The following is an 85,369-nucleotide window of genomic DNA, read 5'->3' as shown; positions in this document are numbered from 1 at the left end:
CGTAGCCCGTAGCCCGTAGCCCGTAGCCCGTAGCCCGTAGCCCGTAGCCCGTAGCCCGTAGCCCGTAGCCCGTAGCCAAGGATTCCCCATGACCATGACCGCCGCCGACCTGCAGGCCCTGCAGCCGGCCATGAACGACAGCGCCCCCAGGACCTTTCTCAACGTCGGCTGCGGCAGCGCCGGCCCCGAACGCCTGCCGGAATGCCTGCGCCAGCCCGGGTGGCGGCAGATTCGCCTGGACATCAACCCCGAGGTCGAGCCCGACATCCTCGCCGACACCACGGACCTTTCCGCGGTGGAAAGCGAGAGCGTCGACGCCGTCTTCTCCTCGCACAACCTGGAACACCTGGACGACCACGCCGTGCCCACCGCCCTTGCGGAGATGCACCGGGTCATCCGCCCCAGCGGCTTTCTGCTGATCACCCTGCCGGACCTTCAGCAGGTTGCCCAGTGGGTCGCCCAGGGCAAGCTCACCGAGACGCTCTACGACTCCCCGGCCGGGCCCATCACGCCGCTGGATATCCTCTACGGGCATCGCGCGTCCGTTGCCAGGGGCAACCACTACATGGCGCACCGCACCGGCTTCGACACGCAGCGGCTCGGCCAGGTCCTGCGCGAGGCCGGCTTCGCCGAAGTGCGCGTGACCGCCGATGCGCACTACAACCTGTGGGGTTATGCGCGAAAATAACGGCAGCCAGCTTGAGGCTCAAAATGAAAAACAAGGTCTGATTACCAGCAGTACCAGCTTTATTGGCTCCGCCGTAGCACGCGAGCTGATTCACCATTTCCAGAAAACAGTCGCACACCGGTAGAATCCTCAAATGCATGAAACGGCTACTAGGCAAAGGCTCCGGCTAGATCACGTCATAAAAACGATATGGCTCACGCGACCTGACCTACAGACTCTGGCCGCTGATAACCCTGACACCTTCAAATGCTGGTTGGTAACCAGCGGTGTTCACGAATACCAGGGCCTGGCGGAGCTGCATCCAGAGGTTCCGCAAGAGATCCTAAATGGACCTGCTCCGGAAGCGATAAACGAGGTTAGACCGACTCTGACGCGCTTCATGAAAGGTCTCTGGTCACTGCGTACAGACTTGCAACATGCGTTTGACATCCAGTCGCCATCAGGCCAACGGGCTTTCATTCGCTGGTATTTCATCCAGGGTGTCGTGGAGCTCGGCCTGACATCGCTTCTAACCACGGCCCAACTTAACTGGTTGCTAAGTGCTGCGACAGGAATGCCGAGAACGCCTAACATCCTGGCACTGATCTGGAATAGCGACAGGCAACTGCAGCAGCGATACCCTGACCCCGGAGCCGAGTCACTTCGTCAGTGGACGCGCAATCAAGGAGAGGAACAGTACCCCATACTTCGTGAGCTTCGCCAGTTAGTGTCGGGTAATATTCAGTCCACACACGCCAACACAATGAACCGGAATGCGCCAGGAAGCTTGCCTTTTGGTCTCAATCTTATCGGCTATGCGCGTGGTCAGTTCGGCATTGGCGAAGACGTGCGGATGGCGGCCAAGGCCTGTTTAGAGGCCAACATTCCTTTCTCTATCTATAATGTCGAGCCTGGCAGGGAAGTCTCGCAGAACGACAGCAGCGTCGAGGCACATGTGTCCGACCATCTGCCATATACCATCAACCTATTCTGTACCACCGGCATAGAAACTGCTCGCCTGGCCGCCGTGGAAGGCCACAAACTATTTGAGCATCGCTACAACATCGGCTACTGGCCATGGGAATTACCAGAGTGGCCCCGTCAATGGCGGCATGCCTATGACCTCGTCGATGAAGTGTGGGCCTCGAGCCGTTTTGCCTACCAGGCTTTTCAAGGCTCGAGCCCCAAGCCCTTACGACACATGCCGATGGCGGTAACGACCAGTGAGACCGCGGACAAGTCTCGCGCCGATTTCGGCCTACCCAGCAAAGATTTCCTGTTCGTATTTTCATTTGACTTTCTATCAAGCCTTGCCCGCAAGAACCCCCAGGCCTGCGTAGCGGCCTTTCAGCAGGCTTTCCCGCAGGGCGACGAACCGGTGGGGTTGGTGGTCAAGGCCATGCGCGCTACCGACGACAATCCTCTCTGGCAACAGTTGCATCAGAAAGCTGCTCGAGACCGACGCATACACATAATCAATGAAACTCTGAGTCGCGGCGAAGTCCTGGACCTCTACCGCGCCTGTGACTGCTTCATTTCGCTTCATCGCAGCGAAGGGTTCGGTCGTGGTATCGCAGAATCCATGCAACTGGGGAAACCAGTCATCACCACCGGGCACTCCGGCAACATGGACTTCACCACCCCCGGCACAGCCGCTCTCGTGGACCATCACCTGACCCCACTCGGCGAAAAAGACTATCCCTTTGGCAATGGTCAATACTGGGCGGAACCACATGTTGAGAGTGCCGCCTGGTGGATGCAGCAATTACAGAGGAATTCCGAAATGAGCCACCAGTTAGCCGCACAGGGCCGGCAGTTGGTTGATGCCACTTATAGCCCAGTTGCTGTGGGGCGGTATTACCGGGAAATACTGGCCAGCTTGCCGCTTTCTTTGTTCACGACAACCGTCCAGTAACGTTCAATGACTCTCAAGGAACGGCTTTCATGAGTGCGAATTCTGCCCCTATTACCCCCGTCATTCTTTCCGGAGGCTCCGGCAGCCGGCTTTGGCCCATGTCGCGGGCCGGCTACCCGAAACAGTTTCTGGCTTTACATGGCGATGGCGGCGAAACCATGCTGCAGGCAACGGCTCGGCGCGCTCAAGGGGAGGAATTTACCGCACCGCTTCTGGTCTGCAATGAAGAACATCGCTTCATCGTCGCCGAACAGCTGCGCCAAGCGGCCATTCAGCCCAGCGACATCATTCTCGAGCCCGCCGCCCGCAATACTGCTCCGGCCGTGGCTGTGGCCGCAGCACGAATCAGCCAGTACAACCCGGAAGCCCTGATGCTGGTGATGCCCTCCGACCACGTCATCCTGGATGAACCAAGCTTTCATGATGCCGTGCAAGTGGCGGCCCGGGCCGCCGACGAGGGCGCGCTGGTCACCTTTGGGGTCACACCGGACGCTCCGGAGACCGGGTACGGCTACATCCAGCGCGGCGAGGCCTGGGCTGGTAATGCACCCGGGGTCTATCGAGTCACGCGGTTTGTCGAAAAGCCGGATCGCGACACCGCGCAGGCCTATCTCGAGGCCGGGGACTATGCCTGGAACAGCGGTATTTTCCTGTTCAGCGCCGCCACCTATCTAGAGGCGATGGCGCGCTACCAGCCCGAGATGCTGGCGTCGGTCAATGCTGCACTCGACAACAGCCAGCAGGACATGACCTTCTGCCGCCTGGACGCCGACGCCTTTGCCGCCTCACCCGCGGACTCCATCGACTACGCCATCATGGAGCGTACCGACAAGGCGGCCGTGGTGCCGGTGGACATGGGCTGGAGTGACCTGGGCGCCTGGTCGGCCCTCTGGGAGATTGAAGCCAAGGACGAGAACGGCAATGTCACCCGAGGCGATGTACTGCTGCACGAGACCCGTAACAGTTACGTGCATGCCGATCACGCCATGGTCGCCACCACGGGCGTGGAAGACCTCATCATCGTGGCGACCGACGACGCCGTGGTCGTGGCCAATCGCCACCAGGCACAGGACGTGAAGAAACTGGTCGAGCAGCTCAAGCGTGAAGGGCGCGACGAGCACAACCTGCACACCGTGGTGCATCGGCCCTGGGGCTGCTACCGCGGTATCGACCTGGGCGATCGGCACCAAGTCAAGCGAATTACCGTCAAGCCCGGCGAAAAGCTCTCATTGCAGATGCACTATCACCGAGCCGAGCACTGGATCGTGGCCAGTGGCACGGCACGTGTGACCATCGGTGAAAACAGCTTCCTCCTACGCGAAAACGAATCGACTTTTATTCCCATGGGCGAAGTCCACCGTCTGGAAAACCCCGGCAAGGTGCCGCTCGATATCATCGAGGTGCAATCCGGAAGCTACCTCGGTGAAGACGATATCGTCCGTTTCGAGGACGGTTATGGCCGAGCACCACAGCGCTGAACGTCACTTTACTGCAACACGGACAACCAAGGGCTTGCCCAATGAAGACCCTTTGCATCACGGGCAGCGCGTCGAGCCAGGAACTCGCCCACGTTGCCAAGCCGCTTTACCAGGCTGGCCTTGAACCGGCCAAAGCCCTTCAGAAAGGCGTTGCAATAGACCTGCGTGACTGGCATCGCCGCGTTTCGCCCATGCTACGCCATGAACAGCCAATAGGGCGGTTATGGGAAAAGGCAGCAGAAGAGCTACTGTTTGCCAACTTCCTGGATAAAGCTTGGGGCTGGAGCGATCCCGAAAGCCTTTGGGCGCTCGACTTCTGGGCCGATCTTGACCCGGGCATTCACTTTCTTCTGGTGTGTGAATCTCCCGAGGCCTTTCTGGCCCGCTCCATGCTGAGGGATAGCGAGCAACATCGCGAAGATGCCTATCTCGAGCAGTGGCGTACCATCCATGTCCGCATGCTGAAATTTTACCTGTCTCACCCAGATCGTTGCGTGCTGGTGGATACCGACCAAGCTGCCCGGGCCCCCCTCGCGCTTATCGAGTTGGTAAAGATGCAATGGCAATTGCCTGTTGAGCGACCCGACATCACTATAGACGTCGATATGCCAGCCGACTCCTTGAGTAGCCAACTGGCCCGCGATTGGGCTCGTGCGTGGATCGTGCAACATTCCACACGGCTGGAATCACTCCGCCTAGAGCTGGAAGCGGCCCAGCAGCCATTGAGCTCGGGGGAACCTCCATCTAGCGCGAAGACATGGCCTGATGAGCGAACCGGCGCCCCGCCATGGCCACTGCTTCTCAAGCTTTATCAGGAAGAACAAGATCAACGGACTCAGAAAAAAAGCTTGGCGCAAGCCAGAGCAGACGTTGAACAGCTCGAGACCCGACTGACGGAAGAAGACCGGGAGCGGGCCACACTTCTCACGGAAAATCGGGGGCTAAACAAGCGTCTGGCATTGGCCGAGAGCGAGCTTTCCCAGGTGCAGCAAGAGAAAAAGGGTCTGTTGATCGCGCTCCAACAGTCGCAGGAGCAGCTGGAGCAAAGTCTGAGCCAGCGCCAGGCCCAGCAGCAAGCCTTTGACAATGAGCGCGCCGACCTCATCGGTAAGCTGGAGGAATACCACCGGGATAACACGCGCATTGCAGCGCTCGAAAATGAGCTCGGCACATTGCGGCAGGAAAGCGAGAGTCTGCTGATCACGCTCCAACAGTCGCAGGAGCAGCTGGAGCAAAGCCTGAGCCAGCGGCAGGCCCAGCAGCAAGCCTTTGACAATGAGCGCACCGACCTCATCGGTAAGCTGGAGGAATGCCGCCGGGATAACACGCGTATTGCAGCGCTCGAAGATGAGCTCGGCACATTGCGCCGGGAAAGCGAGAGCCTCCTGATCACACTTCACCAGACGCAGGAGCAGCTGGAGCAAAGCCTGAGCCAGCGCCAGGCCCAGCAGCAATCTTTTGACAATGAGCGCTCAGAACTTTCCCGCAAGCTAGAGGATACTCGCCAGGAGAACGAGCAGCTGGCTCGGGCCGACCAGCACCGCCAAGCACTGGAGAAGGAACGCGACACGTTATCGGCCGATCTCAACATGGCTCGGCAACAGCTCGAAGCCGCTGGAGAGCAGTCATCTCAACTTCAGGCGGCCGAACGGGAAGCCGAACGTCTCAAACAGGAGTGCGAAGCACTGCTATTTTCGCTGCACCGAACCCAGGAAGATCTGGAGGCACAGACACGACAAGGCCATCAGCAACAGGCAACTCGGGATGAGCTTCAAAAGCGGGTAATTGCCCTGAAGCAGCGGGGTGGGGTGTTGCTGGCAGCCGATAACGTCAAGGTCAATCGCCCTACCCCCGAGCAGGTCGAATGGCGCTTCGAGAACGTGCTGATCGGCGGTGACGAACAAGTGTCGTTGGCTGTCACCGGAGCGCTCAAGCGCGGGGGGCTCGTTATCGAGGTGGCACCGGAAAGCGGCACCCCCTGGCAGCTGGAGTCCGCAGATCAGCCCAGCCTGGATTTTCTGCTGCCAGAGCAGAGGCTGGTCGCCAATGTATTGCCCGAGCTACTGCAGGGCCACCTGGCCCAGGCCGTCACGGCACCCGACAGCAAGGAGCAGTGGCAACAAGCACTGACGAAGCTGCAACAACAGCTGGCCGAGCAACCACCGCGCCTGGCCTTCGCAAAGCCCGACCTGCATCACGTGCAGATCAATCCAGATTATGAGCACTTGTGGATCACCTTGCGTCAGGCGCGATTTTCGAAGTCCGAGCCCATGGATTGGCAGTTCCGATTGTCCTGCGCCAACGTGACGCCACAGGCCTTCGGCCAGCACCCCAAGCTCGAAGTTCCCTGGCAACGACAGCAACTGCTCTCGGGCTGGTTCGATGAAAGCCAGGATGATTTCGGCAAGAAACTGGAGCTACGTTTCGCACAGCCTGAAGCCATGGACGGCGAAGTGTGGAACAAACTGCCGGAACGGGATCGGCAGCTGCTGCGCGAACTGATCCTGCAACTGCCGAGCATTCTCCAGCAACTGGAAAAAAACGGGCACTCACCGGAACGTGACTGGCCACAATGGTACCGACTGGCTGACGACATGCGGCGCATTCTGCGCGCCAATATCGCCCGGTCAGCATGACCCCCGGCCCCACCGCCCAGAAGGAATGTTCCCTCATGGATAATCACGATGGCTCACCGCGTCATTCCGTGCTGATTTATTTAGGAGCCGGTGCCAGCCCATCCCTCGAGGCCTGCATCCACATGGCTGATACCCTCTGGCTGGTGGAGGGGTCTCGCAGTCAGTTGGCCCGGCTGGAAGACGCAACGGCAGGCCTGGCGAATGTTCACACCGAACTGGCCGTGGTCGATACGGCGACCCGGTCCACCATTTTTCATGACTACAACCTGACTTCGCTCAATGGCGTGCATGAACCTGACGAGGCCGTGCAACGGCTTTACCCCGGGCTACGCTGCCTGGCGCGTGAAGAGCGCGAGGGCATCGCCGTCAGCGAACTGATGGACAATATCCTGGCGGCCCTGACGCTCGCCGACACCTGCGATGCCCTGCTAGTCATCGACCTGGGAGCGCAGACGTGGGATCTGCTGCAGACGCTGGCGCAGGGCCGCCAGTTACTGCATTTTTCCGGCATCGCCGTGGTACCGCCTCGGCGCCAGGCGTTTATGCCGGAACCGCTCGCGGCACTGCACGGTCCGGTCACGCCGCCCTTCACACTGGACTGGCTGGCTGATAACGCGCACTACTACACGCCGCATCCGCTATTACCAGAAAACTCCCGGTACGCCGCCGAGAACCAGCGACTCACACAGCGACTGGCTGTGCTGGAGTCGCACCAGGAAGAACAGGCAACCCAACTGCACCATTTGCAGCAACAGCGGGAGTCGCATACCCAAGAGCGCGACGAACTCCAGCAACAACTAAAAACCCGAACTCAGGAACGTGACGCCAACATCCAGACGAGGGAAGAAGCCGAGCATACCCTGGAACAGGCAAGGCAGAGCGAACAACAGGCCCTCCAGCAGCTTACCGAGCTGACTCGCGATCGTGACGAACAGGCGTCGCGGCTGGAAAGCCTCTTGCAGGAACGAGATGCCCTGAAGCATCAGAGAGAAGCACTCACTCAAGAGCGCGATGAGCTGTGGCACAAAGGGGAGACGCTGACTCGAGAGCGCGACGAAGCACGGCATCAGGTGAATGAACTCACCCGGCAGCGGGAAGACGCTCTGCACCAGAACCACATCAATCATGAAGCCCTGAACGAAGCGCGCCAAGCAAGCGTGCAATTGACTGAAGAACGCGACCACCTACACCAGGAACTGCAGGCTGCCCGCCAACAGGCCGAACGTCATCATCAGCAGCTGCAGCAGGAACAATGGCAGCGTCAAAAACTGGTGGAACAGGAAATGCTCAAGGCCGAAGCGCAGTTGGACCTGGTTCGCGAGATTCTGACCCACGGCAAGGACTTCTGACATGGCTCGTAAGCGTAAACGTCAGCCGCAGCCTCGCCATAGGAGGCCTAGGCAACGTTCATCAGAGCGCGATGTCGCGACTTCCAAGCGTTCTTCCGAGGCATCAACGCTGCTCGGGCGCGCCCGTACGCAATGGCTATTCGGGGAATGGCAGCATCTGGCCGAACTGACGGCCGAGCAGATTGCGCATGACGTCGAGCGAGCCCCCCTGGCGCTGCTGGTGGCCAGCGCCCACCAACAATTGGCCGATCATGATGCCACCCGTAGCTGGGCGCGGCGTGCCATCCAGTGGGGCATGGCGCCGCAAGCCGTGGCACGCCTGCTGGCCGCCGGGGTTTACAACACCCTGGGGCGCATGGCAGTTCTTCGTGATGATGAAAGCGGCATCGCGCGGCACTTCTCGGCCAGCATGCAACTTGCCGCATTGAACGACACTGATACCGCCACCCTGGTGCGGGCCCGCGCCGGGCAGGAGGCCAAGTCGCTCGGCAAGGACTTGCCCCATCTCGCCCCGCCCGGTGGAGCCGACGGAACCGACAGAGAGAGAGCCGAAGACCTCCCGCCATTACAGGATGGCTTTTACCGCGCTTTCGAGGACCGCTTTCGTGGCTCACGTGAGGAGATCAAGCGCCGCGTTCGCGTCTACCTGCCCTTCGTGGCCGCCGTGGCCGAGCGACACCCCGGGGTACCGGCACTCGACCTGGGCTGCGGGCGGGGCGAATGGCTGGAAGTTCTCAAAGATGCCGGTATCGAGGCCGAGGGAATCGACCAGGATACCGGCATGCTGCAAGGCAACCGGGAGCTCGACCTGGACGTGAAAGAAGGCGAGGCGCTGGCTTACCTACGCCAGTTACCAGATGCCAGCCGTATCAGCATCAGCCTGATGCAGGTAGTCGAACATATCCCCTTCGACGCGCTGCGCCATGTCGTCCAGCAGGCTCGGCGCGTGCTGGTGCCGGATGGCGTTCTGATCATGGAAACCCCCAACCCCGAAAACATCTCGGTGGGTAGCTGCAACTTCTACATGGACCCGACCCACCACACCCCCCTGCCGCCGCCACTGTTGGCCTTCGTGCCGGAATACTACGGCTTCGAACGGGTCAAGGTACTGCGCCTGCAGGAAGCACCCTCCCTGCATGACAAGACACATTACAACATCAACGATATTCTCACCGGGGTCAGCCCCGATTACGCCGTGCTCGCACAACGCCAACAAAAAACGACGGCCACCCCAGCCGGACAAGAGGAAACCACGGCCTGGCAAGCGAACTATGGGATATCTCTACCTGACATGTTGCAGAAACAGACTCAGGGAACCGGGAAAAGCGAGTAACCAACAATGGATGCAGAGATGGATATTGACCAGCTTCGCCGCCGACACAAGGCGGAGCTGGTGGAAAGGGCGCTGAATATTTTTCGCCCGGAAGACACTGATCAAGCAGCGAAGTCCTACTGGCTAGAAAGGCTCCTGGAAGGCCATGATGTACGCCATATGCTGGAACAGATAAAGCATGGACACACTCATGATCACGAAAAAATCCGATTCGACAATATTGAAAAATGTATTTCGAGTGGCAGTGTCGAAATCATTGACCAAGACCTGGAGTTTCATGCCGACGGTCGCCGCAAGCTGTTGATCAATGTTGAGAACCGCTCGACATCAATCTGGAAAACTTCTCCCGAAAAGCCACTTTTTGCAGCCTATCACTGGTATGATGATGAAGGAAATGTCCACGACCTTGATGGCAAGCGTACACTATTACCCAGACCAATTCTTCCGGGTGAAACATTGGCCATGGAGATGGATGTCGTCGTACCGACTTCCCCAGGCGACTACCAGTTGATGGCGACGATGGTGATGGAAGATCAGTTCTGGATGGAAGAAAAAGAACTGAGTGTTCACCAGATGCCGCTAACAGTTCTGGAGTATGACGGCGATGGGCTGACCCGACATGCGCGTGCTCTCTATCAACAGCTCAAGCGCAGCACGATGGAGGTGGCCCACTGATGCGCATCGTCATTGATATGCAAGGTTCCCAGACAGAAAGCCGGTTTCGGGGGATTGGTCGTTATACGTTGTCTCTTACCCAGGCAATCGTGAAGAACCGGGGGGCGCATGAGATAATTCTTGCACTCAACGGCTTGTTTCCGGAGACGATTGAGCCAATCCGAGGCGCTTTTCAGGGTTTGCTACCGCAGGACAATATTCGCGTTTGGAACGCCCCTGGGCCGGTTTTCGAGGCTAATCCGGAAAATGACTCCCGCCGGCTAGTCGCGGAGTTGGAACGTGAGGCCTTTCTGGCGAGCCTGAACCCGGATATAGTGCATGTTCACAGTCTCTTCGAGGGATTCGGAGACGACGCCGTATTGAGTGTCGGCCGATTTGATCGTCAGACCCCGGTCAGCATAACGCTGTATGATCTGATACCGCTGCTTTATCCTCAACAGTACCTCGAACCCAACCTTGCTTTTTCCCGCTACTACGCCAACAAGATTGATCATTTCAAGCGCGCCTCACTGTTTCTTTCCATTTCGGAGTCGTCCAGCCAGGAAGCAATAGATCATCTTGGTATTGCTGCCGAGAAGGTGGTTAATACCTCCGTGGCGGCAGAAGATAGCTTCCGCCAAGTGGAAATTTCAGAGGTTGAGGCCAAGGCCTTGACCGAAAGGTTTGGTGTGACTCGGCCTTTTGCCCTGTACAGTGGCGGGGCGGACCAACGCAAGAATTTGCCTCGTCTGATTAAAGCTTACGCTAGCCTACCCAGCGAGACTAGAGCGACGCACCAGCTGCTATTTGCCGGCAAGATGCCTCGGGGCAATATTGCCGAGTTACAACAAGTGGCTGAGCAAGCCGGGCTTGGTAACGACGAACTTCTTTTTACAGGCTTCGTGTCTGATGAAGAGCTGGTGAAGCTCTATAACCTCTGCAAGTTGTACGTCTTCCCGACCTGGCATGAGGGTTTCGGCCTACCGGCACTGGAAGCGATGCAGTGCGGCGCTCCCGTCATTGGTGCCAACACCTCGAGCCTGCCCGAGGTGATTGGCCTGGATGAAGCGCTCTTTGATCCCATGAGTGTGGAATCCATCTCGGCCAGGATGGCCCAGGCCCTGAACGATGAGCCCTTCAGACAGCGACTGATCACCCATGGCGAGCGGCAGGCCGGGCTGTTTTCCTGGGACGCTTCCGCCAAGCGAGCGATCGCCGCCTGGGAGGCTCTTTATGCGAGCCGCGACGAAAGGGCTAGAAGCGGCACGAAATCTGGGCACCTGCACAGGGAGCCGCTTGAAAGGGCCATCATTGGTCACTTGGACCGCCCCAGTAAGCTGGTATTGAGCGAGATCGCCAGTAGCCTTGCCCTCAACCAGCAGGCCGGCTTGACCCGCCAGCTGTTGCTCGATGTCTCCGAGATCCGCAACAACGATGCCGCCACCGGCGTGCAGCGTGTGGTGCGCAGCTACCTTCAGGCGCTGTTGCAGTACCCTCCCGCCGGCTTCCAGGTTGTGCCCGTCTACGCCACGCGTGAAGAGGGCTATCGCTACGCCTGGCAGTTGGCTCGCCACTACGGAGTAGAACTGCCCGAAGGCCTGAGCCAGCAGACGCTGGATGATGAGGCGCCCATCCACTGGCAGCGGGGCGATATCTTCTTCGCGCTGGATATGCAGCATCATGTGCAACTGGCCCATCAGGCATTCTTCCGCCAGTTGCAGGCCGACGGCGTCACGGTCAAGTTCCTGGTGCACGATCTGCTGCCCATCCAGCTGGCCGACCTGTTCAAGGATGACGACGCCCGGCAGCTTCATGAACAGTGGCTTGCCATGGTGGCAGCCACCGATGGTGCTATTTGTGTCTCGAAGGCGACTGCCGATGCCTTCGATGCGTGGATCTCGGAAAACAACGTCTTCCGCACACCCGGCTTTCGCATGGCCTGGGTACACAACGGCGGTGATCTGGCCGGCTCCAGGCCCTCCACCGGCATCCCGGCGGAGGCCGAGGCGGTGCTGGCCAGCATTCATCAGCGCCCGACGTTCCTGATCGTTTCCACGCTGGAGCCGCGCAAGGGGCAGGAGCAGCTGTTCGACGCCGTCCAGGCGCTCTGGGCGCAAGGGCAGGACGTCAACCTGGTGCTGGTCGGCAAGCAAGGCTGGAAGATCGACGCGCTGGCCAGCCAGCTCCGCGAGCATCCCGAGAATGGCAAACGGCTGTTCTGGCTGGAGGGCATCAGCGATGAATACCTTGAGAAGGTCTACCAGGACAGCAGCGCCCTGGTGGCAGCCAGCATCAATGAGGGCTTCGGCCTCTCGCTGATCGAGGCGGCCCGCTACGGCATCTCCATCATCGCTCGGGATATCCCCGTGTTCCGTGAGGTCGCCCAGTCCAGCGCCTTCTACTTCCAGGGAGCAACGGGCGAGGCATTGGCCGAAGAGCTGAGCCAATGGCTGGACTTGTACCGCCAGAGCGCACAGCCGAAATCAAGCACGCTGCGCTGGCAAACCTGGGCACAAAGTGCCGAACAGCTCAAGCAGGAGCTGGTGGCCGAACGCTACCCCCGGCGGCAGTTGCTCGTCGATATCTCCGAGCTGGTGAAGCATGACGCCCGCAGTGGTATTCAACGTGTGGTGCGCAGCATCCTCACGGAATGGCTGCGCCACCCGCCCGAGGGCTACCGGGTGGAGCCGGTCTACGGCAGCGTGGATGACGGCTACCGCTATGCCCGGCGCTTCACCCTGGACTTCATGGGCTGGCCCTCCGCCACGCTGGAAGACGAACTGATCGACTACGCGCCAGGCGATGTGTTCTTCGGCCTGGACATGCAGCTCCAGGTGCAGATAGCCCAGCAGCCCTTCTATCAGCGCCTGCGCCGCCAGGGTACCATAGTCAAGTTTCTACTCTATGATCTGCTGCCAATCCAAATGCCGGAATGCTTTCCGGAAGGTAATGAGGAAGGCTTTACCCAATGGCTTCGCTCCATCACCGCCACCGATGGCGTGATCTGTATTTCGCGCACTGTGGCCAACGAGCTGCGTGAGTGGGTGAACGAACACGGCCCCACCCGTGAGCGCCCGCTGCAGATCGACTGGTCACACCTCGGAGCCGATATTGATGACTCCGCCCCCAGCAAGGGCATGCCGGACGATGCCGCGCAACGGCTGGCAACGCTGGCATCCCGCCCCAGTTTCCTGATGGTCGGCACCCTGGAGCCGCGCAAGGGCTACACCGATACCCTCGACGTGTTCGATGCGCTATGGCGCCAGGGCGAAGACATCAACCTGGTGATCGTCGGCAAGATGGGCTGGAAGGTTCAGGAACTCGCCGAGCGGATCAAGAACCACCCGGAATACGATCGCCGGCTGTTCTGGCTGGCCGGCATCAGCGACGAGTATCTGGAAAAGGTCTACGAAGCCAGTGCTTGCCTGATCGCTGCGTCCTACGGAGAGGGCTTCGGCCTGCCGTTGATCGAAGCCGCGCAGAAAGGCTTGCCGATCATCGCGCGGGATATTCCGGTATTTCGTGAGGTGGCAAGAGAACATGCAACTTACTTCCCCCAGAACATGAAACCCGAAACGGCGGGAGAAATCATCTCGCAGTGGGTAAAAGCGTATCGACTAGGAGAAGCGTGCAGCTCCAACTCTATACCATGGCTGAGATGGACTGAAAGCTCAAACTTCCTGTTTTCAAAAGCCATCTCGGATGAGCCGTGACACTATTTTCTCCAACACCTTACAGGTTATCAAAAAAAGCGTCTTTAAATTTGATTTTATGAAAAAATTTTCTGTTACTTACCTGCATGTAGGCACCGATAAGACCGGAACCTCGTCGATACAAGAGATGATGGAAAAGTCACGCATAGAACTGGAAAAAAGAGGAGTTGCTGCTTACCCTCCTCCGCACACATCACTTCCTCTTGGCGGCTATTTCTATGATGACCCTACGCGTTATGTCCATTTTGTTGAACTCGGCATCACAGAAAAGGAGGCTGCAAAATCAAGGGCAAAAAAAGCACTTCAAGACTTTATGAAATGGATTGAGAAAGCGGCCCCTTGCGAGCGCCTTGTTCTTTCTTACGAAGGGTATGCAACCATGGAAAAAGCCGCGCTAGAAAAGATGCGGATTTTTTTAGAAAAACATTCCCGCAGCATAAACATTATATATTACTTCAGACCCCCAGCTTCATATCTAAGGAGCGCAATAAGCCAAAGCGTAAAGTTTGGAAGGGACCCCTACAAACAACTGCCAATTGTTAACCACAAAGCCAATATAGAAAAGCTTGAGTCAGTTTTTGGCAGAAAGAACATAATCCTAAGAAAGTATGACTCTTTTTCTCTAGCAGGAGGAGATGTAGTAAACGATTTCTTGAAAGTTTGCGATATTAATAGCGATTACATTAAACGCACAAAAAATGAAAATGAATCGCTGAGCGATGCCGGCGTAAGCGTGGGGCTTGAAATAATTCGACAGCTTAAAAAAGAATGTGTATATGACACCTTCTTCCCCGCCCATTTTTATAGTCTATTTGGTCGCTTCTTGAACTCTATTCCTGGAGGAGAAATACCGATTGACTTGATCGACCTGGAAAAAGTCGCCGAAGCTTCAATGGAAAGCGCAGATTTTTTGAAAAAAAATTATGGAATGTGTTTGAATGACGATAGCGGTTCATACATAGAAATTAAAAAAAGCGAAGCAACCACAAGCAGTAAGCAAGAAGCCCTCATTAAGTGGTTGGTAACACAGTCACTGAGCTTTTCTGATGGAAGGGGAGAAATAACACTGGACAACCCCCCGCTAAAAACACAAGCTGGCGAAAAGTTATACGCAGACTGCACCATTATTAACAATAGCTGTAATACATGGTACTCTACAACAAAAAACCCTATCAATATTGGATACTTTTGGACCGACTCTTTGGGAGAAAAGTGGAGCGCACTGAAAAACAGAGCCTCCCTTCAACTTTCCTCTCTGCACCCCAGACAGGCTTATAGAAGCGAGATATCACTTTTCTCGCCTACCCAGCCAGGAAGTTATAGACTTGAAATATCTCTCGTAAGGGAAAACCAGTTCTGGTTTGAAGAAGTAGGATTTACCCCGCTATCACTATCAGTTGATGTAACTTAAACACTTTCCCAAAATCTGACGCACTCAAGGAGAATCAGTAACATCTCGCTTTCCTCATAGCACCGAAAACATCTCGGGTAAAGACAATTTGTGAAACTTCCCAACGATGACTAATTATGTAAAAGCCATCAACTTCCAAGAAGATAGCGCGAGACAATGACATAATTTCAGAGAGCCCCTGCATTCGGCACCAGCGGCGCTCACAGTCTAGAGGACAGATTACTGATGGGTCTGCGTGGCCTTCACTACAATGTTTTTACCATGATGCGTGAGCAGAAGGAGGTGTCTCAGTTGCCGCTCATCCTAGACTGCCGTCCCAGCATGGCAGCAGCGCCTTGGGAGTGGTAATAATGCTGATCGCCGCCGCTCGTCGCAGACAAGCCCTGCTGATCGGGTGGCGCGAGGATTTGCCCATCATTCAGCAGCTTTGAGTTTGAAGCACGCCATTGTCGAGATGGATATCACAGATGGCCTCCGTTTCGCCCTGGCCAGCGTAGATATCGTGCATCTGCGTCCTTCCGGCAATGCGCCGGAGATGCGTTGTTATGCCGAGTCGTCCAGTGCCGCCGGGGCTGAAGTGCTGGTGGCACACTGCCTGGGAGGGCTGTGCGAGGATTGAGACACTCCATCACGGGCAACAACCATTCCTCGACAGGTTTCCCCGTTTATCCGGAAAGGCGCTGATGTCTCGGTTATGGGGGCTGTTCAAAAGTTGAAGATCAGCGGCGTCAAGATCAGCACCGCAATCGAATAGGTCAGACTGACCGGCAAGCCAATGCGCAGGAAGTCGCCCAGCGCATAGCGCCCGGGTGAATAGACCATCAGGTGGGTCTGGTAGCCGTAGGGAATCAGAAAGCAGGCACTGGCCCCATAGGCCACGGCCATGATGAAGGGCATGGGGTCGGCACCGAAGGCCTGCGCGGTCGACCAGGCGACCGGGAAGGCCAGCGCGGCAGCGGCGTTGTTGGTGACGGTTTCCGTCAGCACCAGCGCCAGCAGGTAGCAGCCGATGAAGGCAGCATACACGCCATGCCCGGCGAACAGCCCCTGCATGGCGTGGGCCATCAGGGTGGCGGCGCCGGAGTGTTCCAGTGCCTGGGCGATCGCCAGGGCCGAGCCGATGATCAGCCACAGCTCGAACGGAAAGCGCCGGCGCAGCTCCGCCGGGCTGAGCACGCCGCCGACGAGCAGCGCCCCCAGCAACAGCAGCAGCCCCTGAAAGAGCGGCAGCACGCTCATTGCCGCCAGGCCGATCACCGCCGCGAAGCCGGCCAGCGTCAGGCCGCTCTCCCGGCGGTTGAGCCGGGGCCGCGTCAGGCTGCCGCTGAGCAGGTGGAAGTTGCGGTCGAGGTTGCGATGCTGGTGGAAGTCGCTGCCCACCGCCAGCAGCAGGCAGTCGCCGGCGCGCAGCGGAATCTTGCCCAGCTGCCCTTCCAGGCGCCTTCCGCCCCGGCGAATGCCCACCACCCCGGCGTCGAACATGCTGCGAAAGTCCACCGCCTGCAGCGTGCGCCCGGCCAGCTCCGACTCATGGGAGATCACCACCTCCACCAGGTTGGTCGCCAGCAGGTCGCCGGCCGGGCGGCCGAACAGGCGCAACCCCGGGAAGCGCTGCAGCGCCTGAACCCGGTTGACCTCGCCGGTGAACACCAGCGTATCGCCGGCTTCCAGCACCTCGGCCGGCCCGACGGGGCTGATCAGCCGCCCCTGGCGCTCGATCTCCAGCAGGTAGAGCCCGTCCAGGCTGCGCAGGCCGTTGGCCTCGATGCTGCGGCCGATCATCGGCGACCCGGCTTGCAGATCGGCCGCCAGAAAGTAGGCCAGCGCATCGGCCGCCGCCTCGGGCTGGTGATGTGGCAGCCGCCGCGACTGCCACAGCAGCACGAGGAAGGTCACCGCCGCCACCGGCAACCCGACCCAGCTGAACTGGAACAGGCTCAGCTCGAAGCCGGCCGTGCTCATCGTGAAGGAGTTCACCACCAGGTTGGTGGAGGTGCCGACCAGGGTCGTCATCCCGCCCAGGATCGACGCATAGGACAGCGGGATCAGCAACCGCGAGGGCGCGATCCGGCGCTGACGCGAGATCGCCCCCAGGAAGGTGGCCACCACCGCGGTGTTGTTGAGAAAGGCCGAGAGCACCGCACTGGTGCCCATGACCTTGAGCGTCGCCCGCTCCGGGCGGCCGTTGACCAGATGATTCGAGACGCGCTCCAGCAGCGGCGAACGCTCCAGCGCCAGCGACACCAGCAACAGCAGCAGCAAGGTGGCCAGGGCCGGGTTGGTGTACTGGCGCAGCAACGTGGCCGTGTCCACCAGCCCCATCAGCAGGTAGACCCCGGCCAGGCCGACGAAGCCCATGGCGGGCCGGACCCGGCCGGCAACCAGCAAAACCAGCAAGGCGGCCAGGGAGAGTAGTACGGCCCAGGGTGTCATCGGTGGTGTCCTTGGTGGCTGAACGCGTGCTTGTGCGATTCTACGGCGGGTTTTATGCTTAGTCTAATTAAGGCAGACTCAATGAGCCTTTATTTTAAATTATCCGTTTATTTTCAATAATTTGAAAACACATTGAGCACTAAACATTTTTCGCCTGAAACGCTCAACGCGCGCCGGTTGCAGGCCGTTCGCCTGCGGCTCGACGGCATGACCGTCGCCGAAACGGCGCAACGCACCGGACTTTCGCCGCCGACCGTCTCCGCCGCCTGGAAGGCCTTTCGCGAAGGCGGCTGGGAGGCGGTGCCGGTGCGTCCCCGCGGGCGGCCCGCCGGGCAGGGAGCCACGCTCGGCGACGCACAACGCCGCCAGCTGGCACAACGGCTCGCCGAGTGGCCGCCCGGCGATCAGCCGGGCTGGAGCGCGCGCACCCTGGCCCAGTCGCTGGGTGATAACGACGATGCAGAAGTCGACGCCTCGCCGGGCGACGTATCGCCGGGCGTCGCTTCGCCGGGCGTCGCCTCGCCGGGCGTCGCCTCGCCGCGTGCCGTCGAGCACTGGCTGACCCGGCAGGATCTCAAGCCGGCCCCGCTGGACCTCGCCGGCCTGGAGCGACGACGCTCGATGGCGGGGCGCTGGTACCGCCGGCAGGTACTGCCGGCCATCGCCAGCCACAGCCCCGGAGGCGGCCACGTGTGGCAGGCGGGCGCCCGGGTATGCGCCGCGACACCGGGTCACCCCCGCCGTTACCAGCTCTTCGCCCACGGCAAGCGGGACATGCTGTACACCCGCTGCTTCACGGCGCCGCCCCGCGCCGACGATTACCTGCAGCTCTTCACTCGCCTGCGGGCCAACGGCGGCAACGTCGTGATCTTTCGGGGTGCCGACCTTACGGCAAGCCCGGAGATAGATCGCTGGCTTGAACAAAACCCGCAAATGCATCTTGTGACGTTACCCGTCGGGCTACTCCCGAGCGGTAAGAGATAAGCGGTAAGCCGTAAGCGTTAAGCGGTAAGTAACCCCCGTTCCAAAGGGTTTGGTTTTCGCCGCGAAGCGGCAGACTTTTAGCTTACGGCTTACGGCTTACCGCTCGATAACCAAGGACTGAGAACCCATGACATCATTAACCCACCTGCAACGGCTCGAGGCCGAGAGCATTCAGATCATGCGCGAGGTGGTCGCCGAGGCCGAAAACCCCGTGATGCTCTACTCCGTCGGCAAGGACAGCGCCGTGATGCTGCACCTGGCGCGCAAGGCCTTCGCCCCCGGGCCACCGCCCTTCCCGCTGCTGCATGTGGACACCCGCTGGAAGTTCCGCGCCATGTACGCGTTCCGCGACCAGATGGCCAGGGAAACCGGCATGGAACTGCTGGTGCACATCAACCCCGAAGGCATCGAGAAGGACATCAACCCCTTCACCCACGGCTCGGCGCTCCACACCGACGTGATGAAGACCGAAGGGCTCAAGCAGGCGCTCGACCAGTACGGCTTCGATGCCGCCTTCGGCGGGGCCCGACGCGACGAGGAGAAATCCCGGGCCAAGGAGCGCATCTTTTCCTTCCGTACCGCTCAGCACCGCTGGGACCCGAAGAATCAGCGCCCGGAACTGTGGAAGCTCTACAACACGCGCCGGCACAAGGGCGAGTCGATCCGCGTCTTCCCGCTCTCCAATTGGACCGAGCTGGACATCTGGCAGTACATCTACCTGCAGGACATCCCCATCGTGCCGCTCTACTACGCCGCCGAACGCCCGGTGGTGGAACGCGATGGCACGCTGATCATGGTCGACGACGAGCGCATGCCGCTGGAACCCGGCGAGGTGCCGATGATGCGCAAGGTGCGCTTTCGCACCCTGGGCTGCTACCCGCTGACCGGCGCCATCGAGTCCGAGGCCGACACCCTGCCGGCGATCATTCAGGAAATGCTGCTGACCCGCACCTCGGAGCGCCAGGGCCGGGTGATCGACCACGACAGCGCCGCATCGATGGAGAAGAAGAAGGCGGAAGGGTACTTCTAGGCGCGGAGCGCCTAGAAGAGCTGTAAGGCCCGAAGCCGTAAGCTGTAAGCAACCCCAACAGCTTGCAGAGGTGGCGATCATGAATTTCGAGAAGCTTCAGGTATGGCAGCGCTCCGCAAGGCTGTCGGCGGAACTCTACAAGGCTCTGCGACACCTCCGGGACTTCGGCTTCAAGGATCAGGTCACGCGAGCCGGCTTGTCCATACCCAGCAATATCGCCGAAGGAATGACGCGCTATACCCCCCGGGACAAGCGGCACTTCTTGGTTATCGCAAGAGGTTCATGCTCCGAGCTGCGCACGCAGATCTATATCGGCATGGATATCGACTACATAAAAGCCCAGCAGGGACGGCGGTGGCTGCAAGAGACTCGAGAAATCTCTTCCATGCTGCACGGCCTCATCTCCTCGCTGGACAATGAGTAACTCGCTGATGGCTAACAAGCTGTTTTTCCTTACAGCTTATCGCTTACAGCTCACAGCTACAGGTTTGACATGTCTCATCAATCCGGCCTTATCGAGAGCGACATCGAAGAATACCTGAAGGCCCACGAACACAAGGGCCTGCTACGCTTCATCACCTGCGGCAGCGTGGATGACGGCAAGAGCACGCTGATCGGCCGTCTGTTGTTCGAGTCCAAGCTGTTGTTCGAGGACCAGCTGGCCGCCATCGAGGCGGACTCGAAGAAGTACGGCACCCAGGGCAGCGAGATGGATTTCGCCCTGCTGGTCGACGGCCTGGCCGCCGAGCGCGAACAGGGCATCACCATCGACGTGGCGTACCGCTTCTTCTCCACCGACAAGCGCAAGTTCATCGTCGCCGACACCCCGGGGCACGAGCAGTACACGCGCAACATGGTCACCGGCGCGTCCACCGCCGACGCCGCCATCCTGATGGTCGATGCCCGCCACGGCATCCTGACCCAGACCCGGCGGCACAGTTTCCTGATGTCGCTGATCGGCATTCGCCATATCGTGGTGGCCATCAACAAGATGGATCTGGTGGACTACGCCCGGGAGCGCTTCGAGGCCATCGTCGAGGCGTACCGCGAGTTCGCCCGGCAGCTGGGCCTGACCGACATCACCTTCATCCCCATGTCGGCGCTCAAGGGCGACAACGTCATCGAACACGGCCATCACATGCCGTGGTACCACGGCCCGACCTTGATGGCCTACCTGGAAACCGTCGCCGTCGACGACCAGCGTCACCAGCAGGCCCCGTTCCGCCTGCCGGTCCAGTGGGTCAACCGCCCCAACCTGGACTTCCGCGGCTTTGCCGGCCACATCGCCAGCGGCCGCGTGCGCCCCGACGATGCCATCCGCGTACAGCCGTCCGGCAAGACCAGCACGGTCTCGCGCATCTACACCTTCGACGGCGATCTGGACGAGGCCGTGGCCGGCCAGTCCGTCACCCTGCTGCTCGACGACGAGATCGACATCTCGCGCGGCGACGTGATTTCCGGCGCGGACTCGCCGGCCCAGACCGCCGACCAGTTCGAGACCACGCTGGTCTGGATGCACGAGCAGCCGCTGCTGCCCGGGCGCCCCTATCAGATGAAGCTCGGCACCCAGACCGTCACGGCGACCGTGAGCGACATCAAGTACCAGATCAACGTCAACACCCTGGAACACGCGGCCGCCAAGCAGCTGGAGCTCAACGGCATCGCCGTCTGCACGCTGAGCCTGTCGCGCCCGGTGGCCTTCGACCCCTACCGGGAGGTACCGGATACCGGCGGCTTCATCCTCATCGACCGCATGACCCACAACACCGTCGGTGCCGGCATGCTGCACTTCGCCCTGCGACGCAGCCAGAACATTCACCGCCAGCCGGTGGATGTCGACAAGCCGGCCCGGGCGCTGGCCAAGGGCCAGAAGCCGGCCGTGCTGTGGTTCACCGGGCTCTCGGGGGCCGGCAAGTCGACCATCGCCAACCTCGTCGAAAAGAAGCTGCACGCCGGCGGCCGGCATACCTACCTGCTGGACGGCGACAACGTGCGTCACGGCCTCAACCGCGACCTCGGTTTCACCAATGCCGACCGCGTGGAGAACATCCGCCGCGTCGGCGAAGTGGCCCGGCTGATGGTGGATGCCGGGCTGATCGTGCTGACCGCCTTCATCTCGCCCTTCCGCAGCGAGCGCCAGATGGCGAGCGACCTGGTCGAGGCCGACGAGTTCCTCGAGATCTTCATCGACACGCCGCTGGACGTCGCCGAGGACCGCGATCCCAAGGGGCTGTACAGGAAGGCCCGGCGCGGCGAGCTGAAGAACTTCACCGGCATCGACTCCGCCTACGAGGCCCCGGAGGCACCCGACCTGCACATCCGCACCACCGAGATGAGCAGCGACGAGGCCGCCGAGGCCATCATAAACCTGCTGCGCGAGCGCCGGCTGATCGACTGAGCCCGGCGACGCCCGGAGCTGTAAGTCCGGGCGAAGCCCGGAGCTATAAGCTGTAAGCCTTAAGTTCGCCGCTGCGCGGCGTACCCCCAGGAACCCGGCAAAGGGAACTCTTACAGCTTAAAGCTTACGGCTTACGGCTTATGGCTTACGGCTTATGGCTTACGGCTTACGGCTTACGGCTTACGGCTTACGACTCGTCCACCACGCTCAGACATGCCACTCAGCAATGGAAACCCCATGACTTACGAACAACTGCTCGGCGCTGTCGAACACATCGCCCTCGAAGCCGGCCGCGCCATCATGGCCGTCTACGCCCGCGAGTTCACCGTCGAGGAGAAGGACGACCGGAGCCCGCTGACCGACGCCGACCAGGCCGCCCACGACCTCATCGTCGCCGGCCTCGAGGCCCTGCCCGATGACATTCCCGTGCTGTCCGAGGAGGACGTCGAGGGCTTTCCCGGCAGCGACGCCCGGGGCCGTTACTGGCTGGTGGACCCGCTGGATGGCACCAAGGAGTTCATCAAGCGCAACGGCGAGTTCACCGTCAACATCGCGCTGATCGAGCAGGGCCGCCCGGTGCTCGGTGTGGTCGTCGCCCCCACCCTCGGCGTCAGCTACCTGGCGGCCGAGGGCGTCGGCGCCTTCAAGGTGAGTCAGGACGGCGAGCGCCGGGCCATTCGCGTTTCGGGGGCCCCGGCAGCGGGCGCCCCGTGGCGCGTGGTGGGCAGCCGCTCGCACCCGAGCGCCGAGACGACCGCCTGGCTGGACAGGCTCGGCCCGCACGAGATGGTGGCGATGGGCAGTTCGCTGAAGCTCTGCCTGGTCGCCGAGGGCGCCGCCGACGTCTACCCGCGGCTGGGCCCCACCTGCCTGTGGGATACCGGCGCCGCCCAGGCCGTGGTCGAGCAGGCCGGCGGCCGCGTGGAAACCCTGCAGGGCGAACCGCTGCGCTACGCGAATCCCGAAGAAACGCGCAACCCCCACTTCGTCGTGTGGGGTGGCGCGAGACGGCCAGATGCACCATAAGAAAACCATGCCGCTTAACGGGAGGTCTCGATGAACATCCTTGTCACCGGCGGTGCCGGTTTCATCGGCTCCGCCGTGGTGCGCGAGCTGATCCACCATACGTCGCATCACGTCACCAACGTCGACAAGCTCACCTACGCCGGCAACCTGGAATCGCTGGCCGCGATCGAGGACAGCCCGCGCTATCGTTTCGTGCAGGCGGATATCGTCGATGCCGAGGCCATGCACCGCGTGTTTCGGGAATGCCAGCCGGACGTGGTGATGCACCTGGCCGCGGAAAGCCATGTGGACCGCTCCATCGATGGCCCGGCCACCTTCATCCAGACCAATGTGGTGGGCACCTCGGTATTGCTGGAAACCGCCCGGGCGTACTGGCAGGCGCTCAAGCAGGATGACCCGACGAAGGCGGCCGGCTTCCGCTTCCATCATGTGTCCACCGACGAGGTGTATGGGGACCTGGGGGAGAGTGAGGCGTCAGGCGTGAGGGGTGAGGGGAGAAGCGGTGAGGCGTTAGGCGTGAGGGGTGGGGGGAGAAACGGTGAGGCGTTAGGCGTGAGGGGTGAGGAGCCTCCCCTCACCAGCGAAGCGCTCACTCCTCACCCCTCACCGGCGAAGCCGCTTTTCACTGAAACCACCCCCTATTCGCCCAGTTCGCCGTATTCCGCCAGCAAGGCGGGCTCGGACCACCTGGTCCGCGCCTGGCAGCGCACCTTCGGCCTGCCGACGCTGGTCACCAACTGCTCCAACAACTACGGGCCGTATCACTTTCCCGAGAAGCTGATCCCGCTGATGATCCTCAACGCCCTGGCCGGCAAGCCGCTGCCGGTGTATGGCGATGGCGGCCAGATCCGCGACTGGCTCTATGTGGAAGATCACGCCCGCGCGCTGGTCCAGGTCGCGACCCGGGGCACGATCGGCGAGACCTACAACATCGGCGGCCACAACGAGAAGACCAACCTGGAAGTGGTCGAGGCGATCTGCGAGATCCTGGACGAGCTGGTCCCGGCTGAGGAGAGAGGGGTGAGGGGTGAGGCACATATCCCCTCACAAGCGAAGCGCTCCCCCCTCACCCCTCACAAGGAACTCATCACCTTTGTCACCGATCGCCCCGGCCACGACCGGCGCTACGCCATCGACGCCTCGAAGATCAAGCGCGAGCTGGGCTGGCACCCGCAGGAAACCTTCGAGACCGGCCTGCGCAAGACGGTGGCGTGGTACCTGGAAAACCGGGAATGGTGGCAGCGGGTGCAGGACGGCAGCTACCAGGGGGAACGGCTGGGTGTGGTGTGAGGAGGAGTGAGGAGTGAGGAGTGAGGAGTGAGGAGTGAGGAGTGAGGAGTGAGGAGGAGAGCCTATGCGCAAGCACCAGCAGCTGCGAGCGTGGCAGGAATCGATGGAACTGGTTTCGACGATTTATGCTCTGACAGCCACCTTTCCTGCTGAAGAGCGATTCGGCCTGTCCAGTCAGATGCAGCGCGCCGCTGTGTCCGTACCCAGCAATATCGCGGAAGGAGCGGCGCGTGGAAGCAAGGCCGACTTTCTCCGGTTTCTCTACATCGCCAGAGGATCGCTCAGTGAAGTCGAAACCCAGCTGCTGATCGCCCAGCGCCTGGGCTATCTCAATGACCTATCGACCACCGGCCCCCAGCTTGACTCCGTGTTCAATTTACTGGGCGGTCTTATCAAACACCTCAAGTTGACCTCATGACCTACAACGCCTCATCACTTTCTAGCGAAGCACCTGCCCCTCACCCCTCACCAGCGAAGCGCTTACCCCTCACGATCCTCGTGACCGGAAGTACCGGCCAGGTCGGTTTCGAACTGCAGCGCCAGCTTTGCCTGCTGGGCACGGTGCTGGCGCCGACGCGTCGGGAGCTCGACCTGGCGGATGCCGACGCCGTGGCGCAGTGGCTGGAAACCCACCAGCCGGACGTGATCGTCAACGCGGCAGCCTACACCGCCGTGGACAAGGCCGAGGACGATCCCGAGCTGGCCCGGCGGCTCAACGCCGAGCTGCCGGCGCAGTTGGCCGAGTACAGTGCCGAACGTGGCCAGTGGCTGGTGCATTACTCCAGCGATTACGTCTACCCCGGCAGTGGCGATGCCCCCTGGCAGGAACAGGATGCCACCGGTCCGCTCAGCGTGTACGGCCGCACCAAGCTGGCCGGCGACGAGGCGGTGCAGGCCAGCGGCTGCCGGCACCTGATCTTTCGGACCAGCTGGGTGTACAGTGCGCGCGGGCACAACTTCCTGAAGACCATGCTGCGCCTGGGCCACGAGCGCGAGGCTCTGAACGTGGTGGACGACCAGATCGGCGCGCCCACCCCGGCCCGCTTGATCGCCCAGGTCACGGCCTTGGCCCTTCACGCCTCACTCGTCACGCCGCACGCCTCACCCCTCACCAGCGAAGCACTCACCCCTCACCCGGCGTTAGCCGGTACCTACCATCTGGCCCCGCGCGGCGAGACCAGCTGGTGCGGCTTCGCCCGCGAGATCTTTCGCCAGGCCGCGGCCGCCGGGGTCCCCCTGGCGACCACGCCCGAGCGCGTCGCGGCCATTCCCACGGCGGACTACCCGACGCCCGCGACTCGGCCGCTCAACTCCCGGCTGGCGGTCGACAAGCTGGAAGAGACGCTGGGCGTGCGCTTCCCGGACTGGCGCACAGGGCTGGCGTTGACGCTGCAGGAAGTCATGGACCGCGGGTGAACCGCCGATACTGAAGCAAGGACTGGGATAAAAAGGAGTGGAATACCGATCATGGGCCTTTCCATCGAGACGCTGGCCATACCCGAGGTCAAGATCATCACGCCGGCTCGCCATGGCGATGAACGCGGCTTCTTCTCGGAGAGCTGGAGCCGCCCCAGATGGCACGAGGCGGGCATAACCCTCGACTTCGTTCAGGACAACCATGCCTATTCGGCGCAAGCAGGCACGCTGCGCGGGCTGCATTTTCAGGTTCCGCCCTTTGCCCAGGCCAAGCTGGTGCGCGTGGTCCGCGGCGCCATCCTGGACGTGGCCGTGGACCTGCGCCAGGGCTCGCCGACGTTTGGCCAGCATGTCAGTGCCGAAATCTCCGCGCGCCAGGGCAACCAGATCTTGATTCCCGAAGGGTTCGCCCATGGCCTGCTGACCCTGGAACCGGATACCGAAGTGCTCTACAAGGTCACCCAGGTCTATTCCCCGGCGCACGACAAGGGCCTGCGCTGGAACGACCCCGACCTGGCGATCGACTGGCCGATCACCCGCCCGGTGTTATCCGAAAAGGATCGGCAGCAACCCTGGCTGCGGGACCTTCCACGCTATTTCGAATTACCCACCAGCGAGGCGCCATGATCTCCAAGGGCATCATCCTGGCCGGCGGTTCGGGAACCCGGCTCTATCCCATCACCCGTGCCATTTCCAAGCAGCTGCTGCCGGTCTACGACAAGCCGATGATCTATTACCCGCTGAGCACGCTGATGCTGGCGGGGATTCGCGACATCCTGATCATCACCACACCCCATGATGCGGAAGGCTTCACTCGCCTGCTGGGCGATGGCAGTCAATGGGGGCTGTCGTTGCGCTATGCCGTTCAGGCCTCCCCTGGTGGTCTGGCCGAGGCGTTCATCATCGGGCACAACTTCATCGGTTCGGACGGCTGCGCCCTGGTACTGGGCGACAACATCTTCTTCGGCCACGGCCTCACGAGCACCTTGCAGCAGGCGGCGAGGCGCGACTCCGGCGCGACGGTGTTCGGCTATCAGGTCCGCGATGCCCAGCGCTATGGCGTGGTCGAATTCGATGCGCAGGGCACGGCGCTGTCCATCGAGGAAAAGCCGTCGCGTCCGCGCTCCAACTGGGCCGTCACCGGGCTCTATTTCTACGACAACGCGGTGGTCGATATCGCCCGAGGCCTCCAGCCCAGCCCCCGCGGCGAGCTCGAGATCACCGACGTCAATAACCACTATCTGCAGCATGGCGCCTTGCAGGTGGAACGACTCGGTCGCGGCTTCGCCTGGTTCGATACCGGCACCCATGACAGCCTGCTCGAGGCCAGCAGCTTCGTGCAGACGGTCGAGAATCGCCAGGGCCAGCATATTGCCGTTCCCGAGGAGATTGCCTTCCACCAGGGGTGGATCGACCGCGAACACCTGGCGCGCCTGGCGGCGGGATTGAGCAAGAACGCCTATGGCACCTACCTGGCCGAGCTGGCCGGGGACACCTGATGCGCCGGCCTCGCGTGCCGCACCCACGGTGGCTCTTTTACCGGGCCACCGTCATGATCAGCGCCTATGTGATCGCCGAGATCGCGCCGGGCCTGGCCGCTCCGTGGCAGTGGCCGGCTTACGCCTTGGCGAGCCTGCTGCTGGCTTGGGCGCTGTCCGGCATGATTGCCCATGCCCGGCGGCATTGGCGGCGTCGCTGAGCCGGATACTGTTTTTCTTTTCTGTCGGGAGCCGTCGCGGTGAAGCCCAATAGCCGAATCCTCTTTCTACATGTCAACTTCCCCGGGCAGTTTCGCCACCTGGCTCCGGCCCTTCACCAGGCCGGCCATGACGTACGCGCCGTTACCCTGAACGCGCCCCCCGAGAGCGCGTTTCCCGTCACCCGGGCGACGCTGCCACGCGGCAACCCGCCGGACATCGACCCGCTCCTGCGCCAGCTGGACAGCAAGATCATTCGCGGGCGTGCCACCCAGGCCGTGCTGCAAGCCTGGCGCGACGAGGGCTGGGTACCGGACCTGGTCATCGGCCACGCCGGCTGGGGCGACATGATGACGGTGCGCGAGCTCTTTCCGGACAGTCGCTGCCTGGGGTGGTTCGAGTTCTATTACCAGGCCACGGGGCTGGATGCGGACTTCGATGCGGAATTCCCCGTAAGCGAGGAGGCGCGTCTGCGGATTCGCCTGAAGAACCTGTGGCCGCTCTGGATGCTGGAGCACGTCGATGCGGGGATCTGCTCGACCCACTTTCAGAAGGCCACCCATCCACAGGCCTATCACGACAGGCTGCATGTCATCCATGAAGGGATCGATACCCAACGCTTTCGGCCCAACGACAAGGTCAGGGTCTCGCTGGGGGACCGGCTGACCCTGACGCGCGACACGCCGGTGGTCACGTTCGTCAATCGCGACCTGGAACCCTATCGCGGCTATCACGTCTTCATGCGGGCACTGCCCGAGATCCTGACACGCAACCCTGACGCCCACGTGTTGATCGTGGGGGGCGATGGGGTGAGCTACGGCTCGGCACCCGGGGATGGCCGCCGCTGGAAGACGGTCTTTCTCGAGGAGGTCGCCGCCGGGCTCGACGAGCGCCGGGTGCATTTCCTGGGCAGGGTGCCGCACGACACCCTGACGGCACTGATGCAGCTGTCCCGGGCGCATGTCTACCTGACCTACCCGTTCGTGCTTTCCTGGTCGCTGCTGGAGGCGATGAGTTGTGCGGCGCCGATCATCGGCTCCGACACGGCCCCGGTTCGCGAAGTCATCACCTCGGGCGAGAACGGGTATCTGGTGGATTTCTTCGATCGCCAGGCGCTGGTCGATGCCGTCAGCGAGGCCCTGGCGCATCCCGAGGCGATGGCCCCGTTACGCGACCGGGCGCGTCGCACCATCCTCGATCACTACGACCTGCACACCCAGTGCCTGCCCCAACAGCTGGCCTTGATCGACAGCCTGCTGTGAGGGGGCCTCCCGCGCACGGGCCCGCCGAATCCCGGCGGGCCCGCTGACGAGCGACACGGCGCGGGCGTGCCCCGCGCCTGCTGTCAGGCCGTCACTTGGCCGCCAGCCATGTCTCGACCAGCTCGCGGTTGGCCGCCAGCCAGGCCTCGACGCCCTTGTCGGGATCGCCGGCGTCCTCGATGCTCAGCATCAGCTCGGCCAGCTGGGCGTGGCTCATGTGCCAGGCGTCGAGCATGGCGGTGACATCCGGGTGGGCATCGCCGAAGTCCTTGCGCGACATCCACTTGATGTCATCGCCGCCGCCGTAGGCCTGCTTCGGGTCCTTCAGGGGCTTGAGGTCGTACTGGGCGTAGGCCCAGTGGGGCTGCCAGAGCGTGACGGCGATCGGCGCCTCCTTGCGGTAGGCCTCGTCGAGCGCGGCGATCATCGCCGGGCCGGAGCTGTTCAGCTGGCGGAACGGCAGGTCGTAGGCCTCGATCGCGTCGTCGGTCTCGCCGGCGATCGCCGCGCCGGACTCGATGCCGATGACCGTCGGCTGGCCCTGATAGTCGAAGCGCTCGGCCGCGGCCTTGAGGTCCGCGATGGTGTTGATGTCGTCCAGATAGGCCGGCACCACCAGCTCGTCCTGCGCGCCCTCGTACCAGCTGTCGTGGACGTCGATGCGGTCCTTGTAGGGCCTGAGGTACTGGGCGTCGCCGTTGGGCAGCCAGACCTCCAGCGAGACGTCGATGTCGTCCTGCGCCAGGCCGCTGAAGATCACGCTCTTGCCGGTGGAGGTCAGCTCGACGTCGTAGCCCTGCTGCTCGAGCAGCTGCTGCCACAGGTGCGAGACGGCGATGTTCTCCGACCAGTTGTTGGTGCCGATGGTGATCGTGTCGGCCGCGGCAGCCGTGCCGGCGGCACCGGCCAGGGCCAGGGCGAGACAGGTGGTCTTGAGTGCGTTCATGGGCTTCCTTCAGTGGGAGTGAACGGGAGGGACGGGATCAGTCCAGCAGGTCGTCAGCGTAGCCGTAGGTCGAGAGCCGGTCGATGCCGCTTTCGGTGATCAGCACCTGCTCCTCGAGCTTGACGCCCTCGCTGCCGTCGCGGTGGCCGATGTAGGCCTCGACGCACAGCGTCATGCCCGGCTCGATGGCACCGTCGTAGCCGACGTCGTCCCAGTCCATGTCGTGGGCGATCAGCGGCCATTCGCCGGTCATGCCGCAGCCGTGGACGATATCCAGATAACGGTTCTCGCGGTAGCCCTCGGGGATCGGCCAGGCGCGCCGCGAGTACTCGCGAAAGCTCATGCCCGGCCCGAGCAGGGCGATGTTGCTCTCCAGCTGGTCGGCGGCCATGCGATACAGCGCCTTCTGGGCCGCGCTCGGCGCGCCGGCGCCGGGAACATGGAAGGTCCGCGAGAAGTCGGTGTAGTAGCCGAAGCAGCCGACGATGTCGGTATCGAAGGCGACCAGCTCGCCGGGCGCGATGACCTTGTCGGAGCACTCCTGAAACCACGGGTTGGTGCGCGCGCCGGACGTCAGCAGGCGCGTCTCGGCGTATTCGCCGCCGGTCGCCAGCACGTGCTGGTTGAAGATCGCCCACAGCTCGTTTTCGGTCATGCCGGGACGCAGGGCCGCCTCCATGCGCGTCATCGCGGCTTCGGTCAGCGTCACCGAGCGGTGGATCAGCGCCAGTTCGTCGAGGCTCTTGACCGATTTGGCGCCCTCCATGATGACGGCCGCGTCGGACACCGCGAAGCCGGCCTCACTCAACGCGGCGAACGCCCCGGTGGGGGCCGACTCGACGCCGAGCCGTCGCCCCTGAGTGGCGGACTGCGCGAACAGCGCGCGGATGTCGTCGACGAACGCCGCGGTATGGCGGGCACAGTGCGGGCCACTGTACTGCGGCATCACCGCCCGCGCCGGGCGCACGTCGTCGAGCAGCGCGAGATCGCGGGCCAGGTGCAGGCAGGCGCTGAACTCGAACAGCACCACCGGCCCCTCGGCGGCCACGTAGAGATAGCGCGCCGGGTTGCGCTGGGAATAGACCTGCATGTTGCGGGAACCGCAGGCGTAACGGATGTTGATCGGGTCGAACAGGATCACGGCATCGAGGCCGTGGTGGCGCATCTGCTGGCGCAGCCGTTCGAGCCGATAGCGCTCGACACGTTCGATCAGGGCCGCGTCGATCGCGCGTTCGCGAAAGGCGCCGCTGGCGTAGCCATCGGCATCCAGGGTGTGGCCGGCGGGTTCGCCGGCCAGGGCAACGATCTGGGACATGGAGTTCGCTCGGTCGCTTGCAAAAAGTCGGGAATCGCTTTACCCCCACAAATCGCCACTTGGGCGCTCTCACCGTGGGAGCGAATTCATTCGTGATGAACCAGCCCTGCGGCCCCGCCATCGGGGATAAATCCCCTCCCACAAGTAGCCCATCGAGCCACTTTCCTGTGGGAGCGAATTCATTCGCGAGGCATCGCCGCCAACCGGGGCGTCAGCCCATCAGCCGGTCATGACGGCGCTGGTTGTCGGCGTCGATGTGCTGCTGGGTCACCCGGCCATAGATCTTCCGGGTGTGCTCCAGGCTGCCCATCATGTCCGGGGCTTTCGCATAGCCGAGCAGCGTGCACAGCCGCTGCCCCTTGGCGGCGGCGACGCGGTGCATCGAGTAGCGGCCCTTGAACAGCTGCAGGTCGCCGGTGTTCAGCGTCAGCGAGCGGACCTCGTCGTGATCGCCCTCGAGCACACGCTGCACGCCGGCGAAGTTCTCGTCGCCGGGGCGGCGAATGTCCGGGCAGTACTGGAACTCGCCGCCGCTTTCCGGCCGCCGGGTCATCAGGCTGACGATGAATTCGTTGGTGTCGAAGTGCCAGGGCAGCTCGGTGTCCTCGGGCATGACATTGATCACCAGCCCGGCGATGGGGTCGGCGAACTCGTGGATCACCGGCTCCTCGAGGCAGTCGGCGATGAAGCGCTGGAAGGTCGCGTTGCGGTAGAGCCGCTTGACGATCGCCTGGTCCGGGATCAGGTCCTTGGCGACGAAGCCGTTGGTGTAGTGCTGGAAGCAGCGCACCGGGTGATCCTCGGGCAGGTCGGGATCGTCCGGGGTGACATAGGGATTGACGCTGTTGTCGGAAAAGAATGCCTGGGGCGAAAGCGCCTCGCTCTCCTCGCGCAGCGCCGCGAGCCGGTCCTCGCGAATGAAGCGCGCGAGCAGCGCACAGCCGTCATCATGGAGCTGGGAACGGACACGGGCGACGGCCTCGCGGTAGGCGTCGCTGCCCGGCTGATCGAGCGGGTAGCGCTCGAGATCGATCAGGTCGGCCAGGGCGTCGTCGACGGGGGTGGCGGCGGTACCGGATTCGGGGCGGACGGAAGATGGGGACAGGGACATGAAGACCTCTCGTGCTCCTCGGTTGGATGGCCACGTGACTGGCGCCATAACCTACGCGGCGCACCGCCCCGGGCTCCAATCGGAAATTCGCCGCCGATGTCACGAGATTTTTATCAATTGCCTTCCTCCGCACCGTCAGTCACCTCAATCCGCGTCCGAATACAGCGCGCGCAGTGTGGCGGCCAGCGGCTCGGCGACTTCGCGCACCCGCGGCTCGTCGGCAAACGCCAGGTACCAGGGAACCTGCGGCATCGCCACGTCCAGTGGCCGCATCACCACGCGGCCGGCGCGGGCGGCATCGCGAACCGCCCAGCGCGAGAGAATGCTGATCCCCTTGCCCGCCGCGACCAGCTCGAGAATCAGCGCCACCGACTCGATCTGCACCATGTGCGAGGGGTAGACGCCGGCCGGCTGGAAGAAATACTCAAACTCGTGGCCCGCCTCGGGAATCACGCTGTAGGTGAAGTGCCGCCCCTCGTCGAACACCTCGGCCGGCACTGCCGCCCCCTCGGCCGCCGGATGCCCGGGCGGCAGCACCGCCACGAGCGGCTCCTCGAACAGCGCCTCGCAGGCCAGGCCGCGCTGTACCGGCACCTCGATCATCACGGTCAGGTCGACGCGGCGTGCCAGCAGCGCCCCGGTCATCTCGTCCAGGGGCAGGCGCACCAGATCGATGTCGCGGTCATGGTGCTCGTAGAGAAACGGCAGCGCCTTCGAGAAGGTGTCATAGGGGCCGATACCCAGACGCAGCGCCGGCTCGCCGTGACGCGCCAGCTGCCAGGCCTCGAGCTCGGCACTGCGTACCCTGGGCAGGATCTCGCGTGCCGTTTCCAGCAGGCGCTCTCCCGAGGCGGTCAGCACCAGCCGCCGCCCCTCGCGGGCGAACAGCGATACCCCGAGGCGGCGCTCCATCTCGCGAATGCGGTGGGTCGCGGCAGGCTGGGTCAGGCCGATCGCCGCGGCGGCGTCGTGAACGGTACCGTGCGTGGCGATGGCATCGATCAGCACGTAGAACTTGATATCGAGCATGGCATGTCGGGGCGGAGAAAGATGGGCGGGGATGATAGCAGGCTCCCGAGTCGCTGCACCGAGGGAATCGGGATCGCCGACTTAACACAGGTTCAGGCGCCCCGGATTTCACAGGGCTATGCTGCGGGCGTTGCCGGTGAGTGACCCTTCACGACCGGCGCCTTCCGAGTTGCGATAAGGAGATCACGATGACTCAGGAACACGGCTACTTCGACCCGCAGTCCCGCCAGGTGGAGCCCGGCGAGCTGCGCGCCTTCGGCGTGACGATCCACAGCCGGCGCGGCCGGGCCGGCGAGCTCTGCGAGATGCTGCGCTTCGTGCAGGACGCCGCCACGCTGGGCGCGGCGGAGCATCTCCGGCGGGTCCACTTCGATTCCGACAGCGGCGTCTGCCATATCGATGTCGATGACCGGGCGCCCCTGCACGGCAGCGTCGAGCACCGGCTCGACCAGGCAGCCCGCAAGCACCTGTCGCGTTTCACGCTGTGCGGTGCCAACGAACTGGGCGAGACGCTCGGCAGCCAGCTGGTATCGCAACCCGCACCGGAGGAGTGGAGCACCCCGGAAGACGCGGTGACGGAGGCCGCCGCCACAGACGACAGCGACGCGATATCGCCGACGGCTACCAGCGAGGCCCCGGAGCTGCGCTGAGTGCCATGGTCTCGACACCCTGATGCACGCAGGGTGTCAGAGATCGACCAGGCACCATCCAGCCGATGAGCAGACCATATTCGGCCCACCGCTCTCGTGTTTACCCGATGGAGCTGATGTCCGCCCCCTTGAAGGGAGGAGATTTCCAATTTACCGAGGACCGGACAGGGAGACTTGCCCAGGCCGTGGCTCCCTGCGTGAATTCACTTCCCTGAGCATGCCAGCCAGATGGTCAATCGCCCGTTTCGGATATTGCGAATTTTGTTTATTTCGAATAGCTTGGCAAGTAACGCTAGAACACGAAACGGCAGCCAGCAGTAGCGGGCTGCGTGGAGGTCATGCCATGAACACCGCCACCCAAGATACAGCGCCCGACAACCTCGAGCTCACCCGCCTGGCCAGGGCCAGCGCCACCGAGCTGAGCCAGCTGCTCCGCGAGCGCCCCGAGAGCGACCGGGCGCATATCAAGCTGGATGGAGCAGACCTGGTGCTGCCCCGTCAGGCGCTGGTGCTGCTGCGTGACCTGCTAACCGAGATGGCCCAGGGCAATGCCGTGACCATCCTCCCGACCCATGCCGAGGTGACCACCCAGGAAGCCGCCAACATGCTCAATGTCTCGCGGCCGCATCTGGTCAAGCTGCTCGAGGAGGGCGTGATACCCTTTACCCGGGTGGGCACGCATCGCCGGATTCGCCTGCAGGATCTGCTGGCCTACAAGCGCCAGCAGGAGGAGGCCTCAGAGGCCGCCCTGCAGGAACTGGCCGACCAGGCCCAGGATCTGGGCATGGGCTACTGATGCGCTTCGTGGTCGTCTACGACGCCTGCGTGCTCTATCCCGCGCCCTTGCGGGACCTGCTGATTCGCCTGGCCACCACGGGGCTGTTCGCCGCACGCTGGACCGAGCAGATCCACGATGAGTGGACACGCAACCTGCTCAAGAAGCGCCCCGAACTGGCGGAGGCGCTGCCGCGCACCGTCGAACTCATGGAGCGTGCGGTGCCGGACGCCCTGGTCACCGGGCACGAGCCACTGATCCCGGCGCTCGAGCTGCCCGATCCCGATGACCGCCACGTGCTGGCTGCGGCCATTCGCGCCGGAGCGCAACTGATCGTCACCTTCAACCTGAAGGACTTTCCCACCAACACCCTGGCCGATTTCGGGATTGAGGCCGTCCATCCCGATACCTTCCTGGAGCAGCAGTTCGAGCTGAGCGAGGGGCTGGTGCTCAGGACCGTCCATCGTCACCGCGCCAGCCTGCGCAAGCCGCCGAGAAGCGTCGATGAGTATCTCGATACCCTGGCCGCCTGTGGCCTGATCGTCACCGCAGACAGGCTGCGGGAATTCACCGATGTCCTGTAACGGATAGGGAAGCGCTGATCAATTGGCTAAAGTGCTCAGAGTGGCGCAATCATCGCGTCAGCGATCACATTCTGACCACCCCAGGTTGAAGTGGTCCAATTGAAGCCACGGCCCCGGCTGGCGCGGTTTCTGGCGGGGCTGGGGGCATCAGGGTATCGACTTCGACGTTGCGCCCCCAGATACGCCCCCTTGCATGGGGGCATGTCAAGAAGTGCCATGAAACGTCCAGACACAAGAAAGGGGCCCGGAGGCCCCTGTTCATGCGGTTTCTGAAGTGTTGTGGAACCTTCTGAAACCCTTGTTTGGTGGAGGCGGCGGGAATTGAACCCGCGTCCGCCGGCACTCGCCCATTGGCTCTACATGCTTAGTTCCGTCTTTTGTTTTAGCGTTACTGGCTCCGACGGGCAGGATCCAGCAACGCGAGCCTTCTTAAGTTTGACGATTGACGTGAAGGCGCCGCCAATCGCGATCCCATTACTTTGCGCTCATCTCCCGTCCACGATGAATGGGCACATCGCTTCGGGGCCAGGCTAACACCAGCAGGTTTTAAGCTGCCAGCGCGCCCTGAGCGTAGTTTTCGTCGTTTGCGACTATTTAATCGTGATGTTGGATTTACGAGATACATCACGCTCTCGGCATGCACCTCAGGGATTGCAACCGGCGTCGAAGCCATGTCGCCCCCGTTGAACTTTCGTATTTTAGCAGATGGGGACCCGGTCGCGCCAGTTCAAGGGGCGCGATCAGTTGTTTTCGCGCATGATCCGCGCCTTCTGGCGGTTCCAGTCGCGCTGCTTCTCGGTGGCGCGCTTGTCGTGGAGCTTCTTGCCCTCCACCAGCGCCAGCTCGCACTTGACGAGGTTCTTCTTCCAGTACAGCTTGAGCGGCACGCAGGTGTGGCCCTTGTCCTGGGTGCGCGAGAAGATCTTGGCGATCTCCTTGCGGTGCAGCAGCAGCTTGCGGGTCCGCGTCGGGTCGGCCAGCACGTGGGTGCTGGCGGTGTTGAGCGGCGTGATATGGCTGCCCAGCAGCCAGGCCTCGCCATCCTTGATCAGGATGTAGGTATCGGTCAGCTGGGCCTTGCCGGCACGCAGACTCTTGACCTCCCAGCCAGCCAAGGCCAGGCCGGCCTCGAAGGTCTCTTCGATGTGATACTCGAAGCGTGCCTTCTTGTTCAGGGCGATGGTGTTGCCGCCCGGCTTGTTGGCTTTTTTCTTGGCCATGGGTCCTCTGTGTTCGCTACGCGCTGCCTGAAAAATGCCTGCGCTCGCCCATACGGCGTTAAAAATTGACTCGGGCGCGAGTCCGATCAAAATGCTCGCTTAAGCCTTGTAAACTCCGCTTTTTCGTCAATTTTTGCCTTGCCTGGCCATCGCTCGTCGATTCTTCAGGCAGCGCTTGGATCCTGTCGACAGCCCTCCAACATGGGGCAAGGCGTGTTACCATTCAAGGGCTTGGCGTGATGATTCCCATGATACGCGCAAGCCCGAGTCAAGTCAGCGGAGAGGTGCATGCCCACGGTCAATCGGTCCGCACTGGTGCGGCATTCCGCCCAGGCCATGTTCGATCTGGTCAACGATTTCGAGCGTTACCCGGAGTTTCTGCCCGGCTGCCGCCGCGCGCGGCTGATCGAGTACGACCAGGAACACCTGGTCGGCGAGCTGACCCTGGCCAAGGCCGGTGTCGAGCAGAGCTTCACCACCCGTAACGACCTGTATGCGCCGGAACGCATCGAGCTGTCGCTGGTCAGCGGCCCCTTCCGGCGCCTGCAGGGCCAGTGGCTGTTCATGCCCATGGGCGAGCAGGCCTGCAAGGTGGCGCTGGAGATGAACTTCGAGTTTTCCAACCGCCTGCTCGGCATGGCCTTCGGCAAGCTGTTCAGCCAGATGGCCGGCCAGCTGGTGGAGGCGTTCACGCGCCGGGCCGACGAGGTCTACGGGCGTGGCTGATGCGGTGCAGGTCGAGGTGGCCTTCGCCCTGCCCCGGCGCCAGGTAATCGTGCCGCTGACGCTGCCGGCGGGCACCTCGGCGCGCGAGGCGGTGCGTCGGGCGCACCTGGAACGCCACTTCCCCGACCTGCCCGCCGAGACCTTCTCCGAGGCCGAGCTGGGGATCTTCGGGCGGCGCCTCGACGACCCCGAGCAGTACACGCTGGCGGACGGCGATCGCGTCGAGCTCTACCGCCCGCTGCGCATCGATCCCAAGCAGGCCCGGCGCCTGCGCGCCGCCCGCAAGCGCTGACTCACTCGGCGGCGGGCGTGGCACCCTCGACCGCCCCGGTCGCCGGCTCGCCGCCCTGCGGCGCGCGGCTGGGCGTGGTGTCGAGCAGGTTGCCGGGCAGGGCGTCCTCCTCGATGGCCGGCCCGGCGCCCGGTTCGGCCTTGAGATCCACGTCCTTGTCGATGTCGCCGCTGGTACGCATGTTAACCAGCCGATCATCGGCGAAGGTCAGGGTCAGGCGCTTGTAGACCTTGCCGCCGTAGGCCTTGTCGAGCAGGAAGACGTAGTCCCACTGACTGGCGTCGAACGGCGTCTCGAGCAGCGGGCTGCCCATCACGTACTGGACCTGCTTGCGGGTCATGCCCGGCTTGAGCTGGGCCAGCATTTCCTGAGTGATGAGATTGCCCTGCGGCAGGTCGCGCTTGTAGACGCCGAAGTAGCTGCAGCCGGCCAGCAGCCCCAGGGCGAGCGAAAAGATGACTATTTTGATCAGGTTTTGCATTTGGCCCCGTTCTTCACTATCGTTGCTCTGGCCGATCATACCCGACCCACCACGATACTGCGAAGAGTTACCATGGCCGATCAGAACCATGAACTGCGCCGTGCAGGCCTGAAGGTCACCCTGCCGCGCGTGAAGATCCTGCAGATTCTCGAGCGATCGAAGGACATGGAAACCCACCTCAGTGCCGAGGACGTCTACAAGGCGCTGCTCGATGCCGGCGAGGATGTGGGCCTGGCCACGGTATACCGCGTACTGACCCAGTTCGAGGCCGCCGGCCTGGTGGTGCGCCATCACTTCGACGGCGGTCACGCCCTGTTCGAGGTTTCCCAGGAAGAGCACCACGACCACATGGTGTGCCTGGAAAGCGGCAAGATCGTCGAGTTCTTCGACGAGGCCATCGAGCGCCGTCAGCAGGAGATCGCCGAGGAACACGGCTACGAACTGGTTGACCACGCGCTGGTTCTGTATGTACGCCCCAAGGGCTCCGACGCTCCCCGTTAGCAGGCCGCCCCACGCCTCGGCGGGAAACGGGCCGGCGCCTGAGCGCCTGCTTCAGGGCCTGCCGGGGTAGTTCTCGGAATGCCGCCCCACCCGATTGACCGATTCCCCACCGTCGACGAACAGCACCTGCCCGGTGACGAAGCGGTTGTCGAGCAGATAGTCCAGCGCCTGCCCCAGCTCTTCCACTTCGCCCTGCCGCGCCAGCGGAATGCCCGCATAACGCCAGGCCAGGTAGTCGCTGGTACGCTGCGCGGCCGGCAGGATGACGCCGGGGGCGATGGCATTGACCCGGATGGCCGGTGCCAGCTCGATCGCCGCCATGCGCGTCAGCTCGGCCAGCGATTTCTTCGCCAGCAGGTAGGCGGCATAGGCATGCTGTTCGAAGGCGATCTTGTTGTCGACGATATTGATGATGTCACCGGCGTCCACGCACCGGCCGAACGCCCGGGTGAGCAGGAAGGGCGCGAAGAGGTTGACCCCGAACTGGGTCTCGAGCTGTTCGCGGGCCGTCTCGCGAATGTCGCCGGGTGCATAGGTCGAGGCGCTGTTGACCAGCAGCGCCAGCGCGGGAAAGCGTGCAACCACTCGCTCGACCAGCCCCTCCACGTCGCCCGTGCGGAAGTCGCAGGCGAACGTCTCGCACGCCCGCCCCTGGTGTCGAATCGCCGCCGCGGTTTCCTCGGCCGCCGCCGCGGAGTGGTGGTAGTGCAGCGCGATGTCGTAGCCGCGTCGGGCCAGATGCAGGGCGAAGAAGCGGCCGACGCGCGTGGCGCCGCCGGTAACGAGAGCGGCCTGGCGATCGGTCACGATCAGGACCTCCTGGATGACGGCGAGAGACGGGAAGCGCCGCGCGTCGGCGGCAGTCCGTCACCAACATACGCAGCCGCCGTCAGCGCGACAAGTCCACGCCCAGCAGATGACCCAGCGCCTGGGTGGCGTAGGTCGCGTGCGGTACCGTCACGCTCTCGAGATCCCCGGCCCGGCAGCGCGGGCAGGGCTGCACGCCCCGCGCGCCGCGACGCTCCACATAGACCAGCGCCTGGCAGTGACGACATAGAAACAACGCACGGCGTGACTCGGCCATGACACCCCTCCCCTGACACCATCCCTTGCTCGTGCCGGTCTCGGTCGGCTTGGTGTCTTCAGTGTGTCAGGGCCCACGCGGGCGTCTAGATGAAAACTATGACGCCGGCAGCATGAACCGAGCCGGCCTCTTGCCTGTCGCAGGACTGAGAAAGTGGCGCCAACAAAACGATGGCGAGCCGCCCGGCATTCAACCACCCTCGAGGGATATGCCACACTGATGCTGAACCGTCACGGAAGGAGCTTGCTCATGATCAAGCAGACCATTACCTGGCGCGAGGTGCCAGGCGAAGGCGACAGCGGGCCGCGCTACGAGGTCTACGACAGTGATACGGGGACCGTCATCGGCACCTATGACAGCCGCGAGGCCGCTCAGGAGGAAGTGGATGCCATGAACCGGTCCGACGTGGAAGGCCGCGGGAGCAGCCACCGCAAGCAGGAGGCCGACCCCGCCGGCGGTTGACGGCGGGCAGCCTGTCCCTGCGTGTCTCACGACACGTCCCGGCGCGATCAGGAGGCGGCACGCTCCGCCCGGTCGCGCCAGGCGCCTTTGGCCGCCGCCATGACCCTTTCCAGATCATCGCCATGGCATCTGAAGGCCCGGCAGTCGGCGCAGTGAATCGCCTGCTCGCTGTCCGCGGGCATCGGCAGCAGGAAGCGCTCCCCGCCGCACACGTGGCATTGCAGTTCCAGCGTTACCGTCAGCATGGTCGTCCCTTTCCGTTGTTGATACTCGGCACTCCCGAGCCCCACCGGCCCGGCCGTTCGCCCCTCGCGGGGATCCCATGGCGTGCCGGGTTGATCTTGGCGCGCTTGCGTACAAGAATTGTACAACGTGCAGCCACCCGGAGCCCTGCGCCATCGCCGGCATTATTCCGCCACCCCGTGACAGGGTCGTGAAAGCCACCGCGACGCGCGGCTCGGGCCGCGAAGGCGGCGATGTTATCATCAGGGCCTGCTAATTCCACAAGACAAGAATGGCGAGACGCGCCACTTCACATGGAGGTTCGACGTGCTGAAACCATCCCTGCGCTCCTGGCTGGGGTACGGCCTGTGGCTGGCCCTGGTCCTGTTCACGCTACCGGCGCTGGCTCAGCCGGCGGCATCGGCGTCCCCCGATGCCGACGCCGGCCCGGCCTATGGCACCCTGGCCGATCTGCTCGAGAACGACGCCTCGCGCCAGCAGCTGATCGAGGAGCTGCGCCGCCTGGCCGACACCACCGGCGCCGCCGGCCAGGCCGCGGCCACGCCGGCCCCCGCCACCGCCCCGGCCCCCGAGAACGTCAGCCTGGCCCGGCACATCGCCGAGATGACCAGCGACATCGCCGGTGACGTCGGCACCCAGTTCCACAACCTGGGCCGGGCGCTGATGGGCATCATCTCGCCGCAGGACCACGCCGGCCCGGGGATCGACCTGGCGGCCCTCAGCAACGCGGCGATCAACCTGACCCTGGTGATCGTCGCCACCTTCGTGGTGTTCTTCCTGCTGCGCCGGCTGATGCACCCGCTGTTCGTGCGCATCAGTGGCTGGTCCCGCCAGGGCGAGAAACGCAGCGCCCTGCTGCGCCTGCTGGTGGCCGTCGCCATCGCCGCGCTGATCGACGTGGTGGTGATCGCCCTGGCCTATGTCGGCGGCAACCTGATCGCCACCTTCGCCATCGGCGAGAGCGGCAGCCTGTCCACCCAGGCCTCGCTGTTCCTCAATGCCTTCCTGGTCATCGAGCTGATCAAGGCGGCGCTGCGCATGCTGCTGTCGTCGCATTACGACGGCCTGCGACTGATTCCCACCGATGCCGCTAGCGCCGCGCACTGGAACCGCTGGCTGGCCACGCTGACCGGCTTCGTCGGCTACGGCATGCTGGTGCTGGTGCCGATCGTCAACTTCAACCTGTCGCCGGCGCTGGGCAAGGGTATCGGCCTGCTGGTCATGATCCTGGCCTTCATCTATGCCACCACCATGGTGCTGCGCAACCGCCAGCCGGTGCGCGAGGCGCTCGACGCCAAGGCCGAACAGGCCACCATGAGCCCCAGCCGGGTCGGCCTGCGACTGCTCGGCCGCGTCTGGCACTGGCTGGCCATCGCCTACTGCCTGATGGTGCTGCTGGTGAGCATCGTGCGTCCCGAATCCGCCCTGCCCGATGTCGCCGTCGCCACCCTGCAGTCGCTGATCATCGTCGGCGTGGGCCTGCTGATCTCGGGCAGCCTGACCCAGATCATCGGCCGGCGCATCACCCTCTCCGACGAGCTGCGCCGCCGGCTGCCGCTGCTCGAGGTCCGCCTCAACGCCTACATTCCCACCTTCCTCAAGGTGATCCGCACCATCATCCTGGTCGTGGTGGCCATGCTGGTACTCAACGCCTGGGGCGCCTTCGACCTGGCCGCCTGGTACGCCACCGAGGCGGGCCGCGGCATCGTCAGCAAGGTCATCGACGTGATCGTCATCCTCGCCGTCGCCGCGGCGGTGTGGATCGCCCTGGCCAGCCTGATCGAGCACCGCCTCAATCCGGAAACCGGCAGCGGCGAGCCCTCGGCCCGCGCCAAGACCCTGCTCAGCCTGTTCCGCAACGCCCTGGCCATCGCTCTGGTGACCATGACCGCGATGATCGTGCTCTCCGAGATCGGCATCAACATCGGTCCGCTGATCGCCGGCGCCGGGGTGATCGGCCTGGCCATCGGTTTCGGTGCCCAGAAGCTGGTGCAGGACATCATCACCGGGGTGTTCATCCAGGTGGAGAACGCCATGAATACCGGCGACGTGGTCACCGTGGGCGGGGTGACCGGCACCGCCGAGCGCCTGAGCATCCGCTCGGTGGGCATCCGCGACCTGGCCGGCACCTATCACATCGTGCCCTTCTCCAGCGTCGACACCGTCTCCAACTACATGCGCGAGTTCGGCAACCACGTCGGCGAGTACGGCATCGCCTACCGCGAGAGCATCGACGACGCCATCGCCCAGCTGGAGCTGGCCTTCGAGGACCTCAAGGCCGGCGAGCACGGCCACAAGCTGCTGGCGCCGCTCACCGTGGCCGGCGTGACCGCCCTGGCCGACAGCTCGGTGAACATCCGCGTGGTGATCAAGACCACCCCGGGCGACCAGTGGGGCGTGGGCCGGGCCTACAACCGCCTGGTCAAGCTGCGCTTCGATGCCGCCGGCATCGAGATCCCCTTCCCGCATACCACGCTGTACTTCGGCGAGGACAAGGACGGCAGCGCCCCGGCGGCCAACATCCGCCTGGTCGAGAATCGTCGCCAGGCCGCGGACACCACCCGCAGCGAGCCCATGGCCGACGGCGAGGCCCCGGTCTACCGGGTCAGCGATCCCTCGCACAGGAAGCCCGACGAGGACGACGTCGACGCACCGCAGGAGCGCTGACACACGTCCCGGTCATTTCCCGACCGACGCAAAAGGGGCTGCCTGCGGGCAGCCCCTTTTGCGTCGTACCCCAGTCGCGGCTCGCGGGGTTATTGCGTGGTCACCAGCATCACCGCGCTGAGAAGCGCGGTGACCCACATCGCCGGCCGGATCGCCTCCAGCCGCCCGGTGCACAGCTTGATGATCACGAAGCTCAGGAAGCCGAAGGCGATCCCCAGGGTGATCGAGTAGGTCAGCGGCATCAGGATGATCGCCAGGAAGGCGGGGAAGGCCTGGTCGAACTTCTCCCACTCGATCTGGCGTACCGGCGCCATCATGAACAGCCCCACCATCACCAGCGCCGGCGCCGTGGCGACCGCCGGCACCAGCGACAGCAGCGGCGAGAGGAACAGGAACGGCAGGAACAGCAGGCCGATGACCACCGCCACCAGCCCGGTGCGCCCGCCCTGGGCAACGCCGGCTCCGGACTCGATGAAGGTCTGGGCGGCGCTGGTACCCAGCGGCGCGGCGATCATCGAGGCGAAGGCATCGACGGTCATCGAGCGCTTGAGGTTACGCGGGTTGCCGTCCGCGTCCTTGAGATCGGCGGACTCCGCCAGGGCCAGGAAGCACGACAGCGAGTCGAAGAAGTTGGTGAACAGCATGACGAAGATGAACGGCAGATAGGCCACCTTCAGTGCGCCCCAGACATCGACCTGCATCACCGCACTGAAGTCCGGCAACGAGGCCAGCCCGTTCCACTGCACGACGATCTCGTCGCCCCACAGCCGCCCCATCGGCAGCGCCACCAGGGTGGTGAAGGCGATGCCCAGGATCAGCGCGCCGTTGAGGCGCAGGATGGTGAAGATCGCCGTGGCCATCATGCCCAGGAAGAAGGTGATCAGCGCCGGGTCGAGATCACCCAGCGACACCAGCGTCGCCGGATTGGCGACCACGAAGCCGGCATTCTTGAAGCCGATGAAGGTGATGAACAGCCCGATGCCGCAGGTGATGGCGAAACGCAGCGAGTCGGGGATCGCCTCGATGATCGCCTTGCGCACATTGAACATCGCCAGCACCGCAAACATCACTCCCGACCAGAACACGCAGCCCAGCGCGGTCTGCCAGGGCAGCCCCGCGCCCTGCACCAGGGTGTAGGTGAACAGCGCGTTCATGCCCATTCCCGGCGCGACGAGGATCGGGTTGCGGGCATAGAGCCCCATCGCCAGGCTGCTCATGAAGCTGATCATCACGGTGGCGGACAGCGCCGCCGAGAAGGGAATCCCGGCATCGCTGAGGATCGCCGGGTTGACGACGATGATGTACATCCCCGCCAGGAAGGTCGCCAGGCCGGCCAGCAGCTCGGTCCTGAGCGTCGAGCCGCGACGCTCGATGTTGAAGTAGCGCACCAGCCAGGGCGTGCGCGGCGAGTCGGAGGGACGAGACGCCTCGAGGGACGCCGAAGTGCCTTGTTGCATGGGTCGGGTTCCATTGTTGTTGTCGATCGGATGCAAGAGCGCCTTACAGCGTATGCGATATTTGACCATTTGGACAAACAAAGACGACAAACTTTCGTATACAAACCCTGGAGCCCACGCCGTGGCGACGAGGCGGCATGTCGCCCGGAGATCCCGGCCATCATAAAAAAGGGCGCCCATGTGGGCGCCCAGGAGAGCAAATCGCGTGTCGCGTCAGGGGTTCTGGTCGCTGGGCTGCGGCAGTGCCGGCAGCGACTTGTCGAGCAGCTCGACGCTCTGGCGATAGTAGAGCTGGCTCTTGTCGTGGTCGCCGAGGTTGGCGTAGAGCCGCGCCAGTTCGGCGCACACCACGCCGCTGGGGCGCTGGCGCTGGCTGGCCTCGAAGTACTCCTGCGCCTTGCCCCAGTAGGCGTTGCGCAGCGACAGGCGACCCAGGGTCAGCAGCAGGTCGGGGTCGTTGGGCCGCTCCTGCAGCCATTTCTCGGCATAGGCCAGCTGGCGGCCGGCATCGACGTTGAGCAGGCCGTAGCGCAACACCAGGCGGCTGTCCCAGTGCTCCTTGAGGGTCTGGCGCAGCAGGCGCTCGGCGATGCCCTCTTCCTTGCCGCGGACCAGGGCTTCGGTATACAGGCCGACCAGCTCCACGTCGCCGCGCAGGTAGTCGGGCATCTCCGCCCACAGGTTGCGCACCCGCTCGACATCGCCGGGCCGACGCGCCGTCTGCAGGATCAGCTCGCGATAGGCGCGCTGCTCCATGTGGCGGCGCTCGTCGTCGCCGACCAGCTGCTGACGCGCCAGCCGCGGCATCAGGCGACGAATGCCGTCCCAGTCGTTGACGCTCAGGTAGGCCTGCTTGAGCAGCTTGAGCACCTGCGGATGATCGGGCAGCTGCTTTTCCAGGCGCGTCAGGGTGGCCAGCGCCTCCTCGAACTGCTGGCGGTCGAGCATCAGCTGCGCCTGGACCAGCCCCACGGCGGCATCCGAGCCCTCGGTGCTGAAATGAGCCCGCTTGAGCAGCGCGTCGGCCTGGTCGTGGCGCCCCTGGTAGTGAGCCGCCAGGGCCGCCGAGAGGTAGTTGACCAGCGGCGTGCTGGAGTCGTCCGCCGCCTTGGTCAGGGACTTCTCGGCCCGCTTCCAGCGGCCCTCGGCGAGCGCCACCAGACCGCGCACGGTGCGGCGCATGGCGTTGCGCTGACGGGTGCGGGTGTTCCACACCTTGAGCCGGCTGACCGGACGCCGCAGGCGCATCAGCAGGCGCAGCACGAAATGCAGCACCACGAACACGGCGAACAGCAGCACCAGGCCGAACCAGAACGAGGTCTGGAAGGACGTATCGCCCACGCGCACCAGCCAGTAGCCGGGCACCGACTGCATCAGCTGGCCGAACAGCGCACCGATCGCCAGGCCGAAGACGACGACGAGAATCAGTTTCCTCATGCCGCGCCGCTCCCGGCGTCATGACGACGCTCCATGAAATCGCGCAGCTTCTGCAGCGAGGCGCTGATGTCCGGCAGGTCCGGGCGAATGGTCTTGTCGCCGAGCGAGCCGAGCTGGTCCAGTGCGCTGCTCACGCCCTGGTTGCCGGTATCGTAGTAGCCCTGGATCAGCGAGCGGGCCTTGTCCAGGCTGGCGCGGTAGAGCTGGGGGTCGCTCTGCAGCAGGGCCAGCTGGGCCTGCTCGAGCTGCAGGCGCACGTTCTGGCGCAGGTAGGATTCCTGCTGCGGCGTGATTAACGCCTCGAGGGCCTGGTCATGCTTGCGCACCACCACCAGATCCTTGAGCTCCTGGCCGAAACGCGCCAGCTGCTGCTGCCAGCCGCCCTTCATCGGCGAGGTGTCGCCGGCCTGGGCCGCCTGCTGCTGGATGTCCTGCTCCAGCGGCAGCTTGGCCAGCTGCTCCTGCAGCGCCATCAGCGTCAGGTAGACACCGGTCCGGTCGATCTGCGGCACCGAGTTGAGTTCGCCGAGCTCCGACTGGATGGCGCGGCGCACCGGCGTCAGTGCCGGATTGTCGAGCTTGGCCAGGCGCTGGTCGGCAGTCTGCAGCAGCGAGACGGCGCCCTTCACGTCGCGCTCGAGCTGTAGGCGCTGGTTGGCCAGGCCCAGCAGGTATTCCACCTCGGCGACGCGCCATTCGCTGGCGTCGGTCTGCTGCTTGCTGGCCAGCTGGGCCAGCACCTTGTCGAGGGTGGCGTTCATTTCCTGGCGATACTGCTGGAAGTCGTCGCGGATCGCCTGCACGGCCTGGCCGCGCTGGCTGTCGCGCTGCTCGAGCTGGCTGCTCAGGTCGTCGAGCCGCTGACGGTTCTGCGATACCTGATCGAGCGCGCTCAGCCGCTGCTGCTGGCGCTGGAGCTGCTGCCAGCCCCACCAGCCGCCGATGCCCACGCCGATCGCCAGCAGCACCACCAGCACCAGGGCGATGCCGCCGGCCTTGCCGCCGCCTCCGCCGCCCGAAGACCGCGCAGTACCGCCATTGCCGGTAGGCGGCGGCGTAGCCTTGCCGTTGCCGGCGGTCTTGCCGCTCTCGCCCTTTGCTGGGGTCTGTTTAGCGCCCTGCGATGAGCCGCTGGACTTGCCGCCCGATGCCTTGTCCGCGGCGGCTTTCCCGTTCGAGGCGCTCTTGGCGTTGTTCGTCTTGCCCGCGGCAGACGCGTTCGTCGAGGCCGGTTTCGTCGACGACGCGGCGGCCTGGTCGCGACCACGGTCGGACGAGGCCCGCTCCGTCTTGCCCTTGCCCGGTGTGGCGGACGTGTCGCCGGACGGCGGGGAACCACCGGCCGCCGGGTCCTTGCCCCCGCCGGACGGCGAACGCGGTTCGTCCTGATCGTGTTCTTGCTTGCTCATCTGTCGCTAGCCCTTTTCAAGATCATCATGATCGGCGCCATTGAGGTTGCAGACGTCGGCCACGGCGGCTGCCAGCGCGGCCGGCGAGGCGCCTTTCGCCATCACGGGGCGCAGGAAACCCAGATTGTCGGCCAGTGTAGCCAAACGTCGACTGGAAACGATTAGCGGTTGGTTCAACGCCGCCTGGTGACACCATCCTGCCAGATGTTCGAGCAGTTCGCCGCTGGTCACAACCAGCGCCGCGAAATCGCCCTTGCGCAGGCGCGCCTGCATCGCCGGCGCGGGCGGCTGCAGCACGCGGCGATACAGCGCAAGCCGGGTGACCCGCGCCCCGCGCTGCGACAAGGTGTCGCCCAGGGTAGGCCGGCCACCCTCCCCGGCCGCCAGCAGCACCCGCTGCCCCGCGAGATTCGCCAGCGAGGGCAGCGCCAGCAGCGCCTCGCTGGTGGTGCCCGCCGCCGTCGGCGGCAGATGGACGCGCACCCCGAGCTCGCGGTGCAGGACCTCGGCACTGCCGGCGCCGAGGGCATAGAAACGCGGCCCCAGCGGCAGCTGCGGCCAGTAGCGATCGAGCCCCTCGGCCAGGCAGCGGGCGGCGAAGGGGCTGACCACGATCACCCGGTCCAGGTTGTCGAAATCGAGCCAGGCCTGGCGGATCGCCGGCGTCTCGGGCAGGGGCTCCAGATGCATCGCCTCGAGCTCGAGCGGCTCGGCCCCCCGCGCCTCGAGCGCTCGCGCCAGCGGCACCGCGCGCTCCCCCGGGCGGGTGATCAGCACACGCGGGCGCGCCGCCATCAGGAATCGGCGTCGCCGTAGACCTGGGCCAGGATCTCGCCGGCGCCCAGGTCGAGCAGTTCCTCGGCGATGCGAATGCCCAGGGTCTCGGGCTCGGCGGCCGCGCCACGCCCCTCGGCACGCAGCACCCGGGTGCCGTCCGGCGTGCCCACCAGGGCGCGCAGCCACAGGGTACGGCCGTCATCCTCGAGCACCGCGTGACCGGCGATGGGCACCTGGCAGCCGCCCTCGAGGCGAGTGTTCATGGCCCGCTCGGCGCGCACCCGGGTGGCCGTCTCGGCATGGTCGAGCGGCGTCAGCAGCGCCAGCAGGTCCGGGTCGTTGGTGCGGCATTCGATGCCCAGCGCCCCCTGGCCGCAGGCCGGCAGGCTCACCTCGGGGGGCAGCTCACGGGTGATCCGCTCGCCGAGCCCCAGCCGACGCAGCCCGGAAGTGGCGAGGATGATGGCGTCGAACTCGCCGGCATCCAGCTTGCCCAGGCGCGTCTGCACATTGCCGCGCAGGTTGTGGATCTCGAGATCGGGACGCGCCTCGCGGACCTGCAGGCCGCGCCGCAGGCTGGAGGTCCCCACGCGGGCGCCCTCGGGCAGGGCGTCGAGGTCGGCATGGTCGTTGGAGACGAAGGCGTCGGTGGGCTCGGCGCCCTCGAGGATCACCGACAGCCCCAGCCCCTCGGGGAAGTGCATCGGCACATCCTTCATCGAGTGCACGGCGATGTCGGCGCGGCCGTCGAGCATGGCGTCTTCCAGTTCCTTGACGAACAGCCCCTTGCCGCCGACCTTGGCCAGCGGCGCGTCGAGGATCTTGTCGCCCCGGGTGGTCATCGCCACCAGCTCGACGTCGAGCCCCGGGTGCAGCGCCTGGAGCCGATCGCGCACATGCTCGGCCTGCCACAGGGCCAACCGGCTCTGGCGTGTGGCGATGCGAAGGGTCTGGATGGCGGGCACGGTGATCTCCCTGAAAGTCGGCATGATTCGGTGGGCAATCCGGCGGTCACGGCGGCACGATCGGGGCCATGCCGCCACCTCGGCCCTGGGTGTCATCATAAAGCAGTCGCGAGACAAGGAAAAATGCGCCGTGGCGAGCGGCCCGTCAACGCCCGCCTATCGCGGCCGGGCAGGCGGGGCGATCGCGGCTGTCGCCAGGCCAGCCCCGAGTCCTGCCTGCCATCCTCGACAGCCCGCGGGGCGCGCTCGCCAGGCGCGCTGACTCTGGTACACTCGGTGCCAGACTTTCACGCAATCAAGCAGGATCGCATCCCCGATGAGTCAGCAGACCAATCAATCCTGGGGGGGGCGCTTCAGCGAACCCACCGACGCCTTCGTCGAGCAGTTCACCGCCTCGGTGAACTTCGATCGCCGCCTCTTCCATCACGACATTCGCGGCTCGATCGCCCACGCGACCATGCTCGCGCGGGTCGGCGTGCTGACCCTCGACGAACGCGACGCGATCATCCAGGGCCTCGGCGAGATCGAGCGCGAGATCGAGGAGGGCGCCTTCCCCTGGTCGGTGGCGCTCGAGGACGTGCACATGAACATCGAGGCACGCCTGACCGAGAAGATCGGCATCACCGGCAAGAAGCTGCACACCGGGCGCTCGCGCAACGACCAGATCGCCACCGACATCCGCCTCTACCTGCGCGACGAGATCGACGCCATCGATGCCGAGCTGGCGCGCCTGCGTGACGGGCTGATCGAGCTGGCCACCCGCGAGGCGGACACCATCATGCCCGGCTTCACCCACCTGCAGACCGCCCAGCCGGTGACCTTCGGCCACCACCTGCTCGCCTGGCAGGAGATGGTGGCCCGCGACCACGAGCGCCTGCGCGACTGCCGCAAGCGGGTCAACGTCATGCCGCTGGGTGCCGCGGCACTGGCCGGCACCACCTACCCCATCGATCGCCACGTCACCGCCGAACTGCTGGGCTTCGAGCGTCCGGCCGAGAATTCGCTGGATGCGGTCTCGGATCGCGACTTCGCCATCGAGTTCGCCGCGCTTTCCAGCCTGCTGCTGATGCACCTGTCGCGGATGAGCGAGGAGCTGGTGCTGTGGACCAGTGCCCAGTTCGACTTCATCGACCTGCCGGATCGCTTCTGCACCGGCAGCTCGATCATGCCGCAGAAGAAGAACCCCGACGTGCCCGAACTGGTACGCGGCAAGAGCGGCCGGGTCTACGGCCACCTGATGAGCCTGCTGACGCTGATGAAGTCGCAGCCGCTGGCCTACAACAAGGACAATCAGGAGGACAAGGAGCCGCTGTTCGACACCCTCGACACCGTCAAGGGCTGCCTGCGCGCCTTCGCCGACATGATTCCGGCGATCGAGGCCCGGGCCGACAGCATGTACGAGGCGGCTCGCCGCGGCTTCTCCACCGCCACCGACCTGGCGGACTACCTGGTGCGCGCCGGCGTGGCCTTCCGCGACGCCCACGAGATCGTCGGCCAGTCGGTGGCCTACGGCATCGAGCAGGGCAAGGACCTCTCCGAGATGACCCTCGACGAGCTGCGCCAGTTCTCGGCGGCGATCGACGAGGATGTCTTCGAGGTGCTGACGCTGGAAGGCTCGGTGGCCGCGCGCAACCACATCGGCGGCACCGCGCCGGATCAGGTGCGTGCCGCCGCCCAGCGCGCCCGCGACGCCCTGAGCGCGCTCATGGAGGCGCGGGCGTGACGGCCCGTCGCCGGCCCGGGGCGCTGCCGGCGCTGCTGCTGGCCGCCGGGGTGCTGGCAGGCTGCGGCCAGAAGGGGCCGCTGTACCACCCCGGCGACGAGCAGGCCGCCCGGCAGTACGACCCGGCGGATGCCTACACCCCGGACGACGCGACCCAGACGCCGGACGCCGCGCCGGACTCCGATGCACCGAGCGAACACAGCGGGACATAAGCAGCATGGATCATTTCGACTACCGTGACGGCCAGCTTCATGGCGAGGACGTGCCGCTGGCGACGATCGCCCAGCGCTTCGGCACGCCCTGCTACGTCTATTCCCGGGCCACGCTGGAGCGCCACTTCCGCGCCTACAGCGAGGCGCTGGCCGGGCACCCGCACCTGATCTGCTACGCGGTGAAGGCCAACTCCAACCTGGCGGTACTCGACGTGCTGGCACGGCTCGGCGCCGGTTTCGACATCGTCTCGGTGGGCGAGCTGGAGCGGGTGCTGGCCGCCGGCGGCGACCCGGCCCGGGTGGTGTTCTCCGGCGTCGCCAAGGAACGCCACGAGATGGCCCGCGCGCTGGAAGTGGGCATCAAGTGCTTCAACGTCGAGTCGCTGCCCGAGCTGGAGCGTCTCGACGAGGTCGCCGGCGAGTGCGGCGCGATCGCGCCGGTGTCGCTGCGCGTCAATCCCGATGTCGACGCCCGCACCCATCCGTACATCTCCACCGGGCTCAAGGCCAACAAGTTCGGCATCCCCGTCGACGACGCGCCGGCGGTCTACGCCCGCGCCGCCGAGCTGCCCAACCTGCGGGTGGTGGGGCTGGACTGCCACATCGGCTCGCAGCTCACCGAGCTCGCCCCCTTCCTCGACGCCCTCGACCGGCTGCTGGTGCTGCTCGAGCGGCTCGAGGCCCAGGGCATCACCATCGAGCATCTCGACCTGGGCGGCGGCCTGGGCGTCCCCTACCAGGGTGAGCAGCCCCCGGCCCCGTTCGACTATGCCCGTGCCCTGCTCGAGCGCCTGGCCACCTGGAAGGAAGGCCGGGACCTGACCCTGCTGTTCGAGCCGGGGCGCTCCATCGCCGCCAACGCCGGCGTGCTGCTGACCCGCATCGAGTACCTCAAGCCCGGCGAGACCAAGCATTTCGCGATCGTCGACGCCGGCATGAACGACCTGATCCGCCCGGCGCTGTACCAGGCCTGGCAGGCGATCCTGCCGGTGGATACCCGGCAGCCGCGCGAGACGGCCATCTACGACGTGGTCGGCCCGGTCTGCGAGACCGGCGACTTCCTGGGCAAGGACCGCGAGCTCGCCGTGGCCCCGGGCGACCTGCTGGCGGTACGCTCCGCCGGGGCCTATGGCTTCGTCATGGCCTCCAACTACAACAGCCGCCCGCGCCCGCCCGAGGTCATGGTCGACGGCGACCGGAGCTATCTGGTGCGGCGCCGCGAGACCCTCGAGGAGCTGTGGGCGGGCGAGGCACGACTGCCGGAGAATCGCTGATGCGGGTGTACTTCACCAAGATGCACGGCCTGGGCAATGACTTCATGGTGGTCGACCTGGTCACCCAGCGGGCACGCTTCGACGCCGAGCAGATCCGCCGGCTCGCCGACCGCCACTTCGGCATCGGCTTCGACCAGCTGCTGCTGGTCGAGCCGCCGCGCAATCCGGAGATGGACTTCCGCTACCGGATCTACAACGCCGACGGCAGCGAGGTGGAGAACTGCGGCAACGGCGCGCGCTGCTTCGCCCGCTTCGTGCGCGACCAGCAGCTGACCCACAAGCGCGAGATCCGCGTCGAGACCCTCGGCGGTCCGCTGACGCTGCTGGTCACCGAGGACGAGCGCGTGCAGGTCGACATGGGCGCCCCACGCTTCGCCCCCGAGGCGCTGCCCTTCACGGCCGACGCCGACCGGGTGCTGCATGCCCTCGAGGTGGACGGCGAGCGTCTCGAGATCGGCGCGGTCTCCATGGGCAACCCCCACGCCGTGCTGCGGGTCGATGACGTCGACAGCGCACCGGTGGCCCGCCTGGGGCCCCGGATCGAGCATCACCCGCACTTCCCGCGCCAGGTCAACGTCGGCTTCATGCAGGTGGCCTCGCGCCACGAGATCCGCCTGCGCGTGCATGAGCGCGGCGCCGGCGAGACCCTGGCCTGTGGCACCGGCGCCTGTGCCGCCGTGGCCAGCGGCATCCGCCAGGGCCTGCTGGAGAGCCCCGTGACGGTACACCTGCCGGGCGGATCGCTGACCATCGAATGGACCGGCGACGAAGCGGCGCCGCTGCTGATGACCGGGCCCGCCGAACGGGTGTTCGACGGCCGCGTGAACCTGCGCTGATCCTGCGCGGCGCACGCCACGCCCTGATTTCCGCGTAACTGACGAGGACGCCACCCATGCCTCCCGCGAAAGCGCCCGAACCCCGGCAGACCCTCGACCCCGAGATGGTGGCGCAGTGGCTGGCCCGCCATCCCGACTTCTTCATCGGCCGCGAGGGCCTGCTGCAGCAGCTCAAGGTGCCGCACCCGGACGCCCGTCACGGCGCCGTCTCGCTGCTCCAGCGGCTGGTGCACGACCTGCGCGAGCGGGCCGAGGGTGCCGAGCGCCATCTCGAGCAGCTGCTCGACTCGGCCCGCCACAACGAGTCGCAGTACCGGCGGACCCGCGAGCTGATCCTGGCGCTGCTCGAGGCCGAGGACAGCGATGCCCTGGGCGAGACCCTGGCCACCCAGCTGGCCGAGCGCTTCCGCACCCAGGCCGTGGCGCTGTGGTGCGCCCCCTCGCTCACCGACTGTGACCCCGCACCGCCGCAGCCGCCGCGCTTCGTGCTCGACGAGGCCAGCGGCGCCCGCCTGGCGGCGCTGCTCGACGGACGGGCCAGCCGCTGCCGGCGCCTCTCGCGCACCGACTGGAAGCGCCTGCTGCCGCACGTCGACCCGCCCTCGCAGGCCGGCTCCTGTGCCGTCACCCGGCTGACGCTGGGCGAGCCGCAGGGTTACCTGATCCTCGCCAGCCATGACGCCGAGCACTTCCGCGCCAGCCTGGACACCCTGTTCACCGAGTATCTCGGCGAGGTCGTCGCGCGCCTGATGGTGGCCCATGCCCGCCCCGACTGACGACCTGGACGCCGCCGTCGAGGGCTTCCTGCAGGCCCTGGCGCGGGAGGCCAGCCCGGCCACGGTGGACGCCTACCGGCGCGACCTGGCGGCGCTGACCGCCTTCGTCCGCGAGGCCGGGCTCACCGGCTGGGACGAGCTGGACCGTGACCAGATCCGCCGCTTTCTGGGCCGGGAACGCGTCCGCGGCCTGGCGCCGCGCAGCCTGGCCCGGCGCCGGGCGGCCCTGTCGCGCTTTACCCGCAGCCTGCACGATCAGGGTGTACTGCCCCACGACCCGGTCCGCCTGACGCGCACGCCCCGCGCCCCCGCATCCCTGCCCAAGCCGCTGGACGTCGATCAGCTGTCGCGTTTCCTCGACACCCCGCATGATGGCTCGCCGCTGGCCTGCCGCGACCAGGCGATGTGCGAGCTGTTCTACTCCAGCGGCCTGCGCCTGGCCGAGCTGGCCGGTCTCGATCTCGACCACCTTGCCGCGCATCGCGTGCGCGTGCTCGGCAAGGGCGCCAAGCCCCGTCAGGTGCCGGTGGGCCAGCGCGCCGCCCAGGCCCTGGACGCGTGGCTGGCAGCCCGCCCGGCCCTGGCGGCGGCCGGCGAACCGGCGCTGTTCGTCGGCCGCCGCGGCGCCCGCCTGGGGCACCGCGCCATCCAGCAGCGCCTGTCGCGGCTCGCCGTCGAACGCGGTCTGCCGGAACACCTGCACCCGCACCGCTTGCGCCACTCGTTCGCCAGCCATCTGCTCGAGTCCAGCCAGGACCTGCGGGCCGTTCAGGAACTGCTCGGTCACGCCAACCTGTCGACCACCCAGATCTATACCCGGCTGGACTGGCAGCACCTGGCCGGCGTCTACGATGCCGCCCACCCCCGAGCGCGCCGGCGCACGCCGGATGCCGACGACCAACAGCCGGACTGATTCCGCAAGGAGCCCCGCCGATGCGCCCCATCACCGCCCTGACCTTCGACCTGGACGATACCTTCTGGGACAACGCGCCGGTCATGGCGCGCACTGAAACCGGCCACTACGACTGGCTGCACGAGCGCGTCGGCCATGCCGGGCATTTCCCGCTGGAGGAGTACCAGCGCCGCCGGCTGGCCTTCGCCGCGCGCCACCCCGTGCGCCGTGGCGACTTCACCTGGGTGCGTCGCGAGACGCTGCGCGAGATGCTTGTCGAGTTCGGGCTGGAGGCGGCCGACGCGGCGCACTGGGCCGAGGCCGCCATCGAGCGGATGCTGGCCCTGCGCCACGAGATCGAGGTGTTCGAGGAGGTGCCGGCGATGCTCGACGCGCTGGGGCAACGCTATCGGCTCGGCGCGATCACCAACGGCAACGTGGATCTCACGCGCCTGGCGATCGGCCGTCATTTTCCGGTAATCATCAATGCCGGCGAGAGCCTGGCGCCCAAGCCCGACGCCCGCCCCTTTCTCGCCGCGCTGGCGCGACTCGGCCCGGTGCCGCCCTCGCAGGGCCTGCATGTCGGCGATTCCTGGCGCGAGGACGTGCTGCCGGCGCGGCGGCTGGGCATGCGGGTGGCCTGGATCGACAAGGATGACGAGCGTCCGGCGGCGCTGCCCGAGGGCGTGTATCGCCTGGGGCATATCCGCGAGCTGCCGGCGTTGCTGGAAAGACTGGAAGGCTGACGACGCGGCTTTTCCGGCGCCCGTCTGCCCGGGCGCCGGCGTATCCCGCTCTCAGGTTTCGACGGCGTCGAGCAGCCAGGCGTCGAGCCGGGCCTCCAGGGTATCCAGTCCCTGGCGCTTGAGCGACGAGAACAGCTGGATGCTGACCAGGTCCTCCCACTCGCGCAGCTGCGAGCGCACCTTGGCCAGTGCGTTCTTCGCCGCGCCGGGCTTGAGCTTGTCGGCCTTGGTCAGCAGGATGTGCACCGGCATGTCCTGCTCGTCGGCCCAGCCCAGCATCATCTCGTCGAACTCGCTAAGCGGGTGGCGCACGTCCATCAGCAGCACCACGCCCTGCAATGAACCGCGCCGCTGCAGGTAGTCGGCCAGGTGGCGCTGCCACTCGCGCTTGACCGCTTCCGGCACCTTGGCATAGCCGTACCCCGGCAGGTCGACCAGCCGGCAGGCCTCGTCGCCGGCAAGGCTGAAGAAGTTGATCAGCTGGGTGCGCCCCGGCGTCCGGGAGGTCCGGGCCAGCGCCTTCTGTCGGGATAGCGTATTGATGGCACTCGACTTGCCGGCGTTGGAGCGGCCGGCGAAGGCCACCTCGCGGCCCTGGTCGGCCGGGCACTGGCCCAGCGTCGGCGCGCTGGTCATGAAACGGGCGGTCTGGTAGTTGAGACGGGTCACGGCTTGCCTCGTCGGGCTGGGCGGAAATCGACTGGACCGGCGATTGTAGCACTCCCTCCGGCGGCTGTGAGCCTCGCACCCGGCCCGCCAAGGCCATCGCCGGAACCTCCGCGCCCGCGACGACTCCAACACGCCGACGAATCTGATACCTTTAGAGCCATTGCCATCATCGAAAGGAGAGTGGGCGCATGTTGAAACAGTGGATCGCGGCCGTCGCCGGCCTGGGCTTTTCCGCGCTGGTCATGGCCGCGCCCCCGGTGGCCGGCGAGGACTACAAGGTGCTCGACACGCCGGTGGAAACCTCGGTGCCCGACGGCCAGATCGAGGTGACCGAGGTCTTCTGGTACGGCTGCCCGCACTGCTACGCCTTCGAGAAGCCGCTCAACGCCTGGGTCGCCGAGCTGCCCGACGATGTCACCTTCATGCGCGTGCCGGCCACCATGGGCGACACCTGGACGGCCCATGCCCGCGCCTTCTATGCCGCCAAGTCGCTGGGCATCCTCGACAAGGTCCACGACGACTTCTTCGACGCCATCCACAAGGACGGCCGGCACCTGACCGACCCGGAGAAGGTGGCCGAGTTCTTCAGCCACTACGGCGTCACCAAGGACGAGGCGCTCAAGGCGCTCGACTCCTTCGGCGTGAAGAGCGAGCTCAACCAGGCCCATGCGCGGATGCGCGGCTACCAGATCATGGGCGTGCCGGCGCTGATCGTCGACGGCCACTACGTCGTCACGCCGCAGTCCGCCGGGAGCCTGGAAAACATGCCCAGGGTCGCCGACGCGCTGATCGACAAGGTTCGCGAGCAACGCCGCCAGTAAGGGCTTCTTGCGCGACCGGCAAACGAGGTGGGCGTTTCCGGCGCCCGCCCAATCGGGAGTCTGGAAATGACCGCCAAGCCATGACACAGGTGCACGCCTTCCACGCCAGCCCCACCGCGACGCTGCGCCTGCTGACCTTCAACCTGCAGGTGGGCATCTCGACGTCGGCCTATCATCACTACCTGACGCGCAGCTGGCAGCACCTGCTGCCTCACCCCCGGCGTCAGCGCCGGCTCGACCTGATGAGCGAGGTGCTCAAGGGCTATGACATCGTCGGCCTGCAGGAGGCCGATGGCGGCAGCTTTCGCTCGGGCAACGTCAATCAGGTGGACTACCTGGCGCAGCACGCCGGCTTCCCCCATCACTACCAGCAGCTCAACCGCAACCTGGGCCGCTTCGCCCAGCACAGCAACGGCCTGCTGTCGCGCCTGGCGCCCGCCCGCATCGAGGAGCACCGCCTGCCGGGCACCCTGCCCGGACGCGGCGCCCTGCACGCCCGCTACGGCGACGGCCCGGATGCCCTGCACATCTTCATCGCCCACCTGGCACTCAGCCATCGCGGCCGGGTGCGCCAGCTCGACTACCTTAGCGAGCTGGTCGCGCCGCTCCACCACGTGGTGGTGATGGGCGACTTGAACTGCACCCCCGAGCAGCTCCACAGCCACTCGCGCTTCTGCAGCGCCCTGCCACTGCGCCCGGTGCGCACGTTATTGAGTTATCCTTCCTGGCAGCCACGCCGGGCACTGGACCATATCCTGCTGTCGTCGTCGCTGGAGGCGGACAACCTGCAGGTCCTCGACCAGCTGTTCTCCGATCACCTCCCCCTGGCCGTCGACATCCACCTGCCGCCGCGTTGTCAGCAGGCGGTGGGCATCCCGTCAGACCAATGACCCATTGCCGCCGCCCCTGCCCCCGGTCACTCTGAGCGGCGTTCCGGCGTTCCGGCGCTCCGGCGTGGCCGTCACGCCGCCGCTAAAGTTGGCGGCCGGCGTGTCGATACGACAGCAACCGACAAACAACGCCACGCAAGCGAGGGTTTCATGAATCGAGGTCCATCCCTGCCAGCCCCCCTGGCCTGGATCGACGCCATCACCGAACGGCTGGGCAAGGCGCTCGCCTGGCTGGTCATGGCCATGATGCTGATCCAGTTCCTGATAGTCGTGCTGCGCTATCTCTTCAATTTCAACAGCATTCCCATGCAGGAGTCGGTGATGTACATGCACGCCACCCTCTTCCTGCTCGCCGCCGGCTACACGCTCAAACATGACGGGCACGTACGGGTGGATATCTTCTATCGCACCTTCTCGCCGCGAAAGCAGGCCTGGGTCGACCTGCTCGGCACCCTGCTGCTGCTGCTGCCGTTCATGGTGTTCGTGATCGCCACCAGCCTGGGCTACGTGGGCAAGTCCTGGGCGATTCTCGAGGGCTCGCCGGACACCGGCGGCATCCCCGGGGTCTTCCTGCTCAAGACGCTCATTCCGCTGTTCGCCGGCCTGATGATCCTGCAGGGCATCGGCGAGGTCATCCGCAAGAGCCTGATCATCGGCGGCCGGCTGCCGCCGCAGGAAGGACACGATCACACCGAGGAGCGCGTCTGATGCTGGAGTTCATGCCGCTGGTGCTCTTCGCGCTGATCTGTATCGTGCTGATGGCCGGCTTTCCGGTCGCCCTGACGCTGGCCGGGACGTCGCTGGCCTTCGCCGGGCTCGGCATGGGTTTGCAGTCGCTGGGCATCGATGCCAACTTCGATGCCAGCTTCCTGTCGGCCTTCCCCAATCGCCTCTACGGCACCATGACCAACCAGACGCTGCTCGCCGTGCCGCTGTTCGTGCTGATGGGGGTGCTGCTGGAAAAGTCCAAGGTCGCCGAGACCCTGCTCGACGCCATGGCGCTGCTGTTCGGCTCGCTGCGTGGCGGCCTGGGCATTTCGGTGACCATCGTCGGCATGCTGCTGGCCGCCTCCACCGGCATCGTCGGTGCCACCGTGGTAACCATGGGCCTGCTGTCACTGCCGACCATGCTCAAGCGCGGCTACAGCCAGTCGCTGGCCACCGGGACGATCTGCGCCACCGGTACCCTGGGTCAGATCATCCCGCCGTCAATCGCCCTGGTGCTGCTCGGCGACGTGCTCTCCTCCGCCTACCAGCAGGCCCAGCTGTCGATGGGCATCTGGAGCCCCAAGACCGTCTCGGTCGGCGACCTGTTCATCGGCGCGCTGATCCCCGGGATGATCCTGGTCGTGCTGTACATCGCCTACGTGGCGTTCATCGCCTGGCTCAAGCCCGAGTCCGCCCCGCCGGCCGATCGCCGCGAGCTGATGGCGGAACTGGGCCACAACGGCAGCCTGTGGACCCTGCTGCTCAAGGGGCTGGTGCCGCCGATGGCGCTGATCGTCGCCGTGCTCGGCTCGATCCTTGGTGGCTTCGCCACGCCCACCGAGGCCTCGGCGGTGGGCGCCTTCGGTGCGCTGGTACTGGCGCTGGCCTACCGCAAGCTGGACCGCGCCACGCTCACCGATGTGGTGCGTTCGACCACCCACGTCACCACCATGGTGTTCTTGATCCTGGTGGGCGCGGCGCTGTTCTCGCTGGTCTTCCGCGCCTACGGCGGCGAGGCGCTGGTCAAGGACATCTTCAACAACATGCCCGGCGGCGTGGTGGGCGCGACGCTCATCGTCATGCTGGTGATCTTCTTCCTGGGGTTTATCCTCGACTTCATCGAGATCACCTTCGTGGTGGTACCGATCGTCGGCCCGGTGCTGCTGGCCATGGGGCTCGATCCCGTGTGGCTGGGCATCATGATCGCCATCAACCTGCAGACTTCCTTCCTGACGCCGCCCTTCGGCTTCGCGCTGTTCTACCTGCGTGGCGTGGCCCCGGAATCGGTGCCCACCACGGCGATCTATCGCGGCGTGATCCCGTTCATCGTGCTGCAGATCGCCATGCTCGTCGCACTGACCTTCATTCCCGAGCTGGCCACCTGGCTGCCGGCGCAGTTCAAGTAGGTGCCGGACCGAGTGCCCCGCGCCGGCCGGCGCGGGGCCCTCGTCACCCGGTCAGCCCAGCATCATGGCGCTGACCACCCGTACGCCATCGATCATCGGCGCCGGATAGATCCCCAGCACGATCACCAGTACCGCCACGACCAGCACCATCAGCCCGCCGGCCTGGACCGCCCAGTCCTCGGGGGCGTCGCGACGCTGCATGCCGGCCTCGGCCAGGTACAGGGTGACCATCACCCGCAGGTAGTAGAACAGGCCGATGGCGCTGCCCGCGATCACCGCACCGACCAGCCACCAGCGACCGGCCTCGACGCCCAGCGCGACGATGTAGAACTTGCCGATGAAGCCGGCGGTGAAGGGGATGCCCGCCATCGACAGCATGGTGATCGTCAGCACCGCCGTCAGGTAGGGTCGCCGCCAGAACAGCCCGCGATAGTGGTGCAGCGCCGCCGCGTCCGAGCCGCCGTAGGGGCTCGAGATCAGCGTCACCACGCCGAAGGCGCCCAGGGTGGTGAGCATGTAGGTGACCAGATAGACCCCGGTGGCCTCGACGGACAGGCCGTCGCCGATCACCAGCGCGGTCAGCAGGTAGCCGAAGTGGGCGATCGACGAATAGCCCAGCAGGCGCTTGAGGTTGGACTGGGTCACCGCCAGCAGGTTGCCCACCAGCATGGTGAGCACGGCCAGTACCGCCAGCACCTCGTGCAGGGCACTGGCCTGGAAGGCCGGCGAGGCCATCACCAGGCGCAGCAGCACGGTGAACACCGCCACCTTGCTGGCCGTGGCCAAGAAGGTGGCGGCCGGCCCCGGGCCGCCCTCGTAGACGTCCGGCGTCCACATGTGGAAGGGCACCACCGAGAGCTTGAAGCCCAGGCCGATGAGCATCATCGCGGCTCCCGCCAGCCCCCAGACGCCGACGTCGTCGCCGAGCCCGGAGACCAGACCGGCAAAGTCCAGGTGGCCGGTCTCGGCGAACAGCAGCGCCATGCCGAACAGCAGGAAGGCGGTCGCCGCCGCCGACAGCACCAGATACTTCACGCCGGCCTCGAGCGAGCGACGCTCCCGGTAGGTGTAGGCGAGCATGCCGTAGAGCGGCATCGACACCAGCTCCAGGCCGAAGAACAGCGTCGCCAGGTGGGTGCTGGCCGACAGCACCAGCCCACCCGCCGTGGCGCACAGCAGCAGCAGGTAGAACTCCTCGCGCGGGCCGCCGTAGTGGGCCAGGTAGGCGTGTGCCAGGGTCGTGCAGGCCAGGGCCGCGACCAGGATCAGCGCCGCCGAGAACAGCGCCAGCCCGTCGATGGCCAGCAGCGGCGTGGTCAGCGGCGCCATGAACCACACACCGATCAGCGCCAGCAGGGCCAGGTTGAGCCCTGCCGCGGTGAAGGTGGCGATGCCGGTGTGATGGCGCCGCCAGGCGATCGCCAGCATCACCCCGATGGCCGTGGCGCAGACCAGGATCAGCGGCATCAGCGCCAGCAATTGCGTCGCGGTCAACGTCATGGGGCCCCCGTCAGCAGAAGAGTGGTCGACTGTGAAACGACACCGAACAGGCGCTGCACCTCACCCATGGCCGCGCCCGTGGTATCCAGCAGGGGCTGGGGATAGAGCCCGAACAGCAGCACCAGGCCCACCAGCGACAGCATCATCAGGTATTCGCGCCGATCCAGGTCGGCGAACACGCCTTCACCCTGGGCCGGGCCGAAGTACACGCGCTGCATCAGCAGCAGCGAATAGACGGCCGCCAGCACGAAGCCGAAACTGGCCACCACCACGAAACCGGGCGCCACCGGGAAGCTGCCGAACAGGATCAGGAACTCGCCGAGGAAGTTGGCGGTGCCCGGCATGCCCAGCGAGGCGGCGACAAAGCACAGCGAGAAGCCCGGCAGGCTGCCCAGGCGCCCCCAGAGCCCGCCCATCTGGCGCATGTCGCGCGTGTTCAGGCGCTCGTAGAGCTGGCCGCTCAGGATGAACAGCCCGGCTGCCGAGAAGGCGTGGGCCACCATCATCACCACCACGCCCTGCAGCGCCAGCTCGGTACCGGCGTAGATGCCGATCAGCACGAAGCCCATGTGGGCGATGCTGGTGTAGGCGATCAGCCGCTTCATGTCCTGCTGGCCGCAGGCCAGGATCGCGCCGTAGAAGATGCCGATCACCCCCAGGGTCATCGCCACCGGGGCGAACGCCTGGGACGCCTCGGGGAACAGCGGCAGGGCGAAGCGCAGCATGCCGTAGGCCGCGGTCTTGAGCAGAATCCCCGCCAGGTCGACGCTGCCCGCGGTGGGCGCCTGGGCGTGGGCGTCGGGCAGCCAGCCGTGGACCGGCACCACCGGCAGCTTGACGGCGAAGGCGACGAAGAAGCCCAGCATCAGCCACATCGCCGTGCTCTCCGACAGCGAAGTCTGCATCAGGGTGGCGTAGTCGAAGGAATACTCGCCGGTATTGGCATGGTGGACGAACACCAGGCCCAGGATCGACACCAGCATCAGCAGCCCGCTGGCCTGGGTGTAGATGAAGAACTTGGTCGCCGCGCGGATGCGGGTCCGCCCTTCCGAGCCGCTGTGCCCCCACAGCGCGATCAGGAAGTACATCGGCACCAGCATCATTTCCCAGAAGAAGAAGAACAGGAACAGGTCGATGGCCAGGAAGACGCCGACCACGCCGCCGAGAATCCACAACAGGTTGAGGTGGAAGAAGCCGACCCGCTTGACGATCTCGTTCCACGAACACAGCACGGCGAGCATGCCCAGGAAACCGGTCAGGGCGATCAGCACCAGCGACAGGCCGTCGAGGGCCAGGTGCACGTCGATACCGAAGCGCGGGATCCACGGCACGCGCCACTCCATCGACCAGCGCAACGCCTCGCTGGCCGTGCCGGCGTTGGCCAGGTGGTATTCCCCCTGGAACCACAGCCCCAGCGTGATCAGCAATTCGATCAGCATCGTCCCCAGGGCGATCCAGCGCGGGGGCATGGAGCCGAAGCGTTCGGCCTGCCAGCACAGCAGGCCCCCGATGAAGGGGATCAGGATCAGCCAGAGCAGCGTCATAAGCGGTGGATTCCCTGTCGTTGAAACATCAGCGGCGTTGTCCCGCGCGCGCGGACCGATGGCATCGTCATCCCCCCAGCACCAGTACCAGCAGAATCAGTGTCGCCCCGGCCGCCATGGTGGTGGCGTAGAGCCGCAGCTTGCCGGACTGGGTCAGGCTCAGGCCGCGATGCAGCGCCCACGAGAGCCAGGCCGGCAGCAGCAGGGCACGGTCGATGAAGTCGCTGCGCAGCAGCCGGACCAGCACGCGATAGGGCCGCACGAACAGCCAGTCGTAGGCGATGTCGAAGCCCCAGGCCTGATTCCAGAACCACCACAGGCGCGCCTCCCAGCCGCCGGCCACGCGCTCGGCCAGCCAGCGCTGGCGCCGCAGGAACAGCCAGGCGGCGACGACCAGCCCGCCCAGCGACACCAGCGCCGCGACGACGCCCAGCACGGTATGGCCGGCGCCGTGGGCATCGGCCCCGGGGCCGGCCGGCAGCACGCCCTCGAGCGGCGGGTGGATCCATGCCCCGATGAAGGTGGAGAGCACCGCCAGCACCACCAGCGGCAGGCCGTGGACCGGCCCGCGCCCCGGCTCGGCATGGCGGGCGTTGTCGCTGCCCGGCTCGCCGTGGAAGGTACCGATGATCAGGCGCAGCGTGTACAGCGAAGTGAGGAAGGCGCCGACCAGCCCGGCCAGCATCAGCCCGCCATGGCCTGAGGCCAGCTCCTGCCAGAGGATCTCGTCCTTGCTGAAGAACCCGGCCGACACCAGCGGCAGTGCCGACAGCGCCGCCCCGCCGATCACGAAGCCCGCATAGGTGAGCGGCAACTTGCGCCACAGCCCGCCCAGCCGGCGCATGTCCTGCTCGTGGTGGGTGCAGACGATCACCGAGCCGGCGGAGAGGAACAGCAGCGCCTTGAAGAAGGCGTGGGTCATCAGGTGGAAGATCGCCGCGTCGTAGGCACCGACGCCCAGCGCCAGGAACATGTAGCCGATCTGGCTCATCGTCGAGTAGGCCAGCACGCGCTTGATATCGGTCTGCGCCAGGGCGGCGAAGCCGGCAATCAGCAGGGTCAGCGCACCGATCACGCCGACCAGATAGAGTACCGCCGGGGCCAGCTCGAAGACGCCATGCAGGCGGGCGATCAGGTAGACCCCCGCAGTGACCATGGTGGCGGCGTGGATCAGCGCCGAGACCGGGGTCGGGCCGGCCATGGCGTCGGCCAGCCAGGTGTGCAGCGGCAGTTGCGCCGACTTGCCCAGCGCCCCGCCAAGGATCAGCAGTGACGCGACCTGCGCCTGCCAGGCCCCCTCGGCCCACACGTCGGGGGCCCGGGCGAGGATCTCGGTGATGTCCAGCGTGCCCAGCTCGCGGAACAGCAGGAACAGCCCGATCGCCAGAAAGACGTCACCCAGCCGGGTGATGATGAAGGCCTTGAAGGCCGCCCAGCCGTTGGCGGCGGTCTCGAAGTAGTAGCCGATCAGCAGATAGCTGCACAGGCCCACACCTTCCCAGCCCAGATAGAGCAGCAGCACATTGTCGCCGAGAACCAGCAGCAGCATGCTGAACACGAACAGGTTCATGTAGGCGAAGAAGCGAAGTCGCCCGGCCTCGTCCTGCATGTACCAGGCGGCGAACAGGTGGATCAGGAAGCCGACGCCGGTGATGATGCCCATGAGCGTCAGCGACAGCCCGTCCAGGTGCAGCCCGATGGTCGGCCGGAAGTCGCCGACCGTCACCCAGGCCCACAGGGTCATGTCGACGCTCGTCTCGCCGGACGCCAGGAAGCGCCAGCCGACCCAGGCGGCGACCAGCGCCGCCAGGCCCACGCTGGTCACGCCGACCACCGAGCTGGCGCGCGGCGAGAGGCGGCCCCGCGACAGCGACAGGATCAGGGTGCCGGCCAGCGGTAGCAGGAAGGTCCAGGGCAGTAACGTCATTGGCGGCTCCTCATCCGTTCATGCGGCTGGCCGCATCCACGTCCAGCGTCTTGAAGCGATGGTGCAGCTGGATCAGCAGCGCCAGGCCGATGCTGGCCTCGGCCGCGGCCAGGGTAATCACCAGCAGGAACATCGCCTGCCCCTCGGGCTTGCCCCAGCCGGTACCGGCGACGATGAACGCCAGCGCCGCGGCATTGAGCATGATCTCCAGGCTCATCAGCACGAACACCATGTTGCGCCGGCAGACCAGCCCGGCCAGGCCCAGGGTGAAGAGCATCGCGGCCAGCACCAGGCCATGCTCCATGGGAATACCGCTCATGAGGCCTCCTTGCGGGCTCCGGATTCACGACTGACGGCGGGCTTGTCCGGCTCCGGCAGCCGCCCCACGTGCGACGCGGTGACCAGCGCCGCCAGCAGCAGCATGGCCGCCAGCTCGACCACCAGCAGCCAGGGGCCGAACAGCAGGCTGCCCACGGCCCGGGCGGTCAGCGTCTCGCCGCCGATGACCCGTCCGGGATCGCCGCCCCACAGCGTGGCGATCAGGGTCAGCAGCAGGATCCCCGACAGCACCGAGGGTCCCAGCCAGACCCGGGGGCGCATCCAGGCACGCTCCTGGGCGACCACCGTCTCGCCCAGGTTGAGCATCATCACCACGAACACGAACAGCACCATGATCGCCCCGGCGTAGACGATCACCTCCAGGGCCCCGGCGAAGGGCGCTCCCAGGGCGAAGAACACCATGGCCACGCTGATCAGCGAGATGATCAGGTAGAGCAGCGCATGCACCGGGTTGGGGTTGGTGATCACGCCGAGGGTCGCCAGCACCGCGACCAGAGCACTCAGATAAAAGGCGATTTCCATGTCATTCCCTTCGCGTACGGTTCAGGGGAGCAGCGTCTTGACGTCGATCGGCTCGGCCTCGTTGCGCGCCTTGCCCTTGTCCTTGCCGGCAATCGCCAGCCCCGAGACCTTGTAGAAGTGATAGTCATGGTCCTTGCCGGGGCCGTTGATCAGCAGATCCGACTTCTCGTAGACCAGTTCCTGGCGCCGGTACTCGCCCATCTCGAAGTCCGGGGTGAGCTGGATCGCCGAGGTCGGGCAGGCCTCCTCGCACATGCCGCAGAAGATGCAGCGCGAGAAGTTGATGCGGAAGAATTCGGGATACCAGCGGCCGTCCTCGCGCTCGCCCTTCTGCAGCGAGATGCAGGCCACCGGGCAAGCTACCGCGCACAGGTTGCAGGCCACGCAGCGCTCCTCGCCGTCCGGATCGCGGGTCAGCACGATGCGCCCCCGGTAGCGCGGCGGTAGCGGCACCGGCTCCTCGGGGTAGTTGAGCGTCTCCCGCTTGCGGAAGCTGTGCATGAAGACCATGCCGATCGTGCGCAGCTGGGAAACGGTTCCTTTGAGCACGTTCATCAACATCGCGGTTGCTCCTCGGTCACAGCGGGTCGGCGATCAGGATCACCGCCCCGGTCACCAGCAGATTGATCAGGGTCAGCGGCAGACAGACCTTCCAGCCGAAGCTCATCACCCGGTCGTAGCGCGGTCGCGGCAGCGAGGCGCGCAGCAGCACGAACAGCACCAGGAAGGCCGCCGTCTTGAGGGAGAACCAGACGATCGGTGGCAGCCAGGGCCCGTGCCAGCCGCCGAAGAACAGCGTGACGATCAGCGCCGAGACCAGCACCATGCCCACGTACTCGCCGATAAAGAACATGCCGAACTTCATGCTCGAGTACTCGACGTGGTAGCCGTCGGCGAGCTCCTGCTCGGCCTCGGGCTGGTCGAAGGGGTGGCGGTGGGTCACCGCGATGCCGGCGATCAGGAAGGTGCAGAAACCGAAGAACTGCGGCACCACGAACCACAGCCCCTCCTGGGCGTTGACGATCTCGCGCATGTTGAACGAGCCGGCCATGGCCACCACGCCCATCAGCGCCAGCCCCATGAACACCTCGTAGGAGAGCGTCTGCGCCGAGGCGCGCATGGCGCCGAGCAGAGCGTACTTGTTGCCGCTCGCCCAGCCGCCGAACAGCACCGCGTAGACGTTGATGCCGGCCAGGGCGAGGAAGAACAGCAGCCCGATGTTGAAGTCGGCCACGCCCCAGCCGGGAGTGATGGGGATGATCATGAACGACAGCAGCAGCGAGGCCATGGCGATGCCCGGGGCCAGCACATACAGCGTGCGGTCGGCGAAGGGCGGGATCCAGTCTTCCTTGAAGAAGATCTTGATCATGTCGGCGATCAGCTGCAGCGAGCCGAAGGGCCCGACCCGGTTGGGGCCGTAGCGGTCCTGCCACAGCCCCAGCAGGCGGCGCTCGACCACCGTCATCACCGCCCCCAGCAGTACCGCGCCCAGCAGGATCACCAGCGCCTGGAGCATGGCGATCAGGCTGGCGGCGACGGGCTCCGACAACCAGTTCATGCGCGCCCCTCCTCGTTGGCTTGCGTTGCGGCCACGGCCAGAGTCACCGCTTCACCGCCAGCCGGCCACGGCTCGATCCCCGCGGGTACCCCGATGGTGCCCGCGGGCCAGCGCGCCTCGCAGCGCACCGGCAGCACGAGTGCACCGTGCTCGCCCGCGACGCGCAGCGGCTGGCCGTCGCTCACGCCCAGCCGGGCGGCGTCATCGGCCGCCAGCCTCACGACCGGGGCACCCGCCCGGGTCTGGATCGGTGCGGCGCGGGCCGAGGTCTCGTCGCCGCCGAACAGCCGCGGCAGTACCACCACCTTCCATTCAGCCTCTGCGGAGCGATGGACCGCGGGGATGGCGTCGGCATAGCGATAGCCGCCGGGACGCGGCGCCAGCAGGCGCACCCCCGGGTCGCCGGCGCGCAGATGGCCGCCGACCTCGTCGGTGAACTTGTTCCAGGCCTGGGGCGAGTTCCAGCCCGGCGCCCAGGCGAAGGCGACCTCCTCGCGGGGCCGGTCGAAGCCGTTGTAGCCCTCCATCGAGAAGGTGAAGGCCGAATCCGGGTCCTGCGGGGCACGCGGCTCGCTGACGTTGATGTGCGCGCGCATGGCGGTGCGACCGCTGTAGCGCTGCGGCTCGCGGGCCAGCTTGAGCCCGCGGACCCGGTAGTCGGCCCCCGGCGCGGCATCGATGATGGCGGCCAGGTCGGGATAGTGGCGGGCGCAGTCGCGGGTCACCGCATCCAGGGCGATGTCGCCGACGTCGTGGCGCAGCACGTCGGCCCGCAGCACGTGCAGCCAGCGCCAGCTCTCGCGGATGCGCGTCTCCGGGCGCATGTAGGCCGGGTCGAAGACCTGGAAGAAGCGCTGGGCGCGCCCCTCGAGGCTGACCAGGGTGCCGTCGGCTTCGGTGAAGGCCGCCGCCGGCAGGCCCAGGTGGGCCCGCTCCCAGGTGGCGGTGCGCTGGTGATCGAGCACCACCACGGTCTCCGCGGCATCCAGCGCCGTCTCGATGCGCGCACTCGGCAACCGCTGATGGAGATCGTTCTCCAGGATCACCACGGCGTCGGCGCGCCGGCTCTCGAGTTCGTCGAGCGCCCATTCCAGCGGCGCGCCGCCCATCAGCGCCAGCCCGGTGCTGTTGGCCTCGCGCCGCACCAGCATCAGGCTGCCCCGGCACGCCCGGCGGGCCAGCGCCCGGGCCACATTGCCGGCGGCTTCGACGATGGCTTCCGAGCCCAGCGAGCCGCCGCTGATCACCAGCGGCCGCTCGGCGGCCAGCAGGCTGGCGGCGATCTCGCGGGCCGCCTCGCGGGTGGCGGCGTCGAGATGGTCGACCGCCGGCGCCGCGGCGTCGATCTCGTGGGCCACGGCGAAGCCCAGCCGGGCGATGTCATCAGGCGCCAGCGTCCAGCCGCCCGCGGTGATGTCGTCCAGCTCGGTGGCGGCGGGATAGGCGATGAACACCGGATGGTAGCGGTCCTGGCCCAGGGTGCGCACCGCGGCGTCGTTCCAGGCGGGGATGCCGCGCTCGGCGGCCAGCGCCTCGCGCCGCGCCTGGGCGGCCTGGCGCACGGACAGGGCGACCCGGGCGGCGCTGGCGATCAGGTCCTCGCCGAGAATCAGGATGGCATCGTGGTTCTCGACGTCGCGCAGCGTCGGCGTGGGCAGGCCGCACTCGCGGTTGAGGGTCTGCATGCGCCCCAGCAGGCGCTGCTCGGCGGCGGCGATGCCGGTGGAGAAGTTGCCCTCGCCGACCAGCGCGCGCAGCTGGTGGTTGCTCTCCAGGCTGGCGCGCGGCGAGCCGATGCCGATCACCCGGCGGGCGCTGCGCAGGCGGTCGGCGCCCCGGTCCAGGGCGGCATCCACTTCCAGGGTGACGCGCTCGTCGCCCCGGTCGCTGCGCCATTCCGGCAGGCGCGGCCGATCGTCGCGATTGACGTAGCCGTAGCCGAAGCGCCCGCGATCGCAGAGGAAGAAGCGGTTGACCTCGCCGTGGTAGCGGTTCTCGATGCGCCGGATGTCGCCGTAGCGCTCGCCGGGGCTGATGTTGCAGCCCACCGCGCACTGGTGGCAGAGGCTCGGCGCGAACTGCAGGTCCCACTTGCGGGTGTAGCGCTCGGAGTGGGTCTGGTCGGTGAACACCCCGGTCGGGCAGACCTCGGTGAGGTTGCCGGAGAAGGGACTCTCCAGCACGCCCTCCTGGTGGCGGCCGAAGTAGATGTTGTCGTTGGCCCCGAAGGCGCCCAGGTCGGTGCCGCCGGCGTAGTCCCGGTAGAAGCGCACGCAGCGGTAGCAGGTGATGCAGCGGTTCATCTCGTGGGCGATGAACGGCCCCAGGTACTGGTTGCGGTGGGTGCGCTTGCGAAAGCGGTAGCGGCGCCGGTCGTGACCGGTCATCACCGTCATGTCCTGCAGGTGGCAGTGGCCGCCCTCCTCGCAGACCGGGCAGTCGTGCGGGTGGTTGATCATCAGCCACTCGATGACGCTGGCGCGGAACTCGCGGGCCTCGTCGTCGTCGATCGAGATCCAGGAGCCGTCGGAGGCCGGCGTCATGCACGACATCACCAGCTTGCCGCGGGTGTCGTTCTCGTCCTGGTACTGCTTGACCGCGCACTGGCGGCAGGCGCCGACGCTGCCCATCGCCGGGTGCCAGCAGAAGTAGGGCACGTCGAGGCCCAGCGACAGGCAGGCGTCCAGCAGGTTGTCCGCCCCGTCCACGTCGTAGCGCTGCCCGTCCACGTGAATCGTCGCCATGCCCTTACCTCGCCTCGCAGTGAATGGATCGATGCCGGTAACGCCTCATACCTGACCCACCGGGATGGGGTCGGCGTGCGCGGTGCGCGGCGGATGCGTCACGCCGCGCTCGAACTCGCCGCGGAAGTACTTCAGCGCCGACTGCAGCGGCATCGCCGCCCCCGGGGCGTGGGCGCAGAAGGTCTTGCCCGGCCCCAGGTCGTCGGCCAGCTTGTCGAGCAGCTCGACATCGCCGCGCTCGCCCTCGCCGCGCTCCAGCGCCTGGAGGATCTTCACCGTCCACGGCAGGCCGTCGCGGCAGGGCGTGCACCAGCCGCAGGACTCGCGGGCGAAGAACTGCTCCAGGTTGCGCACCAGCGACAGCACGCTCTGGTCCTCGTTGACCACCGTCAGCAGCCCGGTGCCCAGGCGGCTGCCCAGCTTGCCGATGGTGTCGAAGTCGAGAGCCGAGTCGAGATGCTCGGGCAGCAGGAAGCCGGTACTCCCGCCGCCGGGCAGCCAGGTCTTCAGCGCCTTGCCGTCGCGCAGGCCGCCGGCGCGCTCGAGCAGCTCGCTGGCCGGGGTGCCGATCGGCAGCTCCCACAGGCCGGTGCGCTCGACCTTGCCCGAGACGCCGAACAGCTTGGTGCCGCCGTCGTTGCTCAGCTCGCCGGAGAGATCCTGGTACCACTGGGCGCCGTGGGCCATCACCGCCGGGGCGTTGCAGAAGGTCTCGACGTTGTTGACCACGGTGGGCTTGCCCCAGGCGCCGGACTGGCCCGGAAACGGCGGCTTGGCCCGCGGGTTGGCGCGCTTGCCCTCGAGCGAGCTGATCAGCGCGGTCTCCTCGCCGCAGATGTAGCGCCCGGCACCGGTGTGCAGGGCGATGTCGAAGTCGAAGCCGCTGCCGGCGATGTCGTCGCCCAGCCAGCCGGCGCCGCGGGCCTCGTCGAGGGCCTGCTGCACGGCGCGGGCGGCCTCGACGTACTCGCCGCGCAGGAAGATGTAGCCGTAGCGGGAGTGGTTGGCGTAGGCGCCGAGGATCATGCCCTCGATCAGCAGGTGCGGCTGCTGCTCGAGCAGCAGGCGATCCTTGAAGGTGCCGGGCTCCATCTCGTCGGCGTTGCACACCAGGTAGCCGCGCGGAATGCTGCCCCCCTTCATGGTCAGGCTCCACTTCATGCCCGCCGAGAAGCCCGCGCCGCCACGCCCGCGCACGTTGGCCTCCTTCATGGTGGCGACCACGTCGTCGGGGGACTGCCGGTTGAGCACCTCGCGCACGGCGGCGTAGCCGTCCTTGCCGACGTACTCGTCGAGCCCGATCCGGGCGCCGTCGTCGCGCAGCCGCCAGGTCAGCGGGTGCGTCTCGGCACGACGCTCGGCGGCGCTCTGGCGAAGCTGGCTGTGATAGCGCGTCACGCTCATGCGAAGCCCTCCAGCAGGTCGGCCACGTCGCCGGGGGCGACGGGGCCGTAGGTGCAGTCGTCGATCATCAGCGTCGGGCCGCGATCGCAGGCCCCCAGGCAGCACACCGGCAGCAGCGTGAAGCGGCCGTCGGCGGTGGTCTGGCCGAAGCCGATGCCGAGCTCGGCCGACAGCGCGTCGCGCAGTTCCTCGTAGTCGTTGAGAAAGCACGAGCTGCTGTCGCAGACCAGGATCACGTGGCGCCCCACCGGCTGGCGGAAGATCAGGCTGTAGAAGGTCGCCACGCCCTCGACGTCGGCGGGCCCCACGCCGAGTACCTCGGCGATCGCCGGGATCGCCGCGTCGGGCACCCAGCCGTGGCGGCGCTGGACGATCTTGAGCGCCTCGATGCAGGCCGCCTGGGGCTGCTCGTAGTGGTCGCGTTCGTGCTCGATGGCGCGACGGTCCTCGGGCTCGATGACGAAGCCGTCGCGGGCGATGGTGCGTGCGGTGTCGTTCATGTTCAGCGATCCACGTCGGCCATGACGAAGTCGATACTCCCCAGATGGGCGATCAGGTCGGGCACGAAGCCGCCACGCATCACCGCCGGAATCTGCTGCAGGTGCGGGAAACTCGGTGTGCGAATGCGCGTGCGATAGCTCATGGTGTTGCCGTCACTGGTCAGGTAGTAACTGTTGATGCCCTTGGTCGCCTCGATCATCTGCAGCGACTCGTTGGGCTTGAGTACCGGCCCCCAGGAGACCTGCAGGAAGTGGGTGATCAGCGTCTCGATGTGCTGGAGCATCTTCTCGCGCGGCGGCGGCGTGGTCAGCGGGTGGTCGGCCTTGTAATCGCCGGCGGGCATGTAGTCGACGCACTGCTGGATGATGCGCAGGCTCTGGCGCATCTCCTCGATGCGGATCTGGCCGCGGTCGAAGACGTCACCGTTGCTGCCCAGCGGCACCTCGAAGTCGAAGTTCTCGTAGCCGCCGTAGGGGCGCTTCTTGCGCAGATCGAAGTCGCAGCCGGTGGCGCGCAGGTTGGGGCCGGTGACGCCCCAGGCCAGGGCCTCGCGGGTGGTATAGGCGGCGATGTGACGGGTGCGCTCGCGGACGATGGCGTTCTCCATCATCGCCCGCTCGTACTCGACGAGCCGCTTGGGCATCCAGTCGAGGAACCCCTGGACCAGGGTGTCCCAGCCCTTGGGCAGATCCATGGCCGTGCCGCCGATGCGGAACCATGCCGGGTGCATGCGGAAGCCGGTGATCGCCTCGATCACCTCGTAGCCCTTCTGGCGGTCGGTGAAGGTGAAGAACACCGGGGTCATCGCCCCCAGGTCCTGCAGGTAGGTGCCCAGGAACAGCAGGTGGCTGGTGATGCGGAACATCTCGGCCATCATTACCCGGATGGTCATGGCCCGCTCGGTCACCTCGATGCCGGCGAGCTTCTCCACCGCGAGGATATAGGGCAGGTTGTTCATCACCCCGCCGGTGTAATCGATGCGGTCGGTGTAGGGGATGAAGCTGTGCCAGGACTGGCGCTCGGCCATCTTCTCGGCGCCGCGGTGGTGATAGCCGATGTCCGGCACGCAGTCGACGACCTCCTCGCCGTCGAGCTGCAGCACGATGCGAAACGCGCCGTGCGCCGACGGGTGGTTGGGGCCGAGGTTGAGAAACATGAACTCGGTGTCGTCGTTGGTGCGTCGCATGCCCCAGTCCTCGGGCTGGAACTGCAACGCCTTCTGCTCCACGTCCTGGCCCTCGACGGTGAGCGTGTAGGGGTCGAACTCGGTGGCCCGGGCGCCATGGTCCTTGCGCAGCGGGTGGCCCTTCCAGGTCGGCGGCATGAGCAGGCGCGTCAGGTGGGGGTGGCCGGCGAAATCGATGCCGAACATGTCCCACACCTCGCGCTCGTACCAGTTGGCGTTGGGGTAGAGCGAAACCACGCTGGGGATCTTCAGGTCACTCTCGGCGAGCGCCACCTTGAGCATCACGTCGCGGTTCCGTGAGATCGACATCAGGTGATAGAAGACCGTGAAGTCCGACGCCGGCAGGCCGCGGCGGTTGGCGCGCAGCCGCTCGTCGATCGCCGACAGGTCGTAGAGCATCTCGAACGGCTCGGGCATGTCGCGCAGGAACTTGAGCACCTCGGTGAGCGACTCGCGGGGGATCCACACCACCGGCATGCCGGTGAGCGTGGCCTGCTCGAGGACGGCGTGATCGCCGAGGCGCTGGCGGAGCGCGCCGACGATCGGGTCGGCGGCGGCGCCGGCGGCCGCGTGATCGGGGGTCGGTGTGTCAGCGCTCATGAGCGTCGGCAAACTCCTGCGGCGAAAGAAAAACGGTCGCGGTGTCAGATGCTGTCGGGCGTGCGCAGCTCGGTGGCCTGGATGCGCCGGTCGCGGTGCTTCTCGCGCTGCGAGGGCATCTCGGCGCGGTAGACGCCCTGGTCACCGACCACCCAGGACAGCGGGCGACGCTCCTCCTGGATCGAGTCCTGCAGCAGCTGCAACCCCTGCAGGAAAGCCTCGGGACGCGGCGGGCAGCCCGGCACGTACACATCCACCGGCAGGAACTTGTCGACGCCCTGCACCACCGAGTAGATGTCGTACATGCCGCCCGAGTTGGCGCAAGAGCCCATCGAGATCACCCACTTGGGCTCGAGCATCTGGTCGTAGAGCTGCTGGATCACCGGCGCCATCTTGATGAAGCAGGTGCCGGCAATGACCATGAAGTCGGCCTGGCGCGGGGAGGCGCGAATCACCTCCGAGCCGAAGCGGGCGATGTCGTGGGGCGCGGTGAAGGCCGTGGTCATCTCCACGTAGCAGCAGGAGAGCCCGAAGTTATAGGGCCACAGGGAGTTCTTGCGCCCCCAGTTGACCGTCGCGTTGAGGACCTCGTCGAGCTTGCCCATGAAGACATTGCGATGCACCTGCTGCTTCATCGGGTCGTCCTCGAGGCGCTGGCGCTCACCGAGCGGATAGCGGGCGTCCGCTGCCACAGCGTCTTCTGCACGCGTCAGGGTATAGGGCATGCGATTCCTCCAGCGAACGTTATGCGACTACGTACTGCATCTTGGGCGGTCGGGGCGGCGTGAGGGTGCCGGACCCGACCGCAGCGGCCGGCGACTCAGGAGCCGGGGTCGCGCATCTTGCGCTTGGGTGCCCACTCCAGGGCCCCCACGCGGCTGTCGTAGACCAGACCGGCCAGCAGGATGGCGATGAACACCGCCGCACCGGCGAAGCCGGCCCAGCCCACCTCGCGAACCGACACGGCCCAGGCGAACAGGAACACGGCCTCGATATCGAAGATCACGAACAGCATCGCGACCAGGTAGAACTTGACGGAAAAACGCTGGCGAGCACTGCCGGCACCGATGATGCCGGACTCGAAAGGCAGGGATTTGCTGCGCCCCTTGCTGCGACCACCCAGCAGGCTGGAGGCGCCCATCATGAAGACGCACAGACCAAAGACGGCAATGACGAACAGGGCCACGGCCCAGTGCTGCGCGATGCTCGAAGCGGCGTCCTGGCTCATACACTCCCTCGTCCGGACCATGAACGGTCGGCGGGCCGCACTGCCACGACACGGGTGAGTGCCGGGGCCGGCCTGACCAACCAGTACGCGTTAAGCATAGGAGAGCATTAGATAAATGTCAGAAACAAGCCGTACTTTTGGCGTACCGGGGTGAACTGAGAATCGTTTCCGCAGTGCAGCAAAGGCGTAGCGCCGTGACCGCCTCACTGGCAATACCCGCCCAGCCAGTGTTCCGCCAGCCAAAGCACCACGGCATAGCGTGCCCCCTTGCCGGCCAGGATCAGCAGCGTCGCCTGCCCGAAGGGCAGCCGCAGCAGCCCGGCGACCACGGTCAGGGCATCGCCCACCACCGGCAGCCAGGCCAGCAGCAGGCTGAATCGCCCCAGCCGGGCGTAGGTGCGCTCGCCGCGCGCCAGTGCCGGCGCCGACACCGGAAACCAGCGGCGTCCGGCCAGGTGGCGGGCGTAGCGTCCCAGGGCGACGTTGACCAGGCTGCCCAGGGTATTGCCGAGAGTGGCCACGGCCCACAGCAGCCCCACGGCCTCGCCCTGGCACCACTGGCGGGCCAGCCAGACCTCCGAGCCGCCGGGCAGCAGCGTGGCGCTGGCCAGGGCGACGAGAAACAGGCTCAGCATGGCCGCCCCGCCGCCGGATCGGCTAGGCTGTAGCCCCGTTCACAGTTGAGGATCCGCGTGACGATGTCCGATGCCTCCCGCATTGCCAATGTCCTGACCATCGCCGGCTCCGACCCGTCGGGCGGCGCCGGCATCCAGGCCGATCTCAAGACCTTCTCGGCCCACGGCACCTACGGTACCAGCGTGATCACCGCGCTGACCGCCCAGAACACCTGCGGCGTCACCGGCGTGCATCCGGTGCCGGTCGACTTCATCGCCGCCCAGCTCGACACCCTGCTCGACGATGTGGCGATCGACGCGGTGAAGATCGGCATGGTCGCCAGTCGCGAGGTTGCCGAGACGATTCGCGAGCGCCTCGAGCGCCGCCGGCCGCGCTGGATCGTGCTCGACCCGGTGATGGTCGCCAAGAGCGGCGACCTGCTGGTCGACGACGCCGGCATCCGCGCGGTGCGTGACATTCTCGTGCCCCTGGCCGACCTCATCACCCCCAACCTGCCCGAGGCCGCGGTGCTGCTGGGGGACTCCGAGGTGACCTCGGCCGAGGCGATGGAAGCCCTGCAGCCCGCCCTGCGCCGGCTCGGCGCGCCCCACGTGCTGCTCAAGGGCGGCCATCTGGCCGGCGAGCGCTGCCCCGACCTGCTGATCTCGCCCGAGGGCGCCAGCTGGCTCGAGGCCGAGCGCATCGCCACCGACAACCTGCACGGCACCGGCTGCTCGCTGTCGTCGGCGATCACCGCGCGCCTGGCCCGCGGCGATTCGCTCGTCGGCGCCGTGCAGCACGCCAAGGTGTGGCTCAGCCAGGCACTGCACGACAGCCACCGCCTCGACGTCGGCCGGGGGCGCGGGCCGGTCCATCACTTCCACGCCTGGTGGTAGACGGAACGATACGGGCTAGCCCGGCTGCGCGGGCTTTCCCGTCGACAGGTCTACGCGGGGCGCTATGCCCCCCCTCCCTGGGCGCTACTTTGGCCATCTGACCGCCATGGATGGCGGAAATGCCGGAATGGAAAGGAACACTTTCCGGCCATGGCCAAAAACCCCCACTACGACCTGTCCCCGGGCGCCTAGCCCCATGGCCGACTGAGAGTATCCTGCCACCACGCCGCACTTGCGGGGGTCGGCGGGGCGCACCATGCTGCAGTGACGGGTAACGTCCGCTTCGGCAGCCGGGTCTGCCGGAGCCAACTTCACGGGAGGATACCGCCATGTCCCGGACGCTGCTCTTCGCCTGCGACCTGTCCGCCGAAAATCGCGCCGGCTTCGCCCGGGCCATTCGCCTGGCCGCGGAAACCGGCGCCCGTCTCGACGTGCTGCATGTCCTCGACCCCCACCTGCCCCGCCAGGCACTGCATGACCTGGAAAGCGCGGTGGTGGCCGAGATGGAGCGCACCCTGACCGACCTGCGCGAGGACTATGCCCTCCCCTCGCCGGACACCCTGATCCAGACGGTGGCCGGCACCCCCTATGCGGAGATCGTCCGCGAGGCCCACGAGCGCCATGCCGACCTGATCGTGCTCGGCACGCATCGCAAGCGCGGGCAGCCCGACCTGGTCGCCGGCACCACGCTGGCCCGGGTGATGCGCAACGCCCCCTGCCCGGTGTTCTCGATCAGCCATCCGGCCCATCAGGAGTGGCATGACATCCTGGTGCCCATGGACTTCTCGCTGCCCTGCCGGCATACCCTGCGCGAAGTCATCACCCGCTTCCCGGACGCCCGCCTGACCCTGCTGCATGCCTGGTGCATCCCCGGCGAGCGCGAGCTGGCCTCGCACAGCGACTACGCGCGCTGGCGCGAGCACGAGGTCGCGCGGCTGCGCGAGCGCCTGGAGAGCGAGGTCGACCAGCTGATGAGCGAGGTGGGCGGCGTTCCCGAGCTCGAGCTGGTGCTCGAGCAGGGTGAGCCGCTCGAGGTGCTGATGGGTCGTCTGCGGCGCCAGCCGCCCGACCTGCTGGCGCTGAGCAGCCAGTCCCGGCTGGGCCGCCAGAGCCCGCTGACCGAACAGCTGCTCGCCGAGCCGCACTGCGACCTGATGGTGTGCCGCGCCTGGTAGCGATCCTGGCCTTGCGCCCGCGCGGCGTCTGGGGCAGCGTAACCCCGACCCAGACACACAGGACGACACTCGCATGCGGGCACTCATCCAGCGCGTCACCCGCGCCGGCGTCAGCGTCGACGGCCGCACGGTCGGCGCCATCGACCACGGCCTGCTCGCCCTCGTCGGGGTGGAGCGCGGCGACGACGAGACACGCGCCGACCGGCTGCTGCACAAGCTGCTGCACTACCGGGTCTTCGCCGACGACACCGGGCGCATGAACCGCAACCTGCAGCAGGCCGACGGCGGCCTGCTGCTGGTCTCGCAGTTCACCCTGGCCGCCGACACCCGCAAGGGGCTGCGCCCGGGCTTCTCCAGCGCCGCCGCCCCCGAGGAGGGCGACCGGCTCTTCCACTACCTGCTCGACCGTGCCCGAGCCGCCTGGCCGCATGTCGCCAACGGCGAGTTCGGCGCCAACATGCAGGTCGAGCTGGTCAACGACGGCCCGGTGACCTTCCTGCTGGAAACCTGACTCGAGGAGCCCACCCCATGACCCCTCCCCGTCTCGCCCTGATCACCGGCGGCGCCCAAGGCATCGGCCGCGGCATCGTCGAGGACCTGCTGGCCCGCGGCTGGCGGGTCGCCGCCCTGGACTGCGATGCCGAGGCCCTGGCCGAGCTGGACGCCGCCCACCCCGAGGCGACGCTGCTGGTGCTGCGCGCCGACGTGGCCCGCGAAACCGAGGTGGACGCCGCCTTCGCTCGCCTGCGCGACTGGCAGGCCGGCGCCGGCGAACCGCCCGGCCTCGACCTGCTGGTCAACAACGCCGGCATCGCCGACCCGGTCTCGGGCCCCGTCGAGTCGCTGTCGCTCGCCGACTGGCGGCGCTGGCAGGACAGCCATCTCACCGGCGCCTTCCTGTGCACCCGCGCCGCGGTCGCCGACCTGCGCACGCGCCACGGCAGCATCGTCAACATCGCCTCGACCCGGGCGCTGCAGTCGGAGCCCGACTGCGAGGCCTACGCCGCCGCCAAGGGCGGCCTGCTGGCGATGACCCACGCCCTGGCGGTGAGTCTCGGCCCCGAGGTGCGCGTCAACGCGATCTGCCCCGGCTGGATCGAGACCGGCCCCTGGCAGAAGGCCGCACGCCGCGAGACGCCCGAGCACCGCGCCATCGACCGCGACCAGCACCCGGCGGGGCGCGTCGGCGAGCCCGCCGACATCGCCGCCACGGTGGCCTTCCTGGCCAGCGCGGAAGCCGGCTTCATCACCGGCCAGCAGCTGGTGGTGGACGGCGGCATGACCCGCAGGATGATCTACGCCGAGTAAGCGCCCGCTCGCCGCGAGGCGCGGGCTACTTGAGCCCCCTGTACTGGAACGACAGCGCCTTGCCGTCGATGAACTGGGCCTGGATGAAGCGACGCTCGTCGCCCCAGCGGCAGTAGTCGAAGAGCACGGCGCCGGAGCAGCCGGCGGGCTCGCCGAGTATCGCCTCGACCTCGGCGCGGGTCATCCCGGGGGCGAGCCGGTCGTAGTTGTCCAGGGTCAGGGCGGTGTTGCCGCAGGCGCTCAGCACCAGCATCAGCCCCCCGACCCCGACGCGCCGCGTCCAGCTTGTCCAGCGCTTGGCGTGGCGCATTGTCAGGCTCCTTCCGATGCCAGTTCGCTTTCCAGCGCCTCGAGTGCCTCCTCGGCCTCGAGCCAGGCCTGCTCGAGCGTCTCGACCTCGCCCTTGAGCTCACCCTGGCGGGCCAGCAGGTCGGTGAGTTCCTCCTTGCGCGAGGCATCGGTGTAGAGGTCGGGATCGCCCAGTGCGTCTTCGAGCGTCGCCAGCCGCGACTGGGCCTCGGTCATGCGCTTCTCGACCCGGTCGCGCTCGCGCTTGAGCGGCCGCAGCTTCTCGCGCAGCGCGGCGGCCGCGCGGCGCTGCGTCTTGCGATCCGGCGCGGCACCGTCAGCGGCCTTGTCGGCCCGGTTCTCGCGACGCTCGTCCTCGACCCGCGCCTTGAGCCAGGCCCGGTAATCGTCGAGATCGCCGTCGAACGGCGCCACCGTGCCGTCGGCGACCCGCCAGAACTCGTCCACCGTGGCGCGCAGCAGATGGCGGTCGTGGGAGACCACGATCACCGTGCCCTCGAAGCCGGCCAGCGCCTCGGTGAGCGCCTCGCGCATCTCCAGGTCGAGGTGGTTGGTGGGCTCGTCGAGCAGCAGCAGGTTGGGCTTCTGCCAGGCCACCAGCGCCAGCGCCAGGCGCGCCTTCTCGCCGCCGGAGAAGCGCCCCACCTCGCCGAACACGTCGTCGCCGCGAAAGCCGAAGCCGCCGAGGAAGTTGCGGATCGCCTGCTCGCTGGCCGTCGGCGAGAGCCGCTGCACGTGCAGAAACGGCGTGGCCTTGAGATCGAGCCCCTCGAGCTGGTGCTGGGCGAAGTAGCCGACCGCCAGGTGCTCGCCGGGCACGCGCTTGCCGGCGATCAACGGCAGCGCGCCGGTCAGCGACTTGATCAGCGTCGACTTGCCGGCGCCGTTGGGGCCCAGCAGGCCGATGCGCTGCCCCGGCAGCAGGGTCAGCTTGACGTCGCGCAGCAGCGGCTCGGCGTAGCCCAGCTGGGCCTCGTCGAGCACCAGCAGCGGATGCGAGGTCTTGTCGGCGGCCGGCAGGGTGAAGTGGAACGGCGAGTCGACATGGGCGACGGCGATGGTTTCCATGCGCTCGAGCATCTTCAGCCGGCTCTGGGCCTGGCGGGCCTTGGTGGCCTTGGCGCGAAAGCGCGCCACGAAACGCTCGATCTCCTCGCGGCGGGCCTGCTGCTTGGCGGCCTCGGCCTGCTGCTGGGCGAGCTTCTCGGCGCGGGTACGCTCGAAGGTGGTGTAGTTGCCGCTGTAGAGGGTCAGCCGGCGCTGCTCGACGTGCACGATGTGATCGCATACCGCGTCGAGGAAGTCGCGGTCGTGGGAGATCAGCAGCAGCGTGCCCGGGTAGCGGACCAGCCACTGCTCGAGCCACAGCAGGGCGTCGAGATCCAGGTGGTTGGTGGGCTCGTCGAGCAGCAACAGATCGGAGGGACGAAACAGCGTCTGGGCGAGGTTGACACGCATCCGCCAGCCGCCGGAGAACGCCGACAGCGGGCGATCGAGGTCGGCCTGGGTGAAGCCCAGCCCGACCAGCAGCCGCGCCGCCCGCGAGGGGGCGCTGTAGCCGTCGAGCGCCTCGAGCCGGCCGTGCAGCTCGGCCTCGCGGTGCGCCTCGTCACGCTCGCGGGCGCTGTCCAGTGCCGCCTGGGTGGCACGCAGCTCGCGGTCGCCGTCGAGCACGTAGTCGAGGATCGAACGCTCCAGCGACTCGACCTCCTGGGCCATGTGCGCGATGCGCAAACCGCCGGCCAGGCTGACCTCGCCCCGGTCGGGGCCGAGCTCGCCGAGCAGCAGCTTGAACAGGCTCGACTTGCCGGTACCGTTGGCGCCGACGATGCCCGCCTTCTGCCCCGGATACAGGGTCAGTTCGGCCGCCTCGAAGAGCGGTTGCGTGCCGCGTTGCAGGTCCAGTTGACGCAGTGCGATCATGCCTGTCTCCCATCGTTTCGTCGCTGAAGGCCGCGCCGCTCGTCGACCATGACCGCCCATTCTACCCAATCCGTCGCCGCTCTGGCCGCCCCGGATGCCCTGTGGCGTTACGCCGGCGCCTGCTACGCCGCCCCCGGCGTCGCCGACGCCTGCCTCGCCGCCCAGGATGGCCTGGGCGCCGATGTCTGCGAGCTGCTGTGGCTCGCCTGGCTGTATCGGCTCGGGCTGACCACGGCGGAGGATGCTTCTCGCGCCCTGGCGCCGGTGCGCACCCACCAGGCCCGCCACACCCGGACGCTGCGCGCCCGGCGGCGTGCGCTCAAGCCGCTGGCCCGGCCGGGCTCGGCAATCGAGGCGTGGCGCGAACGTCTCAAGCGTGACGAGCTCGATGCCGAACACGCCGCCCTGGACGCCCTGCAGGCGCTCGCCCGGCACGGCGACGGCGTGCGTGCGCGCTACGCCGAGGACGGCGATCTTGTCGCGATCTTCCGACGTCACCTGGGCATCGTAACCGAGCGTGACCAGCCCGTGCTGGCGAGCCTGGCTCGGGCGCTGGAGGGGGCGGCGGCAGGGGCCTCGTTACCTTTTCGGGACGAGTAGCACTGGCGTCGCAAAGCCTGTAAGTTCGAGAGTAGAGCGAGGCGCCTGGTCAGGGCTACGCTTGTCTGTAACAACTCGAAACGAGGGCTCGCCATCCTCGGCTAGCGAATCCCTGTAAAAATAAGGAAAGCTTGCGACATGACCCAATCCTCTTCTTCCTCCGGCGAACGCGTAAAGCGCCCCAACGGCGTGCTGCGCGCCCTGAACACGCTCGATCGCGTGCTGGGCATCATCGAGCGCGTCATCGTGGCAGGCAGCATCCTCGTCATGGCCGCGCTGATGAGCGCCCACGTCGTCGGCAACCTCCTGTTCCAGCATGGCATCAGCGGCACCTATGAAGTCACCGAGATGCTGATCGTCATCATCACCTTCGTCGGCGTCGGCTATGCGACCCGCAACGCCCGCCACATCAGCATGTCGGCGATCTACGACCAGCTCGGCGGCCGCCTGAGAAAGGGCCTGTTGATCCTCATCTGTCTGGGCACCGCGGTACTGATGTTCTATTTCGCCTACAAGTCCGCCGAATATGTCATGACGATCTACGATCGCGGCCGCGCCAGCGCGTCGCTGCACATTCCATTGTGGATCATCTACCTCGCCCTGCCGGTCGGCTTCACCCTGGCGGGCGTGCAGTACCTGCTGACGGTGGCACGCAACCTGGTCAGCCAGGACATCTACCGTTCCTTCAACGAGAAGGAAGCCTATGCCGAGGTGCCCGACGACCTCGACACCTCCGGCGACGACGACGCATCACGCGGCGCCTGACGTTTCAACAAGACCAAGACGAGGACTTTCTTCATGCTGATCTGGCTAGGCGTGATCATGCTCGTGCTGCTGCTGCTGGGATTCCCGATGATGGTCCCCCTGGCGGCGGGCACGCTTTACATGATGTTCACCGGTATGACGTTCTTCGGCCCCGACCAGGCCGTGAGCTGGATGATCAACGGGGTCGGCAGCTGGGTGCTGGCGGCGGTGCCCATGTTCATCTTCGCCGCCGACATCCTCACCAAGGGCCATACCGCCAACCGGCTGCTGGACGTGGTCGATGTCTTCACCCGCCATGTGCGCGGCGGCCTGCCCATCACCACCGCGGCCTCCTGCGCGCTGTTCGGCGCGGTGTCCGGTTCCACCCAGGCCACGGTGGTGGCGATGGGCGGGCCGATGCGCCCGCGCCTGCTGGCCAAGGGCTACAGCGATGACTTCACGCTGGGGCTGATCATCAACGCCAGCGACATCGCGCTGCTGATTCCGCCGAGCATCGGCTTCATCATCTACGGCGTGGTGATGAAGACCTCGATCGGCGACCTGTTCCTGGCGGGCATCCTGCCGGGCCTGCTGATCCTGGCGATGTTCGCCCTGTACTGCTACATCTACTCCCGCATCAAGGGCATCGAGGCCGAAACCAAGGCCTCCTGGAGCGAACGCTTCCGCGCCATCCGTCGCGTGATCCTGCCCATGGGCTTCCCGGTGCTGGTGGTCGGCGGCATCTATGGCGGCTTCTTCAGCGCCGTCGAGGCCTCGGCGGTGGCGGTGGCCTACGCGCTGATCCTCGAGGTCGTCATCTATCGCCAGGTATCGATCCGCGACCTGTGGGGCCTGGCCCTGTCCACCGGCATGATCACCGCCGTGGTGTTCATCCTGGTGGCTATCGGCGCGGCCTTCTCCCAGACCCTGGGCACGGCCGGCGTTCCGGAGAAGATTCTCGGCCCGCTGATCGACGGCATCGGCGACAACCAGTTCCTGGCGCTGCTGCTGATCGCCGTGTCCTTCTTCGTCGGCTGCATGTTCGTCGACCCGATCGTGGTCATCCTGATCCTGGTGCCGATCTTCAAGCCGCTCGTGCAGTCCACCGGGCTGGACCCGGTGCACGTCGGCGTCATCGTCACCCTGCAGGCGGCCATCGGCTCGGCCACGCCGCCGTTCGGCTGCGACATCTTCACGGCCATCGCCGTGTTCCGTCGCCCCTACATGGACGTGGTCCGCGGCACGCCACCGTTCATCGCCATCCTGGTGGTGGCGACCCTGGTGCTCATTCTCTTCCCGCAGATCTCGCTGCTGCTGCCCTCCCTGGGCGGCGACTGAGCTGGCGGTCCCGCCCTGTCGGCCCGGCTTCGCGCCGGGCCTTTTTCATGGTCACGTGCTTGCTCGGCGAGCTACGGGCTACGGCCGGGAATGCCCCCTCCCCGAAAGCCCATTCAACCCCACTTCTGTGGGAGCGAATTGATTCGCGACGAATCCGCCTCGAGGCTCCGCCATCGGGAATAAATTCCCTCCCACCTCACTCTCCCGCTCGTGACCCGTACCGTGGCTCGTGGCTCGGCAGCCCGGCACAAAAAACGCCCGGGAGCGCAGGCTCCCGGGCGATGACAGCGATAATCAGGGGGTCAGCACCGAAGCGGAGGCCTTGCCGCCCCCCGCCCCGGCTTGTCGGGCTTACTGGCTCTTGTCGGCCTTGTCGATCTGGTCGAGCAGGATGTTCAGGGATTCCTTGCCACGCTCGCCGACCATGTCGATGTAGGTCTGGCGCACCGGCTTGGCCAGCTTGCGGAAGGCATCACGCTCCTGTTCGTTCAGGTGAATGATGTTGATGTCGCTCTTTTCCTTGATGGTGTCGAGACGCTCGGCGTTGAACTGGGTCTGGATGTCATGGCCCTTCTGGACCATTTCGCCGAGCACCGAGTCCAGCATCTTGTGCTGCTCGTCGGACAGCCCCTCGTACCAGTCCTGGTTGCCGATCAGGTTGGCCACGAACTGCGACTGATCGGCGAAGATCATGTAGTCCTGCACTTCGTAGAAGCCCATGTTCTCGTGGGCGAAGACCGGCTGGATGTTGCCCTCCGCCTGGCCCTGCTGCAGGGCGCTGTAGAGCTCGCCGTAGGCGATGGTGATCGGCGCGGCGCCGTAGGCCTCGTAGGTGGCGCGCAGCAGGCTGTTGTCCATGACGCGGATCTGCAGCCCCTTCATGTCCTCGGGGGTACGGATTTCCTTGTTGGCCGTCCACACCTGATAGCCTTCGGGCAGCGCGCCCAGGGGAACCAGCCCGCGCTTGCGGAACGACTGCTGCCAGGGATCGCTCTTCAGGAACGCATCGGAGTTGAGGATCTTCGCCGTCTCGAGCTGATCGTTCGGCATGACGAAGTTGAGGCTCATCAGCTGGCTTTCCGGCACGGTGCCGCCCAGGAAGCCGGAACCGAAACCGATCTGGATGGCGCCGTTCTGGATGGCGTCGTAGAGCGCCGAATAGTTCGACCCCCAGGTGCCGTAGGGAAGCAGCTGCACGGTGACGTCGCCGTCGCTCTTCTCCTCGATCAGTTTCTTGAATTCCTCGGCGTAACCGTACTGGACGCTGCCTTCGGTTTCCTCGAGGCCGAAGCGCCAGGTCTCGGCAAAGGCCGACGAGGCCACCCCGACCAGACCCATGGCGGTAACACCGATCACGATATTGCGCAGTTGCATTGTGCTTGTTCCCCTTGTTGTCGATGTGAGTCCAGAAAAGAGCAAAGGCCCTGCAATGTCAAGATTCCACATGGCGCATGCCGGATGCGGAACACGAGGGCCCCTGTTAGAGTCACAATAGGCGTTTGGCGCCGTTTCCGCTCGCCAACCGACAAGAACATTGGCCGTATCCACAATTCGAGGAGTTTTCATGAAAACACGGTTAACCGCCGTTGCTCTGACACTGCTGTCGACCGCTCCGCTGGCGCTCGCCGCCCC

Annotated in this window: 82 protein-coding genes and 1 other RNA gene (1 of these 83 running past the window's edge); 49 read left to right on the top strand and 34 right to left on the bottom strand. The window is 65.9% G+C overall.

Features of this window, described 5'->3' with window-relative positions; all coding sequences use genetic code 11:
- Positions 1 to 88: 88 nt before the first annotated feature.
- The 10 genes from G7A98_RS10990 (at position 89) to G7A98_RS10945 (ending at position 15,775) form a co-directional block, all read left to right on the top strand.
- Positions 89 to 688 (top strand): class I SAM-dependent methyltransferase, encoded by a 600-nt coding sequence (locus G7A98_RS10990; protein ID WP_163649719.1) that lies wholly within the window; start codon positions 89 to 91, stop codon positions 686 to 688.
- 379 nt (positions 689 to 1,067) lie between these two features.
- The gene (locus G7A98_RS10985) at positions 1,068 to 2,582 is read left to right on the top strand and encodes a glycosyltransferase family 4 protein (RefSeq protein ID WP_163649718.1); all 1,515 of its coding nucleotides are present in this window, start codon (positions 1,068 to 1,070) and stop codon (positions 2,580 to 2,582) included.
- A 29-nt stretch (positions 2,583 to 2,611) separates the two neighbouring features.
- A complete protein-coding gene (locus G7A98_RS10980) occupies positions 2,612 to 4,060 on the top strand; it encodes a mannose-1-phosphate guanylyltransferase/mannose-6-phosphate isomerase (protein ID WP_163649717.1) in 1,449 nt (482 codons plus the stop codon).
- A gap of 41 nt (positions 4,061 to 4,101) precedes the next feature.
- Positions 4,102 to 6,696, top strand: a complete 2,595-nt coding sequence (locus G7A98_RS10975) for a hypothetical protein (RefSeq protein WP_163649716.1) — start codon at positions 4,102 to 4,104, stop codon at positions 6,694 to 6,696.
- Between the two features lie 35 nt (positions 6,697 to 6,731).
- Positions 6,732 to 8,045, top strand: a complete 1,314-nt coding sequence (locus G7A98_RS10970) for a hypothetical protein (RefSeq protein WP_163649715.1) — start codon at positions 6,732 to 6,734, stop codon at positions 8,043 to 8,045.
- A gap of 1 nt (position 8,046) precedes the next feature.
- Complete coding sequence (locus G7A98_RS10965) at positions 8,047 to 9,378, top strand: class I SAM-dependent methyltransferase (RefSeq protein WP_163649714.1); 1,332 nt, start codon at positions 8,047 to 8,049, stop codon at positions 9,376 to 9,378.
- An 18-nt stretch (positions 9,379 to 9,396) separates the two neighbouring features.
- Positions 9,397 to 10,053, top strand: a complete 657-nt coding sequence (locus G7A98_RS10960) for a hypothetical protein (RefSeq protein ID WP_163649713.1) — start codon at positions 9,397 to 9,399, stop codon at positions 10,051 to 10,053.
- Complete coding sequence (locus G7A98_RS10955) at positions 10,053 to 13,745, top strand: glycosyltransferase family 1 protein (RefSeq protein ID WP_163649712.1); 3,693 nt, start codon at positions 10,053 to 10,055, stop codon at positions 13,743 to 13,745. Before G7A98_RS10960 ends, G7A98_RS10955 begins: the two co-directional genes overlap by 1 nt.
- Entirely contained in the window at positions 13,735 to 15,156 is a 1,422-nt protein-coding gene (locus G7A98_RS10950; RefSeq protein ID WP_163649711.1) for a hypothetical protein, read from the top strand. The genes G7A98_RS10955 and G7A98_RS10950 overlap by 11 nt, the downstream gene beginning before the upstream one ends.
- 394 nt (positions 15,157 to 15,550) lie before the next feature.
- Positions 15,551 to 15,775: a hypothetical protein gene (locus G7A98_RS10945; RefSeq protein WP_346427273.1), complete on the top strand. Its 225-nt coding sequence runs from the start codon at positions 15,551 to 15,553 to the stop codon at positions 15,773 to 15,775.
- 86 nt (positions 15,776 to 15,861) lie between these two features.
- Here the strand turns inward: G7A98_RS10945 and G7A98_RS10940 are convergent, their stop codons facing one another.
- Entirely contained in the window at positions 15,862 to 17,589 is a 1,728-nt protein-coding gene (locus G7A98_RS10940) for an SLC13 family permease (protein ID WP_163649709.1), read from the bottom strand.
- 132 nt (positions 17,590 to 17,721) lie between these two features.
- Here G7A98_RS10940 and G7A98_RS16620 point away from each other — a divergent pair, with 132 nt between their 5' ends.
- The 12 genes from G7A98_RS16620 (at position 17,722) to G7A98_RS10880 (ending at position 28,692) form a co-directional block, all read left to right on the top strand.
- Entirely contained in the window at positions 17,722 to 18,573 is an 852-nt protein-coding gene (locus tag G7A98_RS16620; RefSeq protein ID WP_240464735.1) for a helix-turn-helix domain-containing protein, read from the top strand.
- Positions 18,574 to 18,700: 127 nt separating this feature from the next.
- Positions 18,701 to 19,603, top strand: coding sequence for a sulfate adenylyltransferase subunit CysD (gene cysD / locus G7A98_RS10930; protein WP_163649708.1), 903 nt, complete (start codon positions 18,701 to 18,703; stop codon positions 19,601 to 19,603).
- A gap of 79 nt (positions 19,604 to 19,682) precedes the next feature.
- Positions 19,683 to 20,027 carry a four helix bundle protein gene (locus tag G7A98_RS10925; protein WP_163649707.1) on the top strand — a complete coding sequence of 115 codons (345 nt, stop codon included), beginning with the start codon at positions 19,683 to 19,685 and terminating at the stop codon, positions 20,025 to 20,027.
- Positions 20,028 to 20,096: 69 nt separating this feature from the next.
- Positions 20,097 to 22,001: a sulfate adenylyltransferase subunit CysN gene (gene cysN, locus G7A98_RS10920; RefSeq protein ID WP_163649706.1), complete on the top strand. Its 1,905-nt coding sequence runs from the start codon at positions 20,097 to 20,099 to the stop codon at positions 21,999 to 22,001.
- A gap of 237 nt (positions 22,002 to 22,238) precedes the next feature.
- A complete protein-coding gene (gene cysQ, locus G7A98_RS10915; protein WP_163649705.1) occupies positions 22,239 to 23,027 on the top strand; it encodes a 3'(2'),5'-bisphosphate nucleotidase CysQ in 789 nt (262 codons plus the stop codon).
- 30 nt (positions 23,028 to 23,057) lie between these two features.
- A complete protein-coding gene (locus G7A98_RS10910) occupies positions 23,058 to 24,317 on the top strand; it encodes a GDP-mannose 4,6-dehydratase (protein ID WP_163649704.1) in 1,260 nt (419 codons plus the stop codon).
- 64 nt (positions 24,318 to 24,381) lie between these two features.
- Positions 24,382 to 24,735: a four helix bundle protein gene (locus G7A98_RS10905; protein WP_163649703.1), complete on the top strand. Its 354-nt coding sequence runs from the start codon at positions 24,382 to 24,384 to the stop codon at positions 24,733 to 24,735.
- An 80-nt stretch (positions 24,736 to 24,815) separates the two neighbouring features.
- Complete coding sequence (gene rfbD, locus G7A98_RS10900) at positions 24,816 to 25,733, top strand: dTDP-4-dehydrorhamnose reductase (RefSeq protein ID WP_224420233.1); 918 nt, start codon at positions 24,816 to 24,818, stop codon at positions 25,731 to 25,733.
- A gap of 51 nt (positions 25,734 to 25,784) precedes the next feature.
- On the top strand, positions 25,785 to 26,360 hold the full coding sequence (gene rfbC / locus G7A98_RS10895) for a dTDP-4-dehydrorhamnose 3,5-epimerase (RefSeq protein ID WP_163649701.1): 576 nt from the start codon (positions 25,785 to 25,787) through the stop codon (positions 26,358 to 26,360).
- Positions 26,357 to 27,232 (top strand): glucose-1-phosphate thymidylyltransferase RfbA, encoded by an 876-nt coding sequence (gene rfbA, locus G7A98_RS10890; protein WP_163649700.1) that lies wholly within the window; start codon positions 26,357 to 26,359, stop codon positions 27,230 to 27,232. The genes rfbC and rfbA overlap by 4 nt, the downstream gene beginning before the upstream one ends.
- 53 nt (positions 27,233 to 27,285) lie before the next feature.
- On the top strand, positions 27,286 to 27,432 hold the full coding sequence (locus tag G7A98_RS10885) for a hypothetical protein (protein ID WP_163649699.1): 147 nt from the start codon (positions 27,286 to 27,288) through the stop codon (positions 27,430 to 27,432).
- Between the two features lie 39 nt (positions 27,433 to 27,471).
- Positions 27,472 to 28,692: a glycosyltransferase gene (locus G7A98_RS10880; protein ID WP_163649698.1), complete on the top strand. Its 1,221-nt coding sequence runs from the start codon at positions 27,472 to 27,474 to the stop codon at positions 28,690 to 28,692.
- A gap of 91 nt (positions 28,693 to 28,783) precedes the next feature.
- Here G7A98_RS10880 and G7A98_RS10875 read toward each other — a convergent pair whose 3' ends face one another.
- From G7A98_RS10875 to G7A98_RS10860, 4 genes are all read right to left on the bottom strand, one after another.
- Positions 28,784 to 29,638 carry a glycine betaine ABC transporter substrate-binding protein gene (locus G7A98_RS10875; protein WP_163649697.1) on the bottom strand — a complete coding sequence of 285 codons (855 nt, stop codon included), beginning with the start codon at positions 29,636 to 29,638 and terminating at the stop codon, positions 28,784 to 28,786.
- 37 nt (positions 29,639 to 29,675) lie between these two features.
- Complete coding sequence (locus G7A98_RS10870) at positions 29,676 to 30,953, bottom strand: Xaa-Pro peptidase family protein (protein ID WP_163649696.1); 1,278 nt, start codon at positions 30,951 to 30,953, stop codon at positions 29,676 to 29,678.
- A gap of 211 nt (positions 30,954 to 31,164) precedes the next feature.
- Positions 31,165 to 32,064: a hypothetical protein gene (locus G7A98_RS10865; RefSeq protein ID WP_224416320.1), complete on the bottom strand. Its 900-nt coding sequence runs from the start codon at positions 32,062 to 32,064 to the stop codon at positions 31,165 to 31,167.
- Positions 32,065 to 32,208: 144 nt separating this feature from the next.
- Complete coding sequence (locus G7A98_RS10860) at positions 32,209 to 33,093, bottom strand: LysR family transcriptional regulator (RefSeq protein WP_163649695.1); 885 nt, start codon at positions 33,091 to 33,093, stop codon at positions 32,209 to 32,211.
- 188 nt (positions 33,094 to 33,281) lie between these two features.
- Here G7A98_RS10860 and G7A98_RS10855 point away from each other — a divergent pair, with 188 nt between their 5' ends.
- The 3 genes from G7A98_RS10855 to G7A98_RS10845 all read left to right on the top strand — a co-directional run bounded on the left by G7A98_RS10855 (position 33,282) and on the right by G7A98_RS10845 (position 35,102).
- Positions 33,282 to 33,743, top strand: coding sequence for a hypothetical protein (locus tag G7A98_RS10855; RefSeq protein ID WP_163649694.1), 462 nt, complete (start codon positions 33,282 to 33,284; stop codon positions 33,741 to 33,743).
- Positions 33,744 to 34,086: 343 nt separating this feature from the next.
- Entirely contained in the window at positions 34,087 to 34,539 is a 453-nt protein-coding gene (locus G7A98_RS10850) for a helix-turn-helix domain-containing protein (protein ID WP_163649693.1), read from the top strand.
- Positions 34,539 to 35,102, top strand: coding sequence for a PIN domain-containing protein (locus G7A98_RS10845; protein ID WP_163649692.1), 564 nt, complete (start codon positions 34,539 to 34,541; stop codon positions 35,100 to 35,102). The genes G7A98_RS10850 and G7A98_RS10845 overlap by 1 nt, the downstream gene beginning before the upstream one ends.
- Before the next feature lie 303 nt (positions 35,103 to 35,405).
- Here G7A98_RS10845 and ssrA read toward each other — a convergent pair.
- Both ssrA and smpB read right to left on the bottom strand, forming a co-directional pair.
- Positions 35,406 to 35,784, bottom strand: a transfer-messenger RNA (tmRNA) gene (ssrA, locus tag G7A98_RS10840).
- A gap of 58 nt (positions 35,785 to 35,842) precedes the next feature.
- Complete coding sequence (gene smpB, locus G7A98_RS10835) at positions 35,843 to 36,322, bottom strand: SsrA-binding protein SmpB (RefSeq protein ID WP_163649691.1); 480 nt, start codon at positions 36,320 to 36,322, stop codon at positions 35,843 to 35,845.
- A gap of 288 nt (positions 36,323 to 36,610) precedes the next feature.
- Here smpB and G7A98_RS10830 point away from each other — a divergent pair, with 288 nt between their 5' ends.
- Positions 36,611 to 37,048, top strand: a complete 438-nt coding sequence (locus G7A98_RS10830; RefSeq protein ID WP_163649690.1) for a type II toxin-antitoxin system RatA family toxin — start codon at positions 36,611 to 36,613, stop codon at positions 37,046 to 37,048.
- Positions 37,041 to 37,340 carry an RnfH family protein gene (locus G7A98_RS10825; RefSeq protein WP_163649689.1) on the top strand — a complete coding sequence of 100 codons (300 nt, stop codon included), beginning with the start codon at positions 37,041 to 37,043 and terminating at the stop codon, positions 37,338 to 37,340. Before G7A98_RS10830 ends, G7A98_RS10825 begins: the two co-directional genes overlap by 8 nt.
- A 1-nt stretch (position 37,341) precedes the next feature.
- Here the strand turns inward: G7A98_RS10825 and G7A98_RS10820 are convergent, their stop codons facing one another.
- Positions 37,342 to 37,821, bottom strand: coding sequence for an outer membrane protein assembly factor BamE (locus tag G7A98_RS10820; RefSeq protein ID WP_163649688.1), 480 nt, complete (start codon positions 37,819 to 37,821; stop codon positions 37,342 to 37,344).
- Between the two features lie 72 nt (positions 37,822 to 37,893).
- Here G7A98_RS10820 and fur point away from each other — a divergent pair, with 72 nt between their 5' ends.
- Positions 37,894 to 38,322, top strand: coding sequence for a ferric iron uptake transcriptional regulator (gene fur / locus G7A98_RS10815; RefSeq protein WP_163649687.1), 429 nt, complete (start codon positions 37,894 to 37,896; stop codon positions 38,320 to 38,322).
- Between the two features lie 51 nt (positions 38,323 to 38,373).
- Here the strand turns inward: fur and G7A98_RS10810 are convergent, their stop codons facing one another.
- The gene (locus G7A98_RS10810) at positions 38,374 to 39,129 is read right to left on the bottom strand and encodes an SDR family oxidoreductase (RefSeq protein ID WP_163649686.1); all 756 of its coding nucleotides are present in this window, start codon (positions 39,127 to 39,129) and stop codon (positions 38,374 to 38,376) included.
- Positions 39,130 to 39,211: 82 nt separating this feature from the next.
- On the bottom strand, positions 39,212 to 39,406 hold the full coding sequence (locus G7A98_RS10805; RefSeq protein WP_163649685.1) for a hypothetical protein: 195 nt from the start codon (positions 39,404 to 39,406) through the stop codon (positions 39,212 to 39,214).
- A gap of 249 nt (positions 39,407 to 39,655) precedes the next feature.
- On the opposite strand from G7A98_RS10805, the gene G7A98_RS10800 reads away from it, so the two are divergent.
- Positions 39,656 to 39,868, top strand: a complete 213-nt coding sequence (locus G7A98_RS10800) for a hypothetical protein (protein WP_163649684.1) — start codon at positions 39,656 to 39,658, stop codon at positions 39,866 to 39,868.
- A gap of 47 nt (positions 39,869 to 39,915) precedes the next feature.
- On the opposite strand, the gene G7A98_RS10795 is transcribed toward G7A98_RS10800, so the two are convergent.
- Complete coding sequence (locus G7A98_RS10795) at positions 39,916 to 40,113, bottom strand: hypothetical protein (RefSeq protein ID WP_163649683.1); 198 nt, start codon at positions 40,111 to 40,113, stop codon at positions 39,916 to 39,918.
- Positions 40,114 to 40,417: 304 nt separating this feature from the next.
- On the opposite strand from G7A98_RS10795, the gene ybiO reads away from it, so the two are divergent.
- Positions 40,418 to 42,778 carry a mechanosensitive channel protein gene (ybiO, locus tag G7A98_RS10790; RefSeq protein WP_163649682.1) on the top strand — a complete coding sequence of 787 codons (2,361 nt, stop codon included), beginning with the start codon at positions 40,418 to 40,420 and terminating at the stop codon, positions 42,776 to 42,778.
- Positions 42,779 to 42,867: 89 nt separating this feature from the next.
- Here the strand turns inward: ybiO and G7A98_RS10785 are convergent, their stop codons facing one another.
- The 5 genes from G7A98_RS10785 to hemC all read right to left on the bottom strand — a co-directional run bounded on the left by G7A98_RS10785 (position 42,868) and on the right by hemC (position 48,823).
- On the bottom strand, positions 42,868 to 44,235 hold the full coding sequence (locus G7A98_RS10785; RefSeq protein WP_163649681.1) for an NCS2 family permease: 1,368 nt from the start codon (positions 44,233 to 44,235) through the stop codon (positions 42,868 to 42,870).
- A gap of 213 nt (positions 44,236 to 44,448) precedes the next feature.
- Complete coding sequence (locus tag G7A98_RS10780; protein ID WP_163649680.1) at positions 44,449 to 45,672, bottom strand: heme biosynthesis HemY N-terminal domain-containing protein; 1,224 nt, start codon at positions 45,670 to 45,672, stop codon at positions 44,449 to 44,451.
- On the bottom strand, positions 45,669 to 47,081 hold the full coding sequence (locus G7A98_RS10775) for a uroporphyrinogen-III C-methyltransferase (RefSeq protein WP_163649679.1): 1,413 nt from the start codon (positions 47,079 to 47,081) through the stop codon (positions 45,669 to 45,671). The genes G7A98_RS10780 and G7A98_RS10775 overlap by 4 nt, the downstream gene beginning before the upstream one ends.
- 6 nt (positions 47,082 to 47,087) lie before the next feature.
- Entirely contained in the window at positions 47,088 to 47,876 is a 789-nt protein-coding gene (locus G7A98_RS10770; RefSeq protein WP_163649678.1) for a uroporphyrinogen-III synthase, read from the bottom strand.
- Positions 47,876 to 48,823 (bottom strand): hydroxymethylbilane synthase, encoded by a 948-nt coding sequence (hemC, locus tag G7A98_RS10765; protein WP_163649722.1) that lies wholly within the window; start codon positions 48,821 to 48,823, stop codon positions 47,876 to 47,878. The genes G7A98_RS10770 and hemC overlap by 1 nt, the downstream gene beginning before the upstream one ends.
- A gap of 316 nt (positions 48,824 to 49,139) precedes the next feature.
- On the opposite strand from hemC, the gene argH reads away from it, so the two are divergent.
- From argH to G7A98_RS10730, 7 genes are read left to right on the top strand one after another with little or no spacing between them, the layout of a single operon-like run.
- A complete protein-coding gene (gene argH / locus G7A98_RS10760; protein WP_163649677.1) occupies positions 49,140 to 50,546 on the top strand; it encodes an argininosuccinate lyase in 1,407 nt (468 codons plus the stop codon).
- Complete coding sequence (locus tag G7A98_RS10755) at positions 50,543 to 50,758, top strand: lipoprotein (RefSeq protein ID WP_163649676.1); 216 nt, start codon at positions 50,543 to 50,545, stop codon at positions 50,756 to 50,758. Before argH ends, G7A98_RS10755 begins: the two co-directional genes overlap by 4 nt.
- Positions 50,759 to 50,763: 5 nt before the next feature.
- Positions 50,764 to 52,032 carry a diaminopimelate decarboxylase gene (gene lysA / locus G7A98_RS10750; protein WP_163649675.1) on the top strand — a complete coding sequence of 423 codons (1,269 nt, stop codon included), beginning with the start codon at positions 50,764 to 50,766 and terminating at the stop codon, positions 52,030 to 52,032.
- Entirely contained in the window at positions 52,032 to 52,868 is an 837-nt protein-coding gene (gene dapF, locus G7A98_RS10745; protein WP_163649674.1) for a diaminopimelate epimerase, read from the top strand. Before lysA ends, dapF begins: the two co-directional genes overlap by 1 nt.
- A gap of 56 nt (positions 52,869 to 52,924) precedes the next feature.
- Positions 52,925 to 53,644, top strand: a complete 720-nt coding sequence (locus G7A98_RS10740) for a DUF484 family protein (RefSeq protein ID WP_163649673.1) — start codon at positions 52,925 to 52,927, stop codon at positions 53,642 to 53,644.
- Positions 53,628 to 54,557, top strand: coding sequence for a tyrosine recombinase XerC (locus G7A98_RS10735; protein ID WP_163649672.1), 930 nt, complete (start codon positions 53,628 to 53,630; stop codon positions 54,555 to 54,557). The genes G7A98_RS10740 and G7A98_RS10735 overlap by 17 nt, the downstream gene beginning before the upstream one ends.
- A 20-nt stretch (positions 54,558 to 54,577) precedes the next feature.
- Complete coding sequence (locus G7A98_RS10730; RefSeq protein ID WP_163649671.1) at positions 54,578 to 55,282, top strand: HAD family hydrolase; 705 nt, start codon at positions 54,578 to 54,580, stop codon at positions 55,280 to 55,282.
- A 51-nt stretch (positions 55,283 to 55,333) separates the two neighbouring features.
- Here G7A98_RS10730 and yihA read toward each other — a convergent pair whose 3' ends face one another.
- Positions 55,334 to 55,918 (bottom strand): ribosome biogenesis GTP-binding protein YihA/YsxC, encoded by a 585-nt coding sequence (gene yihA / locus G7A98_RS10725; protein WP_240464737.1) that lies wholly within the window; start codon positions 55,916 to 55,918, stop codon positions 55,334 to 55,336.
- Positions 55,919 to 56,139: 221 nt separating this feature from the next.
- Between yihA and G7A98_RS10720 the strand changes: the two genes are divergently transcribed.
- The 4 genes from G7A98_RS10720 to G7A98_RS10705 all read left to right on the top strand — a co-directional run bounded on the left by G7A98_RS10720 (position 56,140) and on the right by G7A98_RS10705 (position 59,776).
- Complete coding sequence (locus tag G7A98_RS10720; protein ID WP_163649669.1) at positions 56,140 to 56,772, top strand: thiol:disulfide interchange protein DsbA/DsbL; 633 nt, start codon at positions 56,140 to 56,142, stop codon at positions 56,770 to 56,772.
- A gap of 80 nt (positions 56,773 to 56,852) precedes the next feature.
- On the top strand, positions 56,853 to 57,662 hold the full coding sequence (locus tag G7A98_RS10715; RefSeq protein ID WP_163649668.1) for an endonuclease/exonuclease/phosphatase family protein: 810 nt from the start codon (positions 56,853 to 56,855) through the stop codon (positions 57,660 to 57,662).
- 150 nt (positions 57,663 to 57,812) lie between these two features.
- A complete protein-coding gene (locus tag G7A98_RS10710; RefSeq protein WP_163649667.1) occupies positions 57,813 to 58,370 on the top strand; it encodes a TRAP transporter small permease subunit in 558 nt (185 codons plus the stop codon).
- Positions 58,370 to 59,776 (top strand): TRAP transporter large permease subunit, encoded by a 1,407-nt coding sequence (locus G7A98_RS10705; protein ID WP_163649666.1) that lies wholly within the window; start codon positions 58,370 to 58,372, stop codon positions 59,774 to 59,776. The genes G7A98_RS10710 and G7A98_RS10705 overlap by 1 nt, the downstream gene beginning before the upstream one ends.
- 51 nt (positions 59,777 to 59,827) lie before the next feature.
- On the opposite strand, the gene nuoN is transcribed toward G7A98_RS10705, so the two are convergent.
- The 14 genes from nuoN to G7A98_RS10635 all read right to left on the bottom strand — a co-directional run bounded on the left by nuoN (position 59,828) and on the right by G7A98_RS10635 (position 75,464).
- The gene (nuoN, locus tag G7A98_RS10700) at positions 59,828 to 61,276 is read right to left on the bottom strand and encodes an NADH-quinone oxidoreductase subunit NuoN (RefSeq protein ID WP_163649665.1); all 1,449 of its coding nucleotides are present in this window, start codon (positions 61,274 to 61,276) and stop codon (positions 59,828 to 59,830) included.
- The gene (nuoM, locus tag G7A98_RS10695; protein WP_163649664.1) at positions 61,273 to 62,820 is read right to left on the bottom strand and encodes an NADH-quinone oxidoreductase subunit M; all 1,548 of its coding nucleotides are present in this window, start codon (positions 62,818 to 62,820) and stop codon (positions 61,273 to 61,275) included. Before nuoM ends, nuoN begins: the two co-directional genes overlap by 4 nt.
- A 67-nt stretch (positions 62,821 to 62,887) precedes the next feature.
- Positions 62,888 to 64,747: an NADH-quinone oxidoreductase subunit L gene (nuoL, locus tag G7A98_RS10690; RefSeq protein ID WP_163649663.1), complete on the bottom strand. Its 1,860-nt coding sequence runs from the start codon at positions 64,745 to 64,747 to the stop codon at positions 62,888 to 62,890.
- A 10-nt stretch (positions 64,748 to 64,757) separates the two neighbouring features.
- Positions 64,758 to 65,066: an NADH-quinone oxidoreductase subunit NuoK gene (gene nuoK, locus G7A98_RS10685; protein WP_163649662.1), complete on the bottom strand. Its 309-nt coding sequence runs from the start codon at positions 65,064 to 65,066 to the stop codon at positions 64,758 to 64,760.
- Complete coding sequence (gene nuoJ / locus G7A98_RS10680) at positions 65,063 to 65,608, bottom strand: NADH-quinone oxidoreductase subunit J (protein ID WP_163649661.1); 546 nt, start codon at positions 65,606 to 65,608, stop codon at positions 65,063 to 65,065. Before nuoJ ends, nuoK begins: the two co-directional genes overlap by 4 nt.
- 21 nt (positions 65,609 to 65,629) lie before the next feature.
- Positions 65,630 to 66,169 carry an NADH-quinone oxidoreductase subunit NuoI gene (gene nuoI, locus G7A98_RS10675; protein ID WP_163649660.1) on the bottom strand — a complete coding sequence of 180 codons (540 nt, stop codon included), beginning with the start codon at positions 66,167 to 66,169 and terminating at the stop codon, positions 65,630 to 65,632.
- A gap of 16 nt (positions 66,170 to 66,185) precedes the next feature.
- Positions 66,186 to 67,166, bottom strand: a complete 981-nt coding sequence (gene nuoH / locus G7A98_RS10670; protein WP_163649659.1) for an NADH-quinone oxidoreductase subunit NuoH — start codon at positions 67,164 to 67,166, stop codon at positions 66,186 to 66,188.
- Positions 67,163 to 69,910, bottom strand: a complete 2,748-nt coding sequence (nuoG, locus tag G7A98_RS10665; RefSeq protein WP_163649658.1) for an NADH-quinone oxidoreductase subunit NuoG — start codon at positions 69,908 to 69,910, stop codon at positions 67,163 to 67,165. The genes nuoH and nuoG overlap by 4 nt, the downstream gene beginning before the upstream one ends.
- Before the next feature lie 45 nt (positions 69,911 to 69,955).
- Positions 69,956 to 71,314, bottom strand: a complete 1,359-nt coding sequence (gene nuoF, locus G7A98_RS10660; protein WP_163649657.1) for an NADH-quinone oxidoreductase subunit NuoF — start codon at positions 71,312 to 71,314, stop codon at positions 69,956 to 69,958.
- Positions 71,311 to 71,814, bottom strand: coding sequence for an NADH-quinone oxidoreductase subunit NuoE (gene nuoE / locus G7A98_RS10655; protein ID WP_163649656.1), 504 nt, complete (start codon positions 71,812 to 71,814; stop codon positions 71,311 to 71,313). Before nuoE ends, nuoF begins: the two co-directional genes overlap by 4 nt.
- A gap of 2 nt (positions 71,815 to 71,816) precedes the next feature.
- Entirely contained in the window at positions 71,817 to 73,601 is a 1,785-nt protein-coding gene (gene nuoC, locus G7A98_RS10650; RefSeq protein ID WP_163649655.1) for an NADH-quinone oxidoreductase subunit C/D, read from the bottom strand.
- Positions 73,602 to 73,645: 44 nt separating this feature from the next.
- Positions 73,646 to 74,326 (bottom strand): NADH-quinone oxidoreductase subunit B, encoded by a 681-nt coding sequence (locus tag G7A98_RS10645; RefSeq protein ID WP_163649654.1) that lies wholly within the window; start codon positions 74,324 to 74,326, stop codon positions 73,646 to 73,648.
- A gap of 95 nt (positions 74,327 to 74,421) precedes the next feature.
- Positions 74,422 to 74,829, bottom strand: coding sequence for an NADH-quinone oxidoreductase subunit A (gene ndhC / locus G7A98_RS10640; RefSeq protein WP_163649653.1), 408 nt, complete (start codon positions 74,827 to 74,829; stop codon positions 74,422 to 74,424).
- 203 nt (positions 74,830 to 75,032) lie between these two features.
- Positions 75,033 to 75,464: a YqaA family protein gene (locus tag G7A98_RS10635; protein ID WP_163649652.1), complete on the bottom strand. Its 432-nt coding sequence runs from the start codon at positions 75,462 to 75,464 to the stop codon at positions 75,033 to 75,035.
- A gap of 63 nt (positions 75,465 to 75,527) precedes the next feature.
- Here G7A98_RS10635 and thiD point away from each other — a divergent pair, with 63 nt between their 5' ends.
- The 4 genes from thiD (at position 75,528) to G7A98_RS10615 (ending at position 78,823) form a co-directional block, all read left to right on the top strand.
- Positions 75,528 to 76,340 carry a bifunctional hydroxymethylpyrimidine kinase/phosphomethylpyrimidine kinase gene (gene thiD / locus G7A98_RS10630; protein ID WP_163649651.1) on the top strand — a complete coding sequence of 271 codons (813 nt, stop codon included), beginning with the start codon at positions 75,528 to 75,530 and terminating at the stop codon, positions 76,338 to 76,340.
- A 329-nt stretch (positions 76,341 to 76,669) separates the two neighbouring features.
- Positions 76,670 to 77,515, top strand: a complete 846-nt coding sequence (locus G7A98_RS10625) for a universal stress protein (protein ID WP_163649650.1) — start codon at positions 76,670 to 76,672, stop codon at positions 77,513 to 77,515.
- A gap of 73 nt (positions 77,516 to 77,588) precedes the next feature.
- Positions 77,589 to 78,026 (top strand): D-aminoacyl-tRNA deacylase, encoded by a 438-nt coding sequence (dtd, locus tag G7A98_RS10620; RefSeq protein ID WP_163649649.1) that lies wholly within the window; start codon positions 77,589 to 77,591, stop codon positions 78,024 to 78,026.
- A 17-nt stretch (positions 78,027 to 78,043) separates the two neighbouring features.
- Complete coding sequence (locus G7A98_RS10615; protein WP_163649648.1) at positions 78,044 to 78,823, top strand: SDR family oxidoreductase; 780 nt, start codon at positions 78,044 to 78,046, stop codon at positions 78,821 to 78,823.
- A gap of 25 nt (positions 78,824 to 78,848) precedes the next feature.
- Here G7A98_RS10615 and bamE read toward each other — a convergent pair whose 3' ends face one another.
- Positions 78,849 to 79,133, bottom strand: coding sequence for an outer membrane protein assembly factor BamE (gene bamE, locus G7A98_RS10610; protein WP_205596257.1), 285 nt, complete (start codon positions 79,131 to 79,133; stop codon positions 78,849 to 78,851).
- Positions 79,134 to 79,135: 2 nt separating this feature from the next.
- Positions 79,136 to 81,055, bottom strand: a complete 1,920-nt coding sequence (locus tag G7A98_RS10605) for an ATP-binding cassette domain-containing protein (RefSeq protein ID WP_163649647.1) — start codon at positions 81,053 to 81,055, stop codon at positions 79,136 to 79,138.
- Positions 81,056 to 81,103: 48 nt separating this feature from the next.
- Between G7A98_RS10605 and G7A98_RS10600 the strand changes: the two genes are divergently transcribed.
- The 3 genes from G7A98_RS10600 (at position 81,104) to G7A98_RS10590 (ending at position 83,737) form a co-directional block, all read left to right on the top strand.
- On the top strand, positions 81,104 to 81,655 hold the full coding sequence (locus G7A98_RS10600) for a TIGR02444 family protein (protein ID WP_163649646.1): 552 nt from the start codon (positions 81,104 to 81,106) through the stop codon (positions 81,653 to 81,655).
- Between the two features lie 138 nt (positions 81,656 to 81,793).
- Complete coding sequence (locus G7A98_RS10595; protein WP_163649645.1) at positions 81,794 to 82,420, top strand: TRAP transporter small permease; 627 nt, start codon at positions 81,794 to 81,796, stop codon at positions 82,418 to 82,420.
- Positions 82,421 to 82,453: 33 nt separating this feature from the next.
- Positions 82,454 to 83,737 carry a TRAP transporter large permease gene (locus G7A98_RS10590; protein ID WP_163649644.1) on the top strand — a complete coding sequence of 428 codons (1,284 nt, stop codon included), beginning with the start codon at positions 82,454 to 82,456 and terminating at the stop codon, positions 83,735 to 83,737.
- Between the two features lie 351 nt (positions 83,738 to 84,088).
- Here G7A98_RS10590 and dctP read toward each other — a convergent pair whose 3' ends face one another.
- Entirely contained in the window at positions 84,089 to 85,111 is a 1,023-nt protein-coding gene (gene dctP / locus G7A98_RS10585; protein WP_163649643.1) for a TRAP transporter substrate-binding protein DctP, read from the bottom strand.
- Positions 85,112 to 85,301: 190 nt separating this feature from the next.
- Between dctP and G7A98_RS10580 the strand changes: the two genes are divergently transcribed.
- A protein-coding gene (locus G7A98_RS10580; RefSeq protein ID WP_163649642.1) for an FKBP-type peptidyl-prolyl cis-trans isomerase crosses the window boundary here: on the top strand, positions 85,302 to 85,369 show its start. The gene runs 685 nt beyond the window's last position; 68 of the gene's 753 nt are visible here — the first part of the coding sequence; its start codon is at positions 85,302 to 85,304; its stop codon lies off the right edge, out of view.

The sequence above is a fragment of the Modicisalibacter sp. 'Wilcox' genome (assembly GCF_010993675.1).
GTDB classification, from domain to species: Bacteria; Pseudomonadota; Gammaproteobacteria; order Pseudomonadales; family Halomonadaceae; genus Modicisalibacter; species Modicisalibacter tunisiensis.
This window is presented reverse-complemented; position numbering and strand designations above follow the sequence as displayed.

Coding starts and splice junctions, on each gene's coding strand:
- G7A98_RS10990 (WP_163649719.1), top strand. CDS start 89: ATGACCATGACCGCCGCCGACCTGCAGGCCCTGCAGCCGGCCATGAAC.
- G7A98_RS10985 (WP_163649718.1), top strand. CDS start 1,068: ATGAAAGGTCTCTGGTCACTGCGTACAGACTTGCAACATGCGTTTGAC.
- G7A98_RS10980 (WP_163649717.1), top strand. CDS start 2,612: ATGAGTGCGAATTCTGCCCCTATTACCCCCGTCATTCTTTCCGGAGGC.
- G7A98_RS10975 (WP_163649716.1), top strand. CDS start 4,102: ATGAAGACCCTTTGCATCACGGGCAGCGCGTCGAGCCAGGAACTCGCC.
- G7A98_RS10970 (WP_163649715.1), top strand. CDS start 6,732: ATGGATAATCACGATGGCTCACCGCGTCATTCCGTGCTGATTTATTTA.
- G7A98_RS10965 (WP_163649714.1), top strand. CDS start 8,047: ATGGCTCGTAAGCGTAAACGTCAGCCGCAGCCTCGCCATAGGAGGCCT.
- G7A98_RS10960 (WP_163649713.1), top strand. CDS start 9,397: ATGGATATTGACCAGCTTCGCCGCCGACACAAGGCGGAGCTGGTGGAA.
- G7A98_RS10955 (WP_163649712.1), top strand. CDS start 10,053: ATGCGCATCGTCATTGATATGCAAGGTTCCCAGACAGAAAGCCGGTTT.
- G7A98_RS10950 (WP_163649711.1), top strand. CDS start 13,735: ATGAGCCGTGACACTATTTTCTCCAACACCTTACAGGTTATCAAAAAA.
- G7A98_RS10940 (WP_163649709.1), bottom strand. CDS start 17,589: ATGACACCCTGGGCCGTACTACTCTCCCTGGCCGCCTTGCTGGTTTTG.
- cysD (WP_163649708.1), top strand. CDS start 18,701: ATGACATCATTAACCCACCTGCAACGGCTCGAGGCCGAGAGCATTCAG.
- G7A98_RS10925 (WP_163649707.1), top strand. CDS start 19,683: ATGAATTTCGAGAAGCTTCAGGTATGGCAGCGCTCCGCAAGGCTGTCG.
- cysN (WP_163649706.1), top strand. CDS start 20,097: ATGTCTCATCAATCCGGCCTTATCGAGAGCGACATCGAAGAATACCTG.
- cysQ (WP_163649705.1), top strand. CDS start 22,239: ATGACTTACGAACAACTGCTCGGCGCTGTCGAACACATCGCCCTCGAA.
- G7A98_RS10910 (WP_163649704.1), top strand. CDS start 23,058: ATGAACATCCTTGTCACCGGCGGTGCCGGTTTCATCGGCTCCGCCGTG.
- G7A98_RS10905 (WP_163649703.1), top strand. CDS start 24,382: ATGCGCAAGCACCAGCAGCTGCGAGCGTGGCAGGAATCGATGGAACTG.
- rfbC (WP_163649701.1), top strand. CDS start 25,785: ATGGGCCTTTCCATCGAGACGCTGGCCATACCCGAGGTCAAGATCATC.
- rfbA (WP_163649700.1), top strand. CDS start 26,357: ATGATCTCCAAGGGCATCATCCTGGCCGGCGGTTCGGGAACCCGGCTC.
- G7A98_RS10885 (WP_163649699.1), top strand. CDS start 27,286: ATGATCAGCGCCTATGTGATCGCCGAGATCGCGCCGGGCCTGGCCGCT.
- G7A98_RS10875 (WP_163649697.1), bottom strand. CDS start 29,638: ATGAACGCACTCAAGACCACCTGTCTCGCCCTGGCCCTGGCCGGTGCC.
- G7A98_RS10870 (WP_163649696.1), bottom strand. CDS start 30,953: ATGTCCCAGATCGTTGCCCTGGCCGGCGAACCCGCCGGCCACACCCTG.
- G7A98_RS10865 (WP_224416320.1), bottom strand. CDS start 32,064: ATGTCCCTGTCCCCATCTTCCGTCCGCCCCGAATCCGGTACCGCCGCC.
- G7A98_RS10860 (WP_163649695.1), bottom strand. CDS start 33,093: ATGCTCGATATCAAGTTCTACGTGCTGATCGATGCCATCGCCACGCAC.
- G7A98_RS10855 (WP_163649694.1), top strand. CDS start 33,282: ATGACTCAGGAACACGGCTACTTCGACCCGCAGTCCCGCCAGGTGGAG.
- G7A98_RS10850 (WP_163649693.1), top strand. CDS start 34,087: ATGAACACCGCCACCCAAGATACAGCGCCCGACAACCTCGAGCTCACC.
- G7A98_RS10845 (WP_163649692.1), top strand. CDS start 34,539: ATGCGCTTCGTGGTCGTCTACGACGCCTGCGTGCTCTATCCCGCGCCC.
- smpB (WP_163649691.1), bottom strand. CDS start 36,322: ATGGCCAAGAAAAAAGCCAACAAGCCGGGCGGCAACACCATCGCCCTG.
- G7A98_RS10830 (WP_163649690.1), top strand. CDS start 36,611: ATGCCCACGGTCAATCGGTCCGCACTGGTGCGGCATTCCGCCCAGGCC.
- G7A98_RS10820 (WP_163649688.1), bottom strand. CDS start 37,821: ATGCAAAACCTGATCAAAATAGTCATCTTTTCGCTCGCCCTGGGGCTG.
- fur (WP_163649687.1), top strand. CDS start 37,894: ATGGCCGATCAGAACCATGAACTGCGCCGTGCAGGCCTGAAGGTCACC.
- G7A98_RS10805 (WP_163649685.1), bottom strand. CDS start 39,406: ATGGCCGAGTCACGCCGTGCGTTGTTTCTATGTCGTCACTGCCAGGCG.
- G7A98_RS10800 (WP_163649684.1), top strand. CDS start 39,656: ATGATCAAGCAGACCATTACCTGGCGCGAGGTGCCAGGCGAAGGCGAC.
- G7A98_RS10795 (WP_163649683.1), bottom strand. CDS start 40,113: ATGCTGACGGTAACGCTGGAACTGCAATGCCACGTGTGCGGCGGGGAG.
- G7A98_RS10785 (WP_163649681.1), bottom strand. CDS start 44,235: ATGCAACAAGGCACTTCGGCGTCCCTCGAGGCGTCTCGTCCCTCCGAC.
- G7A98_RS10780 (WP_163649680.1), bottom strand. CDS start 45,672: ATGAGGAAACTGATTCTCGTCGTCGTCTTCGGCCTGGCGATCGGTGCG.
- G7A98_RS10775 (WP_163649679.1), bottom strand. CDS start 47,081: ATGAGCAAGCAAGAACACGATCAGGACGAACCGCGTTCGCCGTCCGGC.
- G7A98_RS10770 (WP_163649678.1), bottom strand. CDS start 47,876: ATGGCGGCGCGCCCGCGTGTGCTGATCACCCGCCCGGGGGAGCGCGCG.
- argH (WP_163649677.1), top strand. CDS start 49,140: ATGAGTCAGCAGACCAATCAATCCTGGGGGGGGCGCTTCAGCGAACCC.
- lysA (WP_163649675.1), top strand. CDS start 50,764: ATGGATCATTTCGACTACCGTGACGGCCAGCTTCATGGCGAGGACGTG.
- dapF (WP_163649674.1), top strand. CDS start 52,032: ATGCGGGTGTACTTCACCAAGATGCACGGCCTGGGCAATGACTTCATG.
- G7A98_RS10740 (WP_163649673.1), top strand. CDS start 52,925: ATGCCTCCCGCGAAAGCGCCCGAACCCCGGCAGACCCTCGACCCCGAG.
- G7A98_RS10735 (WP_163649672.1), top strand. CDS start 53,628: ATGCCCGCCCCGACTGACGACCTGGACGCCGCCGTCGAGGGCTTCCTG.
- G7A98_RS10730 (WP_163649671.1), top strand. CDS start 54,578: ATGCGCCCCATCACCGCCCTGACCTTCGACCTGGACGATACCTTCTGG.
- yihA (WP_240464737.1), bottom strand. CDS start 55,918: ATGACCAGCGCGCCGACGCTGGGCCAGTGCCCGGCCGACCAGGGCCGC.
- G7A98_RS10720 (WP_163649669.1), top strand. CDS start 56,140: ATGTTGAAACAGTGGATCGCGGCCGTCGCCGGCCTGGGCTTTTCCGCG.
- G7A98_RS10715 (WP_163649668.1), top strand. CDS start 56,853: ATGACACAGGTGCACGCCTTCCACGCCAGCCCCACCGCGACGCTGCGC.
- G7A98_RS10710 (WP_163649667.1), top strand. CDS start 57,813: ATGAATCGAGGTCCATCCCTGCCAGCCCCCCTGGCCTGGATCGACGCC.
- G7A98_RS10705 (WP_163649666.1), top strand. CDS start 58,370: ATGCTGGAGTTCATGCCGCTGGTGCTCTTCGCGCTGATCTGTATCGTG.
- nuoN (WP_163649665.1), bottom strand. CDS start 61,276: ATGACGTTGACCGCGACGCAATTGCTGGCGCTGATGCCGCTGATCCTG.
- nuoM (WP_163649664.1), bottom strand. CDS start 62,820: ATGACGCTGCTCTGGCTGATCCTGATCCCCTTCATCGGGGGCCTGCTG.
- nuoL (WP_163649663.1), bottom strand. CDS start 64,747: ATGACGTTACTGCCCTGGACCTTCCTGCTACCGCTGGCCGGCACCCTG.
- nuoK (WP_163649662.1), bottom strand. CDS start 65,066: ATGAGCGGTATTCCCATGGAGCATGGCCTGGTGCTGGCCGCGATGCTC.
- nuoJ (WP_163649661.1), bottom strand. CDS start 65,608: ATGGAAATCGCCTTTTATCTGAGTGCTCTGGTCGCGGTGCTGGCGACC.
- nuoI (WP_163649660.1), bottom strand. CDS start 66,169: ATGTTGATGAACGTGCTCAAAGGAACCGTTTCCCAGCTGCGCACGATC.
- nuoH (WP_163649659.1), bottom strand. CDS start 67,166: ATGAACTGGTTGTCGGAGCCCGTCGCCGCCAGCCTGATCGCCATGCTC.
- nuoG (WP_163649658.1), bottom strand. CDS start 69,910: ATGGCGACGATTCACGTGGACGGGCAGCGCTACGACGTGGACGGGGCG.
- nuoF (WP_163649657.1), bottom strand. CDS start 71,314: ATGAGCGTGACGCGCTATCACAGCCAGCTTCGCCAGAGCGCCGCCGAG.
- nuoE (WP_163649656.1), bottom strand. CDS start 71,814: ATGAACGACACCGCACGCACCATCGCCCGCGACGGCTTCGTCATCGAG.
- nuoC (WP_163649655.1), bottom strand. CDS start 73,601: ATGAGCGCTGACACACCGACCCCCGATCACGCGGCCGCCGGCGCCGCC.
- G7A98_RS10645 (WP_163649654.1), bottom strand. CDS start 74,326: ATGCCCTATACCCTGACGCGTGCAGAAGACGCTGTGGCAGCGGACGCC.
- ndhC (WP_163649653.1), bottom strand. CDS start 74,829: ATGAGCCAGGACGCCGCTTCGAGCATCGCGCAGCACTGGGCCGTGGCC.
- G7A98_RS10635 (WP_163649652.1), bottom strand. CDS start 75,464: ATGCTGAGCCTGTTTCTCGTCGCCCTGGCCAGCGCCACGCTGCTGCCC.
- thiD (WP_163649651.1), top strand. CDS start 75,528: ATGTCCGATGCCTCCCGCATTGCCAATGTCCTGACCATCGCCGGCTCC.
- G7A98_RS10625 (WP_163649650.1), top strand. CDS start 76,670: ATGTCCCGGACGCTGCTCTTCGCCTGCGACCTGTCCGCCGAAAATCGC.
- dtd (WP_163649649.1), top strand. CDS start 77,589: ATGCGGGCACTCATCCAGCGCGTCACCCGCGCCGGCGTCAGCGTCGAC.
- G7A98_RS10615 (WP_163649648.1), top strand. CDS start 78,044: ATGACCCCTCCCCGTCTCGCCCTGATCACCGGCGGCGCCCAAGGCATC.
- bamE (WP_205596257.1), bottom strand. CDS start 79,133: ATGCGCCACGCCAAGCGCTGGACAAGCTGGACGCGGCGCGTCGGGGTC.
- G7A98_RS10605 (WP_163649647.1), bottom strand. CDS start 81,055: ATGATCGCACTGCGTCAACTGGACCTGCAACGCGGCACGCAACCGCTC.
- G7A98_RS10600 (WP_163649646.1), top strand. CDS start 81,104: ATGACCGCCCATTCTACCCAATCCGTCGCCGCTCTGGCCGCCCCGGAT.
- G7A98_RS10595 (WP_163649645.1), top strand. CDS start 81,794: ATGACCCAATCCTCTTCTTCCTCCGGCGAACGCGTAAAGCGCCCCAAC.
- G7A98_RS10590 (WP_163649644.1), top strand. CDS start 82,454: ATGCTGATCTGGCTAGGCGTGATCATGCTCGTGCTGCTGCTGCTGGGA.
- dctP (WP_163649643.1), bottom strand. CDS start 85,111: ATGCAACTGCGCAATATCGTGATCGGTGTTACCGCCATGGGTCTGGTC.